83 protein-coding genes (1 of these 83 running past the window's edge) are annotated in these 85,335 nt (G+C 66.1%); 57 read left to right on the top strand and 26 right to left on the bottom strand.

Features of this window, described 5'->3' with window-relative positions; genetic code table 11:
* The 8 genes from R2770_21695 to ilvD all read left to right on the top strand — a co-directional run.
* Positions 1-529, top strand: a 529-nt coding sequence (locus R2770_21695) for an NYN domain-containing protein (GenBank protein MEZ5283079.1), incomplete at its 5' end; no start/stop codon positions are given.
* Between the two features lie 210 nt (positions 530-739).
* Entirely contained in the window at positions 740-970 is a 231-nt protein-coding gene (locus R2770_21690) for a hypothetical protein (protein MEZ5283078.1), read from the top strand.
* 13 nt (positions 971-983) lie between these two features.
* Positions 984-2,105, top strand: coding sequence for a tRNA epoxyqueuosine(34) reductase QueG (gene queG / locus R2770_21685; protein ID MEZ5283077.1), 1,122 nt, complete (start codon positions 984-986; stop codon positions 2,103-2,105).
* Positions 2,106-2,115: 10 nt separating this feature from the next.
* Positions 2,116-3,261 carry a glycosyltransferase family 4 protein gene (locus R2770_21680; GenBank protein ID MEZ5283076.1) on the top strand — a complete coding sequence of 382 codons (1,146 nt, stop codon included), beginning with the start codon at positions 2,116-2,118 and terminating at the stop codon, positions 3,259-3,261.
* Complete coding sequence (locus R2770_21675; GenBank protein MEZ5283075.1) at positions 3,251-4,213, top strand: SRPBCC family protein; 963 nt, start codon at positions 3,251-3,253, stop codon at positions 4,211-4,213. The genes R2770_21680 and R2770_21675 overlap by 11 nt, the downstream gene beginning before the upstream one ends.
* Positions 4,214-4,241: 28 nt before the next feature.
* The gene (locus R2770_21670; GenBank protein MEZ5283074.1) at positions 4,242-5,186 is read left to right on the top strand and encodes an ROK family protein; all 945 of its coding nucleotides are present in this window, start codon (positions 4,242-4,244) and stop codon (positions 5,184-5,186) included.
* A gap of 42 nt (positions 5,187-5,228) precedes the next feature.
* Positions 5,229-6,404, top strand: a complete 1,176-nt coding sequence (locus tag R2770_21665; protein ID MEZ5283073.1) for an aminotransferase class I/II-fold pyridoxal phosphate-dependent enzyme — start codon at positions 5,229-5,231, stop codon at positions 6,402-6,404.
* A gap of 38 nt (positions 6,405-6,442) precedes the next feature.
* The gene (ilvD, locus tag R2770_21660; GenBank protein MEZ5283072.1) at positions 6,443-8,299 is read left to right on the top strand and encodes a dihydroxy-acid dehydratase; all 1,857 of its coding nucleotides are present in this window, start codon (positions 6,443-6,445) and stop codon (positions 8,297-8,299) included.
* On the opposite strand, the gene R2770_21655 is transcribed toward ilvD, so the two are convergent.
* From R2770_21655 to glpK, 6 genes are all read right to left on the bottom strand, one after another.
* Positions 8,280-9,293: a type IV toxin-antitoxin system AbiEi family antitoxin domain-containing protein gene (locus R2770_21655; protein MEZ5283071.1), complete on the bottom strand. Its 1,014-nt coding sequence runs from the start codon at positions 9,291-9,293 to the stop codon at positions 8,280-8,282. The two genes, ilvD and R2770_21655, sit on opposite strands and share 20 nt — an antisense overlap.
* A gap of 164 nt (positions 9,294-9,457) precedes the next feature.
* Positions 9,458-10,087 carry a response regulator transcription factor gene (locus R2770_21650; GenBank protein ID MEZ5283070.1) on the bottom strand — a complete coding sequence of 210 codons (630 nt, stop codon included), beginning with the start codon at positions 10,085-10,087 and terminating at the stop codon, positions 9,458-9,460.
* Positions 10,075-10,449, bottom strand: coding sequence for an ATP-binding protein (locus R2770_21645; GenBank protein MEZ5283069.1), 375 nt, complete (start codon positions 10,447-10,449; stop codon positions 10,075-10,077). Before R2770_21645 ends, R2770_21650 begins: the two co-directional genes overlap by 13 nt.
* A complete protein-coding gene (locus R2770_21640; protein ID MEZ5283068.1) occupies positions 10,416-11,156 on the bottom strand; it encodes a hypothetical protein in 741 nt (246 codons plus the stop codon). Before R2770_21640 ends, R2770_21645 begins: the two co-directional genes overlap by 34 nt.
* On the bottom strand, positions 11,153-12,490 hold the full coding sequence (locus R2770_21635) for an acyltransferase (GenBank protein MEZ5283067.1): 1,338 nt from the start codon (positions 12,488-12,490) through the stop codon (positions 11,153-11,155). Before R2770_21635 ends, R2770_21640 begins: the two co-directional genes overlap by 4 nt.
* A 96-nt stretch (positions 12,491-12,586) precedes the next feature.
* Positions 12,587-14,056 carry a glycerol kinase GlpK gene (glpK, locus tag R2770_21630; GenBank protein MEZ5283066.1) on the bottom strand — a complete coding sequence of 490 codons (1,470 nt, stop codon included), beginning with the start codon at positions 14,054-14,056 and terminating at the stop codon, positions 12,587-12,589.
* A 94-nt stretch (positions 14,057-14,150) separates the two neighbouring features.
* Between glpK and R2770_21625 the strand changes: the two genes are divergently transcribed.
* From R2770_21625 to R2770_21605, 5 genes are all read left to right on the top strand, one after another.
* Complete coding sequence (locus R2770_21625) at positions 14,151-15,164, top strand: ATP-dependent 6-phosphofructokinase (GenBank protein ID MEZ5283065.1); 1,014 nt, start codon at positions 14,151-14,153, stop codon at positions 15,162-15,164.
* Positions 15,165-15,196: 32 nt separating this feature from the next.
* Positions 15,197-16,540: a Trk system potassium transporter TrkA gene (gene trkA, locus R2770_21620; protein ID MEZ5283064.1), complete on the top strand. Its 1,344-nt coding sequence runs from the start codon at positions 15,197-15,199 to the stop codon at positions 16,538-16,540.
* A gap of 78 nt (positions 16,541-16,618) precedes the next feature.
* On the top strand, positions 16,619-18,121 hold the full coding sequence (locus R2770_21615; protein ID MEZ5283063.1) for a potassium transporter TrkG: 1,503 nt from the start codon (positions 16,619-16,621) through the stop codon (positions 18,119-18,121).
* Complete coding sequence (locus tag R2770_21610; protein ID MEZ5283062.1) at positions 18,118-19,656, top strand: TrkH family potassium uptake protein; 1,539 nt, start codon at positions 18,118-18,120, stop codon at positions 19,654-19,656. Before R2770_21615 ends, R2770_21610 begins: the two co-directional genes overlap by 4 nt.
* The gene (locus tag R2770_21605; GenBank protein ID MEZ5283061.1) at positions 19,653-21,206 is read left to right on the top strand and encodes a TrkH family potassium uptake protein; all 1,554 of its coding nucleotides are present in this window, start codon (positions 19,653-19,655) and stop codon (positions 21,204-21,206) included. Before R2770_21610 ends, R2770_21605 begins: the two co-directional genes overlap by 4 nt.
* On the opposite strand, the gene R2770_21600 is transcribed toward R2770_21605, so the two are convergent.
* The 5 genes from R2770_21600 to R2770_21580 all read right to left on the bottom strand — a co-directional run bounded on the left by R2770_21600 (position 21,187) and on the right by R2770_21580 (position 25,202).
* Positions 21,187-21,771, bottom strand: coding sequence for a GerMN domain-containing protein (locus tag R2770_21600; GenBank protein ID MEZ5283060.1), 585 nt, complete (start codon positions 21,769-21,771; stop codon positions 21,187-21,189). The two genes, R2770_21605 and R2770_21600, sit on opposite strands and share 20 nt — an antisense overlap.
* A 155-nt stretch (positions 21,772-21,926) precedes the next feature.
* The gene (locus R2770_21595; protein ID MEZ5283059.1) at positions 21,927-23,318 is read right to left on the bottom strand and encodes a HAMP domain-containing sensor histidine kinase; all 1,392 of its coding nucleotides are present in this window, start codon (positions 23,316-23,318) and stop codon (positions 21,927-21,929) included.
* Between the two features lie 31 nt (positions 23,319-23,349).
* Positions 23,350-24,030, bottom strand: a complete 681-nt coding sequence (locus R2770_21590; protein ID MEZ5283058.1) for a response regulator transcription factor — start codon at positions 24,028-24,030, stop codon at positions 23,350-23,352.
* A 15-nt stretch (positions 24,031-24,045) separates the two neighbouring features.
* Entirely contained in the window at positions 24,046-24,879 is an 834-nt protein-coding gene (locus R2770_21585) for an inositol monophosphatase family protein (protein MEZ5283057.1), read from the bottom strand.
* On the bottom strand, positions 24,876-25,202 hold the full coding sequence (locus R2770_21580; protein ID MEZ5283056.1) for a hypothetical protein: 327 nt from the start codon (positions 25,200-25,202) through the stop codon (positions 24,876-24,878). The genes R2770_21585 and R2770_21580 overlap by 4 nt, the downstream gene beginning before the upstream one ends.
* Before the next feature lie 36 nt (positions 25,203-25,238).
* On the opposite strand from R2770_21580, the gene R2770_21575 reads away from it, so the two are divergent.
* The 3 genes from R2770_21575 (at position 25,239) to R2770_21565 (ending at position 27,545) form a co-directional block, all read left to right on the top strand.
* Positions 25,239-25,736, top strand: a complete 498-nt coding sequence (locus R2770_21575; protein ID MEZ5283055.1) for an NUDIX hydrolase — start codon at positions 25,239-25,241, stop codon at positions 25,734-25,736.
* A 12-nt stretch (positions 25,737-25,748) separates the two neighbouring features.
* Positions 25,749-27,083 carry a DNA polymerase IV gene (gene dinB / locus R2770_21570; protein MEZ5283054.1) on the top strand — a complete coding sequence of 445 codons (1,335 nt, stop codon included), beginning with the start codon at positions 25,749-25,751 and terminating at the stop codon, positions 27,081-27,083.
* Between the two features lie 87 nt (positions 27,084-27,170).
* Positions 27,171-27,545, top strand: coding sequence for a DUF3040 domain-containing protein (locus tag R2770_21565; protein ID MEZ5283053.1), 375 nt, complete (start codon positions 27,171-27,173; stop codon positions 27,543-27,545).
* A 15-nt stretch (positions 27,546-27,560) separates the two neighbouring features.
* On the opposite strand, the gene R2770_21560 is transcribed toward R2770_21565, so the two are convergent.
* Genes R2770_21560 through R2770_21550 form a run of 3 tightly spaced genes read right to left on the bottom strand, consistent with a single transcriptional unit; the run spans position 27,561 to position 32,010 of the window.
* Positions 27,561-29,789, bottom strand: coding sequence for a DUF3488 and transglutaminase-like domain-containing protein (locus R2770_21560; protein ID MEZ5283052.1), 2,229 nt, complete (start codon positions 29,787-29,789; stop codon positions 27,561-27,563).
* A 47-nt stretch (positions 29,790-29,836) separates the two neighbouring features.
* Positions 29,837-31,036 carry a DUF58 domain-containing protein gene (locus R2770_21555; GenBank protein MEZ5283051.1) on the bottom strand — a complete coding sequence of 400 codons (1,200 nt, stop codon included), beginning with the start codon at positions 31,034-31,036 and terminating at the stop codon, positions 29,837-29,839.
* 2 nt (positions 31,037-31,038) lie between these two features.
* Positions 31,039-32,010, bottom strand: a complete 972-nt coding sequence (locus tag R2770_21550; GenBank protein ID MEZ5283050.1) for a MoxR family ATPase — start codon at positions 32,008-32,010, stop codon at positions 31,039-31,041.
* A gap of 73 nt (positions 32,011-32,083) precedes the next feature.
* On the opposite strand from R2770_21550, the gene R2770_21545 reads away from it, so the two are divergent.
* Positions 32,084-32,965, top strand: coding sequence for an ROK family protein (locus R2770_21545; protein ID MEZ5283049.1), 882 nt, complete (start codon positions 32,084-32,086; stop codon positions 32,963-32,965).
* Between the two features lie 9 nt (positions 32,966-32,974).
* Here the strand turns inward: R2770_21545 and R2770_21540 are convergent, their stop codons facing one another.
* The 3 genes from R2770_21540 to R2770_21530 are packed head-to-tail and all read right to left on the bottom strand — an operon-like array spanning position 32,975 to position 37,930.
* On the bottom strand, positions 32,975-34,498 hold the full coding sequence (locus tag R2770_21540) for a SulP family inorganic anion transporter (GenBank protein ID MEZ5283048.1): 1,524 nt from the start codon (positions 34,496-34,498) through the stop codon (positions 32,975-32,977).
* A gap of 52 nt (positions 34,499-34,550) precedes the next feature.
* Positions 34,551-36,986, bottom strand: coding sequence for a CoA transferase (locus R2770_21535; GenBank protein MEZ5283047.1), 2,436 nt, complete (start codon positions 36,984-36,986; stop codon positions 34,551-34,553).
* Positions 36,983-37,930 (bottom strand): MaoC family dehydratase, encoded by a 948-nt coding sequence (locus R2770_21530; protein ID MEZ5283046.1) that lies wholly within the window; start codon positions 37,928-37,930, stop codon positions 36,983-36,985. Before R2770_21530 ends, R2770_21535 begins: the two co-directional genes overlap by 4 nt.
* Before the next feature lie 179 nt (positions 37,931-38,109).
* Between R2770_21530 and R2770_21525 the strand changes: the two genes are divergently transcribed.
* From R2770_21525 to R2770_21415, 23 genes are all read left to right on the top strand, one after another.
* Positions 38,110-39,123 (top strand): DUF222 domain-containing protein, encoded by a 1,014-nt coding sequence (locus R2770_21525; protein ID MEZ5283045.1) that lies wholly within the window; start codon positions 38,110-38,112, stop codon positions 39,121-39,123.
* Positions 39,124-39,159: 36 nt separating this feature from the next.
* The gene (locus R2770_21520) at positions 39,160-40,410 is read left to right on the top strand and encodes an acyl-CoA dehydrogenase family protein (protein ID MEZ5283044.1); all 1,251 of its coding nucleotides are present in this window, start codon (positions 39,160-39,162) and stop codon (positions 40,408-40,410) included.
* Positions 40,411-40,488: 78 nt separating this feature from the next.
* Complete coding sequence (locus R2770_21515) at positions 40,489-40,710, top strand: hypothetical protein (GenBank protein MEZ5283043.1); 222 nt, start codon at positions 40,489-40,491, stop codon at positions 40,708-40,710.
* An 8-nt stretch (positions 40,711-40,718) separates the two neighbouring features.
* Positions 40,719-41,246: an HNH endonuclease gene (locus R2770_21510; GenBank protein MEZ5283042.1), complete on the top strand. Its 528-nt coding sequence runs from the start codon at positions 40,719-40,721 to the stop codon at positions 41,244-41,246.
* Positions 41,247-41,265: 19 nt separating this feature from the next.
* On the top strand, positions 41,266-41,958 hold the full coding sequence (locus R2770_21505) for a hypothetical protein (protein ID MEZ5283041.1): 693 nt from the start codon (positions 41,266-41,268) through the stop codon (positions 41,956-41,958).
* Positions 41,959-42,289: 331 nt separating this feature from the next.
* Positions 42,290-42,742 carry a division/cell wall cluster transcriptional repressor MraZ gene (locus R2770_21500; protein ID MEZ5283040.1) on the top strand — a complete coding sequence of 151 codons (453 nt, stop codon included), beginning with the start codon at positions 42,290-42,292 and terminating at the stop codon, positions 42,740-42,742.
* 32 nt (positions 42,743-42,774) lie between these two features.
* Positions 42,775-43,872: a 16S rRNA (cytosine(1402)-N(4))-methyltransferase RsmH gene (gene rsmH / locus R2770_21495; GenBank protein MEZ5283039.1), complete on the top strand. Its 1,098-nt coding sequence runs from the start codon at positions 42,775-42,777 to the stop codon at positions 43,870-43,872.
* A complete protein-coding gene (locus R2770_21490; protein ID MEZ5283038.1) occupies positions 43,869-44,357 on the top strand; it encodes a hypothetical protein in 489 nt (162 codons plus the stop codon). The genes rsmH and R2770_21490 overlap by 4 nt, the downstream gene beginning before the upstream one ends.
* A complete protein-coding gene (locus tag R2770_21485) occupies positions 44,354-46,246 on the top strand; it encodes a penicillin-binding protein 2 (protein MEZ5283037.1) in 1,893 nt (630 codons plus the stop codon). The genes R2770_21490 and R2770_21485 overlap by 4 nt, the downstream gene beginning before the upstream one ends.
* Position 46,247: 1 nt before the next feature.
* Positions 46,248-47,591 carry a UDP-N-acetylmuramoyl-L-alanyl-D-glutamate--2,6-diaminopimelate ligase gene (locus tag R2770_21480; GenBank protein ID MEZ5283036.1) on the top strand — a complete coding sequence of 448 codons (1,344 nt, stop codon included), beginning with the start codon at positions 46,248-46,250 and terminating at the stop codon, positions 47,589-47,591.
* A 112-nt stretch (positions 47,592-47,703) separates the two neighbouring features.
* Positions 47,704-48,768: a phospho-N-acetylmuramoyl-pentapeptide-transferase gene (gene mraY / locus R2770_21475; protein MEZ5283035.1), complete on the top strand. Its 1,065-nt coding sequence runs from the start codon at positions 47,704-47,706 to the stop codon at positions 48,766-48,768.
* Positions 48,765-50,120 carry a UDP-N-acetylmuramoyl-L-alanine--D-glutamate ligase gene (gene murD, locus R2770_21470; GenBank protein ID MEZ5283034.1) on the top strand — a complete coding sequence of 452 codons (1,356 nt, stop codon included), beginning with the start codon at positions 48,765-48,767 and terminating at the stop codon, positions 50,118-50,120. Before mraY ends, murD begins: the two co-directional genes overlap by 4 nt.
* 8 nt (positions 50,121-50,128) lie before the next feature.
* Entirely contained in the window at positions 50,129-51,319 is a 1,191-nt protein-coding gene (gene ftsW, locus R2770_21465; protein MEZ5283033.1) for a putative lipid II flippase FtsW, read from the top strand.
* On the top strand, positions 51,316-52,458 hold the full coding sequence (locus tag R2770_21460; GenBank protein MEZ5283032.1) for a UDP-N-acetylglucosamine--N-acetylmuramyl-(pentapeptide) pyrophosphoryl-undecaprenol N-acetylglucosamine transferase: 1,143 nt from the start codon (positions 51,316-51,318) through the stop codon (positions 52,456-52,458). Before ftsW ends, R2770_21460 begins: the two co-directional genes overlap by 4 nt.
* Complete coding sequence (murC, locus tag R2770_21455) at positions 52,445-53,875, top strand: UDP-N-acetylmuramate--L-alanine ligase (protein MEZ5283031.1); 1,431 nt, start codon at positions 52,445-52,447, stop codon at positions 53,873-53,875. The genes R2770_21460 and murC overlap by 14 nt, the downstream gene beginning before the upstream one ends.
* Positions 53,868-54,848, top strand: a complete 981-nt coding sequence (murB, locus tag R2770_21450) for a UDP-N-acetylmuramate dehydrogenase (protein MEZ5283030.1) — start codon at positions 53,868-53,870, stop codon at positions 54,846-54,848. Before murC ends, murB begins: the two co-directional genes overlap by 8 nt.
* Positions 54,845-55,657, top strand: a complete 813-nt coding sequence (locus R2770_21445) for an FtsQ-type POTRA domain-containing protein (GenBank protein MEZ5283029.1) — start codon at positions 54,845-54,847, stop codon at positions 55,655-55,657. Before murB ends, R2770_21445 begins: the two co-directional genes overlap by 4 nt.
* A 160-nt stretch (positions 55,658-55,817) precedes the next feature.
* Complete coding sequence (gene ftsZ, locus R2770_21440) at positions 55,818-56,915, top strand: cell division protein FtsZ (GenBank protein ID MEZ5283028.1); 1,098 nt, start codon at positions 55,818-55,820, stop codon at positions 56,913-56,915.
* Positions 56,916-56,931: 16 nt separating this feature from the next.
* Positions 56,932-57,618, top strand: a complete 687-nt coding sequence (locus R2770_21435; protein MEZ5283027.1) for a polyphenol oxidase family protein — start codon at positions 56,932-56,934, stop codon at positions 57,616-57,618.
* A complete protein-coding gene (locus R2770_21430) occupies positions 57,615-58,301 on the top strand; it encodes a YggS family pyridoxal phosphate-dependent enzyme (GenBank protein ID MEZ5283026.1) in 687 nt (228 codons plus the stop codon). Before R2770_21435 ends, R2770_21430 begins: the two co-directional genes overlap by 4 nt.
* Before the next feature lie 70 nt (positions 58,302-58,371).
* Positions 58,372-58,983: a cell division protein SepF gene (sepF, locus tag R2770_21425; protein MEZ5283025.1), complete on the top strand. Its 612-nt coding sequence runs from the start codon at positions 58,372-58,374 to the stop codon at positions 58,981-58,983.
* A gap of 24 nt (positions 58,984-59,007) precedes the next feature.
* Positions 59,008-59,265, top strand: coding sequence for a YggT family protein (locus R2770_21420; GenBank protein ID MEZ5283024.1), 258 nt, complete (start codon positions 59,008-59,010; stop codon positions 59,263-59,265).
* A gap of 107 nt (positions 59,266-59,372) precedes the next feature.
* Positions 59,373-60,890 carry a DivIVA domain-containing protein gene (locus R2770_21415; GenBank protein MEZ5283023.1) on the top strand — a complete coding sequence of 506 codons (1,518 nt, stop codon included), beginning with the start codon at positions 59,373-59,375 and terminating at the stop codon, positions 60,888-60,890.
* Between the two features lie 4 nt (positions 60,891-60,894).
* Here R2770_21415 and ileS read toward each other — a convergent pair whose 3' ends face one another.
* Positions 60,895-64,056: an isoleucine--tRNA ligase gene (gene ileS, locus R2770_21410; protein MEZ5283022.1), complete on the bottom strand. Its 3,162-nt coding sequence runs from the start codon at positions 64,054-64,056 to the stop codon at positions 60,895-60,897.
* A gap of 238 nt (positions 64,057-64,294) precedes the next feature.
* Between ileS and R2770_21405 the strand changes: the two genes are divergently transcribed.
* The 4 genes from R2770_21405 (at position 64,295) to R2770_21390 (ending at position 67,772) form a co-directional block, all read left to right on the top strand.
* The gene (locus R2770_21405; GenBank protein MEZ5283021.1) at positions 64,295-65,353 is read left to right on the top strand and encodes a hypothetical protein; all 1,059 of its coding nucleotides are present in this window, start codon (positions 64,295-64,297) and stop codon (positions 65,351-65,353) included.
* Between the two features lie 195 nt (positions 65,354-65,548).
* Positions 65,549-66,277 carry a histone H1-like repetitive region-containing protein gene (locus R2770_21400; protein ID MEZ5283020.1) on the top strand — a complete coding sequence of 243 codons (729 nt, stop codon included), beginning with the start codon at positions 65,549-65,551 and terminating at the stop codon, positions 66,275-66,277.
* A gap of 44 nt (positions 66,278-66,321) precedes the next feature.
* Positions 66,322-66,840: a signal peptidase II gene (gene lspA, locus R2770_21395; protein MEZ5283019.1), complete on the top strand. Its 519-nt coding sequence runs from the start codon at positions 66,322-66,324 to the stop codon at positions 66,838-66,840.
* Entirely contained in the window at positions 66,837-67,772 is a 936-nt protein-coding gene (locus R2770_21390) for an RluA family pseudouridine synthase (protein ID MEZ5283018.1), read from the top strand. The genes lspA and R2770_21390 overlap by 4 nt, the downstream gene beginning before the upstream one ends.
* A 6-nt stretch (positions 67,773-67,778) precedes the next feature.
* Here R2770_21390 and R2770_21385 read toward each other — a convergent pair whose 3' ends face one another.
* A complete protein-coding gene (locus R2770_21385) occupies positions 67,779-68,213 on the bottom strand; it encodes an Rrf2 family transcriptional regulator (protein ID MEZ5283017.1) in 435 nt (144 codons plus the stop codon).
* Positions 68,214-68,259: 46 nt separating this feature from the next.
* On the opposite strand from R2770_21385, the gene R2770_21380 reads away from it, so the two are divergent.
* From R2770_21380 to R2770_21365, 4 genes are all read left to right on the top strand, one after another.
* The gene (locus tag R2770_21380; protein MEZ5283016.1) at positions 68,260-69,375 is read left to right on the top strand and encodes an alkaline phosphatase family protein; all 1,116 of its coding nucleotides are present in this window, start codon (positions 68,260-68,262) and stop codon (positions 69,373-69,375) included.
* A gap of 75 nt (positions 69,376-69,450) precedes the next feature.
* Positions 69,451-69,945: a bacterial proteasome activator family protein gene (locus tag R2770_21375; GenBank protein MEZ5283015.1), complete on the top strand. Its 495-nt coding sequence runs from the start codon at positions 69,451-69,453 to the stop codon at positions 69,943-69,945.
* 97 nt (positions 69,946-70,042) lie between these two features.
* Positions 70,043-70,705, top strand: a complete 663-nt coding sequence (locus R2770_21370; GenBank protein ID MEZ5283014.1) for a hypothetical protein — start codon at positions 70,043-70,045, stop codon at positions 70,703-70,705.
* On the top strand, positions 70,669-71,319 hold the full coding sequence (locus R2770_21365; protein ID MEZ5283013.1) for a nitroreductase family protein: 651 nt from the start codon (positions 70,669-70,671) through the stop codon (positions 71,317-71,319). The genes R2770_21370 and R2770_21365 overlap by 37 nt, the downstream gene beginning before the upstream one ends.
* A 22-nt stretch (positions 71,320-71,341) precedes the next feature.
* On the opposite strand, the gene R2770_21360 is transcribed toward R2770_21365, so the two are convergent.
* Positions 71,342-71,992 (bottom strand): hypothetical protein, encoded by a 651-nt coding sequence (locus R2770_21360; GenBank protein ID MEZ5283012.1) that lies wholly within the window; start codon positions 71,990-71,992, stop codon positions 71,342-71,344.
* Positions 71,993-72,135: 143 nt separating this feature from the next.
* Here R2770_21360 and R2770_21355 point away from each other — a divergent pair, with 143 nt between their 5' ends.
* The 3 genes from R2770_21355 to R2770_21345 are packed head-to-tail and all read left to right on the top strand — an operon-like array spanning position 72,136 to position 74,858.
* Positions 72,136-72,900: an SDR family oxidoreductase gene (locus R2770_21355; GenBank protein MEZ5283011.1), complete on the top strand. Its 765-nt coding sequence runs from the start codon at positions 72,136-72,138 to the stop codon at positions 72,898-72,900.
* Positions 72,901-72,903: 3 nt separating this feature from the next.
* Positions 72,904-73,782: a 1,4-dihydroxy-2-naphthoate polyprenyltransferase gene (locus tag R2770_21350; protein MEZ5283010.1), complete on the top strand. Its 879-nt coding sequence runs from the start codon at positions 72,904-72,906 to the stop codon at positions 73,780-73,782.
* 44 nt (positions 73,783-73,826) lie between these two features.
* A complete protein-coding gene (locus tag R2770_21345; GenBank protein MEZ5283009.1) occupies positions 73,827-74,858 on the top strand; it encodes a lysylphosphatidylglycerol synthase transmembrane domain-containing protein in 1,032 nt (343 codons plus the stop codon).
* Here the strand turns inward: R2770_21345 and R2770_21340 are convergent.
* From R2770_21340 to rlmN, 4 genes are read right to left on the bottom strand one after another with little or no spacing between them, the layout of a single operon-like run.
* Entirely contained in the window at positions 74,855-75,580 is a 726-nt protein-coding gene (locus tag R2770_21340) for a ubiquinone/menaquinone biosynthesis methyltransferase (protein MEZ5283008.1), read from the bottom strand. The genes R2770_21345 and R2770_21340 overlap by 4 nt on opposite strands.
* A complete protein-coding gene (locus tag R2770_21335; protein ID MEZ5283007.1) occupies positions 75,573-76,031 on the bottom strand; it encodes a MaoC family dehydratase in 459 nt (152 codons plus the stop codon). Before R2770_21335 ends, R2770_21340 begins: the two co-directional genes overlap by 8 nt.
* 24 nt (positions 76,032-76,055) lie before the next feature.
* Positions 76,056-76,430: a hypothetical protein gene (locus tag R2770_21330; GenBank protein MEZ5283006.1), complete on the bottom strand. Its 375-nt coding sequence runs from the start codon at positions 76,428-76,430 to the stop codon at positions 76,056-76,058.
* Between the two features lie 37 nt (positions 76,431-76,467).
* The gene (rlmN, locus tag R2770_21325; GenBank protein MEZ5283005.1) at positions 76,468-77,541 is read right to left on the bottom strand and encodes a 23S rRNA (adenine(2503)-C(2))-methyltransferase RlmN; all 1,074 of its coding nucleotides are present in this window, start codon (positions 77,539-77,541) and stop codon (positions 76,468-76,470) included.
* A gap of 42 nt (positions 77,542-77,583) precedes the next feature.
* Between rlmN and R2770_21320 the strand changes: the two genes are divergently transcribed.
* On the top strand, positions 77,584-78,288 hold the full coding sequence (locus R2770_21320; protein MEZ5283004.1) for a VIT1/CCC1 transporter family protein: 705 nt from the start codon (positions 77,584-77,586) through the stop codon (positions 78,286-78,288).
* Between the two features lie 89 nt (positions 78,289-78,377).
* Positions 78,378-79,679 (top strand): hypothetical protein, encoded by a 1,302-nt coding sequence (locus R2770_21315; protein ID MEZ5283003.1) that lies wholly within the window; start codon positions 78,378-78,380, stop codon positions 79,677-79,679.
* A gap of 12 nt (positions 79,680-79,691) precedes the next feature.
* Here R2770_21315 and mshD read toward each other — a convergent pair whose 3' ends face one another.
* Positions 79,692-80,402 (bottom strand): mycothiol synthase, encoded by a 711-nt coding sequence (gene mshD, locus R2770_21310; GenBank protein ID MEZ5283002.1) that lies wholly within the window; start codon positions 80,400-80,402, stop codon positions 79,692-79,694.
* A gap of 54 nt (positions 80,403-80,456) precedes the next feature.
* On the opposite strand from mshD, the gene nth reads away from it, so the two are divergent.
* Entirely contained in the window at positions 80,457-81,101 is a 645-nt protein-coding gene (nth, locus tag R2770_21305) for an endonuclease III (protein MEZ5283001.1), read from the top strand.
* On the opposite strand, the gene R2770_21300 is transcribed toward nth, so the two are convergent.
* Entirely contained in the window at positions 81,093-81,284 is a 192-nt protein-coding gene (locus R2770_21300) for a hypothetical protein (protein MEZ5283000.1), read from the bottom strand. The genes nth and R2770_21300 overlap by 9 nt on opposite strands.
* Positions 81,285-81,338: 54 nt before the next feature.
* On the opposite strand from R2770_21300, the gene R2770_21295 reads away from it, so the two are divergent.
* The 3 genes from R2770_21295 to hisC all read left to right on the top strand — a co-directional run.
* Complete coding sequence (locus tag R2770_21295) at positions 81,339-83,447, top strand: hypothetical protein (GenBank protein ID MEZ5282999.1); 2,109 nt, start codon at positions 81,339-81,341, stop codon at positions 83,445-83,447.
* A 126-nt stretch (positions 83,448-83,573) separates the two neighbouring features.
* The gene (hisD, locus tag R2770_21290) at positions 83,574-84,875 is read left to right on the top strand and encodes a histidinol dehydrogenase (protein MEZ5282998.1); all 1,302 of its coding nucleotides are present in this window, start codon (positions 83,574-83,576) and stop codon (positions 84,873-84,875) included.
* On the top strand, positions 84,872-85,335 hold the 5' end (the start) of the coding sequence (gene hisC / locus R2770_21285; GenBank protein ID MEZ5282997.1) for a histidinol-phosphate transaminase. 628 nt of this gene lie beyond the right edge of the window; the window shows 464 of its 1,092 coding nt (coding positions 1-464); its start codon is at positions 84,872-84,874; the stop codon falls past the right edge of the window. The genes hisD and hisC overlap by 4 nt, the downstream gene beginning before the upstream one ends.

Genomic DNA, 85,335 nt, shown 5'->3' with positions numbered 1-85,335 from the left:
CTCAGACACCGACACGTTCGTCCCCGACGGCTCCGCAGCCGACAAGGCAGCGGTGCAAGACCAGGTCAGGCCGTCGCGCCCCAAACGAGTCCCGTTGCGCATGGCCAGGGGGGTGCCTGATGACTCGGTCGACGGCGTGGCAGACCTGATCGAAGTTCCTGGTATCAGGGTGGTCGTCGACGGCTACAACGTGGCCAAGACCGGCTGGCCCGACCTCGATCTCGCGCTGCAGCGCCAGCGTCTGTTGACTGGCATCGCGGCCAATCTGGTCGCCACCAACGTCGTCGTCGACGTCGTGTTCGATGGGGCCGACGTGGTGGCCAGGCCGTCCACCAACTCGAGGAACGTCAGGGTCACCTGGTCGCCGCCTGGCGTCGTCGCCGACGACGTGATCATCGAGATGGTGGAAGGGATTGCGACTTCCACGCCGGTGCTGGTCGTGTCGAGCGATCACGAGGTCCAGTACCGGGCCGCCAGATTGGGCGCGAATACCGCCGGCAGTCCGGCGTTCTTTCTCTGGTTGCGCTGACTTCGGCGCCGCTGCGACCACTTGCGAACAGGTGTTCGATGCGGCAGGATGGCTCTGCTATCCCAGCACGGCTCTGCTATCCCAGCACGGCCGTGCCATCTCAGGATTGCTGTGCCATCTCAGGATGGCTGTCCCACCCCCGTCGTACCGTCCGCGAGTAGCCGAAACAACCGGGTCGATCAGTCGACCGCAGCCCAGGAGGCCGCAGCCATGTCAGTCGGTTCGAGCCGAGACCAACCCCGCCGTCACCTAGCCCTCGTCATCGACTGCGACATCTGTGTGGCGCGCCGCACAGATGCCTGCCAAGACTGCATGGTCACCTACCTGGTACGCGACGACCAGGACGAGGCGGTGGTGATCGATCTCGCCGAGGCGCGTGCGCTGAAGGCGCTTGGCGCCGGTGGATTGGTGCCCAAGCTCAGGCATCGGGCCGAGGTCTGAGCACAATGGTCGTGTGCCCAGCCTCGAATTCGCCCACCTAGCCAACCTGGCCTCGGCCTCGGGCATCGATGCCTTCGGCGCCACCGATGCGTCTGAGTTCACCGATGCTCGCCAGGTCATCGAGCAGCGCAAGGCGAGGGGGCTGCACGGGGGCATGTGGTTCACCTACGGCAGACCCGAGCGCTCGGCCGATCCATCGCGAATCTTGCCCGGCGCAAAGACGATTCTGGTCGGCGCTCTTGCGTACTACCGGCCACAGCCACCGTCGCCGACCGAGGCCAAGGCGCCCGCGCTCGTCGGACGGTTCGTGTGGCAGCCGTTCTACGACGAACTTGCGGCCCGCCTCGAGGTCGTTGCGTCGCACCTGCGCGCCGCGGGCGCCCAGGCTGTGGTGGTGCTCGACGACAACCGGCTGATAGACCGCGCAGCGGCCCATCGAGCCGGCTTGGGGTGGTTCGGCAAGAACACGATGTTGCTGCTGGAGGGCGCGGGAAGCTGGTTCGTGCTGGGCTCGATCGTCACAGATGCCGAGGTCGACGTCACAACCGGGGAGGTCCCAGACGGGTGCGGAACCTGTGTGCGGTGTCAGATCGCGTGTCCAACCGGGGCCCTCGACACCGCAGGCGAGCTCGACGCCAGACGTTGCCTGGCGTGGCTGCTCCAGGCCGACGGAGTGTTTCCGGCCGAACACCGCGTTGCGCTGGGCGCCCGCATCTACGGTTGCGACGACTGCCAGGAGGTCTGCCCGCCCAACGTGCGCTTCATCCGCAGCCGCGACGACTCGGCGCAGGCCACGCCACAACAGGCCTGGTCGGACGCCGTCGACATGCTCAACTGCACAGACGATCAGCTGTTGGAAAGCCACGGCGCCTGGTACATACCCAGGCGCCGTCCCGAGTACCTGCGGCGCAACGCGTTGGTGGTGCTGGCCAACGTCGCCGACCCTCAAGACCCCGATATCGCAGACGTCATCGAGCGCTGCCTGTCGAGCGATCAGGCGCTGGTGGTCGCCCACGCCGTGTGGGCGGCGAAGCGTCTGGGTCTCGATCGGCTGGTCGATCACATCGCCGCCGAGGTTGCGGCCGACCCGATTGTTCAGGCCGAACTCGCTCGACACGTCGACGCGCGCCGCTAGGGTCCATCCGGTGGTTCGCCATCTTCTGGTCACCAACGACTTCCCGCCCAAGGTCGGCGGGATCCAGGCGTATCTGTGGGAGCTGTGGCGCCGTCTGCCGGCCGACGAGGTGACGGTTCTGACAACCCCCTACCAAGGGGCTGCTGAATTCGACGCTCAGCAGGCCTTCCGAGTCGACCGGGCCCGAGAGCCTGTGTTGCTGCCTCGTCCGGGCATGGCCAGGCGAATCGACCGTCTGGCCGACGAGGTGGGTGCCGAGTTGGTGGTGATCGACCCGGCCCTGCCCCTCGGTTGGGTAGGGCCATCGCTTCGCCACCCCTATGCCGTGGTGCTCCACGGTGCCGAGGTGGCCGTGCCTGGCCGGTTGCCCATCAGCTCGCAGGCCCTGGCCCGCGTCGTTCGCAACGCCCGATTCGTCATAGGGGCGGGGCAATATGCGGTAGCCGAGGCCGAACGCAGTGCCGGCCGTCGGCTCGCATCGCTGCATGTGCCGCCCGGCGTCGACACCGAACGCTTCTCTCCTCTCGACGAATCCCAACGCGTGGCCGCGCGCCGCCGGTTCGGTGTCGAGCCCGATGCCCCCCTGATCGTGGGGGTCAGTCGTCTCGTGCCCCGCAAGGGATTCGACGTGTTGATCGAGGCCGCAGCGCAGTTGGAGCCGCGACACCCGGGGCTCCGCGTCCTGATCGGAGGCGCCGGTCGCGATCGCAAACGCCTCGAGAAGCGGGCTGCCTCGTCGGGGGCACCGGTCGAGTTCCTGGGCCGTTTCGACGAGGCCGACAAGCCTGCGGTCTACGGCATGGCCGACGTGTCGGCGATGCTGTGTCGGGTCAGATGGGGTGGCCTCGAACAAGAGGGCTTCGGAATCGTGTTCCTCGAAGCGGCGGCGGCCGGAGTGCCACAGGTGGCGGGCCAAAGCGGCGGCGCAGCCGAAGCGGTCGAACACGGGGTCACAGGTCTGGTCGTAGACCGACCGTCCAACGCGGGCGACGTAGTGGCGGCCCTGGACCTGCTCTTGGTCGACCGCGCCTTGCGGCGCCAGATGGGAGCGGCGGCCAGGCAGCGGGCGGTCGAGGAGTTCTCATACGACAAGCTGGCGGCCACACTGCACCATGGGCTCGAAGCAGGTCTCAGGGGTCGGCTCGATGTCGACTGATCGGCCAGGTTGGGACATCGTTCGTTTCGGTTGGGCGGCCACAGGCCTGTTGTGCATCAGCTTGGTTCTGGGCCTGGTGGCGCCGTCGTGGTTCGGCTGGCTGGTCGTCGCCGTCTCGGTGGCAATGTTCGCCGGTGGGGTCGTGACGTTCGCGTGGTCTTACCTGATCGCTGTCGAGCGCAGCCGCACCGACGAGTTGTCTGTCGCAGGTCTCTATCTGCTGGCCGAGGGCGCTCCCAAGGACGTCCGCATCAACATGTTGGGTGCTCTGGGTGTTCAGGTAGTGGCATCGCTGGCCGCCGCGGCGGTCAAGCCCTACTCGTTCATGGCCTTCGGTATTCTCGCCCCGCTGCTGGGAATGGGCCTGGCGGGCATGTGGTCGGCGAGGCACGGTCAGTTCCGACCTCGCATGGCGGATCAGGTTGTGATGGGAAACACTCCCAGACGGTGGCAGAATCAAGATCGACCAGTCGATCAAGACCATCCAGTCGAGGGAGAACCAGCGGTGCTGGACGAAGCAACAGAGACCCGTGTCATCAACGCATCGCCGGCACGTTGCTACGAGATCGCCACCGATTTCGCCAGCTATCCCGAGTGGACCACCGACTTGAAAGACGCCGAGGTGGTCGACGCCGACGCCGAGGGTCGGGCCGAGCTGGTGGCCTTTCGTGCTGCGGCCATGGGGCGCTCTGCCACCTACACGCTGCGCTACGACCACTCCGATGCTCCGCGCGTCCTGTCGTGGACACAAGACAGTGGCGACATCACCAAGCGGCTCGAAGGCTCTTACCTGTTCGAGCCCGTCGATGGCGAGGCCGACAAGTGCCAGGTCACCTACCACCTGATCGTCGAACTGGCCGTGCCCTTGCCCGGCTTCGTCAAGCGACGTGCCGAGGGTCGCATCATCCACACCGCGCTCGACGATCTCCAGTCGCGCGCCGAGACGGTCTGATCCGCCTCCGCAGGCCGAGCCGTCCCTCATGAGCAGCTCGGGCTTCACCGCAGGAATCGATGTCGGTGGCACCAAGTGCCTGGCCGTCGTCGTAGACCCCGACAACCGCATCGTCGCCGAGAGTCGCGTGCCCACCCCGCGAGGTGCCACGGCCCTCATCGACGTGGTCGAGGCCATGGCCCACGAACTCATCGAGCTGGCGGGTGGACTCGACGGAATAGGGGTGGGTCTGCCTGGTCAGATGGACCTCAGTGGCCGCATGGCCTTTGCCCCCAACCTCGACCTCGGCGACCTGCCGCTTCAGGCGCTGCTGGAAGACCGACTCGAGACCGGGGTGTTCGTCGACAACGAGGCGAACTGCGCGGCCACCGCCGAGCTGGCGCTTGGTGTGGCCCGCGGAGTCTCCGATGCAGTTCTGATCACCCTCGGAACCGGTTTCGGCAATGCCATCATCGTCAACGGAATGGTCAACCGCGGTGCCTTCGGCATGGCGGGCGAGTTGGGTCACACCGTGGTCAACCCGTCGGGGCCACAGTGCAGTTGTGGCAACCGCGGGTGCCTCGAGCGCTATGCCAGCGGCTCGGGACTGCAGTGGATGGGGCGCGAAGCTGTCGCCAGCGGCGAGGCACCCCGGCTGTTGACCCTGGCTGGCGGCGATGTCGAGAACGTCAAGGGCGAGCACGTCACCCGTGCAGCTCGCGACGGAGACAAGGCGGCTCTCGAGGTCGTCGACCGCTTCAGTTGGTGGTTGGCGCTGGGTCTCGCCAACGCTGTAGCGGTGCTGGATCCAGAGATGGTGATCCTCGGTGGTGGGCTCGTCACCGACTGGGATCTGTTCGATCAGCGGGTGCGTCACCACTACGACTCGATGGTGCTTGCGGGCGCATACCGGCCACCGCTGCGCATCGAACCGGTGGCCCTGGGCGAACGCGCCGGCGCGTTGGGCGCCGCGTTGTCGGCCCGATCGCTCTAATCGCTGTCGCGACACCCCGCATCGCCCGATACTCTCGCCCGCGTGGAATTCCGCCGCATCACCAACCTGCCGCCCTACGTCTTCACCATCATCGACTCGCTGAAGATCGAGATGCGACGTGCCGGTGCCGACGTCATAGACCTCGGTTTCGGTAACCCCGATCTGCCCTCGCCAGAGATCGCGGTCAACAAGCTGGCCGAGGCTGCTCACAACTCTCGCAACCACCGTTATTCGGCCAGCCGGGGTATCCCGAAGCTGCGCCTGGCCGTGTCGAACCTGTACAAGCGCACCTGGGACGTCGACCTCGACCCAGACACCGAGGTCATCAACACCATCGGTGCCAAGGAGGGGTTCTCGCACCTGATGTGGACCCTGCTGGCGCCCGGCGATGCGGTGCTGGTGCCGGCACCGTCGTATCCCAGACACATCTTCGGGCCGCTGTTCACCGGTGCCAACGTTCGCGAGGTCCCGCTGACCACGGGCGACGAGTTCTTCGACGCCCTGGTCGATCGGTTCGAATATTCGTGGCCCCGTCCGAGGGTCATCGTGTTGTCGTTCCCTCACAACCCGACCACCACGTGTGTCGACCTCGACTTCATGCAGCGCGTGGTCGACTTCGCCCGCGAGCGCGAGGTGTTGCTGGTGCACGACTTCGCCTACGCCGACCTGGGTTTCGACGGCTATCAGCCGCCGTCGATCCTGCAGGCCGAGGGGGCAAAGGAGGTGGCTGTCGAGTTCTATTCGCTCACCAAGTCGTTCTCGATGGCCGGTTGGCGGGTGGCGTTCATGGTGGGCAATCCCGAAGTCGTCGCGGCCTTGGCCAAGCTCAAGAGTTATCTCGACTACGGCACGTTCCAGCCCATCCAGATCGCCTCGATCATCGCCATGAACGAGGCACCCGACTATCCCGCCGAGATGCGCCAGATCTATCAAGGACGCCGCGACGCCCTGGTCTCGGGTCTCAACCGCATCGGCTGGAAGATCGAGCCCCCCAAGGGCACGATGTTCACGTGGGCTCCGATACCCGAGCCGTACCGCGACATGGGCTCTGTCGAGTTCGCCAAGAAGTTGGTGCGCGAGGCCAAGGTGGCCGTGTCGCCCGGTGTCGGATTCGGACCGGGCGGTGAGGGCAACGTTCGCTTCGCTCTCATCGAGAACGAGCAGCGCATCGGCCAGGCCATGTCGTCGCTGCGCACCGCCATGCCAGACCTGGGCTGAGTCGGGCCGCGCTGGCGGTCGCCGATAACATCGGCGCCATGCCAGAGCTTCGTTCGAACACCAGCACACAAGGCCGCAACATGGCGGGGGCCCGGGCTCTGTGGCGGGCCACGGGCATGACCGACGACGACTTCGGCAAGCCAATCGTGGCCATCGCCAACTCGTTCACCCAGTTCGTGCCCGGTCACGTGCATCTGAAAGACCTGGGCCAGTTGATCGCCCGCGAGGTCGAGGCAGCCGGTGCGGTGGCCAAGGAGTTCAACACCATCGCCGTCGACGACGGCATCGCCATGGGCCATGGCGGCATGCTCTACAGCCTTCCCAGTCGCGACCTCATCGCCGACGCGGTCGAGTACATGGTCGAGGCCCACAAGGCCGATGCCCTGGTGTGCCTGTCGAACTGCGACAAGATCACCCCGGGCATGCTGATGGCCGCCATGCGCCTCAACATCCCCACCGTGTTCGTGTCGGGCGGACCCATGGAGGCCGGCAAGACCCGCCTGGCGGGCAACGAGGTCAAGGTCGACCTGATCTCTGCCATGCAAGCGGCCGGCGACCGCCGGGTATCAGACGAAGACGTCGCCGCTGTCGAGCGCTCGGCGTGCCCCACTTGCGGGTCGTGTTCGGGCATGTTCACCGCCAACTCCATGAACTGCCTCACCGAAGCGCTCGGCCTGTCATTGCCTGGCAACGGCACCACCCTGGCCACGCACTCCGACCGCGAGCGTCTGTTCCTGGAAGCGGGCCGCACGGTCGTCGATCTGGCCCGGCGCTACTACTTCAAAGACGACGAGTCGGTGCTGCCGCGCAACATCGCCACCAAGGCTGCATTCAACAACGCGATGGCGCTCGACATCGCCATGGGTGGCTCCACCAACACCGTGCTTCACATCCTGGCCGCGGCCGAGGAAGCCGGAGTCGACTTCACCATGGCCGACATAGACGCCCTGTCGCGTGTTGCCCCCAACATCTGCAAGGTCGCTCCGTCGACCGACAAATACCACGTCGAAGACGTTCACCGTGCCGGCGGCATCATCGCGATCTTGGGCGAACTCGACCGGGCCGGGCTGATCGACACGTCGCTGCCCACCGTGCATTCCGAGACCCTGGCCGCCGCTTTGGACCAGTGGGACATCATGCGACCCACCTGCACCGAACAGGCCAAGGAGTTCTTCCTGGCGGGGCCTGCGGGCATACCCACCCAGGTGGCGTTCAGCCAGTCGACCCGCTGGCCATCACTCGACACCGACCGGGTCGGCGGCTGCATCCGATCGGTCGACAACGCCTACAGCCAAGACGGAGGTCTGGCGGTGCTGTACGGCAACCTCGCCGAGGCCGGTTGCATCGTGAAGACAGCCGGTGTCGACGAGTCGATCCTGAAGTTCAGCGGACCCGCCAAGGTGTTCGAGAGCCAGGAAGCCGCCATGGAGGGCGTGCTCGACGAGTCGAAGGTGGTGGCAGGCGACGTCGTCGTGGTGCGCTACGAAGGTCCGCGCGGAGGGCCTGGCATGCAGGAGATGCTGTATCCCACCACCTATATCAAGTCGCGAGGCCTGGGCGCCCAGTGTGTGCTGCTGACCGACGGTCGATTCTCGGGCGGAACAGCGGGCCTCTCGATCGGTCACGTGTCGCCAGAGGCGGCCGAAGGTGGCCTGATCGGTCTGGTCGAGGACGGCGACATCATCGAGATCGACATCCCCAACCGCACGATCAATCTGGCGGTCGACGAGGCCGAGATCGAGCGTCGCCGCGCCGCCCAGGCCGATCGCGGAGCCGCGGCCTGGACACCCGTCGATCGCGACCGTCACGTGTCGCAGGCCTTGAGGGCCTACGCGGCCATGACCACCTCGGCCGCCAGGGGAGCCGTGCGCGACCTCAGCCAACTCGGCCGCTGACGCGCGCCCCAGCGATCTGGAGGTCGGTTCGCCCCGAAAACCGGGGATTAGTCGCCTCCGTATCGGGCGGGGACGGGTCGACCCCAATCCGCGACATCAGTGCGGCTGCCACCTGGGCGGCGAAGCCAGCCCCATCGGACACGAACTGTTTCCAGGTCAGCGGCAAGATGGTCCAGCCCATTACTTGAAGCTCACGGATCCGCTCGCGGTCCGACTCGAACTTCTCGGCGTTGTCATGCCAGGTTCGACTGTCGAGCTCGATCACCAGTCGTGCATGGGGGTACACCAGGTCGAAACGACCAACCGGTGGGCCGTCGGGCCGTTCGATCTCGTACTCGAGCTCGGGCTTTGGCAGCCCGTGCGTCAGCAGCAGGCGCTCGACCATGCGGCTCCACTTGCTCTCGGGTACCCGCTTTGCCGGGTCCTGCCGATCGAGGACGGCTCGCAGGGTGCCGCATCCGTTGCGGCCGTGGGCCGAATGTATGGCCAGCACTGTGTAGAGGTGCCGCCACTCGAGCATCTGCCGACGAATCGCCTCGTCGGTCAGATCGGTTAGTCGGTTCACATCGAGCACTGCCCCCAGGTCCAGAATGGTTCGATCGATCGGTGTGCACGCGATGCCGTCCTTCTCAATCGGGGTGGTGAGGTGCAGCTGTCTCGATGTGTGCAATCTGGCACCGATGGACGGTTGCCACGCTCCGTGTGCCACGGTGATGTCTGGCGTTGTGGATGTGAATTCGCCGAGCCCGTGAAGACGTGCAGCTGTGACGTGGCTCGCGACACCGCCATATCTCAAACAGGCCGCCAGTGCTTCGCTCTGCCACGTCCGGGCGACCGTCGACACCCGGTACACCCCTCGGTGAACCTTGATGAGCTTTCCGGTCTTGATGCGGCGGTCGAAGCCGCTGCTGCTGATTCCGAGCCCGCGTGCCGTGCGGCGCGTGAAGATTCCGTGAGTGTGGGCCGCAGCTGCGAGCAGTGGGTCGTACGACACCCTGAGGCTTCCTTCTCGTCGATTTGAGAAGGGGGAAGTCGCCCGAACTCTAGCGACGCACTCCCACCTCGCGATCTGGAGGTCGGTTCGCCCCGAAAACCGGGGATTAGTCGCCTCCATATCAGGTGGGGAGGGGAGATGTGCCGGCTGCGGGGCTGCTTCAGCTAGTCGATGCCGTGCTCGAGGGCGTAGCGCATCAGCTCTTGTTTCTTCGACAGGTGCAGCTTGTCGAGGATGTTGCGGGTGTGATTCTCGACAGTCTTGGGCGAGATGAACAGAACCTCGCCGATCTCTTTGTAGCTGAGCCCCTTGGCGACATATCTCAGGACCTCACGCTCGCGATCGGACAGACCCTTGTCGGAGCCCCCGCCCGACTTGGACAGTCGGCGGAACTCGCTGAGAACCAGGCTGGCGAGGCTGGGGGAGAAGACCGGCTCGCCGGCGGCGGCGCGACGCAGCGCGTCGCGCAACTCGTCGGGCCCCGTCGACTTGGTGAGGTACCCCAGGGCACCCGCGGCGACTGCGTCGAGCAGGTCGCGCTCGGCCTCCGAGACCGTCAAGATGACGACGTGGGCTGACTGGCCGCACTCGGAGGCGACCCTGAGGCCGCCCCCGTGGGGCATGTGTAGGTCGCACAACACGACGTCGGGTTTGGTCTCGGCGATCACCTCGATGGCCCGAGCGGCATCGAACGCCTCGCCCACGATGTCGAAGTCGTCTCCCAGGTCGGTGCGCAGACCAGACACCCAGATCGGGTGGTCGTCGGCCACCACGACCCGAATCACGGCACCCATATCTCGACCTCCGTTCCGGCTGCCGAAGACCGGATGGCGACCCGACCGCCGATCTTGTCGATGCGATGCTCGATCGATTTGACCAGGCCGCGGCCCTGCGAACGAGCGAGCCCTACATCGAAGCCGCCGCCGTTGTCGGATACCGAGCAGTACACACCGTCGCCGTCTGGTTCTGCGAACACGGTGATCCTGTCGGCACCAGAATGCTTGGCTGCATTGTTCAGCGCCTCGCCGACCGCCCGAGCCACCTCGTCGATGACGGTTGGCGAGCGATCGGGTAGGTCGTCGGCCAGCACGACGGTGGGAACGATCTTGTAGCGCTTTGCCATCACGTCGGCGACAGACCGCAGGCGAGAACCCATGTCGGTGGTGTTTCGATCTGAGCGCCCGGCGATGTACTCGCGCAGGTCGCGTTCCTGTTCGGCGGAAGCGCTCGAAGCTGGTCGTCGGTCGAGCGCCGCTGGATCACGGCCAGGGTCTGAAGCACTCCGTCGTGCAGCACCACACCCATCTCTTCGCGAGCCCTGGCAGTGGATATCTCGGCTTCGGCCCTCCGCAGCACCCGCACCACCGCCGAGGCCGAAAGCGCCGCCAACACCAGCAGCGCTGCCTTGGACGCGGCCGACACCGACCAGTCGCCTCGGCCTCGCAGCATCGACTCGCCGACATAGCTGCACACCGCCAGCACAACCGCCGAGGCGATGGACCAGCCCGGGCCCAGGGCCAGGGCCATGGCGATGATGCCAGCGGCGGGCCAGGCCCACGCCAGCGACTGCTGTCGGCCCGGTTCGTAGACGAGGTCTTCTCCCAACAGCAGAACCGAGGCGACGACCACCTCGGCCACCGTCAACCAGATGTGCATGCTGCGGGTCAGCCCCGGGCGTGTGACCGCCGTGGTGCCGGCGGTGACGACCGTGGCGACAGACAAGGCAGCAACGCCCAACGCAACGCTTTCGAGGTGCTCGCGCCCAGCGAACAGGCCAACCCAGGCCCACAACAAGGCGAACCAGCGAAACGCCCCCAAGCCTCTGGCCATGCCCAGGTCGAGCGTTGTCACCTCCGCCTTCACCGGCTCAAAGGTAGACGGCGGGGCTTTGTGTTCTGGGGAGCAAACACCATGTGCCACAGCAGAACCAATGTCGCGGTGGCTACGAACACCACACCTGCGTGACCCGAAGCCCAGGCCTTCAGGGCCGCCGAGGTGATGGCGGCGAATCCGAAGGTTGCCCACGGTCCCCGGTCCCAGCCCGACGGCCGGGCCAGAAGCGATTGGCGTTCGATGCGTGACACGAATGCCACCACCACGATGAGGATCAGCGCGGCCATAGCCATGAGGGGAAGCTTCTGAATCCACCAGGCACCGGTGCCCACCTCGGCGGTTGGCAGCAAGCCGAGCGGCCATGCGATGGCGCCGGCGACGATCGCTGCGGTCATGTGCCACAGGTAGACCGACATGGCGACGGCGTTGCCGGCGACGGTGGCGACCCATGCTGTGCGACCCAGGCCATCGCCTGCGAGGAACCGGGTGACAGCGGGTGCGGCTGCGATGGCGGTGGCGCTGTAGGCCAGGCCAAAGGTCAGCAGAGCGATCGAAGGGGGATGTGTCGGTGAGAATGCAAGTCCGGGGAAGTGCACCATCGCCACCGGCCACGGGCCGACCGACACCAGGGCGATCGTCACCGCCCAGGCACTCGCGGCGAGCGCCACCATCGAACGGCCCGATGGCAGCAGCCCGTCTCGCCAGGCAAACCCGAGCACCTGGAACAACAGCCATCCCAGAACCCAGTTGATCTGGGGCACCACGGGTACGCCCGAGTATCGGGCCACCTCGACGGCACCGAACACGGCTAGCAGAATCGCCGGAAGCGCCACCGGGTGCGCTCTAAAGCGCGGAAGCACGTAGGGCGCCAGGGCCGTGTCGATCGTGTAGTTGGCCAGGAACCACAGCGGTATCGCCGCGGCGGTGGCAGCCAGGCCGACAAGGCCGGCCGATCCCGCGACGGCGCTCGCTGCCAGAGCCACCAGCCACGTTGTGGCCAGTGCAACGGTTGGGGCGAGCATGCGGCGCATTCGGCCGGCTATCCATCGCTGGGGGCTGGCGTCTTCGGAGCTGCTGTGGGCGTCGAGCGACATCGCCGACGCAAACCCACCGACCACGAAGAACAGTGGCATCACCTGGAACAACCATGTGATCCACGACATCGACGGGGCGTATTCGAGGGCGTTTCCGGCTTCGATGGAGCCGTCTGGCCCCACGCTGATGGCGACAGCGCACCAGTGCCCGATGGCAACGGCCAGCATGGCGACGGCTCTGTAGGCGTCGACGGCGCGGTTTCGGTCGGGGCGGGCCTCGGCTGCCAGCGAGGCGGCCGAGGGGGCGGTTGTTCGAAGGGATTCGGTCATGAATCCCATTGAGACCTATGACGGCCCCCACGTCAGTCGTGAAAATCCCCCAAAGATTGGTGGGGAAGCCCCCCAGCTGGTGGTTTGCCCGCCGAGTCAGGCCCAGCCGCGACTGCGCTCGACCGCCTCGAGCCACTTTGAGTGCAGGGCGTCGGCGGTGGTGCGGTCGGCTTCTGGGGTTGCCTCGACGTCGAGTTGCCAGGCAGCCGACACGTCGTCGGTCGAGGTCCAGACGCCCTCGGCCAGGCCGGCCAGGAACGCGGCGCCCAAAGCGGTGGTCTCCGTGATCTTGGGCCGCGACACGGGCACGCCCAACTGGTCGGCCTGGAACTGCAACAGAAGGTCCATAACCGAGGCCCCGCCGTCGACCCGCAAGGCGGCTACCGGGTAGCCGGCCGCAGCCGTCATGGCGTCGACCACATCGCGGGTCTGATAGGCCATCGACTCGACCACCGCGCGGGCGATCTCGGCGCGACCGGTGCCTCTGGTTATGCCGACGATGGTGCCCCTGGCGTAGGGATCCCACCACGGCGAGCCCAGGCCGGCCATGGCAGGCACGAAATAGACACCGCCCGTATCGGGGACAGAAGCGGCCAGAGGGCCGATCTCGGGCGCAGCACCGATGATCCCCAGGCCGTCTCTCAGCCACTGGATGGCGGCCCCGGTGATGAACACCGACCCCTCGAGCGCGTAGGTGGTCGACCCGTCGGCGAGGGTCCAGCCGACGGTGGTCAGCAACCCCTCGACCGGCTCTGGGCACTGTGGCCCGACGTTCATCAGCACGAACGAACCGGTGCCGTAGGTGTTCTTTGTCATGCCGGGCTCGAGGCACGCCTGCCCGAACAGCGCCGCCTGCTGGTCGCCAGCCACGCCAGACACAGGGATGCCCGCACCCGCAGGGCAATCGTGCGAGGTCAGCCCGTAACGGCCCGAAGACGGACGAACCTCTGGCAGGGCCGACATCGGCACGCCCAGCAGCTCGCACATCTCGGCACTCCACTGCAGGGTGGTGATGTCGAACAGCAGCGTGCGGCTGGCGTTGGATGTGTCGGTGACGAAGGCCTGACCGCCGGTCAGCTTGTAGATGACCCAAGCGTCGATGGTGCCCAACGCCAGGTCGGCATCGACCTGGACGCCGCCGGGTCCGAGTAACCACTGGGCCTTGGTGCCCGTGAAATAGGGGTCGAGAACCAGGCCGGTGGTGCGCCGCACCAGGTCGAGATGGCCGGCCTCTGCCAACTCATCGCAGCGGGCCGCCGTTCGACGGTCCTGCCACACGATGGCCTTGTGGCGGGGTTCGGCCGTCTTGCGGTCCCATGCGACCACCGTTTCACGCTGGTCGGTGATGCCGATCGCCGCGACCGGTTGATCGAGGCCGGCGACCAGTTCGGCGAGCGTGGCCTGCACAGCAGCCCAGATCTCGTTTGCGTCGTGTTCGACCCAACCCGGTTGGGGGAAGTATTGGGGGAACTCTCGGTACGCGATGCCTACCGGCGTGCCGGTTTCGTCGATGGCGAACGACCTGACCCCAGTGGTTCCCGCGTCGATAGCGATGACAACAGCCACAATTGACCTCCGGCGCTCGCCGTCGACAGTAGCGTCGGTAAGGTCCGTCCGACGACAACCAAACCACCCGGGAGCAACGTTGAGAATCGGTGTGATGACAGGCGGAGGCGACTGTCCAGGCCTGAACGCCGTGATACGTGCGGTCACCAAAACGGCCAAGGTCACATACGGCGACGAGATCGTCGGGTTTCTCGAGGGCTGGCAGGGCGTCATCGACCGGACGTTCATCGACCTCACCAATCACGACACCTCGGGCCTGATCGGCATGGGTGGGACGATCCTGGGGACTTCGCGCTCGAACCCCGGGCTGTTCGACGGCGGCCTGGCCAAGGCCAAGGAGAGCCTCGACGAGATGGGCCTGCACGCCCTGGTAGTCATCGGAGGCGACGGCACCCTGCGCGCAGCTCACGAGCTGCAGCACCTGGGAGGCAACGTCATCGGCGTGCCGAAGACGATCGACAACGACATCGCGGGCACCGAGTACACGTTCGGTTTCAACACCGCGGTTCAGATCGCCACAGACCTCATCGACCGCCTGCGCACCACGGCCGAGTCTCACAACAGGGTGATGGTCGTCGAGGTCATGGGCCGCCACGTAGGCCACGTGGCCACCCACGCCGGTATCGCCGGCGGCGCCGAGGTGATCTTGGTGCCCGAGCAGCCCTTCGACATCGACGAGGTGTGCGAGCGCCTCAGGCGCCGGCACTCGCATGGCAAGTTCAGCTCGATCGTGGTGGTGGCCGAAGGCGCAATGCCCAGGGAGGGCACGTTCGACGTCGCCGAACCCGAGGTCGACATGTGGGGCAACCCCAAGCTGGGAGGCATCGGCGACATGGTGGGGCGCGCGATCGAGCAACGGACCGGTTTCGAGTCACGGGTCACCGTCCTGGGACATGTGCAGCGCGGCGGAACCCCCACCGCCTACGACAGGGTTCTGTGCACCCGATATGGCGTTGCTGCGGTAGAGGCCATCCACGATCGAGACTTCGGCAAGATGGTCTCGTTGTCGGCCGATTCGATCATCCGGGTACCACTCGACGACGTCGTCGATCACGAGAAGCCGGTGTCGCAACGCCTCTACGATGTCGCCTCGAAATTCTTTGCCTAGGTGATGGCCGCCGCTCAGCTAGTTTGGTGTGAGTGAGAATCATCGTTGTCGGGGCCGGCGAGGTCGGCTCCTACGTGGCTCATCGTCTGAGCCGTGAGGGCCACGACGTCGTAGTCATCGACCGCTCCCGGCGTCGCTTGCGAGAGATCGACGACGAGCTCGATGTGATGACCGTGCTGGGCAGTGGCAGCAGCCCGGTGGTGTTGTCCGAGGCCGGGCTGGCCAAGACCGACCTGGTGGCCGCCCTGACCGACGACGACGAGGTCAACCTGATCGCCTGCATGCAGGCCAAACAGGCCGGCGTCGCACAAACGGTCGCCCGCCTGCAGAACGCAGACCTGCGCGGCCGCGCCGGCCTCGACGTGCGGCGGGCCGTGGGCGTCGACATGGTGATCGACCCCGACGAGGAGATCGCAGACGAGATCCTCGAGCTGATCAGCTTCCTGGGTGCCACCGACGTTCGCGAGATGGCCGGTGGCGAGATCCTGCTGATCGGTTGCCGTCTGGGTCCGCAGGCTCCGGCGCTGGGCCGCAAGATGTCCGACATCGGCAAGGACTATGACCCCAACTGGGAGTTCATCTTCGGCACCGTGACCCGCAGCGGCGAGACCATCATCGTTCGGGGCGACTACACACTGCTCGAGGGCGACCTGCTGCGTGTGGTGTGTAAGCGCCGCGGCCAGGGCGACCTGATGGAGTTGCTGGGACTCAAGCGCCAGCGCATCAGAAGGGTGATGTTGCTCGGCGGCGGGCGCACCGCCGAGAAGGTCGCCAAGGTGTTGTGCCGCCGCGGTGTCGAGGTGGCCGTCGTCGAGCGAAACTACGAACGATGCCAAGAGTTGTCAGAGAAGCTGGCCAACGCGTTGGTGCTGCACGGCGACATCACCGAGGTCGACCTGCTGGTCGAAGAAGAGGTGGGCACCTACGACAGCGTCGTGGCGCTCACCGGTGAAGACGACGCCAACATCCTCGCTTGCTTGTTCGCCAAGGCCGAAGGTGCCCGTGAGACCGTCGCTGTAGTTCACAGGCTGGGGCTGCTGTCGTTGCTGGACCAGATCGGCATCGATGCCGCACTGTCTCCTCGCACCGTGTCGGCCAACAACGTGCTGCGGTTTGTGCGCGGCGACGTCGCCCAGGTAGCGACCTTCCTCGAGGGCGACGTAGAGGTGATCGAACTCGAGGTCCAGCCAGGCACGGTTGCGGTAGGCAAGTCCATCGCCGACCTGGGGCTCAACCACGAGATCCTGGTCGCAGCGATCTTGCGCGACGGCAAGGCCGAAATCGCCAGGGGCCGGTCGGTCATACGGGTTCGCGATCACGTGGTGGTGTTCGCCTCGCCCGAGTTGGTCCCCGAGGTCCACCGGGTCTTCGGATAGGACCACCGAGTCTTCGAGATGGTCCACGTACCCACGAGGCTGAGCGGAGCAGCTTTCTCGCTGTCCAAACGAGGTGGCATGTTGATGCGGTCCGGCCGCATCGATTCGGCTCCGATTCTCACCATGGGGGTGGTGCTGGCGCTCGGCGGCTTCGCCGTCTTGCCGGCCGCGCTGCTCGACGTCGTCACCGATGGCGGACACGAGCTGAGCCTGGCCGCTGCGGCACTGCTGCTGATTGCCTTCGGGGCACCTCTGGTGTGGCTGTTTCGACTGCCGTCGCGCATGTCGACTCAGGGGTTGTTCTCGTCTCTGGTGGCCGGCGCTCTTGCGATGATGGTTGCGGGCGCGGTGGTGCACCTGGCCACGGGCGCGGTCGACACCGTGGTGGATGCGTTCAGCGAGGGCGCGGCGGGCGTCAGCACCACGTCGGCCAGCGTCATCGTCGACCCATCGCAGTTGTCGCGCGGCGAGCAACTGTTTCGCGCCATGCTGCAGTGGGGCTCGGGTGTCATGAGCCTGGCTGCCATCGTGAAGGTGTTTCCTCGTCTGGGCATCGGCGGTCTCGAGGCTGGGGGAGGGGTTGCCACCAGGGCCGCGGCTCGCCTGTCGCCCACGACGGGGGGAAACGTCAGGCGCCTGACAGCGTTGTATGCCCTGTTCACCGGATTGGTCGCGGCGGCATACGCGTTCGCCGGAATGGGCACCCTCGACTCGGTGATGCACGGTCTCACCGTCGCCTCTACCGGCGGCTGGAGCACCCGGGCCGGATCGATCGGGGCCTTCGATTCGGCCGGCATCGAATGGGTGAGCGTTGCTGCGATGTTCGTGGCCGGCATAAGCCTGCCCTTCGGCTTCAAGGTGCTGCGCACCGGCCGTCTCGACCTGCTGCTGACAGCGTGGGAGTTCAGGGCCTATTCGCTCATCTCGCTGGGCTCGACGCTGGGTCTGGTGGCCTGGAGCGGCGACTGGAGCACCTACGGCGTGCGTCAGGGTGCTCTGGCCGCCACCTCGGCCATCTCGACGACGGGCCTGTGGTCAGCGAACCCCAACACCTTCAACGACCCGGGTGTGGTGTTGCTGATAACTCTCGTGGCAGTGGGCGGCATGTCGGCCTCGCTCACCGGCGGCATCCGGATTTCGCGCATCCTCGTCGTGTTCGGGGTGATGCGCCGCGAGATAACCCGTCAGCTGCACGACAACTCGGTGAAGATGGTGCGCGTCGGCCGATCCACCGTGGGCGATGCCGTGGTGGGGCGCATCATCGGCGAGATCGCACTCAACGCCCTGGTGGCCTCGATCGGCTATCTGGCATTGGCGATGTTCGGCGACGACGTCTTTTCGGCCATCGGCGCCGCCGTCTCGCTGCTGGCCACCGCCGGTCCGGCCTATGGCAGTCCCGACCCCTCGACCACCCTCACGGCCATCAACGACGGCGGTCACTGGGTGGCGATCGCCCTGATGATGTTGGGCCGCATCTCGATCCTGCCCGTGTTGGGGGTTCTGGCGGTGGCATCTAAGCCGATTCGCCGCTTGGCCCGGCGCAGCCGGTTCACCCTCGTTCGAGCGGGTGGCGATCGATGAGCGCCACCTCGAGCACGGCTTCGCTTCGCCTGGGTGGCCGCTGGAGGCTTACGAGCACCACCGCCCACGTGACCGGCATCGCTCTGGTTCTGGTGGCTTCGGGCATGGCCCTTTCGGGGCTGGTGGGCTGGTTCGACGCGGGCCCCGACCGCGGCACAGATGTGTGGGCCTGCATGGCCTCGGCAGTGCTGACTGGCGCCGTCGGCGTTGCGCTGTGGATGACCTCGCGTCTGCCTCAACGCCAGTTGCCCAGTGTTGCGTTCAGGGCGGTCACGGTGTCGTGGATCGCGGTCTCGGTGGCCGGCGCCCTGCCGTTCTTGTTCTCGGGGCTGATCGACTGGGCGCACATAGACGACGCGTTGTTCGAGTCGATCTCGGGTTTCACCTGCACCGGCTCGACGATCCTCGACGACATCGACACCGCGCCCAGCGGTGTCATGTTCTTTCGCCAGTTGACCCAGTGGTTCGGCGGCATGGGCCTGATCGTGCTTGCTGTGGCGGTCATGCCAACGCTGAAGGTGGGTGGTCTCGAACTGATCGCCGCCGAGGCCCCCGGTCCTGCCCCAGACCGCCTTACCCCTCGTGTGCAAGAGACCGCCAAGCGGCTGTGGATGCTGTACGCAGGGCTGACGGCTGCCATTGCGCTGGCGCTGATGGTGTTCGCCAGGATGGGGCTTTATGACGCCCTGGCGCATGCTTTCACCGCAGCTGCGACCGGTGGGTTCTCCAATCATCAAGCCTCGGTGGCGTACTTCGACAGCGCCATGGTCGAAGCCATCCTGGTGGTCGGCATGCTGGTCGCCGGTGCCAACTTCACGCTCCATTGGCAGGCACTCAACGGCGACTGGAAGGTCTACTCGAGGGTCAGCGAGTTCCGTATCTACGTGGGCCTGTTCGTCGGAGCAGTGGTGCTGGCAACCGCCTTGAACGTCGACCTGGGCGCAAGCCTCGTTCACACGTTCCGAGACGCCACCTTCAACGTCGCGTCGCTGATGACCAGCACGGGTTTCGGCACCGTCGATTTCACCCTGTGGGGGCCCGCCAGCCAGGTGCTGTTGATGCTGCTGATGATCCCGTGCGCCATGACCGGATCGACCTCGGGTGGAATGAAGGTGTTGCGGCTCGAGGTCATGGCCAAGTACGCCATCCGTGAGATCAGCCGGGCCAGGCACCCGCGGGCGATTTCGCCGCTTCGCCTGGGGCCGGTGGTGGTTGGTGAAGACATCGTGGCTCGCACGATGGGGTTCGTGCTTCTGTATCTGACCGCCACCCTCGTGGGCGGCGCCCTGGTGACGGCCGCGGGAACAGACCCCGTCAGCGGTTTCTCGGCAGCCATCACGGCCGCGGGCGGCATCGGTCCTGGTCTGGGCGATGCAGGACCTGCCCACACCTTCCTCGATCTGCCCCGGCTCGGCCGGCCGGTGCTGATGTTCCTGATGCTGTTCGGCCGCCTCGAGGTGTTCCCGGTCATCATCTCCATCGGGGCGGTCCTGGGCATGAGCAGGAGGGCGACTGCGAGGGTGGCCGGCCGTTGACTTCGTCGCGAACACGCGTCGACGAGCCCTTCGGGGCCGGTCTGGGCTCAGCGCGGCCGCGCTATACCAGCGCACCACTTCACGTCACCGGCATCGCACTGATGATCGTTGCTGTGGGAATGTTCGTTTCGGCGGTCGTGGGACTGGTCGACGGCGGTGCCGATCGCTGGACCGACGTGTGGTCGATGGCGGGGTCGGCCCTCGTCTCGGCCGGTGTCGGTGCCACGATGTGGTTCTTCACCGCCCTGCCCCGCCAACAGCTGCCCGCGGTCGCCTTCACCACCGTGTCGTTGTCGTGGATTGGTGTATCGGTCGTGGGTGCTCTGCCGTTCTTGTTCGCCGGCACGTTCGATTGGGCCTACGCGGACGACGCCTTGTTCGAGTCGATGTCTGGGTTCACCTGCACCGGTTCAACTCTCATAGGCGACCTGTCGCAGGTACCCAAGGGAGTCAGGTTCTTTCGTCAGATGACGCAATGGTTCGGCGGGATGGGGCTGATCGTCCTGGCCGTTGCAATCCTGCCTGCGCTGAAGGTGGGCGGTCTCGAGCTGATCGCCGCCGAGGCGCCGGGGCCCACCCCCGACCGCCTGACGCCCCAGGTTCGCGAGACCGCGAAGCGGCTTTGGATGCTGTACGGGTCGGTCACGGTGGTTATCGCGCTTGCCCTGATGCTGACCGGGATGGACCTCTACGATGCCGTTTCGCACGCCTTCACCACCGCATCGACGGGCGGCTTCTCGCCCTACAGCGCGTCGGCCGGTCACTTCGACAGTGCCCTGGTCGAGATCGTCCTGATCGTTGGGATGGTTTACTGCGGCGGCAACTTCGCTCTGCACTGGCAGGCGTTGAAGGGCGATTGGTCGGTGTATCACCGGGTCAGCGAGTTCAGGGTCTACCTGGGCATGACCATCGTGTTGATCCCCGTTGTGGCGGCCTTGAACGTCGAGCTCGATGTAGACCACGCCAGACGGGCGCTCGACGCAGCGTTCAACGTCACGACCGTGATAACCAGCACCGGTTTCGGCACCGCAGACTTCACATTGTGGGGGCCGGCCAGTCAGGTCTTGTTGCTGTTGTTGATGATCCCAGCGGGCATGACCGGGTCGACGTCTGGTGGCATCAAGACACTGAGGCTTCAGATACTGGTGAAATATGCGCTGCGCGAGATCGGGCGGGCCCGCCATCCACGGGCCATATCCCCGCTGCGGCTGGGGCCGGTGCCCGTGCGAGAAGAGGTCGTCAACCGGACCATGGGCTTCGTTCTGCTGTACCTGATGGCCACGCTGGTTGGTGGGGCGCTGGTCACGGCGTTTGGCACCGACCCGGTAACAGGCTTCTCGGCAGCCATCTCGGCGGCGGGCAACATCGGGCCGGCTTTGGGCGAGGCTGGTCCGGCATCGACCTTTGCAGTGATCCCGCGCCTGGCGCGTCCGGTCCTGATGTTCTTGATGCTGTTCGGCCGCCTCGAGGTGTTCCCGATGATCATCGCCGGGGCCATGCTGCTGCGGCCGCTGCGACGCTCGACCAGGCTCAGATTCCCCCGACCCTGAGCGTCGCAAAGTCTTCGGTGGTCAGCGGTATCGGAACCCCGTCGGCGTCGAGTTCCTGCAGTTCGCCCGCACCGTTGGACACCGCTCGCCAGAGGCCGTTCTCTTGGAAGTTGACCCCGGCCAGATCGGGGTTTGCGCGAAGGCCGGTCAGGACTAGCTGGCCTATCAGCTGGGTGCGCGCCTCGCCCTCGAACCTCAGGAACGGTGTTTCTTCTGTGAACTCGCCCCGGATATCCAGCACCAATACCTCGTTCGAGACCGTGACCCCAATGTCCATGTCGCTCGGGACGCGGGTTTCGTCACCCTGAGCCAGCTCGGACTCGGTCGGACCGACCAGCAGGGCGGCGATGACCTCGTCGATGGTGATTGGCTCGGGGATCTCTCGCAGTCTTGGCACCAGGCGACCGTCGCGGATCAGGTAGATGATCCGCTGGTTGGCAGCGATCTCTTCGGGAATCGTGGTCGTCGTTGTGGTGGTGGGCTCGAGGTCGAAGTCCGAAGGAAGAGCCACGGGTACCGGTTCGTCATCGACGGGAATGCCGCATGCGGCCAGCACCGAGGCCACACACGTCAAGGCAATCAGCAGGCCGGCGGATAACCGCCGGCGAAAGGGGATTGTGGCGGGTAACCGCCGGCGAAAGGGGATTGCGGCGGATAACCGCCGGCGAAAGGGGATTGTGGCGGGTAACCGCCGGCGAGAGGGGATTGCGGCGAAACGGTTCATGGGTCGTACCTGGGCATTTCGACGACGAACACCGATCCGTCGAGGCCGTCGGAGCGGTCTTCAACCCACACCTGCCCGTGGTGAAGCCTGACGTGTTCTGCCACCAGAGCCAGGCCCAGGCCCGCACCTCCGCCGCTGCCGCGCCTGCGGGCCGCCGAGCCCCTGGCGAAGCGCTCGAACACCAGCTCGCGCTCGTCGGGAGGTACCCCTGTGCCACGGTCGGCGATGACGATTCTGACGTTCTCGCGGGTACACGTCACCGTGACCTCGGTGGGCCCGCCGGCGTACTTGTCGGCGTTCTCGAGCAGGTTCGACACCACTTGGTACAGGCGCCGTTTGTCTCCGTTGACCATGGCGTCTTCGTCGCACTGAACGTCGAAGTCGACCTCGGTGTGGTTCGTCGTGTGAAGCACTGCCGACACCAGGTGGGCAACCACGATGGGGTCGAATGAAGCGTCTAGCGATCCTGCGTCGGACCTGGAGATCTCGAGGAGGTCCTCGACCAGGCGCTGGAAGCGGTGAACATCGTCAGACAGCAGGTCGAGGGCGGCCTGCGACCGCTCGGACAGTTCGTCGCGGCGAGACTCGAGCACTTCGATCGATGCCCGCAGAGTCATGAGCGGTGATCGCAGCTCGTGGCTGACGTCGCTGGCGAACCTGGCGTCGCGTTCGATGCGCGCTTCTAGCGACCCGGCCATGTTGTTGAACGAGTCGACGATGGTGTCGAGGTCGGGGTCGGCAGGTTCTTCGAGGCGGGTGCTCATGTCTCCAGCGGCGATGGAGCTGGCAGCCGAGCTGATGCTGGTGAGTGGTGCCAGAACCCTGGTGCTGGCGTACACACCCAACAAGGCGCTCGACATCGTGGTGCCAAACGACGCGACGAACAGCGTCAACAACAACGATCTGAGGTTGTCGTTGAGCTCGGACAGCGTCACCACCTCGAAGTAGCTGATGTTGGTGCTCGCGATGGCCACCCCGAAGGCCATCGATGCGACGCCGTTGGGCCGCGTGTAGCGCATCCGGTATGCGCCGGTTCCGGTCTCGACCGTTTGAACCAGGTCTGCTGGGAGGTCATCTGGGGTAAGGCGCGGCGCCACCCACGGATTCTCTGCGTCGGTGTTGCGCAGTATCGGCGACCCGCCCACCACCTGGGGCAGGTTCTGGAGGACTTCGCTGTACGAGGGGTCCGAGAACGCAGAGATCCCCTGGATCGCGGCGGCGTTGGAGAAAAACTGCCGCTCGGCCGACTGCGAGCGCTGGTCGAGGTTGGTCGAGCGTGTCACCGAATAGGTGATGGTCGACAACAGCACCGACAAGAACAGGCCGCCCAGCGCAAAGGCCAAGATGATGCGCGCCCGGAGGCGCAAGCCGCTGCGAAGCATGTTCATGCCGGTACCTGGGAGATTGGGTCGCCTGGCACTAGGGCTGCAGCTTGTACCCCATGCCACGAACGGTCACGACATGGCGGGGATGGGCGGCGTCTGACTCGACCTTGGTGCGCAGTCGCCTGACGTGTACGTCGACCAGGCGGCCGTCGCCGAAATAGTCGTAGCCCCAGACCCTCTCGAGGAGTTGCTCGCGGCTGAACACCTTGCCGGGGCTGGACGCCAGTTCGCACAACAAACGGAACTCGGTCTTGGTGAGGTGCAGTTCTTCGCCTCCTCGCTTTACGACGCCCTGGTCTGGTGCGATTTCGAGGTCGCCGACGCGCAGCACCGGTGTGTCGGGCGAGGCCACGCGGTGGCGGCGAAGCAGGGCGCGAATACGCGCCGAGAGCTCCTTGGGAGCAAAGGGTTTGGTGAGGTAGTCGTCTGCGCCGGCCTCGAGGCCGGCGACCACGTCGTGGGTGTCGGCCCGTGCTGTGACCATGACGATGGGCACGTCACTGACCCTGCGGATGTTGCGGCAGAGTTCGAAACCGTCGATGCCAGGCAACATGATGTCGATGAGCACTACGTCGGCAGGCTCGCGCGAGAACTTCTCGGCTGCCTCCTCGCCGCTGTCGGCCTCGTCGACAATCCAGCCCTCGTCTTCGAGAGCAAAACGCACTGCGGTGCGAATTCGCTCGTCATCTTCGACTGTGAGTATTCGTGTTCCCACGTCAGAGATATTGGCCTATTTCGCGGCCGAAGTGTCGCCACTATGTCGGGCGGCCTGTTCGGCGGTGGTCATGAAGGCGTCGATTCGGTCGTAGCCGACGGTGCCGGCAGCCAGCACCCGCTTGGCTTCGGGGTCGTAGGCAGCCCGTCCGGCTGCCTCCTCGACGATGAGCATTCCGGCCGCTACATCCCAGATGTTCGGCCCGGTTTCGTAGTACGCGTCGACCCTTCCGGCAGCCACGTGGCACAGGTCTATGGCCGCCGAGCCCGCCCGTCTGATGTCTCTGATACCGGGCATCACGTGGGCCAGAACGGCGGCCTGGTGCCGGCGTTGTTCGGGGTCGTAGCCGAAACCGGTTGCCAGCAGCATCAGCGCCGGGTCGTCTGCGGTGGTGCAGCCGAGCCTGGTGTGGCCACAGTAGGCACCGCCGCCCAGGGTGGCGCGGTACTGCAGGTCCATCGCCGTGTCGTGAACCACCCCCACGACCGTGCGTCCGTCGACCTGAACCGCCAGCGACACGGCGTGCGAAGGAAAGCCGTAGGTGTAGTTGACCGTCCCGTCGAGGGGGTCGATTATCCACACGATGCCCGAGGTGCCTTCGTCGTTGGCCCCCTCTTCGCCGATGATCGCGTCGTCGGGACGGTTGCGGCGCAGCCAGTCGACGATAAGCCGTTCGCTGTCCTGGTCGACCTGGGTGACCGGGTCGGTGAGGCTCGACTTGGTGTCGACCCGTCCCAGACCGCCCTGGCGATGGCGGTCGACCGCCAGGCGAACCAGGCCCAGCGCCACGACCAGCAGCGAGTCGGCGTCGACGCCGGCAGGCCCGGGAGAAGTGTCTTCTGTGGTCACTGTCGGCGCTGTCGCAACGGTGCCTGGGCGTTCCATTCGCTCATGGCGCGAAGGGTCAGCACGGCGATCACGGCCACACCGGCGGCCGCCAGGATGGCGCCCGCCACGGCGCCGAGGGTCGACTGGGTTCCGCAGTCGCCAGTGCACTGCAGATCGGTGACGGCCCAACCCACGAGGCCTCCGCATATGCCGGCGACGATGATCGCCGAAAAGGCCAGGCCGCGCGCCAGGGTCGATGGCAGGGCGGTGGGCGCCAGGGTGGGCTCGGGCAGCTCGACCGCGGCCGGGTCGGTGCTGCGGGGCGGATCGGTCGGATCGCTCATGGTTTTGCGAGCATAGCTAGCGCTAGGGTTCAACCCGTGCGCAAGTGGACCGTTGCCGGGGGAATCATCCACGACGGCGAGCATCTCCTGCTGGTCGAGAATCTGCGTCGCAACGGGCGACGAGACTGGTCGACGCCAGGCGGTGTGGTCGACCCTGGCGAATCGGTGTTGGGCGCGCTGACGCGCGAGGTGCGCGAAGAAACCGGCATCGAGGTCGAGAGCTGGGAGCGCAAGCTGTACGAGGTCGATGTCATCGCACACGACATGGACTGGCACATGCGGGCCGAGATCCACCTGGCCAGCGCCTACGCCGGCGACATCTTCATCGACGATCCCGACGGCATCGTCACACAGGCCCGCTGGAGCACCCCTGCCGAGACCCTCCAGCTCTTGGCGGGTGGGCTGGCTTGGCTGGTCGAGCCTCTGACCGACTGGCTCGAGCATCGCTGGGACACCGGTGTCAGGTCTTACGGTTTCGACGTGACCGGCGCATACCCCGACGGAATGTCGATCTCGCGCCGCGAGCTCGACTGAGGCCCCACCACGATGTCCACCCTGCCCGACGGGTCGTGGGGCGAACCCGACGTGTTGCACGTCGACATGGATTCGTTCTACGTGTCGGTCGAGGTGTTGCGCGACCCGTCGCTTGCGGGCAAGCCGGTGATAGTGGGTGGCAGCGGCGACCGTGGGGTAGTGGCCTCGGCGTCGTATGAGGCCAGGGCGTTCGGCGTCAGGTCTGCGATGCCTTCGAGCCGGGCCCGGCGTCTGTGCCCCAACGCCATCTTCGTGCACGGCGACCATCGCCGATACGGCGAGGTCTCCAAACAGATCCACGAGATCTTCGCCGAGGTAACGCCCCACATCGAGCCCATCGCCCTGGACGAGGCGTTCTTGGACGTCAGCGGCGCCAGGCGGCTGCTGGGCTCGGGCGAGCAGATCGCTTGGTCGATCCGGTCACGAATCGAGAACCGGCTGGGCCTGAACTGTTCGGTTGGTGTCGCCCCGAACAAGCTGCTGGCCAAGCTCGCCAGCGAGGCCGCCAAGCCCATCGCCGACGTAAAGGGTGTTCGGCCCGGCCGCCAGGTGGTGGTGGTCGAAGCCGACCAGGCGTTGCAGTTTCTGCACGCCCACCCCATACGCGCTCTGTGGGGCGTGGGGCCCAAGACCCATGATCGCCTCAGTGCACTGGGCGTGCAGACCGTGGCCGACCTGGCCCGCATACCGCTGGAGCCCCTGGTCGCGTCGGTGGGGGCGGCCCATGGCAGGCACCTGTTTGACCTGGCACGGGGTTACGACCCGAGGCCGGTCGAGAGCCACCGCGAGGCCAAGTCGATAGGCCACGAGGAGACGTTCTCGCGAGACATCTACGACCGCTCCGAACTCGACCGGATCTCCATGCGGTTGGCCGACGCCGTTGCGACCCGCCTGCGTTCGGCCGGAATGGCCGCGCGGACGGTTCAGCTGAAGCTGCGCTTCTCCGACTTCAGCACCATCACGCGCTCGCGTTCGGTCGCCGACGAGGTCACCACGGCCAACGCAATCGTCGCCGTGGTGCGAGAACTGCTCGACGCCCGAGACGTCAGCCCACGAATAGAACACGACGGGGTCCGCCTGCTGGGTGTGTCGACCTCGCATCTGGCTGCCCCGACGGGCGTGCAGCTATCACTGGACGAATTGATGGATACGGCCCGCGCGGACGGCCCCCCACAACACGGGTGGTCCGAGGTGGCGGCCACCCTCGACGAGATCCGTCAGCGATTCGGCTCCGACGCAGTGGTTCCGGGTGCTGCGCTGGCCGACAAGGGGCGCCGCGACAGGCGCGTGGGCGACGAGCTGTGGGGTCCAGGCCTCATCCGCACCACGAATTCGGCCGATGAGTAGGGTGGGCGCGTTGTCGCGAGGCCGGCCCCTGTGTAAAACTGAACCACGCCCCGCCGGCGACCTCACCTGATCGAAGGGACACAGGCGATGCCGCTCTCAGAAGACGAACAGCGGATCCTCCAGCAGATCGAGCAGAACTTCTACGAGAGTGACCCCGAGTTTGCGCGCGAGGTTGGCGAGACCACCCTCTACCGTCACGCTTGGCGCAACATCAAGTGGGCTCTCGTCGGTTTCGTCGCTGGTGTCGGGCTGCTGGTTGCTGCCCTTTCGATCCACTTCCTCCTGGCCTTCGCCGGGTTCCTCGTGGTGTTTGCCTGCACCATCGTCATCGAACGAAACCTCAGCAAGCTGGGGCGGGCCGGTCTGGCTCAGGTGACGGGCAACATGCGATCGACAAACATGCGCGACGCGGTCGGCGGCATCGGGTCGAAGTTCAAGCGCGACAAGCGCAAGGGCGACTGACGGTCGCCAAGCAACTCAACGGGTAGTGAAGATCGGCCTGGGGTCGAGCCTGCGCTTGGCCCGTTCGCCACTAGAGGCCCGGTCGGACAGCTCGCGTTCCAGTTCGGCCACCAGTTCGCGAGCGTGAGCGGCCACGTCGTCTGAGGGTTCGGACCTGCCGTAGCTCGATGCGTCGACCAGCTGCGCCACCTGCCTCAGGCGCGTCGAGTCGACCACACCCATGGGTGCGATGCGTGAGACGTATTCGCGGCGGGTCTCGGCCTGGCGTGGGGCGTAGCCGACCTGGCGCAGGCTGTCGGTGAGATCGCGCCACGACACCTCGACCCTCTCGCGGCCGTCTCTGGCCCGGGCCATGCGCTTGCGTCGCCTCCACCCGACCAGGGCGGGAATACCCCACCACATGGCCCCAACCATGGTGCCGCCGATTGCCATCACTGCCAGGAATTTCAGCAGCCACCCCGGAACGCCGTCGCCGCCCGTGGACACCGCCGCACCACCGCCACCGGCTTCGGTGTCGAGGTCGGGGAACTCGGGTATGTCGTTGAGGTCCTGATCTGGGATCACCAGACCCGAACCCTCGTCGATTTCGTTTTCGGCGGCCGGCTGCACGGGGTCGAAGCCACCTTCCTGATCGGGAGCGACGCCGGTCCATGCCTCGCCCTGAGGAGACCCGCGGCCTGGGGTCGGTTCGAACTGAACCCACGCTCCGCCGATCCACAGCTCGGGCCATGCGTGATAGTTCTCGCCGCGCACCACGAACTCGTCGCCCACACGCGACCCGGGAGTGAACCCGACAGCCACCCGCGAGGGGATGCCGGCTGCCCTGGCCAACAGTGCGTAGGTTCCGGCGAACTGCTCGCAGTAGCCGATGCGCTCGTCGAACAAGAAGCGCTCTATGCGGTTGCCGTCGTGGCCTCCGGCGACCTCGGTCGAGTACTCGTAGTTGTTTCGGAAGTAGTCCTGCAGGGCCAGCGCCTTGTCGTAGGCGTTGTCGAAGGGTGCTGTCAGCTCTCGTCCGAATTCGACCACGGCCTCGCTGAGATCGACCGGAAGCCCGGTGTATCGCTGCCTGATGTCGTCTGGGATGGGCGTGCGATCGGCCCTCAGCCGACCGGGCACGAAGCTGGGTACGACCGCGGTGAGGCTGTAGGTGACGCCGTCGGTGAACTGGCCCGGAACCGTTACCAGGGTCGACGACACCGGATCCCACTTGGCTTCGACACCGTTTATGGTTAGCGGCTCATAGGGGGCCGGAATCCATATGTCGCCCAGGTTCGACACCGATATCTCGAGATCGAGGATCTGACCCTGGCTCGAGTCGGGGCTGGACAGGGTGCCCCTGGCGTCGGTGTATTCGTAGCGTGATCCCCAGACCCCGTCCGAGTAGGTGTCCAGCGACGTCGTGCGCCAGTAGGCGCCTGTCGCCGAGTCGGTGCGCACCCTGAACAGCTCGACATCGGTCTGCTCGACCAGGCGACCCCTGGCATCGACCAGGGGGCTGAGGGTCACCCTGGAACCTCCGCCACCATCGAGCGCCTTCCAGTCGATCACTGCTTCGGCGTTGACCCCGGGCAGCAACGGCCCGACGATCAGGCCCACCACCACCATGCTTGCGATCATCGAGGCACCGGTGCGCGCCTGGGCGCCAGGCTGGCGCACTCGTGTTGGCCCCACCGGCACAGCCGACGAGAGGGGGAACGCGATACGAGACAACAGGACGAATGCCGCGACCGACGCCAGGAACAGGGCCGTGGTTGCGGCCCGGTTGTCGGGTACGCCCAACAACGAGACAAACACCACCACGACCGTGCTGGGCAGCAGGGCCTCGACCACGGTGCGGACACGAAACGCCGCCAGGTCGGCCAGTGCGGCCGCCGCCCACATGACCACCATCAGGGCCAGGACAAACCCATCCAGGGCCTCCGTGGGTGCCTTGACCACGGCAAAGGCATCCCAGGCCTCGGACAGATCGGAGCGGATCTGCGACCACGTGTCACCCGTAGGTACCGCGGCGGTCGTGGTTGCGCCGTAACGGACGTTGGTGACGAAGAACAGCATGGTCAGCAACGTCGCCATCAGAGCCACAGGCGTCGACAGGCGGGCCCGACGCAACAGCATCGACAGCAGGTGCGAGCAGACGACGCTTCCTGCAACGGGCACGAAGTACGAGTTGTCGTCGAACAGCCTCGACAGAGCGATGGTGGTGGACAACGTCACGGCCAGCAGGGCCAACTCGGCTGCCACGATGGGCCACCCCGCTACGTGATTGGCCCGGACCGAACCGCCGGCCATCATCGCGCCCCCAGGCTGGAAGTTGCCGCAACCGGCCGGCCGTGGGCCGTTGTCCAGGCGTTGACGAACGACGTTGCATCCGCGGTCTCGATGACCATTGCGCCCGACCCTGCCGCCCTGACCGATCCCGAGGGCTGCCCGCCCGAGCGACAGATGACAACCGTGATGTGATCGAAGGTCCGACGCATCCGAAGCATCTCGTCTATCTCCGACGAGGGCGGATCGACCAGACAAGCAACCAGGGCTCCGCCACCCCCCTGGGTGAGAATCGAATCGCGGGCCGCCAACAGGGTGCCCGTGGGTGTCTGGTCGGCCGATGCCAGGTACTGCATGATCGACTCGAGGTGGGTTCCTCCGGTGGCAAACCCGCTGTCGCCCCTGGCGGTGGTGACCAGGCGGATCAGATCGCGGCGTCGGCTGCTGGCGTCGAGCACGCTGGCCGACACCTCGATCGCCAACTCGAACAGGTCGCGGTCGGCACCGTTGCGCCTGGTGTCGAGCAACATCGTCAGCCGCCCCTGCCAGGGCTGGTCGTCTTGGCGCACCATCAGTTCGTCGTGCCGGGCCGTCGACTTCCAGTGAACCCTGCGCAGGTCGTCGCCCACCGAATACTGCCGCAGCGCGTAGAAGTCATCGCCGGTGCGACCCAACGCGTTCGGCGTGGGTGCAGCGTTGTGCGAGTCGTCGCCGACAGTGAAGGGCGCGGGCTCTATACGGTGCAGCCGCGGGTACACCGTGACCTGATGCTCGCCGGCGGCCCTGATATCGAGGTTGCTCAGTCCGAACGGGTCGCCGATGCGAACGCTGAGCGGGCCCACCGCCATGATTCCACGATGCTCGGTAGGGAGTTGGTAAGCCACCGTGGCGGTCTCGCCCCTGTACAGCGGACCCACCGTCATCTCGGCCCCTGGAGTTCCCTCGACCGGGTCGCTCAACTGAAGTACGGGGGTGCGGCCGCCCTTGTTGATGATCGAGATGTCGACCCTGGCGGTGTTGCCGGCGAACAGGCGGACCGGGGTTATGGCCCGGCTCACCTGAAGCTCGATGCGGGCCAGCCCGGTGTTGACCAGTGCCAGACCCACCAGCACCAGTGCGGCGGCTCCCAGGACGTACAGCTCCCAAATCGCGAAGACCCGTCCGCCCACGACCATCGACAGGCCCAGGGCCAGCAGCAGCCACCCTTGGCGCGTAACCCGCACGCTCAGCCGCCAGTGGTGGGTACTGGTACCGATGCCAGCACTTCTGACAGAACCTGCGAAACCGACCCGCCTTGCAGCTGGGCGTCTGGGGCCAACACCAGGCGGTGCGACAGCACCGGAATGGTCAGTTCCTTGATGTCGTCTGGCAGCACGTGGTCGCGTCCTCTGGAGGCGGCCAGTGCTCTGGCTGCGCTCTGCAACGACACGGTGGCTCGTGGCGATACGCCGAGCGACAGTGAACGATGTTGGCGTGACGCCTCGGCCAGTTCGACCATGTACGACTTCAGCGCCGGAGCCACGTAAACACCTCGGGCTGCCGCCGTCATGGCGGTGACGGTCTGGGCCGACACCACCGGGCTCAGCTCGATCGGTTCGGCGCCGTGCTGGTCGAGGATCTCCACAGCGGCGGCCGGTGACGGGTAGCCGATGGAGATGCGCATCAAGAAGCGGTCGAGCTGAGACTCGGGCAGGGGATAGGTGCCCTCGTGCTCGATCGGGTTCTGGGTGGCCAGCACCATGAACGGTGCGGCCAGACGGCGACTGACGCCGTCGACGGTGACCTGGCGCTCTTCCATGGCCTCGAGAAGCGCGGCCTGGGTCTTGGGTGATGCGCGGTTGATCTCGTCGGCCAGAACGATGTTGGCGAACACCGGGCCAGGCTGGAACTCGAATGTGCGTGTCTCGCGGTTCCAGATGCTGACGCCGACGACGTCTGTGGGCAGCACATCTGGGGTGAACTGCATACGACCGAAGTCGCAGTCGATCGAGCGGGCGATGGCCTTTGCGAGGCTGGTCTTGCCGACGCCGGGCACGTCTTCGACCAGCAGATGTCCACCGGCGAAAAGGCACACCAGCGACCGGTCGATTACCTCGGGTTTGCCCTTTATCACCTGTTCGATGTTTGCCCGGATGGCGGCGAAGTGCTCAGCGAACGTGGCAGGCGCGGTCTTTGGAGGATCGGCGATTTCGGTCACAGGGGCTCAGCCTACGGGGCACGCGGCGGAGGGTGGTGTCGCGGCGGGTGCCCTTCGATGACAAGCTCTTGGGGTGACGCCCACCATCCTCGCCATCGACATCGGAGGCACCAAGCTCGAGGTCGGGCTGGTCGGCGCCGACGACGGACGGATATTGACGCGCCATCGGATAGCGACCCCTTCGGTTGGTGATGGCGAGGAGTTGCTGGCCACCGTCTTCGACCTGGCCCAGGCCACCCTCGACGACGACGCGGGCGAGCCTCCGCAGTCTTGCGGTGTGGGCTGTGGCGGGCCCATGCGCATGGCCGAACGCCTGGTTTCGCCGCTGAACATCGCCCAGTGGAGAGACTTCCCGCTGGCTCAACGGCTCGAGCAGCGGTTTGGTTTGGTGACCCATGTCGACAACGACGCCAAGGCGTTGGCGCTGGGCGAGGGTTGGCGCGGGGCGGCGGCCGGATGCCCCAACTACCTGGCCATGGTGGTCTCGACGGGTGTGGGCGCCGGGATCGTGCTCGAGGGGCGATTGCTCGACGGGGCCGACGGCAACGCGGGCCACATCGGTCACCTGATCGTCAACCCGGGCGGTCGCGAACACGCAGGAATTCGAGGTTCGCTGGAAGGCGAAGCCTCAGGCACAGCGATTGCGGCGTTGACCTCGGCTCCTGCGGCCGCAGCCGACGACACGTGGCGGCGCCGCACTGGCACCCTGGTGGGCCGGGCTGTCGGCGGGGTGGCGAACCTCCTCGATCTCAAGCTGGCTGTCGTAGCCGGGTCGGTGGCGCTGGGTTTCGGCGACGACTTCTTCCATGCGGCCCAAGCCGAGGTAGACCGGGTTGCGTTGCTCGATCACAGCCTGGGCACACGAATCGTGCCCGCAGGGCTTGGACCGGACGGCCCGCTGGTGGGTGCGGCAGCTGTGTCGCTTTACCGGCGCGGTCTACTGCACCTGGGCTAGGGGCGCGACCTAGTCGTCGCCGTCGCCCAGGGGTTCGTGCAGAGCGGCGCGCAAGCGTTGGGCGTGGGGTGGGATGCCCACGAACTCGACGTTCATGCCGCTCTCGCGGATCTCTCTGGCGAATTCGCCCAACTCGCCGGCCGCCGTCGTGTCCAACCTGCCCACACCCGACAGGTCGATCTCGAGGTGGGTGGCCTCGGGGTGGTCGGCCACGATCTGCAGTGCCACCTCGACCATGCGGTTGACCGAGCCGAACCACAGAACCCCCCGCGGCGCCACCGACAGGATGGGCGCTTCGTAGCTGTGGTCGATGTGTATGGGCAGCTCGCGCCACAGATGCACGATGACGGCCAGCACGACACCCAGGATGATGCCTCGGTCGATGCGCGGGTCGAACAGCATCGTGCCGGCCATCGTGGCCAGTGCGGTGGCGAACTGCGGCAGACTGCGCCGGGCCACGGCGAACAGGCGCGGGAAGTCGAGCAGGCTCGACACGGCGCTGACCACGACGGCGGCCAGCGCGGCCTTGGGGATGGTCTCGAACACCCCGGCGAAGGGCAGCAGCGCCAGCATCGCCATGCCGGTTATGGCGCCCGACCATGCCGTGTCGGCGCCGGCACGGTAGTTCAGGCCCGACCGTCCGAACGAGCCACCCACCGGGTAACCGCCGCTGAACGCCGCCGCCACGTTTGCCACGCCCTGGCTGACGAACTCGCGGTTGGCACTCCAGGGCTTGCGTTCGGCGGCGGCGAATGTACGAGCGATCGAGGCGGGTTCCGCGAAGCCGATCAACGCGATGACGAAAGCGGGCACCAGCAGGTGCGAGAACTCGCCGAGCGGGAACGAGGTGTGCAGCTCGATCCATCCGCTTTCGAAGCTGCCGACGCGGGCTACCTCGAGGTCGAGCATCTCTGCGGCCAGCCAGGTGGCACCCACGCCCACCAACACGCTGGGGAACACCCGGTGGATCTTTCGCAACAACACGATGAGCCCGTAGGTGAATCCGGCGACGGCAATCGCCTCCCAGTTCCAACCGTCGGGGTGGGTCAGGACGTCGTATGCCCTGACCAACACCCGGTCACGATCCGACCCGGCGCCGACGATGTTGGGCAGCTGAGACCCGATGATCAATATCGCCGCACTGGTGGTGAAGCCAACCAACACGGGCTGGCTGACCAGGTAGGCCGAGATGCCCATGCGCAACAGGCCGAACGCGATTCGAATCACACCGACCATCAGGGCCAACAGGGCCGCGGCTTCGATGTAGTCGGCGGTTCCGGGAATGGCGATGTGGGCCAGAGCACCGGCGACCAGCAGCGACGACAGGGCTGTGGGACCGGTTTGGAGGTAGGGCGACGAAACGAACAGGGCCGCGGCTATCGGAGGGATGGTGCCGGCCACCAGGCCATAGCGACTTGGCATACCGGCCAGCTCGGCATATGCGAGCCCTTGGGGGATCAGCGCCAGTACGACGCTGAGCCCGGCGACGACATCTCCGAGTGTGGGTGCGGTGGGGCGGGGGAGGGCTCGCACGGAGAGACAGTGTGCACACGATGGGCCCCTCCACGCCAGCTCGTCGGGCGCTTCAACCCAGGGTGCCGTCCACCATCAGCTGAACGAACTGGTCATCTGTGCGCCCGAGCAAGGTCTGCACGACGTATTCGTTGTGCTCGCCGACCGCCGGCGAGCGGTCGAGCCACAGCTCGGCGCCAACCCAGCGGGCAGCCTCGCGGTCGACGGGTATCTCGAGGTCGGGGCGCAGTGGCTGGGAGGTCTGCTGGTAGTGGCGGCCCAGTTGAGGATCGAGCTCGAGCATGTCGCGAAGGTTCTCGACAGGTGCCGCCGCAATGCCCGCCGCCTGCAGCAGCTCGGTGACCTGCCACTTGTCCAGCGTCGAGCTCCACCGGTTGATCAGCTCGTCGAGCGCGTCCTCGTTGGCCTTGCGGTCGGCGTGGGTTGCGAACCGCTCGTCGTTCAGCCACTCGACATGGCCTGCGGCCTGGCAGAACGACCGCCACTGATCCTGTCCGTCAACGGCAATCGCCACCCAGGCGTCGAGCTGGGCACCGGTTTCGGGGATCGTCTCGTTGGCGGCTCGAAACACGCCATGGGGGCAGAGGTCGGGATGCCGGTTGGCGTTAGGCGCGGGCTGTGCGCCTGTGGCTTTGAACTGCATCCACTCGGCGCCCAGCAACGACAGCAGGCCCGAAAGCTGTGGCAGGTGCAGCTCGGCTCCCTCGCCGGTCTTTTCGCGCTGGCGTACCGCAGCCAGCACTGTCGACACCAACAGATGGGGCGAGGTGAAATCTGGGTAGGCCACGCCGATGCCTCGCGGGCGTTCGTCGGCGAAGCCCGTCAGCATGTTGAAACCCGACGCGGCCATCAAGATGTTGCCCATGCTCGGCCGGCGAGCCCACGGACCGTGTCTGTGTGCGCCTGGCATGTTCAGCAAGATCAGGTCGGGTTTCGCGGCCTGCAAGACCTCGTAGCCCAAGCCCATTCGCTCGAGCGATCCGGGACGGAAGTTGTTGACCACTACGTCTGCTGTTGCGATCAGCTCGATCACCAGCGCCCGGCCGGCGTCGGTGGTGAGGTCTACCGCAAGCGACTTCTTGCCGGCGTTGACGACGTTGTGCAGACCGCCGAGGTCTGGGTCTGGCTTGCCATCGGGACCTATCTGGCTGCGCATCGAGTCGGGTTTGGTGCTCGATTCGACCCTGATCACCTCGGCCCCGAAGCTGGCCAGAATCCGCGTCCCGATGGGGGCGGCCAACACCCACCCGAAGTCGACCACCCGGAGGCCCTCGAGAGCCCGGGCCGGATCGTTCGGCACCACGGCTGGTGCGCTGGCGCTTTTCGCCGCCACCGGTTGGGCCTCTGCAGCAAGGTCCTGGTGTTCGCCAAGCAGCGGCGCGCGGCGCTGTGGCACCTGCCCTACGGCATCGACGGGCGACCGGAGGCTGCCCAGGGTGCCGAACAGTTCGTGTTCGACGTCTATGAACTGATCGTTCACCCTGAACTGCTCGGTCTTCTCCAGGTCGGGGAAGTCCAGCACCGGCAGGCAGATGATGTCGGCCTCGAGCGCTCCGGCAACGAACTGATCTCGCGTCAGCTTGGCCGCCAGCGCCAGGGTCGTCTCCGATACGGGGTTGCCCTGGCGAGGCGACTCGAGACGGGCGTAGTGCCAGTCGTCTGCGGTCATGCCATGATCGATTCCCTCGCGCTCGGCCCACGCCAGGAAGCCGTCGAAACGGTCTGGGCGCACCAGCAGGCCTACGAACTTGCCATCTCGACACGGCATCGCCGCCGACAGGCCCGGGCGGGCGGGGATGCGCTTGTGCCAAACCCAAGCGCTTGGTGTGTTCGTCTGCATCACTGCCAGCGCAGCTGCTTCTTGCAGCGAGATGTCGATGTGCTGTCCGCTGCCTCGGGCGTCGGACGCTCCCAGGTCGCGCTGGTGCAGGGCGATCATCACGGCCGAGGCGGCCGCCAAACCGGCCATCGTGTACGACGGGTTTGCTGCTCCCTGAACCGGAACCCCGCGCGGCGATCCCGACACCCACACGAGCCCGCCGGCGGCGCACGCCACCAGGTCGTTCGCCGCTCGGTCTTTCCAAGCGGTGTCGAGCCCGAACGGGGTGACCGAACATTGGATCAACCCCGGGTTTGCCGAGCGCAGTCTTGCGTGGAACGCACCCAGGGCGTCCAGGCGGCCGGGTGCTTCGGTGTCGATCAGCACGTCGGCCGTGCTGACCAGCGCCTCGAACCGCGCCATGTCCTGCGGGTCGTCCAAATCGAGAACCACCGACAGCTTGTTGATGTCGAAGTACAGGTGGGCGAACGAACGCTCACCGTCGGCGATGCCGCCCAGGTGGGGTCCTTCGTGGCGTATCTGCGAGCCGCCCGGAGGTTCGACCATGATCACCTCGGCACCGAGGTCGGCCAGGATTCGTCCGGCCAAGGCTGCCGATCGGTTTGCCAGTTCGATCACTCGCACACCGGCGAGTGGACGCGCACTCATGAGCGTGCTGCGGGCACGCAGACTCGTGCGGTCATGGCCACGGGCCCGTCGGCTCCGAGCCTGGCTTCGGTGTCGAACACCACCATGTCCACGCCCGAGCTGTCACCCGTTTCGATCACCGTTGCTGTGGGCACGATGACCACGCCGTCCTCGACCGGTGCCTTCCACCTGACGTCGAACGAGCTTCCGTACAACAAGCCCTCTGTTCCGATGGCATCCATAAGCACCTCGAGCACGAACGACAGCACGTGGTTGCCGCCGGCAATGGGGCGCCGCAGCCCGGCCTTTTTCGCCAGCTCGGGGTCGGAGTGGATGGGATTGGACGGGTTCTTGGTGTCGCGGGCGGCCATCATCTCGAGGCTCACCGTCACGTCATGGCCACCGAACACATCGCCGACCGACAGCTCGGCAAGGCGATCGAGGTGTGGGTTGGACATGGCCGCGTCGCCGTCTGGGCCAACCGCCACCAACTCGTCACCGGTGATTCCTTCTGCGCCATCGGCCAGGTCGGGGTCGGGAACATAGGACATCAGGCCTGTGCTGATGTTGCTGGCAACCAGGTTTCCGGACGAGTCGAAGGTCTGGCTGGTGTTGTTGCCGTATCGGCGTCCCTTGCGCACATGTCGCCCGACCGTTTGGCCGGTCACGGTGAACACGTCGGTTCGCTCGAGCGGCCGGTGAATGGTGTAGCGCTCGCGGACCCACACGCCTCCCGCGACACCTCCGGCCCCGCCGGGTATGCGTTGGGCTCTGTTCGGATTGCGCGGCTGGTTCGAAAGCAGGAACAGCGTCTGGCCACAGATCATGTCTGGCGACACGATTCCTTTGTCGAGCAGGGATCTGGTGTGGTCACCCCAGGCGCCCATCCCTGCGGCCACGCCGTCGAGCTTGTCTGCGTCGATGGGCCCCGAAACGGCGACCAGTTGTCTTGGAAATTCCCCCATAGCCGAACAGTAGATGCCAAGCCTTCTCAGCGATGCTTCCGCGGAGGTGCCGATCGCACGTTACGTATGCTCAGAGCCACTGACAGTGCTATAGAGGCTTCTCTAGTGAGTGTCCTACCCTCTCAGTAAGGTTTCGCGTACGCGAAACCGGTACAAGCAGCGGACGAGGGGAGAAGAGGATGACGGTGGTGACTCTCGACGAGTTCCAGGTCGAGCGCGGCAGGGCGATCGATCTGGTGTCGACGGCGAAGCGGTTCACCCAGAGCCATTACAGCCTCGTCGTGGCGTGTGCCGATTTTGCTGATGGGCCGGTTTGGGTCGCAGACGGCGCTGCGTCGGCTGCGCACTGGCTGGCCGAACGCACCGATCATTGCGCCAACACTGTGCGCGAGTGGATCCGCATCGGCCGTTGTCTTCGCGGTCTTCGCGCTTCCGCGGAGGCGTTCGAGAAGGGCGACCTGTCGTATTCGAAGGTTCGTGCGTTGACCCGTTTCGCCACTCCCGAGAACGAAGCCGAGTTGTTGGAGCTGGCGGCCAAGGTGCCAGCGGCCGACATCGGTACCGCTTTGGCGGCACGGTCGGTTCGAAATGAGAACGACGATGTCATCGAAGCTCGCCACCAGAGGCAGCGGCACTTCACGACCCGTACCGATCCCGACGGCACCATATGCGGTTCGTTCCGGTTGGCGCCGTTGGCCGGGGGCAAGCTGATGGCGGCAGTGAATACGACGATGATGCGTTCCACGGCCAAGCGGCAAGCCGATGGCACCTGGCCCACGGTCGCCCAGCAGAAGGCCGACGCATTGGTGGATCTCGCCGTGGCCCACGGTGGTCGCTTCGTGTACGAGGTGGTCGTGCACGTCTCCGGCGACGGCTGCCACCTCGACGACGGCACGCCACTGACCGACAGCGCAGTCGGCCGCCTCATTCCCCAGGCGTTCATCCGCGGGTTGATCCACGACAGCGAACGGAGGCCGGTCGACGCCACCAACCGGCGCAGGCGGCCCACCCCACGCCAGAAGCGACTGGTCAAGGCACGCGACAGGGTCTGCGTCGACTGCGGCCGGCGAGACCTGCTCGAATACGACCACAACCCACCACACAGCAGCACCGGCCACACACTGACAACCGAGCTGAGGCTTCGTTGTGCGGCCTGCCACACTGCAAGGCACAAGTCACTTGGGCTCGACTAGACAGCGCAGGGTCTGGCGGCGTCTAGAGTTCTTGCCATGCAGCCGACCTACCCACCTCAAGCGGCCGAGTTCCGCTCGAAGATCCAAAGCTTCCTCGCCGAGAACCTGCCCTCAGACTGGAAGGGCATCGGGGCGCTGACACAGGCCGAGGCCGAAGCGTTCACCACGACGTGGCGCAAGGTGCTCTTCGAGAACAACCTGCTGGGCCTCAACTGGCCCACCGAGTACGGCGGGCCGGGCCTGTCCGAACTCGAGCAGGTGATCGTGGCCGAAGAGTTCCAGAAGGCGGGTGTGCCGACCGGTGGCCCCAACGACGCGTTCGGCATCCAGATGGTCGGAAACACCATCATCCACTGGGGCACCGAAGAACAAAAGCGCCACTTCCTGCCGCGCATCCTCAGCGGCGACGACACGTGGTGCCAGGGCTACAGCGAGCCCAACGCCGGATCTGATCTTGCCAACCTGGGCCTGAAGGCCGAACTCGACGGCGACGAATGGGTTCTGAACGGCCAGAAGATCTGGACCTCGGCCGGCCATCTCGCCGACTGGATCTTCGTGCTCGGTCGCACCAACGCCGATGCCGCCAAACACAAGGGCATCACCTTCTTCCTTGTGCCGATGAGCCAGCCCGGCATCGAGGTGAGGCCCATCAAGATGATCTCGGGCGAGTCCGAGTTCAACGAGGTCTTCTTCTCCGACGCCCGCTGCCCCAAAGACAACATCGTCGGCGAGGTCAACGAGGGTTGGCGGGTCGCCATGACCCTGCTGGGCTTCGAACGAGGCGAGGCCGCAGCCACACTGCCGGTCACCTTCCGAGCCGAACTCGATCGCCTCAACCAGTTGGCGAAGGCAACCGGGGCCAACGAGGATCCGATCATTCGCCAGCGGTTGGCGTGGTGCCACGAGAAGGTCGAGATCATGCGCTACCTCGGCATGCGCAGCCTCACCAAGTACCTGGCCGGCAATCCACCTGGCCCCGATGCTGCCATCACCAAGCTCAACTGGTCCGAGTATCACAAGGTCGTCACCGAGCTTTCGCTCGACATCCTGGGACCCGTTGCGATGGTGCCGACGGGCGAGCCTCCCAAGTCGGCCTTCCAGGCCGATGCGGCCGGAACACCGGCCAGCAACATCCGATCCTGGACCGACACGTTCTTGAACGCGAGGGCGGGCACCATTTACGCAGGCACGTCGCAAGTGCAGCGCAATATCATCGGCGAGCAGGTTCTGGGTCTGCCCAAAGAACCCAGGGCCGATACAGGGGCCTGGAAAGACGTCAAGAGCTGAGACGTCGAAGAACAAGGATGTGAAGAGCTGAACCGAGACCTCGTCGCCGTGCCCGGGCTGTCATCGATTGTCCGGGCGGTGCTGTTGCGCCCCCGCCTGTGGAAGGTGGCGGTGCAACAGGGTCTTCGGCTCGCGCCACGAGGGTGGTGGCGGCAGCCACCGTTCCTGCCGCTTCCCGATGCCGAGTACCTCCACTTCCGGCTCACCACCATGTACGGGGGCGCCGACCCCGAGCCAGACCCCACCGATGTGGTGGCATGGCTCGAGTGGTGTCGCCGCTGGCCCAGCATCGCGGCCTGAGGATCGACATGGCGCTCGTATTGGTTCTGAACGCGACCTACGAGCCCATAAGTGTTGTGTCGCAACGGCGAGGGATGACGTTGGTGTTGTCCGAGAAGGCCGATTCCCTGGCCGAATCAGACGACGTGTGGCATTCCGAGCGCAGCCAGTTCAACCCACCCGAGGTGGTGAAGCTCCGGTATTTCGTCAAGGTTCCCAGGCGACGTCGGGCGCCGCTGCACCGGCGGGCCCTGTTCGCGCGCGACGCCCACACCTGCCAGTACTGCGGCGATGCGGCCGAGTGCGTCGACCATGTCCACCCCCGCAGCAAGGGTGGCCAGCACACTTGGGAGAACGTCGTGGCGTGCTGCAAGCGCTGCAACCTGGCCAAGGGCGATCGCCTGCTGGCCGATTCGCCCCAGTTTCGATTGCGACGCCCGCCTACGGCTCCCTCGCCCGGGCTGTGGGTCGCCCTGTCTGTGCGCAGCTTGCCAGCCGCGTGGGTTCCGTACCTGCCAGAGTTGCCCGAGGGCATCGAGCTGGCCGCCACGGCCTGATGGCCTCAGGGTGCCCTTCGTGAGATTCGTCGAGACCTCGGCTCCGCCTTCCGCGCTGCTGGCCCGCGAGGTTTCGGGCGGACCGGTCACCTGGTTCTGCCGACCGTCGAAGCCTGCCTTGGTGTTGGGGTCGTCGCAACGAGATCTGGCCGTCGACCGCGCCGAGCTGGATCGTCGAGGCGCCGATCTGGTCAGGCGGCGTGGTGGTGGGGGAGCGGTGTGGGTCGACCGCACCGTCGCATGGTTCGACATCGAGATAGGGCCGACAGACCCGCGCTGGAACGACGACGTGGGCAAGGCCTTCTTGTGGGTCGGCGACGCGTTGGTCGAGGTCTTGGCCCACTTCGGGGTGGAAGCGACCAACCACCGGGGCGCCCTGCAGCACTCGCGCTGGAGCCAGCTGGTGTGCTTTGCGGGAGTGGGCCCCGGTGAGGTGCTGGTGGATGGTCGCAAGCTGGTCGGCATCTCCCAGCGACGCACCCGCCACGGCGCCAGGTTCATGTGCCAGGCCCACTGCGATTGGCGCGCCGACGATGTTGTGGAGGCGCTCGAGATGTCGGCTTCGGATCGATCCGACGCCAGGCGCGAGCTGGCCCAGGTGGCTGTCGGTCTCGGCGAACTGGGTCTGGACCGCGAGCGGTTCGAGGCGACGCTGCGTTCGGTGCTGACCGGCCAGCGAGCCGATTCGGGCCTGGCGACCGCCAATCCATAGCGCGCGGCAAAAAAATCTTCGACGCTGAGTGGCGGTTCAACCACTCGATCTGGCTTCGAACGGCCGTTCGTTTCAGTTTCGTGAAGTCCAGCGTTTTCAACGCTCTCGGTGAGAATTACACCGATGTAACTACACGAATGTCTCGCTGTGTGGCGACCTGGGTGTCCACTTCGGGCGTCTCGATTGCGTTGCGGGGGCCAAAAAGGACCTTTACTGTGGCGCGAAGTGGAGGAAAGGGGAGCGATGTGGAGCATCGTTCGCCGAACCCCTCACCGGTCTGAAGATGGGTCTACAGGACCGTTCAGTAGTCGCTGAGAAAGGTTGTACCAGGGTGTTTGTCGGGACGTTCGAGCATGGGCTCGATGAGAAGGGGAGGCTGATCCTTCCCTCCGCGTTCCGCGACGCCTTCGCTACCGGCGGCTACCTCACCAAGAGCCTCGAGGGCTGCCTGGCCCTGATGGGTGAGGCCGAGTTTCAGGCCCAGTACGAACACCGCATGCGCCTGGCCAGCGCCGGCCGGGTTGCCCGCAACGCAGCCCGCGCCTTCATGGCCGGATCGGTGCCCATCGTTCCCGACAAGCAGGGCCGCATCGCCATTCCAGCGAAGCTCCGCGAGTTCGCCGACCTCGACCGCACCTGCGTGGTCAACGGATTTGGCGAGCGCATCGAGATCTGGAGCGACGAGCGCTGGGCCGTAAACGGTGCCGAAGGCGACGAAGCGCTGCTCGAAGGCGACGAGGCCGAAGCGCACCTGCAATTGATGTTGCGGGAGGACAGCTTGTGAGCACGGCTCTGGCGACCCTCCCCAAGACCACCATGCCCCCCGGCGGACCGGAAACAATCCAGCTCCGCCCGTTTCCGTCCACGACGGCCAGTCCGTCGTATCGGTTCGCCGGGGGGCCTGGGGAACCATCTGACCCAGCCGATTCACGTGCCACCGACGAGGCCGGGAGCCCAACTCTGGGTGACGGCACCACCTTCTCCCACATCCCGGTCATGGAGCGCGAGATCACAGGACTGCTTTCGGCCGCACCGGCGTCTCGTGGCCGCACCCCGGTGTTCGTCGACGCGACCCTGGGCGGGGGAGGCCATGCCGAAGCACTGCTGGAAGCGGTGGAGGGCAGCCGCCTGGTGGGCCTTGACCGAGACCTGAACGCGATCGAAGCCGCGACGCGGCGCCTGAGGCGCTTCGGCGACCGGTTCGAAGCACACCACGTGCGGTTCGACCGTCTGGCCGACGTGGTCGAGCCCGCCAGCGTCTGCGGGGTGATCTTCGACCTCGGCGTCAGCTCGCACCACATCGACGCCGCCGACCGCGGGTTCTCGTTCCGCAACGCTGGGCCCCTCGACATGCGCATGGATCGCACGTCGTCTCTGACAGCGGCTGCCGTCGTGAACGAATACGACGAGCGCACCCTGGCCCAGATATTGCGACGCAACGCCGACGAGCGCTACTCGGCCCGCATCGCCTCGGCGATCGTGGCCGCCCGCCCCATCTCAGACACCGCTCGCCTGGCCGAGGTGGTCACGGCTGCCATACCGGCTCCTGCACGTCGCAACAACCGCCAGCCTGCGGCGCGCACCTTCCAGGCGATTCGTATCGAGGTCAACGACGAGCTCGACGTGCTCGAGCCCGCACTGCGGGCGGCCGTCGACGCGCTGGTTCTGGGCGGGCGCATCGCGGTCTTGTCGTATCACTCGGGCGAAGACCGAATCGTCAAGGGTGTGCTGCGCGATCTGTCGCGGAGAGGTCCGGTGGGTCGTCCGGACCTTCCGCCGCCGCCGGGGTCAGAGCCAAGGCTCACCCTGCTCTTCAGCGGCGGGCGCACCGCAGCCGCATCCGAGATCGAGACCAACTCGCGGGCAGCGAGCGCCCGGCTTCGGGCCGCAGAACGTACAGGAGCCACTTCGTGAGCATCGCAACGGAGTATTCCCAGCCCTTCGACGCGGCTGTACCCCAGACCCGCCCTGGACCATCGACTTCGAGGCCCGCGCGCCCGGCGCCTTCTGGAAGGCAGCGGCAGCGCCGCGAGCAGCCCCCGCTTCGCCTCGTTTCGCCGTCGCGTTCGCACCGGCTGCCGATGCTGTTCGGTCTGGTCGCGGTGGCTGTGCTGGCCGTGATGTTCGGCTTCGCCGCGTTCCACTCGCAGATGGCGAGCACCCAGTACGAGCTCGAGGAGGTCCAGCGCGAGTTGACGTTGGAGACCGAGCGCCTGCTGGACCTTCAGATCCAGTTGGACGAGCTCAACTCGCCTGCCCAGATCGAGCGTCTGGCTCGTGGTGCGCTGGGCATGGTCGATCCGTCGACCCCTGTGGATGTCGTAGTCGACGAGACCTTGGTGGCCGAGGTGGCCGATGCCGCCAGGTTCGCAGATGGCGGCTCGGCCGGTTCGCGGTGAGCACACCACCATTTGGCCGCAACCACACCGCGGCCCGCAGCCGCACCGTACTTCCAGGCCCCGATGCCGGCGCAGGCCCCGCAGCGGCCCGCCGCGCTGCCGGCGCCCGCTTGAACCCACAAGCCCGCGATACCCGAAACCAGAACCGGCCGTTCAAGACCCGCCGGCGCGGTCGCCCCGAACGTCGGATCGTGGCCATGCTGGGCGTGCTGGTGCTGGTGGTGGTGGCCGTCGCGTGGCGTCTCGTGCAGGTTCAGGTCGTGAACACGGCCACGTACACGCAGTGGGGTGCGCCGCAACGTCAGGCCGAGATCCAGCTCGCGGCCGGCCGCGGCTCGATCCTCGATCGTGGTCTGCAGACCCTGGCGGTGTCAGACAACCGACCGACCATATGGCTGGATCCTCAGCTCGTGGAAGATCCCGGCGCTACGGCCGCGGCGCTGTCTGCGGTAACCGGCGTAGACCAGCAGGTCATCCTCGATCGCATCCTCAGAGGCGGGCGGTTCGCCTATGTCGTGCGCCAGGCCGACCAACAGATAGGCCAGGCCGTTCTCGATCTGGGCCTGCCCGGAGTGGTGGTCGACTCCGAGCTGAGCCGGCTGCTGCCCAACGGCGAGTTCTTCGCCAAGGGCCTGATCGGATCGCTGGATGTCGACCACAACGCGCTCGGCGGCATCGAGCTGCAATACGACGATCTGTTGCGCGGCCAGGCCGGCTGGGAGTCGTACGAACGCGGCCGAGACGGAACGCTTCTGCCCACCGGCGAGCGAGAGATACACGAGGCGACCCAGGGCAAGGATCTGGTTCTGACCATTCATCGCGAAACCCAGTTCCTCGCCGAGGAGATCCTGGTAGAGCAGGTCGAGGCCACTAACGCCCGGGGCGGAGTGGCAATAGTCATGCGTACCGGATCGGGTGAGGTGCTGGCTTCGGCCGGTGTCATGGCCGACCCCGAGACGGGCCGGGCCAGGCCCGCGTCATACAACATGGCCTATCTCGATACGTACGAGCCTGGCTCGGTGAACAAGATCTTCACCGTGTCGGCAGCCCTCGAAGACGGCCTCGTAGAGCCCGACACCGTGTTCGAGGTGCCGCCGGTCTACGAGTATGCGGACAAGCTGTTCCGCGAGCCGTTCTCGAAGGGAAGCGGCGAACTCAGTGTCGAGCAGGTGGTCGCCCGGTCGTCCAATATCGGCACCATCATGATCGCCGAGATGGTGGGCCCGGTGCGCCTGCGCCAGCACATGTCCGATCTGGGGTTCGGCCGCTTCACCGGCCTCGATGGTTCGCCCACGGTTCCCAACGAATCGGCCGGTCTGGTGCCCGAGGCGTTCTTCGGCACCGAGCTGGCCACCATCGCGTTCGGCCAGGGTGTCGCGCTGACGCCCATGCAGGTTGCGGCGGCCTACAACACGGTCGCCAACGGAGGCGTCTACCTGGCGCCCACGCTGGTTCGCGGGGTCGTCGACGACGGCGAGCTCCAGACCTGGCCCGCGGCGCCGGGCCGTCGGGTGATGTCGCCCGAAACCGCAGAACAGATCACCCACATGCTCGAGCTGGTCGTCAGCGAGGGCACGGGCAAATACGCGTCGGTCGAGGGTTTCACGGTCGCAGGCAAGACCGGCACGGCACAAAAGCCCATAGCCGGCGGCTACTCCGAGACCGACTACATGAGCACCTTCGTCGGGTTCGTACCAGCCGAGGATCCACAGCTGACCATTCTCGTGTTGCTGGATTCGGCGACCCCACACCTGGCCGGTGAGGTCGCGGCACCACTGTTCGCCGAACTCGCCGACTATGTACTGCAGACCCTCCGCGTGGCCCCCACATCGGTTGAGCAGGCACCAGCTGAAGATGCCGACGGCCTGGTCGAAGCAGCGGGGGGTTGAGTTGCGCATCGGCGACGTGCTGAAAGGTGCATCGGTCTCAGCCGAACTGCTCGACGCCGGCGGTGAACCCGCCGGCGTTGCCGCGGCCGATGTCGAAGTCAACGACGTCGTCCACGACAGCCGTCGCTGCGAACCAGGTGCACTGTTCGCATGTGTTCCCGGCGAGCGCACGGACGGCCACGACCACGCCACCTCGGCGGTGGCTGCCGGAGCGGTGGCGGTTCTGGTGGAGCGCCCCCTTGTCCTTGGGCCCGACGCTGGTGGCGTGGTGCAGGTGTTGGTGTCCGACGTCAGGGCCACCATGGGTTTGTTGGCCGCCCAGGTGTGGCAGACGGCGTCCCGGGGCCTGGCGATGGTGGCGGTGACCGGCACCGCAGGCAAGACCACCACAACACACATGATCGCTGCGATATTGGCCGCCGCCGGCCGCCCTACGGCCGTGTCGGGAACGCTCAGCGGCTCGTTGACCACTCCCGAGTCGACCGACCTGCACCGTTGGCTCGCCAAGCAGCCTCCGCAGGTCGCCGCCGTGGCCATGGAGGTCTCGTCCCACGCCCTCAGCTTGCACCGGGTCGATGGGGTCGAATTCGACGTTGCCGTCTTCACCAACCTGGGCGTCGACCATCTCGACTTCCACGCCGACCTCGACGACTACTTCCTTGCCAAACGGCAGCTGTTCCAGCGGTCGCGTTCGAAGCTGGGCCTGGTGTGTTCGGACGACGAGTGGGGTCGGCGCCTCCTGGCCGACACCGACCCCGACCTGTGCCCGCGTGAGGCCTACTCTTTGTCCCACGTGAACGATGTTCTGATGGGCCCCGATGGGTCTACGTTCGTCCGCAACGGTCGCACAATGCGCGTGCACCTGCCGGGTCGGTTCAATGTCTCCAATGCTGTGGGCGCCTGCGCGGTGGCCGAGCGATTGGGTGTCGACGACGATGCCATGGCCGCCGGCCTCGAATCGTTGAAGTCGGTGCGTGGCCGGTTCGAGCGCGTCCGCGTCGAAGGCGCCGACATCGACGTCGTCGTGGACTATTCGCACAAGCCAGACGCTCTGGAGGCCGCCCTCGCAGCGGCAAGGGAACTGGCCAGGGGTCCGCTGACAGTCGTGTTCGGTGCAGGGGGCGACAGGGACAGGTCGAAACGGCCACAGATGGGCGAGGTCGCTTGCCGGCTCGCAGACCGTGTTGTGGTCACCTCCGACAACCCCCGGTCAGAGCAACCACTTGCGATCATCGACCAGATCGTCGCTGGATGCCTAGACAGGGATCGCATGCGGATCGAGCCCGACAGGGCGTTGGCGATCGACATCGCCGTCGCCGAAGCCACCCTGGCGAGCTGGTTCTGATCGCAGGCAAGGGACACGAGACCTACCAGATCGTCGGCGACCAGCGACACGACTTCGATGACGTCGCCGTCGCGGCCGAGGCGCTCGAACGCCGCAAAGTCAGGAGCGGCGGATGATCTCCCTGCTGTTGTCCGCAACCATCTCGATGGGTGTCGCCCTGGTGGCCACCCGTTACCTGATTCCCTGGCTGCAGTCGCGCGGTGTCGGCCAGCCGATACGGCTCGACGGCCCCGAGGGCCACCTCACCAAGGCGGGTACCCCGACCATGGGCGGGGTGACCCTGGTTCTGGGTGCGCTGGCCGGGTACATGGCCAGCCACGTCAGGTCCGAGACAATCTTCACCCACAGCGGCATCACCGTGATGGTGACCATCGTCGGTGCGGCATGTGTGGGCATGCTCGATGACTATCTCAAGGTCAGCCAGGCCAGAAACCTGGGGCTCAACAAGCGGGCCAAGATGGTCGGCTTGTTCTCGGTGGCCGTGTTGTTCGCGGTGCTGTCGACCCAGTGGGCCAGCGCCCGCACCACTTTGTCGTTCGTTCGTTTCGATTCGCCGGGCTGGGAACTGGGCGATCTCGGCTGGGGAATCTGGGCGGTCTTCATCATCTTGTCGATGTCCAACGCGGTGAACCTCACCGACGGCCTCGACGGCCTTGCGGGCGGCAGCGGTGCGGTGGCCTTCGCGGCATTCGGGGTCATCGGGTTGACCGCGTTCCGGAACCCCGACATCTACACCGAGGTCAACCACGGTCTGGACCTGGCCATCGTGGCTGTGGCCATGGCGGGTGCCTGCATCGGGTTCCTCTGGTGGAACGCTCCGCCGGCCAGGGTGTTCATGGGCGACACCGGCTCGTTAGCCATCGGCAGCGGGCTGGCGGCCCTGGCGCTGATGCTCGACACCCAGCTACTGCTGCCGATCATCGGTGGGCTGTACCTACTGGAGACGATCTCGGTGATGATGCAGGTGGCCAGCTTCAAGGCCACGGGCAAGCGAGTGTTCAGGATGGCGCCCATCCACCATCACTTCGAGCTGGCCGGGTGGCCCGAGACCACTGTTCTGATCCGGCTGTGGATCATCAACGGCCTGTTCGTGATGCTGGCGATCGGTCTGTTCTATGCAGACTTCATCAACATCGGCGGTACCGACCCGGTGCCCACGTTGGTGGGTGTGCAGTGACCCACGATCTCGATCAACTGTCCGACGTGCTGGTTGTGGGGCTGGCCGTCACCGGGCGCGCCGTGGTCGATGCCATGCTGCGCCGCGGGGTGCAGGTGGTTGCCGTCGACGACCGGCCATCCGAGGCCGCCAGGCTGGCGGCAAACGACCGCGGCATCGAGCTGTACGAGGCGCCGGGCGACCAGGCGCTGTCGCAGCTGGTCGAAGCGGCCCAGATCGTCGTCCCCAGCCCGGGCGTTCCGCGCCACCATCCGATCTGGCGCGTAGCCGATCAGGCCGGGGTGCCGATCGTCAGCGAGCTCGACCTCGCCGCGGCTTGGGACGATCGGCCCATCGCCGCCATCACCGGCACCAACGGCAAGACCACGGTGACCTCGCTGGTCACGTCGATGCTGCGCCGCAGCGGCATCGGTGCGGTGGCGGCCGGCAACGTCGACACTCCGCTGGTCGAGGCCATCGACCGCACCGGAGATCCGGCCACCGACGTGTTCGTGGTCGAGGCGTCGTCGTTTCGGCTCGAGACCGTCGAGCTGTTTGCACCCACTGTTGCAGCGTGGCTGAACCTGGCACCGGATCACCTCGACTGGCACCCGGACATGGACGCCTATGCCGCGGCAAAGGCGCGTATCTTCGCCAACGCAGCGCAAGTGCGCGCCCAAGGTCGCGAGCCGATCGCGGTGGTGCCGGCGTCGGACGAACTGATCAGGTCACATGCCCTGCGCAGCGAGCGCACGATCGTCAGGTTCGGGCTGGGCGAAGGCGACGTCGCATGGGTTGGTGGTGTCTTGTCGCTGCACGGTGACGCGCTGGTCGCCGAGGCCGACGTGCCGCGCCGCCTGCCCCACGATCTCGCGAACGCTGCCGCGGCCGCCGCGGTGGCCCACCACATCGGAGCTTCAGCCGAGGCCATCGCCACAGAACTCACCGAGTTCGTTGGACTGCCTCATCGCATGTCGCTGGTCGGACTGATCGACGGCGTTGCGTGGTATGACGACAGCAAGGCCACCACGCCCGACGCCACCCTGGCCGCGGTATCGGGGCTCACCGACGCGGTCCTCATCTGCGGAGGCCGCAACAAGGGGCTGGACCTGGGCGTCTTGTCGACCATCGCCGACCGCCTGGTGGGGGTGGTGGCCATCGGCGAGTCCGCAGCCGCCGTGGCCGACGTCTTCGACGGCCTGGTTCCCGTCGACTCGGCCACCTCGATGTCCGAAGCGGTATCGCTGGCCCGTCGGCGCGCCGTGCCCGGAGGATCTGTCGTGTTGTCGCCCTCGTGTGCGTCGTACGACTGGTACACCAACTACGTCGAGCGCGGCCTCGATTTCACCCGCCTCGTCGAGTCACTCGCATAAGGAACACGATGACCACTGTCGGTCTGTCGACAACAGACACCAAACCTCGCCGACCAGGGCGTGACAACGCCGGGGCCGCGGCGCGGGTCGGACAACACCATGCCGACCTGACCTCGGGCTTCATCCTGGTGCTGGTGCTGGCATTCAACCTGTTCGGCCTGGTCATGGTGCTGTCTGCGTCCAGCGTGGCGGCCATCCAGGAAGACAACAGCGCCAGTTGGTACTTCTCGCGCCAGGTCGTGTGGGTCGCCGCCGGCGCTGTCGTGTTCTTCGTCGCCTCGTCGATCCGGTACCACTTCTGGGGGAGGGTCGCCCGGCCGGCCTATTACCTCACCTATGCCCTGCTCGGCCTGGTGTTCTTGATGGGTCTCGAGGGAGGCGGCTCGACGCGCTGGCTGGCGTTCGGCCCAATGCGCATGCAGCCGTCCGAGCTGGCGAAGCTGACGGTGATCGTGTTCGTCGCCAAGCTGTTGAGCGACCGCGAGCGTCACATCGGCGACCGGCGTCGCAGCCTGCATCCGGTGTTGGTGTGGTTCTTGCCCCTGGCTTTGCTGGTGTTCGTCGAGCCCGACCTCGGAACCACGATCATCTTGGGCTGCATCGTGATGTCGATGTTGTTCGCCGCAGGAGTGCCACTGCTTCCTCTGGCGACGCTGACGGCTATCGGTGCGTCGGGTGCGGTCGTGGCCGCAATCGTGGCGCCCTATCGCCGCCGGAGGCTGTTGGCCTTCACCGACCCGTGGTCCGATGCGTCGGACACCGGTTGGCAAACGCTGCAATCTCTGACCGGTCTCGCCAACGGAGGCCTCGACGGCATGGGGCTGGGCCAGTCGCGGGTCAAGTGGGGGTATCTGCCCAACAGCCACACCGACTTCATCTTTGCCATCATCGGCGAAGAGTTGGGCCTCATCGGCACGATGACGATCCTGCTGCTGGTGTTCTTCTTTGCGCTCCTGGGCTTTCGCACCGCACTGCACGCCCCCGATCTGTTCGGTCAACTGCTGGCCGCGGGCATTACTGCGTGGTTCTGCATCCAGGCGTTCGTCAACATCGGTGGGGTGGTCGGTTTGCTCCCAATCACCGGCGTGACCCTGCCGTTCGTTTCGTTCGGCGGCTCGTCCCTGATCGTCAACATGGCCGCGGCCGGCATCCTGCTGAACATCTCGCGCGAGGTGGGCGCCCGCGCCGGCCAGTCGTGAGCGCCACCCGCTTCGTCATCGCCGGTGGCGGAACCGGTGGCCACGTGGTGCCCGGCCTCGCTGTAGCCCGAGCGTTGGTGGCGGCGGGCGCACCGGTCGAGTCGATCCACTGGGTCGGCAGCGAGCGGGGGATGGAGGTCGAGGCCGTGCCTGCTGCGGGCTTCGCCCTTTCCGTGCTGCCCGGACGCGGCATAGAGCGCAAGCTGACCCTGGCCAACATCTCCAACACGTTGGGCATCGCACGAGCGGTCGTTCGGGGCATGGGCATCATTCGACGCCTGCGACCAGACGTGGTGGTGTCGTTGGGCGGGTACGCGGCCGTGCCTGCCGTGGTGGGCGCAATCGTTTCGCGCACGCCCATCGTCATCCAGGAACAGAACGCAACACCCAGCCTGGCCAACCGGCTGGCCTCGAGGTTCGCCGTCGCCGCCTCTGTGCCGGTTCCGGGCACCGGGCTTCGCCACGAGGTGGTCACCGGAAACCCTTTGACCGACGCCATGCGCGCTGCTGCCAGGCAGGTCGCCGACGAGCCCGACCAGGCGAGGGCAAGTGCTGCACAGTCGCTGGCGCTATCGGCCGACACGACAATCGTCGCAGCCTTCGGCGGCTCTTTAGGGGCCCGGCGCATCAACCACGCCGTGTTGGACCTGGCCGAGCGCTGGGCCGACCGCGACGACGTGACCATCCATCACGTGATCGGAAGGAGAGACTGGGCCGACCTAGAACCCAGGGTCGCGGCGCTGTCGGGTCGGCGTCTGCAGTATCAGGCAGTTCAGTTCGAAGATCGCATGCCCCACGTATTGGCCGCTGCAGATCTGGCGGTGTGTCGGGCCGGCGGCATGGCCGTGGCCGAGCTGGGCGCCATGGGTCTGCCCGCGCTGTTGGTGCCGCTGCCGATAGCGCCCAACGACGCCCAACGAGCTAACGCCAGGGCCATGGTCGAGGCCGGAGCGGCCATCGTCGTGTCAGACGCCGATCTCGATGCGGACGAGCTCGAGTCGCAGTTGGCGCCGTTGTTGGGCCCCTCGGGGGCGGCTCGGCGTGAGACCATGTCGAAGGCGGCCCGCGCACTGGGAAGACCAGACGCCGCCGACGAAATTGCATCGATCGTGATGGAGGTCGCCGATGGGCGCCGATGAGGTTCTCGATCTGTCCACGCCCCGCCGGCTTCACCTGGTGGGTGTGGGCGGCCCGGGTATGAACCCGATAGCAGCCGTGCTTGCGGCCCAGGGCCACCATGTTTCGGGAAGCGACCTGAAGGATTCGGCAGGCCTCACCAGGCTGCGATCGTTGGGTGTGGAGGTAACCGTCGGCCATGACCCGGCCCTGGTCGAGGGGGTCGATGCTGTCATCGCGTCGACCGCCATCCCCGAGCGCAACATCGAGCTGGCTGCGGCACGCCAGGCCGGCATTCCCGTGCTGCACCGCATCGAGACGCTTGGTGGCATCTCGCGGTTGCGACGGACCGTGTCGGTTGCGGGCACCCACGGCAAGACGACCACAACGTCGATGTTGGCCGTCGCGCTGATCGACGCCGGCATGCACCCGTCGTTCATCGTCGGCGGCGACGTCAACGAGATCGGTTCGGGATCTGTGTGGGACGACATGGGCGATCTGTTCGTGGTCGAGGCCGACGAGTCGGACGGCACGTTTCTGGGCATCGAGACCGAACTGGCGGTGGTTACCAACATCGATCGCGATCACCTCGAATACCACGGAACGTTCGAGAACCTCATCGCTGCGTTCCGCGACTTCATGGCCAGAGCCCGCCAAAGGGTGGTCTGCGCCGACGACCCGATCGGATCCCGCCTCGGAGCCGAACTCGGTGCGGTCAGTTTCGGCTTGGCTGCCGACGCCGACCACCGAATCGTCGATGTCTCGTTCTCGCAGACATCTTCGAGGTTCTCGATCCAGCACGGCGGTCAGGTGCACGGCCCCGTGGTGCTTCCGGTGCCAGGTATGCACAACGTGCTCAACGCCGCCGCTGCGTGGACGGCAGCGGTCGTGCTCGGTGCCGACCCCGCCGACGTCCGCAAGGGTCTGGAACGGTTTGGTGGTGTCGCTCGTCGTTTCGAGTTCAGGGGTGATGCGGCCGGGGTGACCTTCGTCGACGACTATGCCCACCTGGGGCGCGAGGTTTCCGAGGTGGTGTCTGCCGCCAAGGCCGGAGGTTGGCGCCGGGTGGTGGCCGTGTTCCAGCCCCACCGCTATTCGCGCACGGCTGCGGTCCATCGCGAGTTCGCCGACGCCTTCACCGACGCCGACCTGGCAGTCATCACCGACATCTATCCGGCGGGTGAAGAACCGCGACCGGGAATCACGGGGATGCTCATCACCGACGCGATCCTCGACTCGAACCCGTACTCGCGCGTGGCTTATCTGCCCACCCGGGACGAGTTGACGCGATACCTGGTGGGAGAGCTTCGCTCCGGCGACATCTGCCTGACCCTCGGCGCAGGCGACCTGACGTCGCTGCCCGACGAGCTGATCGAACGTCTCACGCCGGCACCCACAGACGCGGGCGAACCGATAGCGGCCGGGGTTGGTGATGGCTGACCTCGATGCCGCCGTGACGGTTGCCGAGCAGGTGTTGGCCGACAGGGCCAGGTTCGGGGTCAACCTCGGTGAACGAACCACCTACCGCGTCGGCGGACCCGCTCTGGTCTTCGTAGAAGCCCGAGACGTGCAGACCCTGTGCGATGTCGGGCGTGTGGCCGAGCTCACGGGGTTGCCCACCATGGTCATCGGGCGCGGCTCGAACCTGCTGGTCGCCGATTCGGGCTTCCCCGGCATAGCAGTAGCGCTGGCCGAAGGCTTCGACGGCATCTCGATCTCGCCGTGCGCCGACCAGCCCGGTGTCGAAGTTCAGGCCGGCGGGGCAGTGCTGATGCCGGTGTTGGCTCGTCGTAGCGTCGCCGAGGGGCTGACCGGCCTGGAGTGGATGGTGGGTGTGCCCGGCAGTGTGGGCGGTGCGGTTCGCATGAACGCGGGCGGGCACGGCTCCGACGTGGCCGAGGCCATCGTCTCGGCAGACGTCGTCGATCTGTCGACCGGCCGGCTCGGCCCGTGGTCGCCGTCCGAGTTGGGTTTGGGCTTCAGGCGCTCGAACATCGAGCCCCATCACGTGGTGGTATCGGCGACCTTCCGGCTGTCGCCAGGCGACCGTTCACGAGGCGAACAGACCCTGCACGACATCGTCACCTGGAGGCGCGAGAACCAGCCAGGTGGTCAGAACGCGGGCTCGGTGTTCGTGAACCCGCACGAGGGGCAGGTCTCGGCCGGCCGGTTGATCGACGAAGCGGGCCTCAAGGGAATGCGACTGGGCACCGCCCAGGTCTCGACCAAACACGCAAACTTCATCCAGGCCGACCCCAGAGGTCGTGCCGACGACGTGTTCGCTCTCATGTGCCTGATCGCCGATCGGGTTGAAGAGCATCACGGCATCAGGCTCAGAAGTGAGGTACGACTCGTGGGATTCGAAGCCGGTGCCCTGGCCCACGAGTCGGACGCTGCTGGAGGCAATCCATGACCACAGTCTCGATAGATCCTCGGCTGCGCGCCCGCCGCAGCGCGGTGCTGAGGGCCCAGGGCCGCCGCCGGCTGCGGAGGTTGATAATCGGCCTGAGCACCATCTTCGTGGTTGCTCTGGCATGGTTCGTCGTCAGGTCCTCGTTGTTCGACGTCGATTCGATCTCGTGGTCGGGGCTGGACCAGGTCTCGATGGCAGAGGCGTCTGAGGTTGCCGGCATCGACATCGGGTCGTCGCTGTCCGACGCCGACCCGGCCACTATCGCAAGTCGGCTCGAATCATTGCCGTGGGTGCTCGATGCCAGGGTCGAGCGGTCGTGGTGGGGGAGTGTCTCGATCTCGATCACCGAGCGCACTGCAGCAGCGCTGGTGATGACCCGCCAAGACGTCTGGGTGGTGGTCGACGAAGGTGGCCATGTCTTGTCGGGCCCCTCGGACCGCACCGACCTGCCGCGGCTTTCCGGCATCGCCGCTGCGGGCGAGCCCGGTTCGGCGCTGGCCACCGACTCCGCCGCACTGCTAGAGGTCGTGGCGTTGCTGCCCGAGCGGGTCAAGCCCAGGGTCGAGGGCGTCGCCCGCGACGACCTGGGCGAGTTGTGGATCTCGCTGAACACCGCCGACCGCATCCTGCTGGGCCCCGCCGAAGACCTCTCCCTGAAGGTGATCGCGCTGGCGTCGGTGCTGGACAAGCTCGACGTCGAAGGCCGCACCGGCTGGGAGATGGATGTAGCCGTTCCGACCCTGCCAGTGGTTCGCGACCTGCGCGCCGAGTGGCAGCCGCCCGCGGCCGACGACGGCGAGGCTGGATGATCCCCGGTGCTTGTCTAATCGCGCGGCCGTCTGTACCGTCAACTAGCACACGCTCCGGCAACTCTCAACTATTGATGGAGGGTTCGGGCTCGCACGCGAAACACTGCACATCGGCGAGCACCGTGCCGATGGAGTACCGTCCCGGCTTCGAGGAGGTCCGGTGGTAACACCACAGAACTACTTGGCGGTCATCAAGGTCGTCGGCGTCGGTGGCGCTGGCGTCAATGCCGTCAACCGCATGATCGATGCCGGTCTGAAGGGCGTCGAGTTCATTGCTGTCAACACCGACGCTCAGGCGTTGCTGATGAGCGACGCCGACATCAAGCTCGACATCGGCCGCGAACTCACCCGCGGCTTGGGTGCCGGCTCCGACCCAGAGGTCGGTGCTCAGGCGGCTCAAGAACACCGCGAAGAAATCGCCGAGGTGCTGCGCGGCGCCGACATGGTGTTCATCACCGCGGGCGAGGGTGGCGGCACCGGCACGGGCGCCGCTCCTGTCGTGGCCGAGATCGCAAAGGAACTCGGGGCGCTCACCATCGCCGTCGTGACCCGGCCGTTCACTTTCGAGGGTCGTCGCCGAGCGGTCCAGGCCGACCAGGACATCACGGTGCTGAAGGAGAAGGTCGACACACAGATCGTCATCCCCAACGACCGGCTCCTCAATGTGGCCAACGAGTCGACGACCATGATCGATGCCTTCCGCATGGCCGACGACGTGCTGCTGCAGGGTGTTCACGGCATCACGTCGCTCATAACCACACCTGGCCTCATCAACACCGACTTCGCCGACGTTCGTATGGTCATGCGCAACGCCGGCTCGGCGCTGATGGGCATCGGCCGTTCTCAGGGCGAGAATCGGGCCCAGCAGGCCGCTCGCCAGGCCATCTCGTCGCCCCTGCTCGAAGCGTCCATCGAGGGTGCCCGCGGTCTGCTGCTGAACATCAGCGGCGGCCCAGGCCTTGGCATCTTCGAGGTCAACGAGGCAGCCGCCGTGATCCACGACGTCGCCCACCCAGACGCAAACATCATCTTCGGCGCCGTCATCGACGACGCCATGGGTGACGAGCTGCGCGTGACCGTCATCGCTGCCGGATTCGACCGCTGGGACGACCCCAAGGACGAGAAGCGTCCGCAGCGCTCCGAGCCGCGACGCGCCGAACCATCTCGTCCGGTCGTGGACGTGTTCGCCAACGCCGACGACGACGACGATCTCGACATCGGTGACGACGAGTTCGACGTACCCTCCTTCTTGAAGTAACGCCAAGGCTTCTGCCTTGTTGGTACTTCGCCGCCGTGTCTCCACGCCCGCATCGGGCGTTCGCGATTCGCTGGTGACCATCAGGTTCACCGAAGCTGCCGACGGCGACTTCGCAGTGGCCTCCGACGGCGTCGATCATCGGCGGCAAAGGGTCGAGCGCGGCCGCTGGACCTGGCTCGCACAGGTGCATGGTGCAGACGTGGTCGACGTCGGCAGTCCTGGCCAGCACGCCGGTGCCACCGCAGACGCCAGCGTCACCGCGGTGCCCGGAGCCGTGCTGGCGGTGCAAACAGCCGACTGCGTACCGGTTGTGTTGTGGAGCCCCGAGGGCGTGGTGGCCGCGGCCCATGCCGGCTGGCGTGGTGCGCAGGCGGGGGTGGTGGAAGCGGCCGTGCGGGCGGTGTGGGCCAAGGGCGCGTCGAAGGTCTATGGCGTCGTCGGACCTCACATCCACGCCAGGTCCTATGAGTTCTCGGCCGACGATGCCTCGGCCCTGGCCGACACATATGGTTCGGATGTGATCACCTGCACCCAACAGGGCACCACGGCTCTCGACACGAACCTGGTGGTGCGAAGGGCTCTGCTAGCGGCCGGCGCTGTGCTCGACGCCGACGTCGACCGGTGTACGTCTGATCTGGCGTTCTATTCGCACCGCGTCAGGCGCGACAGCGCCAGGCAGACCGCCACGGTGGTGGTTCGGTGAGCTCGGTCGACAGGCTTGCGCCGCCATCGCCAGAGGAGATCGCCAGGCGGGTCGAACGCATTCGCAATCAGATCGCCGACGCCGGCGCAGATCCTGCAGCGGTGGTGCTTGTTGCGGTGACCAAGGGGTTCGGAGCTCAGCACGTGCTGGCCGCGCACCGGGCCGGTCTGGTCGATCTGGGCGAAAGCTATGTGCAGGAGTTCGCCGACAAGCGCGCCGACGCCGCCGTGGCGGCCATCGAAGCCGAGGTGCGTTGGCACTTCATCGGCAGGCTCCAGACCAACAAGGTGCGTTCGCTTGGCGGGGTCGAGTTGGTCCAAAGTGTCGACCGGATGTCGCTGGTGTCCGAGCTGGCCAAGCGCCGGCCGGGCCAACACGTTCTCGTCCAGGTGAACATCGGCGATGAACCACAAAAGGGCGGGTGCTCGTTCGGCGAGCTCGACTCGCTGGTGGAGGCTGCGAATTCGGGTGGGCTGGTCGTCGACGGTTTGATGGGGGTGGCGCGTATCGCAGATGCGGCCGGCACCAGACGACAGTTCGACAGGCTCATCGCGGCCGCCGACCGGCATGGGTTGGCCATCAGGTCGATTGGCATGTCCGGCGATCTCGAGATAGCGGTGGCCGCGGGCTCGACCATGGTCAGGGTGGGCACTGCGATCTTCGGCGACCGTCCGCCTCGGTGAGCGCTGCGATTTCTGGCGGCGCGATCCCGCAGCGATAACAAGGTACCCTCCACACCCAGAGGAGGTCGCTGTGCCATCGCTGTTCCAACGCACATTGCTGTACCTCGGCCTTGCGCCCGAGGAAGAGTACGACGATCTCGACGTCGAGTCAGATGTCGAGGCCGAGCGTCGCCCGGCCTATGGGGCTCCGGGCCGTCAAGCGGCTGCTCAAACGCCCGCCGCTGCGGTTCGTCCGGTTGCGGCCGAGCCCGAGCCGGTTCATCAAACCTCGGCTCCCGACATCGAGCAGGGTGCGGTCAGGACGATCGGCCGTGACGAGGCGGCCGCTGCGGGCGCCAAGGTCAGCCCACTCCCGTCTGCCGGCGGTGCTCACACCGGCACCCCCTCGGTCAGGACCTTCCCCGTGTCCAACTCCAAGCCCTACATCGTCGCTCCTCAGCAGTTCAACGAGGCCCAGTCGCTAGCCGATCGTTTCAAGGCCGATCAGGCGGTGATCCTCAACCTCCAAGAGGTCGAACGAGATCTTCGGCGGCGTCTGATCGATTTCGCAAGTGGCCTTTCCTATGGTCTCGGCGGCCGGATGGAACGCGTCGCCGATGGTGTTTATCTGCTCACGCCGGCCAACGTCGAGGTCAGCCAGGAAGAGCGCCAGCGCCTCAGCGAGCGCGGCCTTCACCACTGACACCTATCGGAGAACGCTCGTTCAATGGCCGACATCTTGTGCATGCTCACGACGCTGTACCTCCTGATCTTGATCGGGCGGTTCCTCATGAGCTTCATCCCGATCGCTCCCGACTCGCCGGTCGCACCGGTTCGGTCGGTGCTGTTTTCGTTGACCGAGCCGGTCTTGGCACCGCTTCGCCGCAGCGTTCCGCCGGTGCGCGTTGGTGCTGTGGCACTCGACCTTTCGCCGTGGATCGTGCTGCTCGGTTTGTACGTCATAAGGGCGCTGCTCGGTTGTTGAGCAGCAGATAACGGGTGTTATGGGCGTAGGGGTGCTGGAAGCGGCATAGTTGCTGGGTTTTCTTCCGCCCTGTTGCGCGCCGACGATGCTTGCTACCCTGCGTGGCCATGGAACTCACACCACAGCTGCTCGAAACCCAGCAGTTCCCCGAGAAGTGGCGCGGCTACGACCAGGACGCCGTCGACGAGTTTCTCGAGCGTGTCGGTGTCGCGGTGGCAGAACTCCAAGATCGGCTTCGCACCACCACCGAGCGTCTACGAGAACTCGAGGCCTCCGGCGGTGCTGCGCCCGCGCCAGCGCCGGCTCCCGAGCCCGTGTTGGCTCCGGTTGCCCGCACCAGCGAGACCGAGGCCAACCAGGTGGCCCGTGCCCTGATACTGGCTCAAGAGGCCGCTGATCGGGCTGTGGCCGAGGCCGAGGCCCAGGCCGAGTCGATTGTCGCCGGAGCCAACGTCGAGGCTGAGCGGATCCGCACAGAGGCGGCTGCCGAGGCTGCCCGGTTGACCGATGACGCCGAGCGCAAGCATCTGCTGGCCCAATCGAAGCTCGACGATGCCGACGCCCATGTCGCCAAGCTCGCCGATGATGCGTTGGCCGGGGCACGCGCCGAGGCCGAACGTGTCCTCGCCGAGGCCAACTCCAACGCCGAGCGCACCATCGCCGATGCTCGTGCCCAGGCCGACACGATGGTGTCCGATGCCCGTTCGGCCGCCGAGAGCGAGGCTGCAGGTTCGATAGCGGCGCGCGCCGACGAGTTGGCCGCGCTCGAGCGTCGCGTCGCCGAACGTCAGGCCCAATCCGACCGCATCTCGGTCGAACTCCACGAGCGCGAGGCAGCCTTGCGCGACGTGGTCGGTCAGCTCGAGTCGCTGGTGGGACGGTTCGGTTCTTTGTCGTCGCAGCCGGCCCGCCCGGGCCTGGTTTCGGTCGACAGCGAGCCATCGAGGCCGACGCTCACCGTGGTCGAGAACCTTGTGGCCGATAGCGGGTCCGAAGACGTCCAGGCCGATGAGCCCGTCGAGTTTGTCTCCGACACCGACACCGACACAGACACCGACACTGTCATCGACAGCGACACTGCGTCAGTCGACGAAACAGACGACGCCGACGATGCCGGCCCGGCGTTCACCGCCGATTCGGCCCCGGCGCTCGACGACGAAATCGAAGCCACCGACGACGCCGTCGACGAAACCGTGGCGGCCGAGGTCGACGAGACATCAGAGGTCGACTCGGTCGACGCACCCACGGGTGCGACCGTCGACGACTTCTGGGGAGACGACTCGAGCCCCACTGCGTCGGGCCAGGCTGAGGCCACATCGTCGGTCGACAACGGCGGGGTCGGCGAAGCTGCGGTGTCGTCGATCGCCGATCAGATCGATGAAGAGGTGGTCATCGACCTGACCGAGTCCGAGACGGTGCTGGCCGGAAACGCAATCAACGCCGACAGCGACGACATCGACGATCTTTGGGCCGACGTGTCCTCGAGCGATCGTTCAGCGGTCGTCGATGACCCATTCCTGGCTGCTCTGCGCGGACCCGACCGGGTCGAGTTCGACGGCGACGGCGAACCCGACGACGATCGGTCCGGCTTCAGGCGCCGGCGTCGCACACGGCGCCTGACCTGAGGCCTCAGGCCTTGGCGACGCCCAGGCTTGCCTGGGCGCCGCCCACCTTCACCAACTTGGCGTCGGTGACAGGCTCATCCGAGATGGCCACCGAGTCGGCAAGAACCGCGCCGGCGATCATCTTGCGGTAAGCGTCGACGACCGACACCACAGACGCGTCGGCAGCGATGGTCACCTCGATGCGGTCGGTCACGGCCAGATCCAGGTCCTTGCGGATCTGTTGGATGTGTCTGATCAGGTCGCGGGCCTGGCCTTCTGCTTCCAGCTCGGGGGTCACCTCGGTGTCGAGGACCACGACCGCATCGTTGGTCCGAAGGCCCGCAGCCGCGGTGCCTTCGCGGGCCACCAGACCCAGCTCGAACTGATCGGGTGTCAGCGTTCGGCCGGCCACCGTGACTGTGCCATCGCTGTTCGCGCTCCACTCTCCGCGCTTGGCGGCGCCAAAGACAACCTGCACATCGCCGCCCAGCACCGGGCCGAGCACCTTGCCGTTGGGCTTCAGGACGAACTCGGCGAGATCGCCGATCTCGTCGAACAGTTCGACCTGCTTGACGTTCAGCTCGTCGGCGATCAACGACCTCAGCTCGTCGAGGTTGCTGGCGCGGTGGCCGGCCACGGTCAGCTTCGAAAGCGGAAGGCGTACGCGCAGGCCGGCGTCTTCTCGTAGGCGCAGGCCCACCGATGCGACGTCGCGAACGCGGTCCATGTGGTCGACCAGGTCTGGATCGGATGGGAGCTCGTCGAGCGAAGGCCACGACGTCAGGTGGACCGACTGGCCTCCGGTGAGCCCGCCGTAGATCTCCTCGGTGATCATCGGAAGCAACGGCGCAGCGACCCGGCACAGCGTGGTGAGAGCCGTGTACAGGGTGTCGTATGCGTCGTCCTTATGGGCGCTGGTCTCGGCCGCGGGCGCCCAGAAGCGATCGCGGCTGCGGCGGATGTACCAGTTGTTGAGCGCGTCGATGTAAGCCTGTATCTCGGCCGCAGCGCCGGGCAGGTCGTATGCGTCCATCCGATTGGTCACCTCGGCGACCAGCTCGTGGGTCTTGGCCAGGATGTAGCGGTCGAGCAGTTCTTGACTGTCGGTGCGGACGCTGGCCTTGTAGCCGTCGATGTTGGCGTAAAGGGTGAAGAACGAGTAGCTGTTCCAGATCGGGATCAGAACCTGGCGAACGACATCGTCGATGCCACTGTCGCTGATGCGGGTGTCGCCGCCGCGCACGATGTTGGTCGACATGAAGTACCAGCGAAGTGCGTCGGAACCCTGGTTCTCGAAGATCTCGGTGGGCTCGGTGTAGTTGCGCAAGCGCTTCGACAGCTTGTTGCCGTCTTCTGCCAACAAGATGCCGTGGCAGATGACGTTCTGGAACGCCGGCTTGTCGAACAACGCACCGGCCAGCACATGCAGTGTGTAGAACCACCCACGGGTCTGATTGATGTATTCGACGATGAAGTCGGCAGGGAAGTGGTCTTCGAACCACTCCTTGTTCTCGAACGGATAGTGCACCTGGGCGAAGGGCATCGATCCCGACTCGAACCAGCAGTCGAGCACCTCGGGCACCCGGCGCATCATCGACTTGCCAGTCGGGTCATCGGGGTTCGGGCGGGTCAACTGGTCGATGGTGGGTCGGTGCAGGTCGTCCAGGCGCACGCCGAAGTCGCGCTCGAGCTCGTCGAGGCTGCCGTACACGTCGATGCGTGGATACTGGGGGTCGTCAGACTCCCAAACCGGTATCGGCGAGCCCCAGAATCGGTTGCGGCTGATCGACCAATCACGAGCCCCCGCCAGCCACATTCCGAAGCGGCCGTTCTTGACGTTGTCGGGCACCCAGTTGATCTGCTGGTTCAGCTCCATCAGCCGGTCGCGGATCTCGGTGACGCGGACGTACCACGAAGAGATGGCCTTGTAGATGATGGGCGTGTCGGTGCGCCAGCAGTGTGGATAGTTGTGCTCGTAGCTGTCGTGGCGCACGATGCGCCCCAGCTCCTTCAGGTGCCTGATGATGTCGGGGTTGGCCTCGAACACGTTCTGGCCTGCCCACTCGGGGACGTCGTCGGTGAATCGGCCCTGGTCGTCCACCGGAACGGCGCGACCGATCTCGATGCCGTTGGCCTCGCACAGGTTCTGGTCGTCCTCGCCGAAGCCAGGAGCCATGTGAACCACGCCGGTTCCTTCTGCGGTGTCGACGAAGTCGGCACCCAGCACCCGAAACGCGTCGTCACGATCAGCGAAGTAGGGCATGAGCGGCTTGAAGCGCCTGCCAACCAGGTCTGCACCAGTGAGGGCGCCCACAACGTTTGGTTCGTCGCCGATCTGGGGTGCGTATTTGGGCAACGCCTCGGTACCCAGGATGTACAGGTCGCCCTCGACATCGACGATCGAGTAGTCGACCTCCGGCCCCACGGCCAGCGCCAGGTTCGACGGCAGGGTCCATGGTGTGGTGGTCCAAGCCAGGATGCGCAACGGGGTGCCGTTGGGGCTGGCGGGGTCGCCTTCGATCGGTTCGAGGTCGAAGGCAACGGTGACCGCCGGGTCCTGGCGTGGCCGGGTGGCGTCGTCGAGGCGGATCTCGAAGTTCGACAGAGGGGTTTCTGCGCCCCAGCTATAGGGCATCACCCGGTAGGCCTTGTAGATGAGGCCCTTTTGGTAGAGCTGCTGGAACGCCCACATGACCGATTCCATGTACGGCGTGTCCATGGTCTTGTAGTCGTTGTCGAAGTCGACCCAACGAGCCTGGCGGGTTACGGTCTCGCGCCACTCGTTCGTGTACTTCATCACCGACGTACGGCACGCGTCGTTGAAACGGTCGATGCCGTATTCGTTGATGGCGGCCCGCCCTGACACGCCGAGTTCCTGTTCGGTTTCCATCTCGGCGGGCAGGCCGTGACAGTCCCAACCAAAGCGGCGTTCGACCAGGTTGCCCTTCATCGTCTGGTACCGAGGCACCACGTCCTTGACATAACCCGTCAGGAGATGGCCGTGGTGGGGGAGACCGTTTGCGAACGGCGGACCGTCATAGAACACGAACTCTTCGTCGTGGTTCCGGTGCTGATCGAGCGACTTCTCGAACGTGTCGCCCTTTTCCCACCCGGCGAGAATTCGACGCTCGATGGCCGGGAAGTCGGCTCTCGAGGGCACGTGTGGGTACGGTGCTGCGTCGCTCATCGTCTCGCTCGTTCGCTGTCTAGTAGGCACCCGAAATCGGGCTGGAAAACCAACCGTCAAGGCTATCGCCCGAGTGACGTCGTGCCGGTCCCATTACCTCAGCCGTTTCTGGCACCTCGATGCGCCTCGGCTTCGGCTAACCAGTCGGAACGGTAGGGGACGGTCGCGGAGCTATGGACGAGGTGGAGTTTTCATCTCGTTTACACAACCGACACAAGCGTCGTTCAAGGTTCCTGGCATGAACCTGTACCGCTTTCGAATCGAACTGACCGACGCTCCCGGTTCGCTGGCGGCGATCGCACGAGCCTTCGCTGCGGCCGACGCCAACATCTGTGAGTTCGACGTGCAGACGATCGATGGTCAGGTTCGTGCCGACGAGCTTCTCGTCGAGGTAGCGCCCGGCAACGACGCCGAGGCGCTTGCCGCCACCCTCAATGACCGTGGATTCAAGGTCACCGACGTGAGGTCGGCCTCAGCTAACGAGCGCTCCGACGTCATCGCCAAGTCGTTTCAGGTGGCTGCCGCAGCCCTGCGCTCCGCGTCGCGGTTCGACGAACCGGCAAGGTGGCTCACAGACGCCGCCAGCCGGGTCGTGCGGTGCGACCGAATAGCAGTGGTGACCGGACGTGCCGCCCGCAGTCACGACGCCGCGAGGCGTGCGCTCGAAAGCCGGTGCGCCGCCCAGGTCGAAGTGCCAACGGTTCCGTCGCTAGGCGGGCCATCCGAATGGTCGTTGGCTGTTCCGGTCAAGTGGTCGGAGCCAGATGCGTTCGTCGTGCTCACACGCGACAACCCGCGCTTCAGCTACACGGAGGCCGCTCGAGTCGAGGCGTTGGTGAGTGTGCTCGCCGCCACGTTGACGAACGAGCCCGCCCCCACCGAGGTGACGCTGGCGGACGGAGGGGTGGTAGACGTCAGGCCGTTCAGGTCTAGCGATGTCGGCGCATTCGAGCGCCTGATGCGCCGATGTGAGGACACATCGGGCGTAGTCAGGTCGGCCCTTCCGGTCGTCCGCAACGGAGTGGTCGGTAGGCAACTGGCCACAGACCCCAACAGGACCGTGGTTGCCGCCTGCGGCTCGGAGTTGCTGGGCGTGGCCACCGCTCGCGGAAGTGGCCAGGGGATCGTCGTGGTCGACCCGGGCCATCGGCGCCGCGGCATCGCGAATGCCCTCAGATCGGCGTTGGGCGGTTCGGCCGAGGGGCAGGCGCTGCGTGGTGTCCAGACTCCGGTGGCCCCGATCAGGACGATCGCAACGGCGGCTGCTTCGAGAGCTTCCCAGCTGCAAACCGGTTGACGGCAGAAGGGCTCTGAGTGCCCGGTCCCGTTCGGGTCGGCGCATCGGGCCAGGCAGCAGGGCGGGCGGCGTTCGACGCCTTCGTATACATGACGTCGAGAGGTGTATTGGAATCGCGCCCGTCATTCCCTACACTTCCGCGGCCATCGCGCCTCGCCGTGGGGAGAACGGCGTGGGTGACAGAAAGGCCACCACATGGCGTCAGCGAAGAAAGCCGCAGCGGGGCGGACCACCACTACTGGGAAGTCCGCGGCCTCCAAGACGGCGGCCTCCAAGAAGTCGGCATCGAGCAACAAGGTTGCGGCCGAAAAGAGCCCAGCCAAGAAGAGCCCGGCCAAGAAGACGAGCGCCAAGAAGAGCCCAGCCAAGAAGACGGCGGCTACGAAGAGCGCAGCGAGCAAGACCACCGCAGCAAAGAAGACAACCGCGAAGAAGGCCGCCCCTACCGCTGCAAACACCAAGGCGCCGGCCGACAGGTCATCTTCGAAGAAAGCACCGGCCAAGAAGGCCCAGACCAAACGAGGTTCAGTGGCAGCGTCCGACGACTATCCCTTCGACGACGAGTTTCTCGAGCAGCAGCGCCAGGCGCTGCTGGCCGAGCGCGCCCGCTACACGCGCCATGCCGAGCAACTCCAGGCCGAGGCCGATCAGTTGGCAGCCGAACGCGAGCCGGGCGACGTTCAGTTCGATGACGAATCTGGCGAGGGCGATTCGATCGCCGTCGAGCGCGAGCGCGATCTGGCGATGTCGGCTCAGGCCCGTCAGGCCGTTTCCGACATCGATGCCGCTCTGGAGCGAATCGAAGCCGGTACCTATGGCCTGTCCGTGGTGTCTGGCCTTCCCATCCCTCGCGAGCGGCTCGAAGCCATTCCCCAGGCAGACATGCGCGTCGACGAGAAGAGCCGGGGCATGAACTGGCGCTGAGGCGCCCGTCCCCGGCGGCCGCCTTGGCCGGCAGAAGTGAGCAGATGTCCATGAGCCGAGCGGCCGATCTGAAACTGGCGAGCATCGCCGGCGCGGTCGTCATCGCCGACCAGGCAACGAAGTTCTGGGCCCAGGCGGCGTTGGCCGACGGACCCGTCGATGTGGTGTGGACCCTGCGATTCTTCCTCACCAGCAACACGGGCATGTCGTTTTCGGCCGGCGAGGGCGCCGGCGTGATCCTGGGTGTGCTGATCATCGGCATCCTGGGCGGACTCATCTGGTACCGCAAACGGATCGACCCGGGCTGGCCGCTGGTCGCCTACTCGGCCATCGTCGGCGGAGCCATCGGCAACCTGCTCGATCGGTTGTTCCGTGGCGAAGGATGGTTGCGCGGGGCCGTGGTCGATTTCATCGACTTCCAGTGGTGGCCGATATTCAACGTCGCCGACATGGGCATCGTCATCGGCGGCATCTGGTTGGTCGTGCTGTCTTGGCTGAACGAGCGCAACACGCTGCCCGACGCGGCCGCAGCGGCCGACGCAGACGACGAGGCGCCGGCATGATCGAAGAGACCATTCCGTCCTCGCTCGACGGCGAACGGCTGGACCGCGTCGTGGCGCTGGTCACCGGGCTCAGCAGATCTGCGGTGAAGCCACTGATCGAGCAGGGCAAGGTAACCATCAACGGCGCGGTGCCCTCCGAGCGTGTCGCCAGGGTCAGCACCGACGACAGGGTGTGCATCGAATACGACGCCGAAGCCGAGGTCGACGAGACCCCAGCCGCCAACGCATCAATCGATCTGGTCGTGGTGCACGAGGACGACGACGTGGTCGTCATCGACAAGGCGCCCGGCCTGGTCGTGCACCCCGGGGCCGGCCACCACGACGACACCCTGGTAAACGCCATGTTGGCGCGCTACCCAGACCTGGCCGATGTCGGAGACCCCAACCGGCCTGGCATCGTTCACAGGCTTGATCGCGATACCTCGGGCCTGCTGGTGGTGGCCCGCAACGAAGATGCCTACGACGATCTGGTGGCCCAGCTGAGCGACCGGTCGGTGACTCGGCGCTACGAAGCGATCTGTTCGGGGCGTCCGACTCCGTCGCGGGGTGTGGTCGATGCGCCCATCGGTCGCAGTCGCAGATCTCGCACCAAGATGGCCATCAGCTACGACGGCAAGCCCGCACGGACCCACTATCAAGAGTTGGCCCACTTCGACGACCCGATCGAGGCATCGCATGTCGAGTGCCACCTCGAAACGGGCCGAACCCACCAGATACGCGTGCACCTGGCAGCCATCGGCGCCCCGGTGATGGGCGATGTCACCTATGGGCGGCCCGACTCGTTCGGGGCCGGGCGCGTGATGCTGCACGCGGCGTCGCTGGCGTTCGAGCACCCGTCGTCGGGCGATGTGGTGAGGTTCGATTCACCCCTGCCTGCCGACATGGTGGCCGTGCTGGCCCGGTTGAGGCTGCGCAGCACCGATCAGGGCTGAGGGCCCTCAGGCAGGCCACGCCCTTTGGCCTCGAGCCATCTCGGCCACGTCGGCCAGCGTGTAAGAGTCGAGCATGCTTCTCATGGCCTTGCCGGTCTCGGACCACACCGCCAGCAACACACACTGACCCTCGTGGTTGCAAGCGCCGTCCTGGTGGGGCAATCCGAAATCGCCCAGGCCGATGGGGCCGTCGACAGCGCTGACGATGGCGCCGATGGTTATGTCGGCCGGGTCGCGGGCCAGCAGGTATCCGCCGCCGACTCCGCGCTTCGAGCGGACCAGCCCCGCCCCCTTCAGCGACAGCAGGATCTGCTCGAGGTATGGCTGGGGGAGGTCGGTTCGCTCCGCGATGTCGCGCACCGACGTCGGGCACCCGGTCTCGTGGAGAGCGAGTGAAAGCAAGGCACGACAGGCATAGTCGCCGCGGGTCGACACCGACATGGGGCTTTATCGTACCCATTGGCGTCACCCGTGGTTCACTTGGTCGATGCCAGCCCAAGCCCCGACACTTCCCGACTATGGCGCCGCGTGCGTTTCGGAGATAGTTCCCACATTGTTGGGGCGCCCTCCCGTCCGGCCCCAGTGGCTGCCCCAGCCGGCATGGGACGCCAAGCGATGTGTGCTGCTGGTTCTGGACGGGCTGGGGTGGCAGCAGCTGCGCTCACACGCCGATGTCATGCCGACCGTTTCGGCGATGGTGGGCGGACCCATCACGACCGTGTGCCCCAGCACCACGGCCGCGGCTTTGACATCGATCACCACGGGCACGGCCCCCGGCGAGCACGGGGTGATCGGGTATCGGATCGCAGACTCGGGCACCGTCCTGAACGCTTTGAGGTGGCGCCACGACGAAGGCGGAGATGCCCGCCGCAGGGTTCCTGCAGAAGAGTTCCAGCCGGTGCGTCCGTTCATGGGCATGTCGGTTCCGGTGGTGACCAAAGCCGAGTTCGAGTGGACCGGCTTCACCGACGCCCACCTGCGTGGTGCTCGGTGGTGTCCTTGGGCGGTGCCGTCCTCGATCGTGTCGCGTGTGGCCGAGTTGACGGCCGCTGGGGCACCGTTTGTCTACGCGTACTACGACGGCATCGACAAGGTTGCTCACTTCGAGGGTCTTGGCCGTGCGTATCTGGACGAGATGGCCTTCGCCGATCACCTCGTGGCCTCCGTCATCGACGCTGCCGCACCGGGCACCGCCGTCGTGGTCACCGCCGACCACGGCCAGATGTATGTGGGCGACAACAACGTCGCTCTCGCCCCCGAAGTTCTGGCGGCCACGAGCTTTCAATCGGGCGAGGCACGCTTCAGGTGGCTTCACGCTCGTCCTGGACGGGCCGCCGACTTGGCCGACATGTGCAACGACCTCTACTCAGAGTTGGCGTGGGTTGCCCCGGTCGAGCAGGTGATCGACGAGAACTGGTTCGGGCCACGAGTCGCCTCGCACGCTCGGCGGAGGTTCGGGGACGTGGCCTTGGTGGCGTGCGAACCGGTCGCTTTCGACGACCCGGCCGACAGCGGAAACATCGAGTTGATCGGCCGCCACGGAGGCCTCACCAGCGCCGAGATGCTGGTTCCATTGGTGGCCACAGTCGCCGACGGAGGGTGAACGTCGACAGCCTGAACGGCCGGGCCGCGGTCTGACTCAGCGCATAGCCGGCGCCCGAGTCGCTACATTGCGAACATGACCGACGCCGAGATACCCGAGGTCGTTCCTACCGACCACGACCAGCCGCAAGACGATGTCGAGGAACAGCTCGAGTCGATATCCGAGCCAGCGAAGGTCATGCGGATCGGGGCGATGATCAAGCAGCTTCTCGAAGAGGTCAGACAGGCGCCGCTTGACGAGGCCGGGCGCGAGCGGCTGGCGCAGGTGTACGACACCTCTATCCGAGAGCTCTCGGCTGCTCTGTCGCCCGACCTGCGAGAAGAGCTCGACCGCCTGACCGATCCGTTCGAGCAGGGAGACATCCCGACCGAGGCCGAGCTGCGAATCGCCCAGGCACAGCTGGTCGGCTGGCTCGAAGGCCTGTTCCACGGCATCCAGGCGGCGCTGTTCGCCCAGCAGATGGCTGCGCGCCAGCAGCTCGACCAGATGCGCCAGCCGGCCCTGCCCCAGGGTGTTCGGGGGCCACAACAGCCGGGCGCAAGACCAGAAGGCCCCGGCGTCTACCTCTAGGGCTGGCAGCGCTAGAATGATCGGCCTTGTGGCCGCGTCGCTATGGCGTGGCCGGGCTGGCATCTGAACATCGCATTCCCTGGGGGACTGGTTCCACATGGCCAACGAGGTCGACACTAAGGACTGCACAGCTCTGTCCGACGACGAGATCGCCGAAATCGCCGAGCTGGTATCCGAGGCAGCGGCTGTTCACGACGAAGACTGGGTTCGCGCCGAGATCGGGCGCTGGGTTCTGGTCAGCCGGGTGCGTGAGTCGGGCAAGCTCAACGGCTTCTCGATGTTCACCCTCGAGCGGGTCGGTGGCACCCCGGCGATACTCATCGGTACTGCCGTGGTGCGCCGAAACTCAAAGCGTGGCACCGTGATGCGGGCGCTGGTTGGCGAGCAGCTTCGCCGGGCCGTGCTGGCGTTTCCAGACGAGGATGTGCTCTACGGCGGCTGCCTGGGCGAGGTCGGCGGGGTCGAGGCCTTCTCGCTGTTCGAGGACGTCGTCCCGCGCGTCGGCTACAAGGCCTCGGGCGAAGATCGAGCCTGGGGCCAGCGCCTGCACAAGCGCCTTGCCCCCTCGGGCGAGTACGCCAAGCGCGAGTTCCGAGTCACCGGCGCCGGTATCCCCAACTCGGTCATCGACCACGAGTCGACCAAGGACGACCTCGAGGGCGAGCTGCTCGAGCTGTTCGACGGTGTCGACTGCTCCAACGGCGATTGCGTCATCATGTTCGGGTGGGCGATGTCCGAACTCCTCGAGAAGCAGCTCTGAACCCCGAGTCGCACTTCGCCGCCCTGATGCGGCGCAGGCGCATGACCCGGGCCTACCTGCCCGACCCGATCGCACGGCCGCTGCTCGACCAGCTGCTGGACACCGCCAGGCGGGTGCCCTCTGCCGGTAACTCGCAGGGTTTCGACTTCCTGGTACTGGACACCCCAGAGGCCGTCGAACTGTATTGGTCTACGACGTTCTCGCCGGAGGGCCGTGAACGGTTTCGGTGGCAGGGCCTGTTTCAAGCCCCGGTACTGGTGGTCGTATACGCGAACGCGGACGCTTATGTCAGCCGCTACTCCGAGCCCGACAAGGCCCGCACTGGCCTTGGGGCCGGCGCCGATGCATGGAGCACGCCCTATTGGCTGGTCGACGCGTCGATGGCGGCGCTGGCGCTGCAGCTAGCCGCCCTGGATGCGGGCCTGGGGGTGTTGTTCTTCGGCCTGTTCGACCATGCCACCGCAATCGCCGAGGCATTTGGCGTGCCCGCAGGGCGCCAGGCCGTGGGCACCATCGCCATCGGCCACCCGGCGCCGTCACAAGACGAATCCGGGCGCTCCAGCCGGCGCGCCAAACGGCCGCTGGACGAAATCGTTCATCGAGGCCGCTGGTAGAACTCCGTGCGGAAGGCTGGCGTCAGAGGCCGTTCGGCAGGTACTCGCCACCGCGGGCTTCACATGTTGCCTGGTCGTCGCCCAGGCTCAGCTCGACGATGTTGCCGTCGGCGTCGGTGCGACGGCATACAGGACCGTTGAAGGGCACCGATGTGTCTGGCGTGACCGTGCCGTCCGGGTAAACCCGCACCACGTTGCCCTGGTCGTCTTGACACAGTGCTGCGCCGTCGACGCCACCGATCAGGCGGTTGTAGGGGTCTGGGCACCCGCTGCCAGGCTGCTCACAGATCGGCTCCTCGCCGTTGCTGCCGACCAGCACCATGCCCTCTGGGCAGCCCTTCTTCTCGCCCGTGGGCGGTGGGCTGGACGTGAAGCTGGCGTCGCTGCCGGCGGTCGTGTCGTCGGTGGATGTGTCGTCTGAGCCCAGCTGCTCGGAGGTCGCGGCACCTTCTGAGGTAGTGCTCGCCTGGCTCGTTGCCGAATCCGAGTCGTCGACGGTGGGCAGTTCGACCGAACCTTCGTCGGATTGGGTCTGGTCGCCCGGGTCGTCGACGACGATGACGGTGGTCGGCGAACTCAGTTCGTTATCGCCGCCCGAGCAGGCGCCGGCCAGTGCCAGCAGGGCCACGACCATGGCGAGGGCCTGTCGGGATGTTCGGTTGAGGTGATGCATCGAGACTCCAAGTTAGAGACCGGTGGGCTCAAGCGGGTGTCGGGTGGCGAAAGGGTTGTATATCGCAGGTTCCAGTGTTGTAGTCGGCAGGTGAGGCGCACCGGTTAGCTGACCGGAGCGACGGGCCGGATACAGTCTCGGCCATGGAACTTCGACTCGATGGCAAGGTCGCGATAGTCACTGGCGGATCCAAGGGCATCGGAAAGGCCATTGCGGCCGAGTACGCCGCTTCGGGCGCTCAGGTGATGATCGTTTCGCGCAAACCCGAGGGCTGCGAGGCTGCGGCCGAAGAGATCGGACACGGGTGTGTCTGGAAGGCCGGCAACGCCGGAGATGAAGACTTCATCGCCGACGTCGTCTCGACGTTGATGAACGACTACGGCCGCATCGACATCATGGTCAACAACGCAGGCGCCAACCCCTACGCCGGCCCGACCATCGACATCGACATGCCGCGCTGGAACAAGACCTGGCACGTCAACGTCAGCGCTCCACTGATGTGGAGCAAGGCGGTTTGGGACGCGTACATGAAAGACAGCGATGGCGGCTGCTCGGTGGTCAACATCTCTTCGGTCGGTGGATTCTCGACCAATCCGGCCATCGGTGCCTACGACATCACCAAGGCCGCGCTGATCCATCTCACCAAGCAACTCGCCGCCGAGATGGGACCCCAGGCCAACGTCAACGCGATCTGCCCCGGGCTGGTCAAGACCGACTTCGCCCGCATGCTGTGGGAGGGCGAAAAGGGCCACCAGGTCGCCCAGGCGTACCCGATGAAGAGGCTGGGAGAGCCGTTCGACATGGCCGCCATGGCCGTGTTCCTGGCTTCTGAGGCCGGCAGCTGGATCACGGGCCAGTCGATCGTCATCGACGGCGGCGGCCTGATTTCGTTCAAGCAGATCGGCTGAGCGCTGAATCTGGCTGGAACTTCGCTCGAGCACTGGGTCGAGGCTGCACGACCCAGGACTCTGCCTGCGGCCATAGTGCCCGTTGCCGTCGGAACCGGCGTTGCCATTGGCGGTGACGGCCCGATCTGGGGGCGGGCCGCGCTGGCCGCAGTGGTGGCCCTGGCTCTTCAGATCGCCACCAACTACGCCAACGACTACTCCGACGGCATCAGAGGAACCGATGAGGTTCGGGTCGGGCCGATGCGCCTGGTCGCGTCCAAAGTGGCCACACCCAAGGCGGTCAAGACCGCAGCGCTGTTGTGGTTCGGGGTCGCGGCGGTGTTCGGACTGTTGCTGGCCGCCCTCACCACCTGGTGGCTACTGGCGATAGGGGCCACGGCCATCGCGGCCGGTTGGCTGTACACCGGCGGACCGTCGCCTTATGGATACATGGGCCTGGGCGAGGTGTTCGTGTTCGTCTTCTTCGGTCTGGTGGCCACCGTCGGAACCACGTATGTGCAGACCGAGCAGATCGATTGGGTCTCGTGGCCCGCTGCGACTGCCGTTGGTCTGCTGTCGGTGGCGATGCTGATAACCAACAACCTGCGCGACATCCCAGGCGACGCCGAGGCCGGCAAGCGAACGCTGGCGGTGCGGCTCGGCGACCCCGGAACCAGGAAGTTCTACGTGGCCACCCTGGCTGCTTCCTTTGCCGCTATCGGGGTTTCGGCCATCGACCGCCCATGGGCACTGTTGGGGCTCCTGGCCGCTCCGCTGGCCTTGGCCCCGGCCAGGTCGGTGCTCGGCGGGGTCAAGGGTCGCGATCTGATCGCCGTGCTGGCTGCCACCGGTCGGCTGCAGCTGGCGGTGGCGGTTCTGTACTCGATCGGGTTGGCGATCTGACCCCCACCGGACGCGATGCGCCGGGTTTTACTACGGTGTCGCGCGTGGCCGAGCCCATCGAACGTCAGTCGCCTGGGGCGTTCTCGCGCGGCCGGGTGATGATGTTGATCGTCTCGGCCGTCGCTTTGTATCTGGTGGCTCCATCGCTGACCGAGGTGATGCAGGCGTGGCCGCGGCTGTCGAACATCGCCCCCGGCTGGTTTGCTCTGATGCTGGGTGCCCAGATCATCAGCTTCGCTGCCGTCTGGTATCTGCAGCGCCTGGCCTTTCGCGATGCCGGCTGGTTCGAGCTGATCACCTCGCAACTCGCGTCGAACGCGTTCAGCAGGGTCGTGCCCGGTGGCGCGGCTGCCGGTGGGGCCCTGCAGTTCCGCATGTTGCAGGTCGCAGGAAACGATCCGGCGGCCGCCGCGGCTGCTCTGACCGCGATGTCTTTGATGACGACCGCGTCGCTGTTCGTGCTGCCCGTGTTGTCGATACCGGCGATCTGGGCCGGCATGCCGGTTCCGAACTCGATCGCCAAGGCCGCTTGGATAGGTGCGGGCCTGTTCGTGGCGTTGGGCATAGTCACCGTGGTGCTGGCCCGGTCGTCCAGGTTGCTGCGGCTGGCGGGGCGAACAATCGAACGCATCCATCCGAGCAAGCCAGGCACTGTGGCCCTGCCTGAACGGCTGGTCACAGAGCGAGATGCGGTTCTTTCGTCGATCGGTCGCCGGTGGCCCCAGGCCGCGGCGGCATCGGTGGCCAAGTGGCTGTTCGACTTCTACGCGCTGTTGGCGGCACTGGTTGCCGTCGGCGACGAGCACAGGGTGTCGCTGGTGCTGCTGGCCTATGTGGCCGGAGCGGTGTTGACGATGGTGCCCATCACACCGGGCGGGCTGGGGTTCGTCGAAGCAGGCCTCACTGCGGCCCTGATTGCGTCGGGCGTCAGCCCGGGCCGGGCGGTTCTGGCAACCCTGGCATACCGGCTCGTCAGCTATTGGCTGCCGATATTGGCCGGTCTCGGCGCCTACGTGTGGTTCCGCATCCACTTCCACACCAGCATGAAGTGGGGCACAGCGGACCCGGTGAGCTAGCCGGAATCGCCTGTTCGGGTACCGGTCAGCATCTGGGCTGCTCCGAAAGTGAGAGCTTTCCACTCGGCGTCGGCGAAGCCGGCCCGCCGCAGGTCGGCCAGCATCTCGTCGACCGGGGGCAGGTACGCCAGCGATTTGGGCAGATAGGCGTATGCGCTTTTGTCTGACAGCACACCACCCACCCACGGAACCACCTTGCCGAAGTAGATGCCGTGGCCAAAGCGGGCGACGGGGTTGCGCGGTTCGGCCGCGTCTACCAGTGCGATGCGGCCCCCGGGGCGCACGACTCGGCCCAACTCGGTGAAGAAGCTTGGCAGGTCGACGAAGTTTCGCAGTGCGAAGCCACAGACCACGCCGTCGACGGACGCGTCCGCGACCGGAAGGCTCAGGGCGTCGCCCTGGACCATCTGGGCGGTCGTTCGCCGGGCTTGCATCATGCCCATCGAGAAGTCGACGCCAATGGGATGGTGACCCGCCGACGCCAAGTCGTTGCACAGGTCGCCGGTGCCCGCAGCTATGTCGAGCACCAGCGAACCCTGACTCAAACCCAAGCGCTCGACCGTGCGACGACGCCATCGCACGTCGATACCGAAGGTCATTATCCGATTGACGCGGTCGTACCTTGGGGCGATGCGGTCGAACATCGACCTGACGGCCGACGCCTTGGCTTCGCCCTCCAGGAGCCCCTCGTCGGTGACGGGGGAGGACGGAATGTCAGGCATATACCCGGTAGATGACCTCGGCGACGCAGGCAGGCTTTTCTGTGCCTTCGACCTCGAAGGTCATCTTGATCTTGTACTGGGCACCACCGTCGAAGCGGTCGACGCTGACTACCTCTGCTCCGGCCCTGACGTTGGAACCAACCGGCACCGGTGACATGAAGCGGATCTTGTCGGCTCCGTAGTTGACGCCCATTGCGACGCCCTTGACGGTCATGATCTCGGCCATCAGCATCGGCGCCAGCGACAGGGTGAGATAGCCGTGTGCGATGGGGCCTCCGAAGGGGCCGGCCTTGGCCCGCTCTACGTCGATGTGAATCCACTGGTGATCACCCGTGGCGTCGGCAAACGTGTTCACCTGCTCCTGGCTGACGTTGTGCCATTCGCTGTAGCCGAGGTGTGAACCGACCCGTGATTCGAGGTCGTCGAGGCCGTTGATCTCTGTAGCTGCCATGTGTCTCAGTCTTTCAGTCGAGGGTCAGCGAAACCATATGCGCGCATAGCTGCGGGTCTGGTCGTGCAGCAGCAGGGTCATCAGCGCCGCGGAGAACATCAGGCCGATCAGTGACAGGCCGAAGATGCCGTCGTCGAGCACGACCAGCAGGTCTACCAGAGTCATCACCGATGACCCGCCGATGGCCACCATGTAGCCGATCTTGCGCTCGCTGGCCACGCCAACAGCTCCGGCGGCCTGAGCGATGAGCGCCAAGAAGATGATCGATCCCGGAATTCCGGTGATGCGGGCCAGTACACCAACGCTGAACAACGAGAAGAAGGCGTTGAAGTAAGACAGCACCACCGCACCCTGCAGGGTCTGGGGCTGGCTGGGATTGAACCAACGAATTCCGTCCATGGGCCAAACAGTGTGCCAGCAAAGCGCGCGGTTGCGTTCAGCGACGCCCTATGCGGTGTTCGGCCTTCAGCTGCCCACAGGCCGCGTCTATGTCTGTTCCGCGATTGCGGCGCACGGTTGCGTTGACGCCGCCGGCCTTGAGCCGGTCGCGGAACTCGAAGATCGTGTCCATCGACGAGCCCGTGGTCGGGTAGCCAGGGGTGCGGTTCAGCGGTATCAGGTTGACATGGGCGCGCAGCGGGGCGGCATAGGCGGCCAGTTCGGCAGCGTCTTGTTGTGTGTCGTTTACACCGTCGATCATCGCCCACTCGAACGACAGCCGCCGGTGGGTGGTCTGGACATACCTCTGGCAGGCCCGAGCCAGATCGGCCAGGGGGTACCGCCGGTTCAGCGGCACCAGCTGGTCGCGCTTGGTGTCGTTGGCCGCGTGCAGCGACACGGCCAGCCCCACCTGGGTACCGAGGTCGGTGAAGCGTTCGATGCCCGGCACAACTCCGACGGTCGAGACGGTCAGGTGTCTGGCTCCGATTCCGAGGTCGGTGTTCATGCGCTCGATCGATGCCGCTACGGGCTCGAAGTTGGCCAGGGGTTCGCCCATGCCCATGAAGACGACGTTGTCGACGCGACGGTCGACCTTGCGGGCCTCTTGGCCTGCACGAATCACCTGCTCGACGATTTCCCCGACGGTCAGATGCCGATCGAATCCGGCTTGGCCGGTGGCACAGAATCCGCACGCCATCGCACATCCGGCTTGGCTCGAGATGCAGACGGTCGTTCGGTCGTCGTAGTGCATCAGGACGGTCTCGATGAGGAACCCGTCGCGCAGTTGCCACAGGAACTTGATGGTGCCTCCGTCACGGCTCACCGAGCGGCGCACCTGTAACAGGCCGGGCGGCAACAGGCCCTCTATCGCTCCGCGCAGGGTCTTGGGCAGATTGGAGATGTCGGCGGGGTCGAGCAGTTTCTCGTACAAACCAGACCACAGCTGGTCGAGGCGGAACCTCGGTTCGCCGTCCAGAAGCGAGGCCAACTCGTCACGATTCAGGTCGTACAGCGAAGGATTCGAGGGGAGTTCGCGCCCCTGCTCGTCGGGGTCGGGTGCTTGGGCCATCAAGGGGCAGACTACCCAGGGACAGCGGTTACAGTTCGTTGGGTGAGCCATCACATGCACGACCACCATCGCGATGTCCAGGGAGGCAACATCCGGGCCGCCGTGTTCGGCGCCAGCGACGGGCTGGTTTCCAACACGCTCCTGATTCTCGGAGTCGCCGGTGCCGACATCGCTTCATCGACGGTTCGGGTCACCGGTTTCGTGGGTCTGCTGGCAGGAGCTGTCTCGATGGCCGCCGGCGAGTATGTGTCGATGCAGGCCCAGAACGAGCTGGTCGAGGCCGAGATCAAACGCGAGCGTGAGGCCCATGCCAACGAGCCCGAGCACGAGATCGAAGAGTTGGCCGAGCTCTATGTCGAGCGAGGGCTAGACCCCGAGCAGGCCGCATCGATCGCCCGCTCGTTGATGAGCAACCCCGACATCGCGCTCGAGGTGCACACCCGCGAGGAGTTGGGTGTGTCGCCAGACGACTTGGCCTCGCCAATGGGGGCGGCCTCCTCGTCCTTCGTCGCCTTCTCCATAGGTGCGATCCTGCCGTTGGTGCCCTGGTTTTTCGCCGGCGGAACAGCGGCAGTTATTGCGTCGGTGGCCATCGCATTGACCTCGGCGGCGCTCATCGGCGCGATTCTTGCGACACAGACCGGTCGGTCGATCGTGCGCACCGCCGCCAGGCAGGTCGCAATCGCCGCCGGTGCCGCGTTGGCCAGCTACTTCATAGGCAAGCTCCTGGGAGTACAGGTCTCCTAGCGTCCGGCTCTTAGCGACAACTGGGGTTCTGGCGCCGCTGCTGGGTGGGTTTGGGTTGAGTGTCCTACCCCCTGTTTAGGGTTTGTGGCGTGACAGAGGTGCGGGTGGTGCTTAGCGGCGCCGAGCAACTTGAGGTGATGGATGTGGCCGGGCTCGAGGCCGAGCTTGGTGGCGTTCGTCGTGTGCGTGCTCGTTTGGATGGCCACGAGGCCCGGCTGTTGCACGCGTTGACCAAGGCCCGCCAGAGGGCCGCGAACCGCAAAGGCAAGGAGTCTGACTCCGATACCGGGAGCGAGGACGAGGCTGGGTCTGGGTCCAAGCCGGACCCTGGGCCGCCTGCTCCGTCGCGTAAGGCCCAACGCGAGGCCGAAGCCAGGTCGCGGCGTCTAGCGACCAATCCCGATGTTGCCGAGGCGTTGGAGGCTGGGGACATCAACTCCGAGCAAGCCGATTACCTGACCAACACCGACCTGCCCGACGACATCAAAGCCCGACTCTTGGCAGAAGCGATCGGCCAGTCGGCTGACGAGACCAGGGCGGCGGTTCGTGAGGCCGAACGCGAACAAACCCGTGAGGATCCTGACGAGCGGCTGGCGCGTCAGCGTCGACGCAGGCGTGGGTCTTGTGGGATCGACGGTGACGACATGATCTGGTTCAACGCCACATTGGACCCGGTCACTGGTGCTGCGTTGAAAGCCGAGTACGACCGCCGTGAGCGTGCTGCGTTTCATCACGACATGCGAACCATCACAGACCCCAAGAAGCGTCGCAGCCACCAACAACGGGGTGCTGACGTCATCGCCAGCATGCTGACAGACGGCCTCCTCCCAGCAGCCGACCAAGCCGACCCCACCGCAGACACCCGGGAACGGGCCGCTGGTTGCGTGAACCTGATCGTCGACATCGACCAACTCGCAAGGCCGGACGGGCTGGCCTACACCCTTGATGGAATCCAGATACCGGCATCGATCGCACGCTCGATGCTGTGCCGAGCCCAGATCAATGCGTGGTTTCAGCAGGCAGACAGGCGGCTGCTGGATCTGGCATATGACGTCGAATACGCCACACCAACACAGAAACTGGCCCTAGCCATACGCGACGGCACATGCAGATGGAAACACTGCAACACCGAAGCCACACGATGCGAAGCCCACCACCTGCACCATCGCGAACACGGCGGATCGACCGACCTCGACAACCTGGCGCTGTTGTGCCCGCATCATCACGACCGGTTGCACCAAAACGGCAACCGACTCTTCATGGGAGGCACACCGGACCAGTGGCGACTCGAGGACAGCCACGGCACCGTCATCAGCGAATGGACCAAACCACCACCACGACAACGAAGACCGGCCGGCAAACCACCGAACCAAACCACACGAACCGGCTAGTGGACGGGCTCCCTAGCCGATCGGTACGTACAGTCGCCGAACGGTTTCGGTCGTGAAGCCGAGCGACTCGTACAACTTGGCCGCGGGGGTGTTGTCGGCATCGACGTAGAGGATGGCTCGGTCGTATCCCCGCGACTGGATAGACCTCAGACCGGCAACGGTCATGGCTCGCCCGAGGCCCTTGCCGTGATGGGCGGGGTCGACCCCTATCACGTAGATCTCACCCGCAGGCGGGGTCTCATCGTCATGGATCTTCGTCCAGCAGAAACCGGCGATGGCGCCGTCGACCTCGTGAATCAGGAACCCTTCAGGGTCGAACCATGGCTCGGCCTCGCGTTGGCTCACCTGTTCGACAGTCCAGCCGCCCTGTTCGCGATGCCAGGCAAAGGCCCGGTTGTTGACCCCGACCCACTCGGCCTCGTCGTTGCCTACCCGAAAGGCCCTGATGTCGAGCCCCTCGGCAGCCTCGAAACCCCCGACCGGAGGCAGATTCACCTCGAGCTTCCACAGGTCTCTCTGGGCCTCGAGACCAATGCTTCGCATCGCCTGGTCTAGGTCGCCCTGGGCTTGATCGGGGTGGTCAACCCAGGTGGGTGCCAGGTGTGAACGGGCGATCTCTCGCACCGCAGCGGCGATGCCGGTTGCACTGTGGCCCGCAGCGTTCAGCTCGAACAGCGGCCCGGTCGCATCGGCGCCCACCGCTATGTCGATCGTTTCGCTCACCCAGTCGAGGCTATCCGGGTCGGGGCTGCCCGGTGTGAGCTAGCGTCTCGACCGATGGGAAAGCCCCGATCGCCCAAGGGCCGAGCCAAGCTCGCGCATCAGCGTCTGGCCGCAGAGTACGAAGCGGTGGTCGAGCTCGATCACCGCAACCCGTTCGAGCTGCTGGTGGCAACCATCCTGTCTGCCCAGTGCACCGACGCTCGCGTCAACATGGTGACGCCGGCCTTGTTCGACCGCTACCCAAGCGCCCAGGCCCTCGCCGGCGCCGACGAGACCGAACTGCAGGAGATGGTGCGGTCGACCGGGTTCTACAAGAACAAGGCCCGAAGCCTGTTGGGAATGGCCAGGGCGTTGCTCGACAACCATGGGGGAGAGGTGCCCACCGGCATCGACGAACTGGCGGCTCTGCCCGGAGTTGGGCGCAAGACGGGCAATCTGATCCGCACGGTGTCGTTCGATCTTCCGGGCTTGCCCGTCGACACCCATGTGAGGCGAGTGGCTCAGAGACTGGGGCTGACCACCTTGCAGGATCCCGACAAGATCGAAGCCGAACTCAACCCGATGGTGCCGGTGGGCGAGCGGGGAGACTTCGCGCTGCGGCTCATCTTGCACGGACGCCGAGTGTGTTTTGCCAAGAAACCGGCCTGTGACGACTGCGTCCTGAACGACTTCTGCCCCAGCGCTTTCGAGTCACCGTAGCGATCGCGACGCCTTGTCCAGGCGTCGAATCGCCATACGCAGGGCCCGGTCGACCTCGTAGAGCTCGGCGGCGATGTCTTCCTTGTCGGTGTCGACCATCGAGTCGGCGGCCACGGTCACCCGATTGCGCAGTTCGTCGAGCAAAGTCGAGATCGATCCGAGTTCTGCGCTGGAGGTGGACACCCGGGCATTGTTACACGCCTTGGTGACAGCAGCTCCTACGACTACTCTGAGTTCATGAAACGGTGGGTGCTAGCACTGTGCGTGGTGGTCGGTCTTCTCGCTCTGGGGCCAGGCCTCACAACTGGTGCTGCCGCAGGCGACCAGCCTGTAACACTGGCCGAGCTGGATCGGTGTGGCGACTATTGGCCCGAGGCCCAGCTGGTCGACGAGGCCTCGCCCGACCCTTTGTTGCAGCAGATTCAGCGCACCCGTGCCGAGGTGGGCTACAGCCACGCTGAGGCCGAGGTGTGGGCCGGCGTGGTCGAGAACCGCTATGTCCCAGGTTTCGGGGCGTTCACTCCGGCAGAGGAATCACAGATGTCGGTCGTGCAGAACGTCGGTGAAACACCGTTCTCGATCGCACAAGCGGTGGGCGTGCCGTTCATCGGCCGCATCGATCGGCTGCGAGACCGCATCGTTATCGACGTGGAGACCGAGACCCAGCGGGCGGCGTATCTCGCCGAGCTCGAGCGCCGGGTCGGCGTCGGCGCGGTCAGTCGCAACCTGGCCGACCGCTTCGAGGTCGTCGCCTCCGGTACCCCATGGGCCCGACTCGAGGCCGAACACGATCTCTTGTCGTCGCGGTTCAGTCAACTCGTCGATCTGGGCGTATGGGGGATGAGCCCCGCAAACGCGGCGCACGACAAGGCGATCATCGAGATCTATCAGTCGAACTTCGACGCGAACTCAGCGGTCGACATCTCGGCGATCTTCGACGGGGTCGACACCAACTATGTGTGCTTGGGTGTGGCGCCCAATCCCGAGCCGGAACCACCTCAGCCCTCGGGTGATGGATGGACTGTGGTGGGCGAGGTCTTCCCCGATCCCGGCTACAACGGCGCAGGTGATGGGCTCATCGAGGTTTATGGCACCCCTGCCCATCTGGCGGACGCCTGGCGATTCGGTGGCCAACCAACACAGTTCGACCCAATGACGCAGTTCGCGGTCGTCGTAACAACCGGCGTGGGCGGTTGCCCCGAGACCAACTTGACCTCGGTCGAGGAGACCTTCGACGGGCTCCATTTCGAGTTCACCAACTATCCGCAAGCGCCCGTGTGCACCGCCCAGGGGAGCCGCTACTCCTTCGCCGTGCTGATCGAACGCCGATTGGTCGGCGCGGGCCCCGTGGTGTTGCGCACCGAGCGTGGCTACCCCGCGATTGGGCTGGTTGCTGAGCCAGGCCAGGCAGTGCGGCCGGTCGAATTGGTCGGCGCTCAGCCTCACGACGCCGCGATCATCCCGATCTCAGACCGGACCCTCCGGCCAGGAGGCGGCACATGGTGGGTGGATCGCGGTGGCGGCGTCTATTCCATGGGCGGGGCGCCGTACCTCGGGGGCATGGGTGGAATCATCATCGACGAGCCGGTTGTGGCCGTCGTCGCCACGCCGACGGGTCGCGGCTACTGGTTGTTCGCTGAAGACGGGGGAGTGTTCGCGTTCGGCGACGCCCCATTCCTCGGATCGATCCCGGGTGTCTTGGCGCCGGGTACTCGGCTGGCCAGCCCCATCGTCGACGCAGCGGCCACGCCGACCGGTCGCGGGTACTGGATGGCGGCCTCCGATGGCGGGGTGTTCGCCTTCGGCGATGCCGCATATTTCGGGTCGGTTCCTGGTGTTTTGCCGGCGGGTTCGACGGCCGAGATCACAGGGTTTGGTGCCACGCCGGACGGCAACGGATATCTGTTGACCACCAGCGACGGTGCCTTGTTCAACTTCGGATCGGTTGACCTGGCCGTAGGCGGGGCGGCGGTCAGCGAGGTCGACGATGTGATCGTCGACAACGGGGGCGAGGGCGTGCGGCTCGTCGTTGGCTTCGGCGCCGTCGATCTGGGCCCGGCAACCGGCCTCGCACATCCTGGCGAGTCGATGCTGGCCTTCTGCCCGCCCGGGCTTCGGAGGCAAGGCGGCGGCCCGGGCTCGACCGAGTTGACCACCATCACCCCGTTCGGTTGGTCGCCGGCCGCCGACCCCGATGCCGAGCTGAGGTCTCGGCCGGCGCTGGCTGACGGCATCTGGCTGCAGGTCGACAACGTGTACACCGACCCGATCCGGGGGCGCCAGGTCTGGATAGATCACACCGTGTCCGGTTTCGAGGTCGATGGCTATACCCGTTGCGTCGCCTGACACCCTCGGGCCGAGGTGGCGTCCCTCGGCGCCCCTCTAGGGGCGCCGGGGACAGACACTTCGGTTCGCGGTGGGGTGGGAAAAGGCGGTCTGGGGTGACGAGGCAGGGCGATACGATCGACCTTCGTGTTGAGGCGCCTCGATCTGCGTGGAAAAACCGGCGACCTGGCGGCTCTGTTGCCTCGTCCCGATCTGTCGATCGACGCGCCCACCAACGCTGTGCGCAACCTCCTCGACGAGGTAGCCACCCGCGGTGACGAAGCCGTCAGAGAGCTGACGGCCCGCTTCGATGGGGTCGACATAGACGACCTGCGGGTGCCCGTGGCCGATATCGAGGCTGCCGCCAGCAGGCTCGACCCCGCGTTGCTCGACGCCTTGAGGCTGGCTCACGACCGCATCCTCGAGTTTCATCGTCACGAGGACGCATCCAGCCACCGCGTCGACAGCGGCGGTATCGCGATCGAATCGATACCCCAGCCGGTGGAGCGTGCGGGCGTGTATGTGCCGGGCGGCCTGGCCGCCTATCCGTCGACGGTTCTGATGACCGTGCTGCCCGCTCGGGCCGCGGGTGTGGACGACATCGTTGTCTGCACCCCGCCCAAACCCGACGGGTCGGTGCTTGACGTCGTCCTTGCCGCCGCCCACCTGTGCGGCGTAACCGAGGTGTTGCGCATCGGCGGCGTGCAAGCGGTTGGCGCCATGGCATATGGCACCCAATCGGTGCGGCCGGTCGACGTCATCGCCGGCCCCGGCAACATTTGGGTGGCGACAGCAAAACAAGAGGTGGCAGGGCGTGTTGGTATCGCGTCTGCCTTCGCCGGCCCCAGCGAGATCGTGGTGGTGGCCGACGCCAGCACACCGGCAACCAGCGCTGCGGTCGACGTCGTGTTGCAAGCCGAACACGGCCCAGGCGGCCGAGCCTGGCTGGTGACATGGGACGAGGCCCATGCCGATGCCGTCGACGAGGCCATCGCCCGCATAGTCGACATGTCTCCGCGCCGAGACGAAACCCTTGCGACCCTCGAATCCGATGGCTGGATATGCCTGGTCGACGGCCCGCAACAGGCCATCGAAGTCAGCGACGGCGTGGCTCCCGAGCACCTCCAGCTGATGTGCGAGAACGCCTCGGCCTTGGCCCGCACCGTCAAGCACGCAGGAGCCGTCTTTGTCGGCCCGTGGGGTCCGGCGTCGATCGGCGACTATGTCGCCGGGCCGTCCCACGTATTGCCCACGGCCGGCACCGCCAGGTTCTCGGGTGCTCTGACGGTCGACGATTTCCAGAAGCGCATGCACATCATCGAGGTGTCCAAGCAGGGTTTCGACGCCGTTGCGCCCGCCGTGGTGGCCCTGGCCCAAGCCGAGGGACTGTGGGCCCACGCCGCATCGGTTTCGCAGCGCCAGCGCTGGGCGCAGGAGGGTCTGCAGTGAACCCACGCCCAGAGCTGGTACGCCCCGATCTGCGGGTGTTGGAGGGCTATCACTCGCCCCAACTAGATGTCGAGGTCAGGCTCAACACCAACGAGGCGCCGACGCCTCCGCCCGCCCAGTTCACGCTGGATCTGACCACCGCCTTGTCCGGCATCGAGTGGCACAGGTACCCAGACCGCGGCGCCACCGAACTGCGCGCTGCCATCGCCCGCATGCATCAGGTTGACCCTGCGCAGGTGTTGGTCGCGAACGGCTCGAACGAGGTCTTGCAGACGATCTGCCTGACCTTTGGAGGGGCCGGCCGCACCGTGGCAACCTTCGAGCCGACCTACGCCATGCACGGACAAATCGCGCGCACCGTTCAGTGCGAGGTGGTCGAGGGTGAGCGCAACGAACAATTCGAACTCGAAGATGCCGAACTGACCCGTGTGCTGGCTCAGGCAGCACCTGCCATATCGTT

It is taken from the genome of Acidimicrobiales bacterium (genome assembly GCA_041394185.1).
In the GTDB taxonomy this organism is placed as follows: domain Bacteria; phylum Actinomycetota; class Acidimicrobiia; order Acidimicrobiales; family Poriferisodalaceae; genus JAAETH01.
The sequence above is the reverse complement of the archived record's forward strand: the minus strand, read 5'-3'. Positions and strand labels throughout refer to the sequence as shown.

Excerpts from the sequence above, each read along its gene's own strand:
- R2770_21690 (MEZ5283078.1), top strand. The coding sequence starts at position 740 with ATGTCAGTCGGTTCGAGCCGAGACCAACCCCGCCGTCACCTAGCCCTC.
- R2770_21675 (MEZ5283075.1), top strand. The coding sequence starts at position 3,251 with ATGTCGACTGATCGGCCAGGTTGGGACATCGTTCGTTTCGGTTGGGCG.
- R2770_21670 (MEZ5283074.1), top strand. The coding sequence starts at position 4,242 with ATGAGCAGCTCGGGCTTCACCGCAGGAATCGATGTCGGTGGCACCAAG.
- ilvD (MEZ5283072.1), top strand. The coding sequence starts at position 6,443 with ATGCCAGAGCTTCGTTCGAACACCAGCACACAAGGCCGCAACATGGCG.
- R2770_21650 (MEZ5283070.1), bottom strand. The coding sequence starts at position 10,087 with ATGGGTGCCGTGATTCGGGTCGTGGTGGCCGACGACCACCCGATCTGG.
- R2770_21645 (MEZ5283069.1), bottom strand. The coding sequence starts at position 10,449 with ATGGGTTCTCGCCTGCGGTCTGTCGCCGACGTGATGGCAAAGCGCTAC.
- R2770_21635 (MEZ5283067.1), bottom strand. The coding sequence starts at position 12,490 with ATGACCGAATCCCTTCGAACAACCGCCCCCTCGGCCGCCTCGCTGGCA.
- R2770_21625 (MEZ5283065.1), top strand. The coding sequence starts at position 14,151 with ATGACAGGCGGAGGCGACTGTCCAGGCCTGAACGCCGTGATACGTGCG.
- R2770_21615 (MEZ5283063.1), top strand. The coding sequence starts at position 16,619 with ATGTTGATGCGGTCCGGCCGCATCGATTCGGCTCCGATTCTCACCATG.
- R2770_21610 (MEZ5283062.1), top strand. The coding sequence starts at position 18,118 with ATGAGCGCCACCTCGAGCACGGCTTCGCTTCGCCTGGGTGGCCGCTGG.
- R2770_21595 (MEZ5283059.1), bottom strand. The coding sequence starts at position 23,318 with ATGAACATGCTTCGCAGCGGCTTGCGCCTCCGGGCGCGCATCATCTTG.
- R2770_21580 (MEZ5283056.1), bottom strand. The coding sequence starts at position 25,202 with ATGAGCGATCCGACCGATCCGCCCCGCAGCACCGACCCGGCCGCGGTC.
- dinB (MEZ5283054.1), top strand. The coding sequence starts at position 25,749 with ATGTCCACCCTGCCCGACGGGTCGTGGGGCGAACCCGACGTGTTGCAC.
- R2770_21565 (MEZ5283053.1), top strand. The coding sequence starts at position 27,171 with ATGCCGCTCTCAGAAGACGAACAGCGGATCCTCCAGCAGATCGAGCAG.
- R2770_21535 (MEZ5283047.1), bottom strand. The coding sequence starts at position 36,986 with ATGAGTGCGCGTCCACTCGCCGGTGTGCGAGTGATCGAACTGGCAAAC.
- R2770_21530 (MEZ5283046.1), bottom strand. The coding sequence starts at position 37,930 with ATGGGGGAATTTCCAAGACAACTGGTCGCCGTTTCGGGGCCCATCGAC.
- R2770_21525 (MEZ5283045.1), top strand. The coding sequence starts at position 38,110 with ATGACGGTGGTGACTCTCGACGAGTTCCAGGTCGAGCGCGGCAGGGCG.
- R2770_21520 (MEZ5283044.1), top strand. The coding sequence starts at position 39,160 with ATGCAGCCGACCTACCCACCTCAAGCGGCCGAGTTCCGCTCGAAGATC.
- R2770_21510 (MEZ5283042.1), top strand. The coding sequence starts at position 40,719 with ATGGCGCTCGTATTGGTTCTGAACGCGACCTACGAGCCCATAAGTGTT.
- rsmH (MEZ5283039.1), top strand. The coding sequence starts at position 42,775 with ATGCCCCCCGGCGGACCGGAAACAATCCAGCTCCGCCCGTTTCCGTCC.
- mraY (MEZ5283035.1), top strand. The coding sequence starts at position 47,704 with ATGATCTCCCTGCTGTTGTCCGCAACCATCTCGATGGGTGTCGCCCTG.
- ftsW (MEZ5283033.1), top strand. The coding sequence starts at position 50,129 with ATGACCACTGTCGGTCTGTCGACAACAGACACCAAACCTCGCCGACCA.
- murC (MEZ5283031.1), top strand. The coding sequence starts at position 52,445 with ATGGGCGCCGATGAGGTTCTCGATCTGTCCACGCCCCGCCGGCTTCAC.
- murB (MEZ5283030.1), top strand. The coding sequence starts at position 53,868 with ATGGCTGACCTCGATGCCGCCGTGACGGTTGCCGAGCAGGTGTTGGCC.
- R2770_21445 (MEZ5283029.1), top strand. The coding sequence starts at position 54,845 with ATGACCACAGTCTCGATAGATCCTCGGCTGCGCGCCCGCCGCAGCGCG.
- R2770_21420 (MEZ5283024.1), top strand. The coding sequence starts at position 59,008 with ATGGCCGACATCTTGTGCATGCTCACGACGCTGTACCTCCTGATCTTG.
- R2770_21415 (MEZ5283023.1), top strand. The coding sequence starts at position 59,373 with ATGGAACTCACACCACAGCTGCTCGAAACCCAGCAGTTCCCCGAGAAG.
- ileS (MEZ5283022.1), bottom strand. The coding sequence starts at position 64,056 with ATGAGCGACGCAGCACCGTACCCACACGTGCCCTCGAGAGCCGACTTC.
- R2770_21405 (MEZ5283021.1), top strand. The coding sequence starts at position 64,295 with ATGAACCTGTACCGCTTTCGAATCGAACTGACCGACGCTCCCGGTTCG.
- R2770_21400 (MEZ5283020.1), top strand. The coding sequence starts at position 65,549 with ATGGCGTCAGCGAAGAAAGCCGCAGCGGGGCGGACCACCACTACTGGG.
- lspA (MEZ5283019.1), top strand. The coding sequence starts at position 66,322 with ATGTCCATGAGCCGAGCGGCCGATCTGAAACTGGCGAGCATCGCCGGC.
- R2770_21390 (MEZ5283018.1), top strand. The coding sequence starts at position 66,837 with ATGATCGAAGAGACCATTCCGTCCTCGCTCGACGGCGAACGGCTGGAC.
- R2770_21385 (MEZ5283017.1), bottom strand. The coding sequence starts at position 68,213 with ATGTCGGTGTCGACCCGCGGCGACTATGCCTGTCGTGCCTTGCTTTCA.
- R2770_21380 (MEZ5283016.1), top strand. The coding sequence starts at position 68,260 with ATGCCAGCCCAAGCCCCGACACTTCCCGACTATGGCGCCGCGTGCGTT.
- R2770_21375 (MEZ5283015.1), top strand. The coding sequence starts at position 69,451 with ATGACCGACGCCGAGATACCCGAGGTCGTTCCTACCGACCACGACCAG.
- R2770_21370 (MEZ5283014.1), top strand. The coding sequence starts at position 70,043 with ATGGCCAACGAGGTCGACACTAAGGACTGCACAGCTCTGTCCGACGAC.
- R2770_21360 (MEZ5283012.1), bottom strand. The coding sequence starts at position 71,992 with ATGCATCACCTCAACCGAACATCCCGACAGGCCCTCGCCATGGTCGTG.
- R2770_21355 (MEZ5283011.1), top strand. The coding sequence starts at position 72,136 with ATGGAACTTCGACTCGATGGCAAGGTCGCGATAGTCACTGGCGGATCC.
- R2770_21340 (MEZ5283008.1), bottom strand. The coding sequence starts at position 75,580 with ATGCCTGACATTCCGTCCTCCCCCGTCACCGACGAGGGGCTCCTGGAG.
- R2770_21335 (MEZ5283007.1), bottom strand. The coding sequence starts at position 76,031 with ATGGCAGCTACAGAGATCAACGGCCTCGACGACCTCGAATCACGGGTC.
- R2770_21330 (MEZ5283006.1), bottom strand. The coding sequence starts at position 76,430 with ATGGACGGAATTCGTTGGTTCAATCCCAGCCAGCCCCAGACCCTGCAG.
- rlmN (MEZ5283005.1), bottom strand. The coding sequence starts at position 77,541 with ATGGCCCAAGCACCCGACCCCGACGAGCAGGGGCGCGAACTCCCCTCG.
- nth (MEZ5283001.1), top strand. The coding sequence starts at position 80,457 with ATGGGAAAGCCCCGATCGCCCAAGGGCCGAGCCAAGCTCGCGCATCAG.
- R2770_21295 (MEZ5282999.1), top strand. The coding sequence starts at position 81,339 with ATGAAACGGTGGGTGCTAGCACTGTGCGTGGTGGTCGGTCTTCTCGCT.